A 115343-nucleotide genomic window follows, 5' to 3' on the forward strand; every position below is an offset into this window, starting at 1 on the left:
GCCTGCAAGGGCAACCCGGGCGTCGGCGGGTGGGGCGTCCTCATGCGGTACGGCACGCATGAGAAGGAGCTGTTCGGCGGCGACGCGACCACCACGAACAACCGCATGGAGCTCACGGCAGTCATCGAGGGTCTGCGCGCGCTCAAGCGTCCGTGCGCCGTGACGCTGCACGTCGACTCGTCGTACGTCATGAACGGCATGAAGTCCTGGATCGTCGGCTGGAAGCGCAACGGCTGGAAGACCAAGGACAAGAAGCCGGTGAAGAACGTCGAGCTGTGGCAGGCGCTCGACGCCGAGGTCCAGCGCCACACCGTGACGTGGGTGTGGGTGAAGGGGCATGCCGGCGACCCCGGCAACGAGCGCGCCGACGCGCTCGCCAACCTGGGCGTCGACGAGGTCCGGGCCCGCTGACCCGCCGCCGGTTCGTGCACTGAGCGCGACGTCACGTTCCTCGGGGTGGGGGGCACCCCGGAACGTGGAATAGGCTCGGACCCGTGGCTGAACACTTCGACGTCGTCGTTCTCGGTGCTGGACCTGGTGGATATGTCGCGGCGGTGAGGGCCGCGCAGCTAGGCCTGCGCGTCGCCGTCGTGGAGGAGAAGTACTGGGGCGGTGTGTGCCTCAACGTGGGCTGCATCCCCTCCAAGGCTCTCCTGCGCAACGCGGAGCTCGCGCACCTCCTGAACCACGACAAGGCGCTCTTCGGGATCTCGGGCGACACGTCCATGGACTTCGGCGTGGCATTCGACCGCAGCCGCGAGGTCGCGGACGGTCGCGTCAAGGGCATCCACTTCCTGATGCGCAAGAACAAGATCACCGAGCTCGACGGCCGCGGCACGTTCGTCGACGCGCACACCCTCGACGTCGCCCAGGCCGACGGCTCGACGGAGCGCGTCACGTTCGAGAACGCGATCATCGCGACGGGCTCCACCGTGCGCCTCCTGCCCGGTGTCGAGCTGTCCGAGAACGTCGTCACGTACGAGAAGCAGATCCTCACGCGCGACCTGCCGAAGTCCCTCGTCATCGTGGGCGCCGGCGCGATCGGCATGGAGTTCGCGTACGTCCTGAAGAACTTCGGCGTCGACGTGACGATCATCGAGTTCCTCGACCGGGCCCTCCCGAACGAGGACGAGGAGGTCTCCAAGGAGATCGCCAAGCAGTACAAGAAGCTCGGCGTCGACATCCTCACGTCCACCAAGGTCGAGACCGTCGTCGACGACGGCAACCAGGTCACCGTCACGTACACCGCGAAGGACGGCTCGCAGGGCCAGAAGGTCGCGGACCGCGTGCTCATGTCGATCGGGTTCGCCCCCAACGTCACGGGCTTCGGCCTGGAGAACACCGGGGTCGCGCTGACCGAGCGCGGTGCCATCGCGATCGACGACTTCATGCGCACCAACGTCCCGAACATCTACGCGATCGGCGACGTCACCGCGAAGCTCCAGCTCGCGCACGTCGCCGAGGCGCAGGGCGTCGTCGCCGCCGAGACCATCGGTGGCGCCGAGACCATGCCGCTGGGCGACTACCGCATGATGCCGCGCGCCACGTTCTGCCAGCCGCAGGTCGCGAGCTTCGGCCTCACCGAGGCGCAGGCCCGCGCCGAGGCCGAGAAGGCGGGACGCGAGATCAAGGTCTCCAAGTTCCCGTTCATGGCCAACGGCAAGGCTCACGGCCTCGGCGACCCGGTCGGGTTCGTCAAGCTCATCGCGGACGCCGAGTACGGCGAGCTGCTCGGTGGCCACCTCATCGGCCCCGACGTCTCCGAGATGCTGCCCGAGCTCACCCTCGCGCAGAAGTGGGACCTCACGGCCAACGAGCTCGCGCGCAACGTCCACACGCACCCGACGCTGTCCGAGGCGCTGCAGGAGGCGTTCCACGGTCTCGCGGGGCACATGATCAACCTCTGACGGAACGCCGGCGTGAGCCGGTGCGCCTCGGGCGGAGGCCCGGACCTGCGAGCATGTGCAGGTCCGGGCCTTCGCCATTCGGCGCCGAGAAGTAGCCCGAGGCGGCGTCGCCGGTCGGCCAGGCCCCGTGGTCGGTCGAAGGCGTGTCGCTGCGCCGTGGCTGACTGTGGTGATGATGGCCTGGGTCTTGCGCGGTGCCAAACCCATGACTCGACCATGGCCGTGCGCCGTCAGGCGTGTCGCATGAGCTCCTTACTGTCGACACGTCTAGCATTGCTGTAGACAGTAAGGAGGCAGGCGATGGCTGTCCTGACGCTTGAGTCGGCCCGTGCGGCAGGGCTGCGCAAGGACGAGGTGTACCGCATGGCCCGGTCCGGCGAGCTGGAAAGGATCGGCCGGGGCGTCTACATCCGCCCTGGGGAACTGAATCCCACCGTGGCGTCGCTGGCAGGTGCCACGGCGGTCAAGCCGGCCGCGACGATGTGTCTGACGAGCGCGCTCGTGTACCACGGGCTGAGCGACGAGATCCCGCTCGCGACCGATATCGCGCTGCCACGGGGCACCAGGTTCCCTGCAGGCTTCGAGCACGTGACCTGGCACGCCTTCGCGACGGCGACGTTCGAGATCGGTCGCACCGCCGTGTCCGAGCCCCCGGAGCTGTCGGTGTATTCGGCGGAGCGGACCATCGTGGACGCCTTCCGGGTCGCGCACCTGGAGGGCATCGACCAGGCCAACGAGGCGTTGCGTCGCTGGGTCCGCGCTCCCGGGAGCTCACCTGCCGGTCTGCTGCGCACGGCAGGGCACTTCCCGCGGACGGTCGCCGCGATCCGGCAGTCGCTCCAGGTGCTGCTGTGAGTCCGAACCCGACGCGTGACACTCCAGCCGGCCGCGCGTACAACGACCTGCGCAACCTCGCCAAGGCACAAGGGCGTGACCCGGCCGAATACCTGGCGCTGTACGCCCTCGAGGGATTCCTGACCCGTCTGGCGGCCTCGGGCCTTCGGGACGACTTCGTCCTCAAGGGCGGCGTGCTGCTCGCAGCCTTCGCAGCGCGGCGGCCGACGCGTGACATCGATCTGGCCGCGTCAGGTTTCCCCAACGACGTCGAGGACGTCGAGCGCCAGATACGCCAGATCATCGCGACCGACGTGGTCGACGGTCTGGCGTTCGATGCCGGTGCGGTCCGCAGCGAGTCCATCCGCGAGGAGGCGGACTACGCGGGCGTCCGCGTCCACCTGCTCGCGACCCTGTCCAAGGCGCGGGTTCCGATCCACCTCGACGTCAACTTCGGTGATCCGATCTGGCCCGCACCGCAGGCGACGAGGTTGCCGTTGCTCCTCGGAGGCGAGGTCGAGCTGAACGGCTACCCGCCGCACATGGTCCTGGCGGAGAAGATCGTCACCGCGATCGACCGGGGTGCGGCGAACACGCGATGGCGGGACTTCGTCGACGTCGCCGCGATCACTCGCACCCAGACCATCGACGAGCGTGAGCTCGCCGCGGCGATCAGGGTCGTGGCCAGCCATCGCGAGGTCGACCTGCACGGTCTGGGCGAGACGTTGGCCGGGATGGGCGAGATCGCCCAGGCGCGCTGGAGCGCCTGGAGACGCAAGCAGCGACTGACCACCAGCACACCGGACAGCTTCCAGTCGCTGCTCGACGAGGTGGAGGACTTCGCCGACCCCGTCCTGACCGACGCTGCCAGCGGGTTGATCTGGCATCCCACCGCGCGAACGTGGGCACGAGGGGGAGGCTCCTCCGGCGACCCGGCGGATGGATAGGAACCTCGCCAGGCTCGGCCGAGCGTGAGTGGTTCGTATCCGCGGCGGCCGCCGGCGTCCTGGAGGATGTTCGTGACGCCGAGCACCCGAGCGCCCGTGGCAGAAGGCGGATGGGGCCCCGCGCGCTCGGAGGTCGGGAGGTCTTGCGTTGCGGTGCGCCGCGGCGTCCACGGCTCGGGTGCGTGGCGTCACGATGACTCCCGGCAACCCCCGACCCACGGCGACGGGGCCGGGTGCGAGGCGGTGTCAGCTCACCACGCCACCGGGCCGTGCCGCGACACGAACGTCCCCGTCGGCCCGTCCGGTCCGAGCGTCGCCAGCCGGACGACGACCTTCGCGCCCTCGGCCACGGTCTGCGTCCCGGCCCGCCCGTTGAGGTCCGTCGACGTGTAACCCGGGTCGGCGGAGTTCACGCGGAACGACGGGAACGCCTTGGCGTACTGGATGGTGAGCGCGTTCACGGTCGCCTTCGACGCCGGGTAGCTCAGCCCGGCGTAGAAGTGGGTGTAGCTGTCCGGGTCGGCGAGGTCCTGCAGCGACCCGAGCCCGCTGGACAGGTTGACGATCACGGGCGCCGCGGACCGCTGGAGCAGCGGCAGGAACGCGTGCGTGACCCGCACGACACCGACCACGTTCGTCTGGAACGTCCGCAGGACGTCGTCGGCGGACTCGTCGGCGGGAGTCGGCACGACGTTGCCGTCCAGCCGCGGCTCGATGCCCGCGTTGTTGACCAGGACGTCGAGCCCGCCCGCTGCGTCGATGGTGCGCACGGCCGCGGCGACGGACGCGTCGTCGGTGACGTCGAGCTGGACGAACCGCGCGCCGAGCTCGTCCGCCGCGGCCCGACCGCGCTGCTCGTCCCGTGCCCCGACCCAGACGGTGTGCCCCGCCGCGACGAGCTGCCGCGCGGTCTCGTGGCCGATGCCCTTGTTCGCTCCGGTGATCAGTGTTGTCGTCGTCGTCATGTCCTCCACGGTGCCGCCGTGGACGGCCGGCAACCAGTCGTCCGCCTGTCGTAGGACCGACAGGGCCACCCTCCGAGGTGCGGCACGTCACGCCGCGGCGACCGTCCGGCGCACACTGAGGGGATGGAGACGTCGTCGACCGCGTTCGGGCAGGCCGTGCGCCGATGGCGCGACGGGGTGCACCCGGAGGACGTCGGGGTGTCCGTGGGAGGTCGCCGCCGGGCGTCCGGGCTGCGCCGCGAGGAGCTCGCCGCGCTCGCCGGCATCTCGGTCGATTACCTCACCCGGCTCGAGCAGGGCCGCGCGACGTCCCCGTCCGCGCAGGTCGTGGAGGCGCTGGCACGCGCGCTGCGGCTCGCCGGCCCGGAGCGCGAGCTGCTGTTCCGGCTCGCGGACCTCGCCGTGCCCGGCCCGACGACCGTCCCGCGGCGCATCTCTCCGAGCGTGCAGCGTCTGCTCGATCGGCTCGAGGCCAACCCGGTCGTCGTCTACGACGCGGCCTGGGACCTGCTGACCGCGAACGCCGCGTACGACGCCCTCATGGGGCCGACGACGGCGTGGCACGGGATCGAGCGCAACGGGCTGTGGCGCAATCTCACCGGCGCCGAGACGCGCGTCGCGCACGCGCCGGGGGAGCGCGACGAGGTCGTCGCCGGGCTGGTCGGCGACCTGCGCATGACGGCGGCCCGCTACCCGGACGACCCGCACGTGCGCCGCCTCGTCGCGACGTGCCGGGCCGCGAGCCCGCAGTTCGTCACGCTGTGGGACGCGGGGGACGTCGGCGCCGCCGAGGTGGCCCTCGCGCGCCGGAAGGTCGTCGAGCACCCGGCGGTCGGGCGGATCACCGTCGACTGCGACACGCTGGTCGTCGCGGGCGACGACCTGCGCGTCATGGTGTACTCCGCCGAGCCGGGCAGCGACGACGCCGAGAAGCTCGAGCTCGCGCGGGTGCTCGGCACGCAGTCGCTCGCCGTCGAGCGCACGCACCGATCCGGGAGGACGCCCTGATGGACCAGCACGAGATCGACGCGGAGCTCTCCGCCGCCCCTGACCTGCTCGAGGCGACGTCAGCCCACCTCGCGTACACGGCGCAGGACGGCACGCCCCGCGTCGTCCCCGTCGGCATCTACTGGACGGGTACCGAGCTCGTCGTCGCGACGGGGACCGAGGCGCCGAAGGTCGCGGCGATCACGGCACGGCCCGACGTGGCCCTCGCGATCGACGGCGCCGGCGGAGCCGGAGCCCCCGACCAGACGCGCACGCTGTCGGTCCGCGGACGGGCGGACGTCCGGATCGTCGACGGGGTCGTCGAGGAGTACCTCGCCGCGTCCCGGAAGAGCATGGCGCCCGACGCGGCCGCCGCGTTCGAGAAGGCGTGCCGCGCGATGTACCCGCGCATGGCGCGCATCGGGATCACGCCGACGTGGGCGCGGTACTTCGACTTCGGGACGGGTCGGATCCCGGGCTTCCTGCAGGACCTTGCCGAGCGCGCGCAACCCGCCGACGGCGCCGGGGAGTGAGCCGGTGTCGCTCTACGGTCGCGTCTTCGCCGCGCTGTACGACCGGTCGGTCGCGTCGGCCGAGGACCGTGGCATGCGCGAACGGCGACGCACCGTGCTGGCGGACGCGCACGGCCGGGTGCTCGAGCTCGGCGCCGGGACCGGCCTCAACCTGCCCCTCTACCCGGCCGGCCTCGACACCCTGACCCTGACCGAGCCGGAGGAGCCCATGCTGCGGCGGCTGCGCGACCGGGCCGCGGAGGTCGGACCCCCGGCCGACGGACGTCCCCTCGACATCGTCCGGGCACCCGCCGAGCGGCTCCCGTTCGACGACGCGTCGTTCGACACGGTCGTGAGCACCCTGACCCTGTGCACGGTCGACGACCTGCCCGCGGCCCTCGCGGAGACACGCCGCGTCCTCGCGCCGGGCGGTCGGTTGCTGCTCGTCGAGCACGTCCGCTCGCCCGACGAGCGCACCGCGCGGTGGCAGGACCGCCTGCACGGCCCGTGGAAGGCGTTCGCGCACGGGTGCCACGCCAACCTCGACACGCCGGCGGCGCTGCGGAGCGCGGGGTTCGACGCCTCGGGGCTGCGCGACGAGGTGTGGGTCGGCGGACCGTTCCCGGTCCGCCCGCTGGTGGTCGGCGCGGCGTCTCCTTCGTGACAGCGGCCGTCAGACCGGGGCGAGGCGCTCGTGCGGCCCGTCGGGGAGCGTCACGGTGACGGTGTCGCCGGGCGCGACGTCGCCGCCGACGTGGACGACGGCCATCACGCCCGCCTTGCGCACGACCTCGCCGGCGTCGTCCGTCCCGACGACCTCCCGCAGCAGGCCGGGCCGGAAGTCGTTGATCTGCTGGCACGGGTTGCGCAGCCCGGTGATCTCGACCTCCGCGTCCGTGCCGAGTTGCAGCCGCGTGCCGCGGGGCAGGCCGAGCAGGTCGACGCCGCGGGTGGTGACGTTCTCGCCGAGGTCCCCGGGGCGCACCTCGAACCCCACGTCGCGCAGCTCGTCGAAGAGCTCGGCGTGGATGAGGTGCACCTGGCGCAGGTTGGGCGTCGTGGGGTCGCGGCGGACCCTGCTGCGGTGCTGGACGGTGGTACCGGAGTGCGTGTCCCCGGCGACCCCCAGCCCCGCGACGAGGGTGACGACGTCCTGCGGCTGCTTGCTGAAGTCGTGGGTGGGGCTGGTCGAGACGGCCAGCACGCGGGGGAGTGTGGTGTCGGTCACACGTCGAGCCTAGCGGGCGGTCACCCCAGGACCGACGCCTTCGCGTCGAGCACCCGCCGCGCGGACGCGTCGACCTGCTGCGCGAACTCCGGGTCCGTCTTCGCGTGCGCGACGACCGCAGCGGTCATGGCGGGGATCTGGTCGGGGTTCCCGGCGAGGACGATGTCGTTCCCCGCGGCGATCGACTTCACGGCCCGCTCGGCGGGGGTCCACGCGGACACCTGCTTGGCGGCGGAGACGTCGTCGGTGATGACGAGCCCGTCCCAGCCCATGTCGTCGCGCAGCAGGCCGGTCACGACCTTCGACGAGAACGCGCCGGGGTTCTTCGGGTCGATGTTCGCGTAGATCGCGGTGGACGTCATGACCGCCGTGGGGTGGTTCTTCATCCCTGCGGCGAACGTCTCGACGTACGGGTCGCCGGGCTTCGTGACGGTGTCCGTCACCCCGGAGGTGAAGTCGGTGTTCCCGGTGACGCGTCCGAGGCCGGGGAAGTGCTTGACGGTGTCGCCGACGCCTGCCGCGCGCATGCCGTCGCCGAACGCGTTCGCGTGCGGGACGACCACGGCGGGCGTGTACCCGAACTGGCGGTGCCAGTAGCCGATGGGGGCGTTGGACGCGTTGTCGGCGGGGCTGGGCACGACGTCCATGACGGGCGACAGGTTGAGGTTGACCCCGGCGTCGTGGAGCTGCGCGCCCCAGGTCTCGGCCTGGGACCGCAGCCGCGACACGGCCCACGTGCCCTGCTCGAGGGCGGCGGGCATGGTCGAGAAGCCGGGACCGCGGAGCACCTGGATGTTGCCGCCCTCCTGGTCGACGGCGACGAACAGGTCGGGCGCGCCGTCGGCGCGGGCCGCCTGGAGCGCGTCGGACGTCTTGCGGGTGGCGGTCACGCCCTGGGTCGACCGGCCGACGAGGATCACCGATCCCACGTGGTACGTGCTGACGGCGCGATAGGTCGCTGCGGGTGGGTCGTTCACGGCGGCGCCGACCATGAAGAGCTGGCCGACCTTCTCGGCGAGCGTCATCCCGGCGGTCGGGTCGCCGTCGTCGGCCTTCCCGGTGGTACGCGTGGGTGCGGGGGTGGTGACGGTGGGCTGCGGGAGGGAGTCGTTCGGCGGTGGCGACGAGAGGTCCGCGGTCATGCCGGGGCCAGGTGCGGGCGGTGTCGTGGTCGTCGCCGGGGTGACCGCGCGGTCCGGCGCGGTGCTCGACCCGTCCCCGCAGGCGGCGAGCACGCCGACGAGTGCGACGAGCGTCCCGAGCAGCAGGCCGGCGCGTCGTGAGGAACGGTGTGTCCGTGATGTCAGCACCGTCCCATCGTCTCGCGGTGACGGCCCGTCCGCACGTATCCATCTTGTATCTATGATGTCCGGGTGACTTCGACGACCTCTTCAGCGTCCACCCGCGCCTACACGCACACGAAGGCCGCGATCCTCTCGGGCGACCTCCCGGGTGGCACGCTCGTCAGCGAGGGCGACGTCGCGACCGAGCTCGGCCTGAGCAGGACGCCCGTCCGCGAGGCGTTCTGCCGCCTCGAGGCGGAGGGGTGGCTGCGCCTGTACCCGAAGCGCGGCGCCCTGGTCGTCCCGGTCGCCGAGTCGGAGCGCGTCGAGGTCCTCGACGCACGGCTGCTGCTCGAGGGGTTCGCCGCCGAGCGGCTCGCCGCCGCGCCGGACGCGCCGGACGCCCTCGCGGCCCGCCAGGAGATGCGCGACCTGCTCGCCGCGCAGCGCGAGGCCTGGGCCGACGACGACCTGGCTGCTTTCGCCGCGGCGGACGCCGCGTTCCACCGCACGATGCTCGAGCACGCGCGCAACAGCGCCCTGCTGGGCTTCTACACGACCCTCGCCGAACGCCAGCAGCGTATGACGCGCGGCACCGTCGAGGCGCGACCCGAGTCTGCGGCACTGGTCCTCGCGCAGCACGAGGCGCTCGTCGCCGACCTCGAGGCGGGCGACGTCGCCGCGTTCCGGGCGCACCTGCGGGAGCACTTCACCTCGGTGTTCGGGCCCCTGTCGTGACCGGGCGGCTGGCGCCGCAGGCCTGGCGCCGGGTCGCTCCCGCGCTCTTCGCCGTCGCCTGGGGCGGCAACGAGTTCACGCCGCTGCTGGTTCTGTACAAGAGGACGGACGGCTTCGGCACGGCGACGGTCGACATCCTGCTCGGCGCGTACGTCCTGGGGATCGTGCCCGCGCTCCTGCTCGGCGGGCCGCTGTCCGACCGCTACGGACGACGGCCGCTGCTCCTGCCGGCGCCGCTCCTCGGGATCCTCGGGTCCCTGACGCTCGCCGTCGGGCACGGGTCGCTGACGCTCCTGCTCGTCGGGCGGCTGCTGTCGGGCGTGTCCCTCGGGCTGGCGATGGCGGTGGGCACGAGCTGGGTGCAGGAGCTGTCGCGAACGCCTTTCGACCCGGACGCCGACGCGGGGGCCGGGGCACGTCGGGCGTCGACCTCCCTGACGCTCGGCTTCACGCTCGGCGCGGCCGTCGCGGCCGCGCTGGCGCAGTGGGGCCCCGCGCCGACGGTCACGCCGTACGTCGTGCACGTGCTCGTGAGCGTCGTGCCCGCGGTCGTGCTGTGGGGCGCGCCCGAGTCCCGGCCGCGCGCCGCCCTGCCGGGGAGCCTGCGGGACGACCTGCGCATCCCGTCCGCCGGCAGCCGGCGGTTCTGGCTCCTGGTGTTCCCGATGGCGCCCTGGGTGTTCGGGTGCGCGGCGTCCGCCTACGCGATCCTGCCGACGGTGACCACCGACCTCGCGGCGTCGTGGGACGTCGCGTACGCCGGTCTGCTGTGCCTGGTCGGCCTCGGCTGCGGGACGGTCGTGCAGCTCACCAGCCGCCGCATCGTCGCCCGCAGCGCCGTGCGCGCGGTGGTCGTCGGGCTCGGGCTCGTCGTCGTCGGGATGGCCGTGGCCGCCTGCGGCGTCGCCTGGCCGAGCCTGTGGCTGACCGTCCCGGCGGCCGCCGTCCTGGGCTGCGCCTACGGTCTGCTCATGGTCGCCGGGCTCACCCAGGTGCAGCGCATCGCCGGCCCCGACGACCTCGCGGGCCTCACCGCCGTCTACTACGGGCTCTGCTACCTGGGCTTCTTCGCGCCCGCCGTGCTGGCCGGGCTGTCCACCCAGGTGCCCTACGTGGTGCTGCTCGGCGCGGGCTCCGTCGTCGCCGTCGCCTGCCTCGCCGTCGTCCTGGCAGGGGAGCGTGCCACGGGCAACAGGTGAGAGGATGTCGTCCATCCCCACGATCCACCGGGCCAGCCGGACCTGACGCACGCCGCACGCGGCGCGGTCGGCCGGGGTCCGGCGCGACCGCACGGGCGCGGAGCACCCGTGGTGCACCGTCGCACACATCCCGCGAACCGGAAGGTGGAGCCCGCCGCGATGACCGCAGCTGCCAGCGCGCCCGCGCCGCGCACCGAGGCCCAGCTGGCCCAGGACGCCGAGAGCCTGTCCACCGTCGCCTCGATGCGACGCCTCGTCCCGTACATCCGTCCCGTGCTGCCACGCATCGTGGGCGGCATAGCGTCCGCGCTGGGCGCGAGCCTCGCCGCCCTCGCGATCCCTCGGGTCCTCGAGTGGCTCGTCAACGGGCCCCTCACCGAGGGCCTCGAGCACCACGACACGCGCCAGCTGTGGTGGGGGTGCGCCCTCGTGCTCGGCCTCGGGCTGCTCGAGGCCGGGCTCATCTACGTGCGTCGGCAGCTCATCATGGTGCCCGGCACGCAGATCGAGGCGCGGCTGCGCACGGAGCTCTTCGAGCACCTGCAGGACCTCCCGGTGGCGTTCCACGACCGGTGGCCGGGCGGGCAGCTCCTGTCCCGCTCCATGAGCGACCTCGGGCTGCTGCGCCGCTGGATCGCGTTCGGCATGATGCTGCTCGTCGTGGCGAGCGTGACGATCGTCGTCGGGATCGCGATCCTCGTCGGGTCGAGCGGCCTGCTCGGCGTCGTCTACCTCGCCGGGGCGCTGCCCATGACGATCCTCGCGTTCACGTTCTCGCGCCGGTTCCGGCGCGTCGCGCGGCAGTCGCAGGACCAGGCCGGCGACCTCGCGACCGCCGTCGAGGAGTCCGTCCACGGCATCCGCGTGCTCAAGGCGTTCGGGCGCGGCCGGGACGCCCTCTCGTCGTTCTCGGAGCAGGCCGACGAGCTGCGCACGACCGAGCTGACCAAGGCGCGCACGCAGGCCACCCTGATGGGCTGGCTCACCGCGATCCCCGAGCTGACGCTGGGCGTCTCGCTCGTGCTCGGGGTGTGGATGGTGTCCGAGGGGCGGATCAGCGTGGGCGCGCTCGTGGCGTTCTTCGCGACCGCCGCGATCGTCAACTCGCCCTTCATCGACCTCGGCATGGTCCTGTCGATGACGCTCAACGCCCGGACGGCCGTCGACCGCTACTTCGACGTCATGAGCACGCCGAACTCGTTGCCCGACCCGGCGGACCCCGTGGAGCTCACCGACCCGCGCGGCGACCTCACGTTCACCGACGTGCACTTCCGCTACGGCGACGCACCCGCCACCGGCCCGGGCAGCCGGGACATCCTTGACGGCGTCGACCTCGCCGTCCCCGCCGGTGCGACGGTCGCGCTCGTCGGCCTCACCGGCTCGGGCAAGTCCACGCTGTCGATGCTCGTCCCGCGGCTGTACGACGTCACGGGCGGCACGGTCGCGATCGACGGCGTCGACGTGCGCGCCATGACGCGCGAGCACCTGCGCTCGCTCGTGGGTGTCGCGTTCGAGGACGCCACCCTGTTCTCCGCGTCCGTCCGGGAGAACGTGCTGCTCGGCGCGCCCGACGACGCCCGCACCGACGCCGACCTGGAGCGCGCTCTCGAGGTCGCACGCGCCGAGTTCGTCCACGGGCTGCCGGACGGCGTCGACACGACCATCGGCGAGGAGGGCATGAGCCTGTCGGGCGGCCAGCGCCAGCGGCTCGCGCTCGCCCGCGCGATCGCGGCCCGCCCCCGCGTCCTCGTGCTCGACGACCCGCTGTCGGCGCTCGACGTCGACACCGAGGAGGCGATCCAGGCGCGCCTGCGCACGGAGCTCGACGGCATCACGACGCTGATCGTGGCCCACCGCCCCTCGACCGTCGCGCTCGCCGACCTGGTCGCCGTCCTGCAGGACGGCCGGATCACCGCGGTCGGACGGCACAGTGACTTGCTCGCCACCGACGAGCACTACCGCTACGTGATCTCGAGCCTCGAGGAGGAGTTCGTCCCGCCACCGTCCGAGGAGGACGAGGTGCTGCGCGAGATCGCCGCGGGGGCCGTCGCGAGCGTCCGGGACCAGGCCGACGAGGGGAGCGCCCGATGACCGCCACGACCGAGCCGTCCGCGACGCACGACGAGGACGAGTCCCGGCTCAGCGCCGAGCGCTCGAAGGAGGTCCGGGCGCGCTCGCTGCGGCTGCTGCGCGACCTGCTGCGCCCGCACGGCCGGCTGCTGTGGGCCGCGGGGGTGCTCGTCGTCGTGTCGACGATCGCGCAGGTCGCCGGACCGGCGCTCATCGCGACCGCGGTCGACCACACGCTCGCGCCGCTGCACGACGACGGCGACTGGGGTCCTCTCCTGCTCGTCGGGGTGGCGTACGTCGTCGCGGCCGTCGTGGCAGGCTTCGGCATCAACGGGTACGTGCGCGTCGCCGCCCGCGTCTCGCAGAACGTCCTGCTCGACCTGCGCCGGCGGGTGTTCCGCCAGACGCAGCGCCTCAGCATGGAGTTCCACGAGTCGTACACGTCCGGCCGGATCATCTCGCGGCAGACGTCCGACCTGGAGTCGCTGCGCGAGCTGCTCGACTCGGGCCTGACGAGCATCGTGTCGGGCGGGATGCTCATGCTGTTCACCGCCCTCTCGTTGTTCCTGCTCGACTGGCAGACCGGGCTCGTGCTCGTCGCCTCGCTCGTTCCCGCGGCGCTCCTCACCCGCTGGTACCAGAAGCGCTCGCAGGTGACGTACCGCGCGTCCCGGACGGCGTCCGCGCGCGTCATCGTGAGCTTCGTCGAGACCATGACGGGCATCCGCGCCGTCCAGGCGTTCCGGCGCCAGCGCGCCAACGCCGCCCGGTACGGCGTGCACGCCGAGGAGTACCGCGAGACGAACGCCCGGGCGCTGGGCCTGATGGGCGTGTTCGACCCGGGGCTCGTGCTCATCGGGAACGTGACCGTGACCGTCGCCCTGCTCGTCGGCGGGCTGCGCGTGCTGCACGGCGACCTGGACGTCGGCGTGCTCGTCGCCGTCCTGCTGTACGTGAAGCGGTTCTTCAGCCCGATCCAGCAGATGGGCATGTTCTACAACTCGTTCCAGTCGGCGTCGGCCGCACTCGAGAAGATCTCCGGGCTGCTCGCCGAGGAACCGACCGTCGTCGAGCCGGCACGGCCCGTCGCTCTCACGCAGGCGCACGGCGCGCTGTCGTTCCGCGGTGTCGAGTTCTCGTACGTGTCCGGGCGACCGGTCCTGCCGCGCTTCGACCTCGAGGTCCCTGCCGGGCAGACGATCGCGCTCGTCGGCGCGACCGGTGCGGGCAAGTCGACGCTCGCGAAGCTCGTCGCCCGGTTCTACGACGTCACCGCGGGCACGCTCGCGCTCGACGGCGTGGACGTCCGCGACCTGTCCGGGAAGGACCTGCGGCGCGCCGTCGTCATGGTCACCCAGGAGGCGTACCTGTTCAGCGGGTCCGTGCGCGACAACGTCGCCATGGGTCGGCCCGGCGCGTCGTTCGAGGAAATTCGCGCGGCGGTGCGGGCCGTCGGTGCCGAGGAGTTCGTCGAGGCGCTGCCGAACGGCTACGACACCGACGTGAACAAGCGCGGCGGTCGCGTCTCGGCCGGGCAGCGGCAGCTCCTGTCGTTCGCGCGCGCGTTCCTCGCCGACCCGTCCGTGCTGATCCTCGACGAGGCGACCAGCTCGCTCGACATCCCGGGGGAGCGGCTCGTCCAGCGCGGGCTGCAGTCGCTGCTCGCCGATCGCACCGCGCTGATCATCGCCCACCGCCTGTCGACCGTCGCGATCGCCGACCGCGTGCTCGTCATGGAGCAGGGCGAGATCGTCGAGGACGGCCCGCCCGCGGAGCTCATCGGGGGGACCGGTCGCTTCGCCGCGCTGCATGCGGCGTGGCGCGACTCGCTGGTCTGACTCGTGGCGTGTCCGGCCTGTGGCCGCACACACACGGTCCTAGGCTCGCCGCATGCCCCTGAACGCGGACGAGCTGCTGTCGGGACCACGGGGCCGACGCCTGTGCCTCGAGGTCGCCTTGCGCACCGACCGTGCCGCGGACTGCCCGTCGGGCGCGCTCGGCTCGCGTGCGACGCCGGAGCGGGTCGCGGACCTCCTGGGGGCGCTGGGGCCGTTCGACGTCGACGCGGCGACCCTCGCGGACGCTCTCGACGTGGCGGTCGCGACGTCCCGCTGCTGGCAGGACCCCGACGGCGAGGACGTCCTCGCCGCGCGCCCGGACGTCCGGGCGGCCCTGCGACCCGCCGCGCAGGCCGTCGTAGGGTGCGGGGCGTCCTCCTGGTGGTCGGCTCCGCTCGACCGGACCGACCAGTGGAGAGTGCGGTTCGACGGGCATGCCGAGGCCGCCTTGCAGGCTCGTGGGTCGGCGACCGACGACGTCCTCGCCGCCTGGCGTGCGGAGGCCCTTGAGACCGAGGCACAGTTCCGTGCCGTCGACGGGATCATGGTGTCGCAGCCGCCGGACCCGGCGGACGCTCCGGGGTGGGCCGCCGTGGGCGGCCTACCGGTCCACGGACCCTGGTGGTCGATCCCGCCGACCGCGCTCCTGGGGAGCACGCGGCCCTGGTCGGCGGGTCGAGCGCCTGGACCGGCGACGACCGGCCCGGTCGGCCTGTCGCTCGTCGAGGATGCGTGGAACGAGGACGACGCGACGGCCGTCCGGGTCTCGGTGACGCCGGGGGCGCGCGTCCTCGAGATCGACGGCGCCGACGCCTGGGCCGACCTGTGTCGTCGCTACCCGCTGGACGTCAGCGCCTCACGCCGGACCGTCTGGCTCGAGGCGACCGGTCGCGACGGTCGGTGGCTCGTCCCGGACTGGTCGAGGGTCGCCCGGGACGTCGACGCGGTGCACCTCACCGTGGCGGGCTACCTCGCGACCGTCGGACGCGCGGTCGACGTTGGGGACGGGTGGGCCACGGTCCTCGCGGGCTGGGACCCGGACCGGACGTCCTGGTTCCGTGGAGCGTCCCTCGACGAGGCGGTGACGCAGCGCTGGCACCTCGACCGCGAGGTGGGCTGGCTCCGCGCCGAGGGCTGACGTCCGGCGACGGGCGCCCGCTCAGAGCGGTCGAAGCTCCGGGTCGGCCCCCGCGGGCACGGGGAAGTGTCCGACGAACACGACGCCCTCTGGACCGGCGTCCCAGCGCTCGATCACGGTGCCAGCCGGCTCGTGGAACACGTCGCCGGCGCCCAGCACGACGGCTGGCGCGCCCGCGACCTGGAACGTCACCGAGCCCGACTCGACCACGCCGACGACGTGACCGTTGTGGGTGTGCCGCCCACCGACCACGCCCGGGGCCATGGTGATCCGGCGGGTCTCGATCCGCGCGATGTGCACCGGGGCGTCGAGCACGACGTCCTGGACGACGGCGCGCGTGACGGGGAGCGGGGCTTCGGTCATGACCCTGAACGTACGCGAACGGCCGCACCCCCCCAGAGGAGGACGCGGCCGTGCGGCGGTGAGACGTGCCGATCAGGCCTCTGCGGACACCGGCTCCTCGCCGACGGCGGGCTCCGCGTGCTCGGCGCCGGCGGCGTCGCCCGCGAGCGCGGGGATCATCGCGGCGAGCGGGCCCTCCCAGCGGGGGGCGTCGGCGGGGAAGCACTGGCGGAGCAGCTTGACCATGATGGGCGCGGCGGTCGAGGCGCCCGGTGAGGCGCCGAGCAGACCGGCGATCGTGCCGTCGGCGGCGGCGACCACCTCGGTGCCGAACTCGAGCACGCCGTGCTTCTCGGGGTGCTTCTTCATGACCTGGACGCGCTGGCCGGCCGTGATGGTCTCCCAGTCGGACGGCTTCGCGGTGGGCATGAACGCGAGGAGCTGCTCGAACTTCTTGTCGCTCGACGCGGTGAGCTGGCCGACGAGGTACTGCAGCAGGTCGAAGTTGTCCTTGGCGACCGCGAGCATGGGGACGAGGTTGCCGGGGCGGATCGACTCGGGCAGGTCGAGCCAGGAACCCTTCTTCAGGAACTTCGGGCTGAAGCCGGCGTACGGGCCGAAGAGCAGGTAGCTCGTGCCGTCGACGACGCGCGTGTCGAGGTGCGGGACGGACATGGGCGGGGCGCCGACGTCGGCCTTGCCGTAGACCTTGGCCTGGTGCTCGGCCACGACCGCCGGGTTCGAGGTGCGCAGGAACTCGCCCGAGATGGGGAAGCCGCCGTACCCGACGGCCTCGGGGATGCCGGACTGCTGCAGCAGGTGGAGCGCGCCGCCGCCCGCGCCGACGAACACGAACTTGGCGTCCACGGTGTGGGTGCGCGTGTGCGCGTTCCACGTCTTGTCCTTGAGCGTGAGGCGCCACCCGCCGTCACGGCGGGAGATGTTCTTGACCTCGTGGAGCGGCTCGACGTCGGCCCCCTGGCCTTCGATGAACGCGACGAGGTGGCGGGTCAGGGCGCCGAAGTCGACGTCCGTGCCCTCGGCGGCGAAGGTCGCGGCGATCGGCTCGTCCGGGTCGCGGTCCTTGACCAGAAGGGGCGCCCACTCGGCGATCTTGGCGGGGTCGGTCGAGTACTCCATGGACGCGAAGCGCGGGTGCGCGGTGAGCGCCTCCCAGCGGCGCCGCAGGAAGTCGACGTTCTTCTCGCCGCGCACGAACGTCATGTGCGGGGTGTTCGACATGAAGGTGTCGAGCGACGGGATGTGGCCCTGGTCGGCCAGGTGCTGCCAGAACTGGTACGACAGCTCGAACTGCTCGTTGATCGTGATCGCCTTGGCGATGTCGACCGTGCCGTCCGGCTTCTCGGCGGTGTAGTTGAGCTCGCAGAGGGCGGCGTGGCCCGTCCCGGCGTTGTTCCACGGGTTGGAGCTCTCCTGCGCGACGGCGTCCAGCCGCTCGTACAGGGCGATCTGCCACGTGGGCTCGAGAAGCTTGAGGAAGGCCCCGAGGGTGGCGGACATGATCCCGCCCCCGACGAGCGCGACGTCGACGCTGGTCATTCTTGGCACCCGGCGATTGTAGGCCCGGCCCGCGGCCCCGCCCCTCGTTAGGGTGGCGATGTGAGCCATTCGACAGACGGCCTGTCCGCGGTCGCCCAGGACTACCTCAAGGTGGTGTGGTCGGCCCAGGAGTGGTCCGACGACCCCGTGACGACCAAGCTGCTGGCCGAGCGCATGGGGGTCGGCGCGTCGACCGTGTCGGAGACCGTGCGCCGCCTGAGCGACCAGGGGCTGCTCTCCCACGAGCGCTACGGCGCGATCTCGCTCACGGACGACGGCCGCCGGCACGCGCTCGCGATGGTGCGCCGGCACCGCCTCATGGAGACGTTCCTCGTCGAGACGCTCGGCTACTCGTGGGACGAGGTGCACGACGAGGCGGAGGTCCTCGAGCACGCGGTGTCGGACGACCTCGTCGCGCGCATCGCTGCGCACCTGGGCCACCCGGAGCGCGACCCGCACGGCGACCCCATCCCGCGCGCGGACGGCACGGTCCCGGCGACGGGTGCGGTGAGCCTGGTCGCGCTGCCCGCGGGGGCGTCGGGCACGGTGTCCCGCATCTCGGACGCGGACCCGGACGTCCTGCGCTACCTCACCGAGCTGGGCCTGCACCTCGACACGCCGCTGCGGGTCGTCGGGCGGCGGGAGTACGCGGGCGTCCTCGAGGTGACGTGGCAGGAGGGGCGCATCGCGCAGCTCGGGTTCCCGGCGGCGGAGGCGATCTGGGTGGTGCCGTCGGGCGGCGACGCGACCGTGACCGCAGCCGCGACGAAGGGGACGCGGAGCGCATAGGATCGTCGCATCCCGCTCGTTCCGTGCTGACGCCGTCGACAGCGCGTTCGAATCGATTCGCACGCTGACCCGACGGAGGACCGATGAGCCGACCCCCGAGCACGCCCGCCGGCCGCAGCGCGAACCTCGCCCTGCTCGCCCTCGCCCTCGGCGGCTTCACCATCGGGACGACCGAGTTCGCGTCCATGGGTCTGCTGCCGGACATCGCCGACGACCTCGGCGCCTCGATCCCCGCCGCGGGCCACGCCATCACGGCCTACGCAGCCGGCGTCGTCGTGGGCGCACCGCTCCTCACCGTGCTGGCGGCGCGTCTCCCGCGCCGCACCCTCCTGCTCGCCCTCATGGGCTTCTACGCGGTCGCCAACGTGCTGTCCGCGCTCGCGCCGAGCCTCCCGTGGCTGCTCGCCGGCCGGTTCCTCGCCGGCCTGCCGCACGGCGCGTTCTTCGGGGTCGGTGCCGTCGTGGGCACCGCCGTCGTCGGACCGGCGCGTCGCGGCCGAGCCGTCGCGACGATGATGGTCGGCCTCACCGTCGCCAACGTCGTCGGCGTCCCGCTGGCGACGTTCCTCGGGCAGCGCCTCGGCTGGCGCGACGCGTACGTGGCCGTCGGCCTTCTCGGTGCGGTCGCTGTCGTCGGGCTCTGGTGCTTCGTGCCGCGCGGCGTCGCCGCCGCCGAGGGCGCGAGCGTGCGGCGCGAGCTCGGCGCGCTGCGCAACGGGCCGCTGTGGACCACGTTCGTCGCGGCAGGCATCGGGTTCGGCGGTCTGTTCGCCGTCTACACCTACGTGGCCCCGCTCGTCACCGACGTCGCCGGGCTCGGCGACGACACCGTGCCCGTCGTGCTCGCACTGTTCGGGGTCGGGATGACGGTCGGGACGCTGCTCGCCGGCCGTCTCGTCGACCGGAGCGTGCTGCGGACCGTGATCCTCGGCTTCGCGGCGACGGCCGCGTCGTTGGTCGTGCTCGGGCTCACCGCACGGACCGTGGCGGGCGTCCTCGTGGGCCTGTTCCTGCTGGCCGTGACGTCGTCCCTGGTCGGCATCGCGATGCAGACGCGCCTCATGGACCTGTCACCCGCCGCGCCGTCGCTCGGCGCCGCCCTGTCGCACTCGGCGCTGAACCTCGGCAACGCCGACGGGGCGTGGGTGGGCGGCCTGACCATCGCCGCGGGCTGGGGGTACGTCTCGCCCACGTGGGCGGGCGTGGGGCTGACGCTCGCCGGGCTGGCGATCGTGGTCGCGTTCGGCCGGCAGCGCGTCCCGCGCCACGACGACGACGCGAGCGTGACCGGTTCGTCGGAAATCGGCGCAGCACCGGTCTCCCAGCGACACGCGGTAGCGTGTGCCGCGTCCGCCCCGTCAGAGGGCTGACCGAGCGACGGTGCCAGCAGGCGGGAGACGACAGTGAGCGAGCTTTCCGGGTCGGTGTCGGGGTCGGCCCCCGACGCGGACGACGTGGACACCGACGAGCCGGACCACGACGCGCTCGACCTGGACGGGACCGATCGTGACGGGACCGACGACGGCATCCTCAACCCCCTCAAGGACCGCACGCTCGCGGCGCTCCTCGCGGTCCTCGGAGCCGTCGCCTTCGTCGCCGCGTTCATCCTCACGGTCGAGGACTGGAAGCTCACCGCCGACCCGAGCTACGTGCCGCCCTGCGGCAACAGCATCTTCATCTCGTGCGCCGCGTCGATGCAGTCCTGGCAGGGCAAGCTCTTCGGCTTCCCGAACCCCTTCATCGGCGTCGCGGCGTTCGCCGTCGTGACGACGGTCGGGGTCTCGATGCTCGCCGGGTTCCGGGCGCCGCGCTGGTACCGCGCCGCGCTCCTCGCCGGCACCACGCTCGGGATCGCGATGGTGTGCTTCCTCGTCTGGACGATCCTGTACCGCATCGGCCGGCTCTGCCCGTACTGCATGGTCGTGTGGGCCTGCATGATCCCGCTCTTCTGGTACCAGGTGGCGCACGCCGCCCAGACGCGCCTCCTCCCGCTGCCGGCCAAGGCTCGCGCGTTCGTGGTGCGCAATCGCCTCATCATCGTCGTCGTGACCTACGTGGCGCTCCTCGCGTGGATCGTCGCGGTGCTGCACCAGACCATCGCCGACGTCTACCTCTGACAGGTCCTCGGGGCGGTCGGCGCCCTGCGGCCGGACGGTAAACTCGGGCGCGTGACCACCCCGGAGAACCGTCCTTCCGCCGCGCCCGCGGCACCCACGACGTCCTCGGCGCCCGCAGGCACCGCACAGGGCGGCGAGCACGGGGGCGACCTGCCCTTCCGCTACACGCCCGCGCTCGCGGACGGCATCGAGCTCAAGTGGCAGGACGCGTGGGCCGAGCGGGGCACGTTCTGGGCCGCGAACCCCGTGGGCGACCTGACGGACGGCGACGGCCACCACGCGGCGCCGGGCGCCCGCCCGTTCTTCGTGATGGACATGTTCCCGTACCCGTCGGGCGCGGGTCTGCACGTCGGACACCCCCTGGGGTACATCGCGACGGACGTCGTCGGGCGCTTCCGCCGCATGCGCGGCGACAACGTGCTGCACGCCCTCGCGTACGACGCGTTCGGCCTGCCCGCCGAGCAGTACGCCGTGCAGACGGGTCAGCACCCGCGCGTCACGACCGAGGCGAACATCGCCACGATGCGCCGCCAGCTGCGCCGCCTCGGCCTCGCGCACGACGACCGCCGCTCGTTCGCGACGATCGACCCGGGCTACGTGCGCTGGACCCAGTGGATCTTCCTGCAGGTGTTCAGCTCCTGGTACGACCCGGACGCCGAGCGCCCGGGCGGCGGCCGCGGTGCGGCGCGCCCGATCACCGAGCTCGTCGCGACGTTCGAGTCCGGTGCACGCCCGACGCCCGACGGCCGCCCCTGGGCCGACCTGACGTCGACCGAGCAGCAGGCCGTGCTGAGCGAGCACCGCCTCGCATACGTGTCCGAGTCGCCGGTGAACTGGTGCCCCGGGCTGGGCACCGTCCTGGCGAACGAGGAGGTCACGTCGGACGGCCGCTCCGAGCGCGGCAACTTCCCGGTGTTCCAGCGCAGCCTGCGCCAGTGGAACATGCGCATCACGGCGTACGCCGACCGCCTGGCCGACGACCTCGACCTCATCGACTGGCCCGAGAAGGTCCGTGCGATGCAGCGCAACTGGATCGGTCGGTCCGAGGGCGCGCGCGTCACGTTCACCGCGGGTGGCGTGGGCGGCGCGAACGCGCGCGAGGTCGAGGTCTTCACGACCCGCCCCGACACGCTGTTCGGTGCGACCTTCATGGTCGTCGCGCCCGAGCACGAGCTGCTCGACGAGGTGCCCGCGGCGTGGCCCGACGGCACGAAGGACGTCTGGACCGGGGGCCACGCGAGCCCGGCCGAGGCCGTCGCCGCCTACCGCGCCTACGCCGGCGCCAAGACCGCGGTCGAGCGCCAGGCCGACGCCAAGACCAAGTCGGGCGTGTTCACGGGCCACCTGGCGACCAACCCGGTCAACGGCGACCTGATCCCCGTCTTCACCGCCGACTACGTCCTCATGGGTTACGGCACGGGCGCGATCATGGCCGTCCCGGGCGGCGACGAGCGCGACTTCGCGTTCGCGCAGGCGTACGACCTGCCCGTCGTCTTCACGGTCGTCCCCGACGGCGGATTCGCCGAGGGCTTCGAGGACGCACCCGACGCCGCCTTCACCGGCCAGGGCGTCGTGCAGCGCTCGTCCAACGACTCGATCAGCCTCGACGGGCTGGACGTCTCGACCGCGAAGTCGCGCATCATCGCGTGGCTCGAGGAGCGCGAGGTCGGCACCGGCACGGTGACGTACCGCCTGCGCGACTGGCTGTTCAGCCGCCAGCGGTACTGGGGCGAGCCGTTCCCCGTCGTGTACGACGAGGACGACCAGCCCATCGCGCTGCCCGAGTCGATGCTGCCCGTCGAGCTGCCCGAGGTCCCCGACTACGCGCCGCGCACCTACGCGGCCGACGACGTCACGTCCGCGCCCGAGCCGCCGCTGGGCCGCAACGACGAGTGGGTCCACGTCACCCTCGACCTGGGCGACGGCCCGAAGACCTACCGCCGCGACACCAACACCATGCCCAACTGGGCCGGCTCGTGCTGGTACTACCTGCGCTACCTCGACCCGGCCGACGACCAGCAGATGGTCTCCCCGGAGCTCGAGAAGTACTGGCTCGGCCCGCAGCACAACGACACGGCCGGGCAGGCCGGTGGCGTCGACCTGTACGTCGGCGGCGTCGAGCACGCCGTGCTGCACCTGCTGTACGCGCGGTTCTGGCACAAGATCCTCTTCGACCTGGGCCACGTGTCCGGCGTCGAGCCGTTCCACAAGCTCTTCAACCAGGGCTACATCCAGGCGTACGCCTACACCGACGACCGGGGCGCGTACGTGCCCGCAGCGGAGGTCACGGAGGAGCCCGGAGCGTCCGACAGCTCCGGCGAGGCAGGGTCCACGACGTTTCGGTGGAACGGCGAGGTCGTCCACCGCGAGTACGGCAAGATCGGCAAGTCGCTCAAGAACGCCGTCAGCCCCGACGACATGTACGCCGAGTACGGCGCCGACACGTTCCGCGTGTACGAGATGTCCATGGGTCCGCTCGACATGTCGCGGCCGTGGGAGACCCGGGCCGTCGTCGGTGCGCAGCGCTTCCTGCAGCGCCTGTGGCGCAACGTCGTCAGCGAGAGCACGGGCGAGGTGACGGTCACTGACGACGCCCCCGACGCCGGCACGCTGCGCGCGCTGCACCGCGCGATCGCGGACGTCACCGTCGAGATGGAGGAGATGCGCCCCAACACGGCCATCGCCAAGCTCATCACGTTCAACAACCAGCTCACGGGCCTGGCCGCCGTCCCGCGGGCCGCGGTCGAGCCGCTCGTCCTCATGGTCGCGCCCCTCGCGCCGCACATCGCGGAAGAGCTGTGGGAGCGCCTCGGGCACGAGCGGTCGCTCGCCCACGAGGCGTTCCCCGTCGCGGACGAGCGCTACCTGGTCGAGGAGACCGTGACGTGCGTCGTCCAGGTCGCCGGCAAGGTGCGCGCCCGCTTCGAGGTGCCGCCCACGATCTCCGAGGACGACCTGCGCGAGCGCGCGCTGGCCGACGAGAACGTCGTGCGCAACCTCGACGGGCGCGGGGTGCGCACCGTGATCGTGCGGGCGCCCAAGCTCGTCAACGTCGTCCCCGCCTGACACCGGCCACCCCCGGCCGGCGTCGCGTCAGGGCGGGGGAGCGTCAGCTCCGGACGACCCCGTCGTCCAGGTTCAGGTCGTCGACGGCCTGCTCGAACTCGTCGAGCTGGTCGGGGCAGTACACCTGCAGCACGATCCGCTGCCCCTGGACGACGCGGTCGTCGGCGATCACGGGACGCTGACCGGGCCCGGCGGCGCCGTTCGTGAGCTGCGCGTCGAGCGTCGCCTGCGACAGGGCGCTGCCAGGGTCCTCGCAGACCGCGCCGCCGTCGTCGCCGAGAAGCCGTGTGATCTGGTCCTGCGACGGCGCGCGGAGCCCGGCGTCCGTGAGCGCGGCCGTGAGCTCGTCCGCCTTCTCGGCCGCACGCGCGTTCGCGCGGGCGCCGCTGAACGACAGGATCGCGATGAGGAAGCCGACGACGAGCAGCCCGATCGCGGTCCAGTAGACCCACTTCTTGCGCGGGTCGCCGACCTCGTTCGAGCCCGAGAAGTGGGGGTCGTGGGCGGTGTCGTGGGTGGTGTCGTGGGTGCTCACGGTTCCGGCACCTCCTTCGTGATGTCGACGTCGGCCTCGACGAGCGGGTCGTGGGCGTCCGCCTGCTTCCAGGACGGCTTGCGGAACCGGAAGAAGAGGAACGGCACGAGCAGCCCGAGCCCGAGCGCCCCGGCCCCGACGATGAGCAGGTACGACGCGGTGCTGCCGCCGCCGAACTGCGACGGCGGGATGAAACCGATGAGCAGCGCAGCGAGCGAGGCCGCGAAACCGACGCCGCACAGGCCCACGAGCATCGGCGCGCGGAACCCGCGGGGATGGTCGGGCTCGAGGCGCCTGAGACGGACTGCGGCCACGAACATCAGGAGGTACATGATGAGGTACACCTGCGTCGTGATGACGGAGAAGATCCAGTAGGCGCTCGACACGTTCGGGATGAACGCGTAGCCGAGCGCGATGACGGTCGTGAGCACACCCTGTGTGACGAGGATGTTCTGCTGGACGCCCTGCTTGTTGACCCGCTGCAAGAAGGGTGGAAGGTAGCCCTCCTCGCGCGAGATGAGCAGCAGGCCCTTGGACGGCCCGGCGAGCCAGGTGAGCATCCCGCCGAGGGACGCGGCGACCAGCATGATGCCGAAGACGGGCGTGAGCCACTGCGTCCCGAACTGGGCGAACACCGCGTCGAACGCCTGCATCACGCCGGCGGTGAGCGAGAGCTGGTCGGCCGGGACGATCCAGCTGATCGCGAGCGCCGGGAGGATGAAGATCAGGAGCACCATGCCCATGGCGAGGAACATCGCCTTGGGGAACTCCTTGGCGGGCTTGCGCAGCGAGCCCACGTGCACGGCGTTCATCTCCATGCCGGAGTACGACAGGAAGTTGTTGACGATCAGGACGAGGCTCGACAGGCCGGCCCACGCAGGCAGCAGGTGGGACGAGTCCATGGGAGCCGCGGACGCGTTGCCCTGCCCGAGGAACACGGTGCCGAGGACGACGAGCACGACGCCCGGGATCAGGGTGCCGATGATGAGCCCGCCGCTCGCGAGCCCGGCGACGCCCGAGGTCCCGCGCGACGACACCCACACCCCGGTCCAGTAGATGACGACGATGACGCACGCCGTCCACACGCCGCTCGACGCGAGCGAGGGGTTGATGACGTACGCGAGCGTGCTCGCGACGAAGCCCAGCAGGCTGGGGTAGTAGAAGATCGTCATCGCGAACTGGCACCACACGGCGAGGAAGCCCATGGGCTTCGAGATGCCGCGCGACACCCAGTTGAAGACGCCGCCGCCGTACCCGGACGCGAGCTCGGCGGAGACCAGCGACGTCGGGAGCAGGAACACGATCGCCGGGACGATGTAGAGGAACACGCACGCGAGCCCGTACACGGCCATCGTCGGTGCGGCCCGCAGGCTCGCGACCGAGCTGGTCGTCATCATGGCGAGCGCGACCCACGAGATCCAGTGGGTGGCGGGCGCCTTTGCCCGCGCGGCCACGGGAGCGGCCAGCGGTTCGTCTGCCGTGCCGTCCATCGCAGTCATGTGGTGCCTCCTCGGTGATGGCGTCGTCGTCACGCCGGCTGGGTGTGGGTGCCCTCAGGTACCGCTGGGGCCGGTGCCCCGGTACCGCTGGCGCTGGTGGGCAACGTGTGGAGGTGTGCGGCCGCGGCTGCGGCCGTGTCGAGCAGCGTGGCCCGGCCCGTGCGGACGCGGCGGATCGCGACGACGGCCACGAGCACGCCGAGCAGGCTGAGCGCCACCATGACCCACGATGCGGCCGCGAGGCCGGCCGCGAGGGCGTCGGGCGCAGACGCGCCGTCGGCGACATGGTTGGCGTCGACGGAGCCGTAGACGGTCGCGGCGAGCGCTGTGGCGACGGCCGCGCCGACGTAGCGCGCCATGTTGGAGACACCGGAGGCTGCGCCGACCTGCTCCTGGCGCACGGACGCGGTGGCCGCGGACGAGGCGGGGCCGTTGGACAACCCCATCCCGACCGCGATCGCGATCACTGGCAGCAGGAAGGCGACGTAGGCCCACGACGACTCCACGAACCCGATCGCGGCGAACCCGACCGTCATGAGCACGAAGCCGGCGCCGACGACCTGACGCCCGCCGAGCCGGCTCGCCAGTCGCGGGACGAGCGGCGCCACGACGACGAGGCCCGCCGTGGCGGGCAGCGTGGCGAGCCCCGCCTCGAGCGGGCTGAAGCCCAGCGCGTCCGGACTCTGGAAGTACAGGCTCAGCAGGTACATGAGGCCGTTGATGGTCCCGGCGCCGATGAGGATCGCGACGGTCGATCCCACCAGGATGCGGTTGCGCAGCAGGGAGAGGTCCAGCAGGGGCACCGCGACCCGCTTCTCGACGACGACGAACAGGACCCCGGCGACCACGCTCACGGCGAAGCATCCCAGCGTCGCCGCGGACGCCCAGCCCCAGTCGCCGCTCTTGCTGACGCCGAGGATCAACGGCATGAGCGTGAGCGCCACGAGCACGGAGCCCAGGTAGTCGATGTCGCGCGGTCGGTCGGGGTCGCTCGACTCCGCCACCGTCGCGTACGTCAGCACGATGCAGACCACGGCGACGGCCGCGTCGATCCAGAACAGGCCCTGCCAGCCCGTCGCGCCCACGAGGACGCCTCCCAGCAGCGGCCCTGCGGCCGCGCCGACGGCAGCGGCTGCGCCCCACAGGGAGACTGCCCTGAGCTGCCGTTCGCCCGACGTGGCCACCGACAGCAGGCTCAGGCCGCAGGCGAGGATCGTGGATCCCGCGGCACCCTGGACGAGGCGGCCCACGATGACCAGCCCGCCGGTCTGCGCGAGGGCGATCAGCACGCACGACAGCACGAACAGGGCGAGCCCGAGCTGGAACACCCGCTTGCGCCCGAAGACGTCGCCGAGGGAGCCGGCGGTGATGATCACGGCCGCGCCCACCAGCGAGTAGCCCGTCACGGCCCACTGCAGGGTCGCGACGGGGGTGCCCGTGTCGTCGCTGATCGCGGGCAGCAGGATGCTCACGGCGGAGGTGTTCGCGTTGACGACGAGCGTGGACAGACACGTCGCAGCGAGCACGCCCCCCGCGGCCTTGCCGCTCCCCGCCATGACGACTCCCCTCGCGACTGAGAACGACGGTAGACCGGAGCAGTCAGGCGCGCGATCCGACCTGCGAAGACGCCGGATCCGTCGGCCCCGTACCCTAGGGCCGTGGCTGCGAGGATCGAGGGTGCGTACGAGAGCGCCCGACGGGCCTTCGCCAGCCCGACCCTCGCCCTGCTGCACAAGCAGCGCGCACCCCTCGTCGTGACGCTGCTCGGCGCGCTCTTCACCGCCGACAGGGCCGCCGTGCCCGTCGCCGACGCGCACACCGAGGTCGGTGAGGCGCTCGCGGGGCTGCGCTCCGCCGGCTTCGACGACCTGCCCGACGCGTCCGCGCGCGACCTGTGCCGGCAGTGGGTCGCCGAGTCCTGGCTCGTGCGGCAGGTTGCGGACGACGGCACCGAGGAGTACCGGCTCACCGCGCACGCCGTGGAGGCCCTCGAGGTGGCCTGGCGGGCCGGCGGGCCCCGCACCCGCGTCACCCGGTCGCGCCTGCGCACCCTGCTCGACGCGGTCGAGCACCTCGCGCAGGAGGTCGACCCCGACGTCTCCGCGCGCCGGGACCGCATCGAGGCCGAGGTCGCGCGGCTCACCGCCGAGCTCGAGCACCTCGACGCGGGCGGGGCCGCCCCGACGGTCGCCGAGGACCAGTACGTCGAGGAGGCCGAGAACGTCCTCTTCCTCGTCCGGGAGCTGCCGGCCGACTTCGCCCGCGTGGCCGAGTCGATCAAGGGCCTCCAGCGGGAGGTCGTCGCCGGGCTGCGCCAGGACGAACGACCCACCGGCGAGGTGCTCGCCGCCTACCTCGAACGCGCCGAGCACCTGCTCGAGGCCACCGCCGAAGGTCGTGCGTTCGCCGGCGCGATGCGCCTGCTCGCTGACGCGGAACGCCTCGACGCGCTCGCCGCGGAGCTCGACCTGCTTCTGCGACACCCCTACGCCGACGCGCTCGACCCCGTCCAGCGCGCCGAGCTGCGCGGCATCACGCGCCGTATCGAGACCGGCCTCGACGCCGTCCTCACCCAGCAGCGCCGCACCTCGCACATCATCACCACCCAGGTGCGCCACCACGACCCGCTGCGCGACCGGCAGGTCGACGACCTGCTCCGCGAGGTCGTGTCGGCGCTCGCGGCGTGGGTGCCGTCCTCCCGTCGCGGCCAGGACGTCACGGCACTGCGCCGCCTGCCGCGCATCGACGCCGGGCGGCTGCGCGAGACCACCTGGGTGCCGGCGCGCAGCGCGCCGCCCGCCGACATCGACGTGTGGGACGACGACGCGGGGGCTGACGCGTCGCTCGCCGGCGCCCGGGCGTGGGGCGGCCCGCACTACGCGCGGCTGCTCGCGCACGCGACCGAGCACGCGGCCGCGACGCACGGGGGCCCGGGAGGCGCCCCGGCCGACGAGCTCGACGTCGCCGCGGTGTTCGAGTCCGCGCCGGGCGACCTGCGCCGGCCCGTCGACCTGCTCGGCTACCTCGAGCTGGCGCTCGGCGGTCCCGGGACGGACGCACCCGGGCTCCCGGCCGAGTCGACCCACCTGGGCCGGCTCGCGGGCGTCGAGCCCGAGGACGCCGTCGATGCGACCGAGCTGTCCGTCGTGACCGCGACCCGGCCCGACGGCACGACCCGACGGTTCGCCTTCGGCCGGACCACGCTGCGGCTCACGCCGCCCGAAGGAGACCGATGAGCACGACCGTGACCGACGACGCGCCCCGGGAGGGCGTGCCCGTCGCAGCGCCCGCCGACGGGTTCGTCGCGCCGCGGCCCGTCGAGTCCGACCTGCCGGAGGTGTTCCCCGGGGACACCGGGACGCTCGACGCGGAGGTGCGCGACGTGCTGGTGCGCGTGCTGCGGCAGCGGTACCTGTCCGCGGAGGCCACCCCGGCGCTGTGGCGCACGCTCGTCGCGCACCAGGGCGTCGTGGAGTCGCGCCTGCACGACCTCTACGTCCGCCTCGTGATCGACCACGACCGCGGGCTCGCGTACAAGCGGCAGGTCCGGGACGCCGACGTGCAGGTGCCCGTCCTGCTCCGCGACGAGCCGTACTCGCGCACCGAGACGCTGCTGCTCGTCCACCTGCGCACGCTCTACCAGCGCGAGCGGGGTGCGGGCGAGACGTCCGCGCGCGTCGACCTCGAGGACCTCGAGCAGACCGCGCTGAGCTACACCGACCCGGCGGAGACGAACCTCGCGGCCCGGCAGCGGGAGATCCGGTCCGCGGTCGCGCGGCTCGTGCGCGAGAAGGTGCTCGAGGAGGACAGCCAGGGCCGCTACCGCGTCCTGCCCGTCGTCGAGGTGCTGCTGTCCGTGGAGCGGCTCACCGAGCTGCTGCAGTGGCTGCGCGAGGACGGCGGCACGGCCTCCGACGACGGCCCCGGCCCGGACGGCACCGAGGGCGCCGACGACGAGGAGGACCTCGCATGAGCCTCATGGCCGACACCCTGTTCGGGCTCGTCCCCGTCGCGTCGAGCGGGCAGCAGTGGGTCGCGCGCGACCTGCAGGTCGTCAACTGGGGCGGGTACGACGGACGCCACCGCATCCGGCTCGCGTCGACCGCCACCCTCGTCTCGGGGGCGTCCGGCTCGGGCAAGTCGACGCTCCTGGACGCGTACGTGGCGCTCATGATGCCGCACACGACCCCGTTCAACGGGGCCTCGAACGGTGCCGTCGTCGGGCGTCCGCGGGGGCGGGACCAGCGCAACGTGCTCTCGTACGCGCGCGGCAAGATCGACGAGTCGCGCACCGAGGCAGGCACGCGCGAGCGCGTCCTGCGCGGCGCCGACGGCGACACGTGGTCGGCGGTCGCGATGACGTGGGCCGACCAGTCGGGGCGACGGTTCACCGCGCTGCGCGGCTGGTATGTCCCCGCCGGGGCGCAGCGCGTCGAGGACCTCGTCGCGGTCCGCGCCACCACCGATGCCGACCTGGACCTCGCCGACCTCGCGCCGTCGGCCGCGCGCCGGTTCCGCCGCACGGACCTCACGGCGCTCGGCCTCGTGTGCTACGACACCGACCGCGAGCTCACCGCGCGCCTCCACACGACCCTCGGGATCGGGGCGGCCGGCGGGGGAGCGAAGGCCGTCGGCCTGCTCGCGCGGATCCAGGCGGGCCAGCAGATCACGACCGTCGACGCCCTCTACAAGGCCATGGTGCTCGAGGAGCCGGAGACGCTCGCGGTCGCCGACGCCGCCGTCGAGCAGTTCGACAACCTCACCGAGGTGCGCGACCGGATGCTCGCGGCGCAGCGGCAGGTCCGCGCGCTGCGCCCGATCCGCGCCCACCGGGCCGCCGTCGACGCGGCCCGCGAGCGGACGGCCGTGGTGGACGCCGTCGGCGGCCCCGACGACCCCGCGTCCCCCTTCTGCGTGTGGCGCGACGAGCGCCGCCTCACCCTGCTGCGCGACGCCGAGGCCGAGCACGCCGCCACGGCGCGCCGGCTCACGGAGCACGCGGAGTCCGCCCGTGCCGTCGTCGTCGGGACGGAGCACGAGCACGACGCCCTGCGCGACGCGGTGCGGGCACAGGGCGGCGACCGGCTCGAGGCCGTCGAGCGCGAGCTCGCCCGGGCACAGGAGACGGCGGCGCGCGTGCGCGCCGAGCGTGCGCGGCTCGACCGCTGGCTCGCCGAGCTCGACGCGAGCGTGACGTCGCGTGCGGACCTCGACCGGCAGAGGGCCGCGTCCCGCGGGTTCGTCGCGGCGGCCGACGCGAGCCGCCGGACCGCGCGCGACGAGCGCCTCGCCGCCTACGAGGCCGTCACCCGGGCGCGCGCCGAGGCCGACCGGCTCGAGCGCGAGCACACGTCGCTCGGCCGGCGGCGGGGCAACGTGCCCGACGAGCTCCACCGGGCACGCGTCGCGCTCGCGCAGGCCGCCGGGCTGGACGTCGACGAGCTCCCGTTCGTCGCGGAGCTCGTCGAGGTCCGCACCGAGCACGAGCACTGGCGTGACGCGATCTCGCTCGCGCTGGGCGGCTTCGCGCTGACGCTGCTCGTCGACGCCGACCGTGTCGGCGCGTTCCGTGCGGCGATCGACGCGGTGCCGTCCGCGGTGCGGCTCCGGTTCGAGGGCGCGACCGTCGGGGTCGTGCACCACGGGAGCGTGGACGCGAGCCTGCTGCCCGGTCGCCTGGACCTGCGCGACGGACCGTTCACGGGGTGGCTCGCGGAACGGCTGGACGACCGGTTCGCGTACGTGTGCGTCGACGACGCGCGCGACCTCGGAACGCACGGTCTCGCCCTGACGCGCACCGGTCAGACGTCCGAGGGGCGGCGCGGCGCGCACGGCGGGCACGGGCGCGCGAGCGTCCTCGGCTTCTCCAACACGCGGCGCCTCGCTGACCTCGCGTCCCAGCTCGACGCCGCCCGCGAGGAGCTGCGGCTCGCGTCCGAGCGGTCCGAGGGCGTCGACCTGCGGGCCGCGGCCGCGGAGGAGCAGCGCGCCGTGCACGCCCAGGTCGCCGAGGCCGAGTGGGAGCGCGTCGACGTCGTGGGTGCGGAGCGCGCCGTCGCCGACTGGTCCGCGCAGCGCGACGCCCTGCACGCCGGCAGCGACACGCTGCGCGACCTCGAGGCGCGCCTGCGCGAGGTGGCGGCGCGGCTCGACACCCAGCGCCAGGACGCGGCGCGCGCCGCCGTCCGTCGTGACGACGCGCACGCCGCCTGGGAGCGTGCCACGGACGCCGTGGACGCCTGCCAGACGGCCCTCGACCGAGCCGCGGACAAGGGCGTCGAGGTCACGGCCGCGCAGCGCGACTACCTTGACGCGGGGTCGGGGGTGCCGCTCAGCCTGGACGGGTTCGACGGTGCGGTGCGCGCGCTCGCCGCGCAGACCGTGCACGAGCGGGCGCTCGCGGCGGCGGAGGAGCGCGCCGGGCTCGACGCGCTGGCGGCGATCTTCACGCACTTCACCGACACGTGGCCGAACCCGGACCTCGGCACGGACCCGGACGCGTCGTACGCCGACTTCGACCGCCTGCTCGCGACGGTCGAGAGCGAGGGCCTGCACGAGCTCGAGGGCCGCTGGTCGCGCAGCCTCGCGCAGCTCTCGGGCAACGACCTCACGATCCTGCACGCCGCGATCGGGCGGTCCGTGCGCGAGATCACGGAGCGCATCGAGCCGGTGAACGCGATCCTCGCGGACCTCCCGTTCGCGGACGCCGACCACCGGCTCCGGATCGACGCGCGTCCGGTCGAGTCGGCGGTCGTGGCGCGGTTCCGCAAGGCGCTGCGGGAGCTCGCCACGGACCCGACGAGCAAGCGGACCGAGGCGGAGCAGGAGGCGCGGTTCGCCCGGATGGCCCGACTGATCGACCGCATCCGCCGCACCAGCCCGGACTTCGCGGACCTCGTCGACGTGCGCCGGCACGTGCGCGTCAGCGCCGAGAAGGTCGACCTGGCGGGTCGGCACGTCGCGCTCTACGACCACATCGGCGAGAAGTCCGGCGGTGAGTCGCAGGAGCTCGTCGCGTTCATCGTCGGGGCCGCGCTGCGCTACCAGCTCGGCGACGCCGCGGCCGAGCGTCCCCGCTACGCCCCCGTGTTCCTCGACGAGGCGCTCATCAAGGCCGACGCCCGGTTCGCCGGCCGTGCGGTGGGGGCGTGGCGCGGGCTGGGGTTCCAGCTCGTCATCGGCGCGCCGCTCGACAAGGTGGGCGCCCTCGAACCCTTTGTCGACGCGGCCTACGAGGTCGTCAAGACGCCCGACGGACGCTCGCGCCCGCTCGCGGTCGTCGGGCTCGACGACTAGCGGCGGCGGCGCGTGCCGAACAGGCTGCGGGTGATCTCGCGGCCCAGCGTGGACGCCATCGACCCGAGGAGCCGGTCCACCGACGACGACGCCGTCCGTGCCGCACCGTCGCTCCGACCGCTCGTCGGGGTGCGCTGCGTCGTCGTCGCCCGGTCCACCTCGGCCTGCGCGGCAGGGGCGTGCTCGGCGGCGATCCGGGCGGCCAGGACCTCGAAGGCGGACTCGTTGTCGACCGCGGTGCCGTAGCGCGCCTGGAGCGGTGAGCCGGCCACCAGCGCGTCGAGCGCGTCGGCCGGGGCGGGCGACATCGACGACTGCGGTGCTCGCACCCGCGTCCACGCGACCGGGGTCGGCGCGCCCTTCTCGGTGAGGACCGTGACCACGGCCTCGCCCGTGCCGAGGGACTGCAGGAGCTGCTCGAGGTCGTACGGCGACCGGGGGAACGTGCGGACGGCGGCCCGCAGCGCCTTCGCGTCGTCGGGCGTGAACGCGCGCAGCGCGTGCTGGACCCGGTTGCCGAGCTGGGCGAGGACGTCGGCCGGGACGTCCTTCGGGCTCTGCGTCACGAAGAACACGCCGACGCCCTTGGACCGGATGAGCCGGACCGTCTGCACGACCTGCTCGAGAAACGCCTTCGACGCGCCCGCGAACAGCAGGTGCGCCTCGTCGAAGAAGAACACGAGCCGCGGACGGTCGGCGTCCCCGACCTCGGGCAGGTCGTGGTAGAGGTCCGCGAGCAGCCACATGAGGAACGTCGAGAACAGGGCCGGGCGGTCCTGGACGTCCGGCAGCTCGAGGCACGACACGACGCCGCGCCCGTCCGCGGTGGTGCGCAGCAGGTCCGCGGTGTCGAAGGCCGGCTCGCCGAAGAACACGTCCGCACCCTGCGCCTGGAGCGCCGTGATCTCCCGCAGGATGACGCCGGCGGTCGCGGCCGAGACCCCGCCGACTCCCTTCAGCTCGGCCCTGCCCTCGTCGGACGTCAGGAACGCGACGGTGGCCTGCAGGTCCTTGAGGTCGAGCAGCGCGAGCCCCTGCGTGTCCGCCCAGTGGAAGACGAGGCCGAGGCTCGACTCCTGGGTGTCGTTGAGGCCCAGCACCTTGGCGAGCAGCAGCGGACCGAAGTCCGTGACCGTCGTGCGGACCGGCACCCCGTGCCCGAGCCCGCCCAGCGAGTACGCCTCCACCGGGAAGGCCGTAGGCGCCCACTCCTGCCCCACGGACGCGGCCCGCTCCGCCACCCGGGCGTCGTCCGGACCCGCGACCGCGAGGCCCGACAGGTCGCCCTTGACGTCCGCGAGGAACACCGGCACGCCCGCCGCCGACAGGCCCTCCGCCATGCCCTGGAGCGTCTTCGTCTTGCCCGTGCCGGTGGCGCCCGCGACGAGCCCGTGGCGGTTGAGCATCGACAGCGCGAACCCCACCTGCGTGCCCGGGTCCGGAGCGGCCGGGGCCCCGTCCGCCGCGACGAGCAGCGCGCCGAGCGGCAGCGTCCCACCCGGGGCCGCGTACGCCGCGCGGACCTCGGCGGCGTACGGGTCGTCGGACGCGGCGGGTGGAGCGTCCTCCGCGCCGGCCAGCGCCGCGTCGAGCGCGGCCTGCGCCGCAGCGGCGCGCGCCTCGGCAGCCTGCGCCGCCGCCTCCGCTGCGGCGGCGCGGAGCGCGGCGATGTCGTCCGGACGAGGTGCGTCGTCGGCCATGCTCGCATCCTAGGGTGGGGGTGATGAGACCGCCGCGCACCGCCTCGCCCTCCGTCGTCCTCGGACGACGCCGTGCCCGCCACCGGGTGCGCGTCGTCACCGACTCGACGGCGTCCCTGCCGCCCGAGCTGCGCGCGGGGGCGATCGTCGTGCCGCTCACCGTCGTGGTGGACGGCACGTCGGGGCGCGAAGGCGAGGACATCGACGCCGACGAGATCGCGGCCGCGCTCGCGTCCGGCGCGCGGGTCAGCACGTCGCAGCCCCCGCGGGCCGCGTTCGAGGCCGCGTACGCGCAGGCCGCGGCCGGGGGCGCGACCGGTGTCGTGTCGGTGCACCTGTCCGGCGAGCTCTCCGGCACGGTCCACCAGGCGGCCGCCGCGGCGGCGACGGCAGCCCTCCCGGTGCGTGTCGTCGACTCCCGGACGTCCGGGCTGGCGCTCGGCTTCGCCGTCCGGCAGGGCGCCCTCGCGGCTGCCGAGGGGGCGGCCGGGGACGACGTGGCGCGGCGCGCTGTGCGTGTGGCGGCGTCGAGCCGCGCGATCTTCATGGTCGACTCGCTCGACCACCTGCGCCGCGGTGGGCGGATCTCTGCGCCTGCCGCTGCGCTGGGCACGGTCCTCGGGGTGCGCCCGCTCCTGCGGGTGCGCGACGGACGCATCGAGGTGGTCCAGCGGGTCCGCACGCGCGCCGCCGCGGTCGACCGGCTCGTCGGCGTCGCGGTCGAGTCTGCCGGACGCCGCGTGAGCCCGCTGCTCGCGGTGCACCACGTCGGACCGCCCGAGCTCGCGTTCGAGACCGCGCGCGAGCTCGAGGAGCAGACCGGCTGCCAGGTCGTCGTGTCGCCGCTCAGTGCCGTCCTCGCGGCGCACGTCGGACCCGGCACGCTCGCGATCGTGGTCGCCGAGGGCGCCTGACCTCTCCACAGGCCCCCTGACCGGAGGGCCCTCCACGTGCGCGGTCCCTCAGGGACCGCGGCGTCGGCCGCGGGGCGACGTGCGTCTAGGTTCTCGCCGTGCCGATCTCCCGACCCGCCGCCGCCCTCCGCCGCGGGGAGCCCGCCCGACGTCACGTCGGTCGCCCGCGTCCCGGGCCGCTCCGGGACCGTGGCTCGACCGGCGACGCCCGCGACCGGGGTCTCCGCCTCGCCGACGGGCGCCCCCTCGCCCCTGTCGTCGACACGTCGGTCGACGCGGTGCGGGACGGCGTCCACGGCGACCCGTCGGGCGGCGCCGTGGATGCGAGCGCTCCCGACGACTGGAGCCCCGTGCTCCACGACGTCCCGGCCGGCGCGGTGGCCGCCGACCCGGACCCCGACGCCGATCTCGCGACGCGCTGGCGCCAGGGCGCCCTGACCGCGGTGGCGACGGCGTACGGGTCGGCGCACGGCCACCCGCTCACGCCGCACGAGACGCGCCCCGCGCCCCGGCGCTGGACCCTCGACGTCCGGACGGCAGCCGTCGCCCTCGCCGCACTCGTGGCCGTCGCGGCAGCCGTCGTGGCCGTGGCCGTCGGACGTGGCGCCGGTGACCCGATCCTCGGCGCTGCTCCGGCCGTCAGCTTCCCCGCACCCGCGGCGGAGGCCGCGCCCGGCTCGTCGGGTGGCGGCACGCAGCGCACGCCGGGTGCCGGCGGAGACACGGGTGCCGCAGCCGGCAGCGCGGTGGTCGTGGACGTCGTCGGTGCGGTCCGGCACCCGGGCGTCCGCACGCTCACGACGGGCGCCCGCGTCGCGGACGCGATCGCCGCGGCCGGCGGCGCCACCGGAGCTGCCGACGTCGAGCAGCTCAACCTCGCACGGCCGGTCGTCGACGGGGAGCAGGTCCGGGTGCCGCGTCACGGGGAGCAGCTCGTCCTCGACGGTGCGACCCCAGCCGCCGGCGGCGGGGGCGGCACGGGGGGCGCCGCGGACGGGGCGACCGGTACGACCGCGCCCGGTCCGGGCCTCGTCGACCTCAACACGGCCGACGTCGCGACCCTCGACGGCCTGCCCGGCATCGGCCCCGTGATCGCCCAGCGGATCGTCGACCGGCGCACGCAGGTGGGCGCCTTCACCTCGGTCGACCAGCTCGAGGAGGTGTCGGGCGTCGGCCCGGTGCTGCTCGCCAAGGTGCGTGACCTGGTGCGCGTGTGACCACGGACCTGCGCCTCGCTCCCGCCGCGCTCGTCGCGTGGGCCGTCGCCTGGTGGGCCGTGGCGCGCGACGGTCCGGGCCGCGTGGCGCTCGGTGCGGCCGTCCTGCTGGTCACGGCGCTCGCGGCCGGTGTCGGCCCACGCCGCTTCCCGGCCCCGGCGCCCGCCCGGGATCCCCGAGGCGGCACGGGGGACGGTGCTCGCGCGGGCCGGGTCACGGTCTCCGTGGCGTTCGCGCTCGCCGTGGGCGCGACCGTGCTCGCCGTCACCGCGTGCCAGCTCGCGGTGCGGGACGCGTCGGGCCTGCGCGCCGGGGCGGCGGCGGGTCGCGTGGTGACCGTGGACGCCGTGGTCCGCGACGACCCGACCCCGATCGCGTCGCCGTGGGGCGGAGACCCGCTCGTGCTCGTCCTGGTCGACGCCCGGACGGTCACGCTCGACGGCGACACGCGCCGCGCGGCCGCACCCGTGCTGGTGCGCGGTGACGGCGCGTGGGCGGACGCGCGGGTCGGGGAGCGGGTGCGGGTCACGGGCTCGCTCGCCCCCGCGGAGGCGGGGGAGCGGGCGGTCGCCGTCCTGCGGCCCACCGGCGGACGGGTCACCGTCCACGGGGCCACCGGGCCGCTCCGCGTCGTCGACGACCTGCGCGCGGGGCTCGTGACGGTGACGGACGACCTCTCGACGCAGGCCCGAGCCCTCGTCCCCGGCGTCGCGGTCGGCGACGTCACGCGCCTCGACCCGGATCTCGCCGATGCCATGAAGACGTCCGGTCTCACGCACGTGACCGCTGTCTCGGGAGGGCACTTCGCGATCGTGGCAGCCGTGCTCGCGGGGTTGTGCGGGGTCGCGCGGCTCGGCCGGTGGGCGCGCCTCGCCGTCCTCGGGCCGTGCCTGTCGGGGTTCGTGCTGCTCGTGCGCCCCGACCCGAGCGTCGTGCGCTCCGCCGCCATGTGCGGGGTCACGCTCGTCGCGCTGTGCCTCGGGCGGCCCGCCCGCTCGGTCCCGTCGCTGTGCGCGGGGTCGGTCGTCCTGCTGCTCGCGGACCCGTGGCTCGCCCGCAGCTACGGGTTCGTCCTGTCGGCGTCGGCCACGGCGGGGATCGTCCTCGGCACCGGGCCGCTCGCGCGCCGTCTGGAGTCGGGGATGCCGCGGCTGTTCCCGCGGCCCGTCGCGCTCGCCGTCGCCGTGCCGTGCGCCGCGCAGGCGGCGTGCGGTCCCGTCCTGGTGCTGCTGGCGCCGACGCTGCCCGTCTACGCGGTGCCGGCGAACCTCGTCGCGGAGCCGGCCCTGGTGCCCGCGACGCTCCTGGGGGTCGCCGCGACGCTGGTCGCCCCGTGGTGGGGCGCAGGCGCCCACGCGATCGCCTGGTGCGCAGGGCTCGCGACGTGGTGGGTCGCCCAGGTGGCGACGGTCGCGTCGCAGCTGCCCGGCGCCCGGGCTCCGTGGTTGCCAGGCCTGCCCGGGGCGGCGCTGCTCGCGGGCGTCACCGTCGTGGTGGCCGCGGCCGCGGTGCTGTCGCCGTGGGCGGGGCGTGGCAGGCTTGCCGGGTGCCTCCCGCTGCTCGGTCCAACCGTCCCGCCCGACCCTCTGCCCGTCCCGGCGCGCGAGGCGGGGCACCGGCCGGGGTGGCGCTCGCCGACCTCGCCCTCGCCCCCGTGACGCTCGTCAGCGGGACGGAGGCGCTCTTCGCCGAACGAGCGGTCGACCGCGCGGTCGCGCTCGCCCGCGAGGCCGCGGCGGCGCAGGGTGACTCGCTCGAGCGGGTGGACCTCGCCGGGCCGACGTACGAGGCCGGCCGCCTGTCCGTCGCGGCGAGCCCGTCCCTGTTCGCGGAGCCCCGCGTGGTCGTCGTGGACGACGCCCAGCTCGCGACCGACGCCCTCGTGGAGGACGTGACCGCGTACGTCGCCGCGCCCGAGGCCGACGTGTCGCTCGTCGTCGTGCACCGCGGCGGGCAGCGCGGCAAGCGGATGCTCGACGCCATCAAGGCGTCGGGCGCGCCCGTCGTCGTGTGCGACGCGATCAAGAAGGACTCCGAGAAAGAGGACTTCGTGCGCGCCGAGATGCGTGCGGCGGGCCGGCGCGTCGACGCCCCGGCGGTGCAGGCCCTGGTCGGCGCCCTCGGCTCCGACCTGCGCGAGCTCGCGTCCGCGTGCGCGCAGCTCGTCGCCGACACGAGCGGCACGATCACCGAGTCCGTCGTCGACCGCTACTACGGCGGACGTCAGGAGGTCACGGGCTTCAAGGTCGCCGACGCGGCCGCCGCGGGCCGCAGCGCCGACGCGGTGACGCTGCTGCGGCACGCGGTCGCGTCCGGCGTGGATCCCGTGGTGCTCGTCGCCGCGCTCGCGCTCAAGCTGCGTCAGCTCGCCAAGGTCGCCGCGACCCGGTCGTCCGGCGGCCCGAGCCCGCAGCAGCTCGGCCTCGCGCCCTGGCAGGTCGACCGGGCACGCAAGGAGCTCACCCGGTGGACGCCCGAGGGCCTGGCCACCGCGATCACGGCCGTCGCGCGCGCCGACGAGGAGGTCAAGGGCGGCAGCCGCGACCCGGTCTTCGCGGTCGAGCGGGCGGTGCTGACCGTCTCCCGGGCGACGGGCCGCTGATCCGGGAGACGGGCCGCTGAACGGTCCGCGCTGCTGTCCCCGGACAGCACGACGGCCGCCGTCCCCGGAGGGATGGCGGCCGGTGTGCTGCTGCTGTGCTGCTGCGAGGCGCCCGTGCGGGCGCCGGCGCGTCAGAGGGCGTTGACAGCCTTCGCCAGGGCCGACTTGCGGTTGGCAGCCTGGTTCAGGTGGATGACACCCTTCGACACGGCCTTGTCGAGCTTCTTCGAAGCGGTCGCGAGCGCGGTCGTCGCGGCGTCCTTGTCGCCGGCGGCGACGGCCTCGCGGACACGGCGCACGTGCGTCTTGAGCTCCGACTTCACAGCCTTGTTGCGAAGACGAGCCTTCTCGTTCGTGCCGATGCGCTTGAGCTGGGACTTGATGTTTGCCACGTTAGGGAACTCTCTGGTGTGTTCGCCGAAGCGAGCGGACAGGTCTAGAGGGCGGCTCCAGGACCGGGACTGGGGTGGGGAACCCGTGGAGAGGTGCCGGAGCGGTGCCCGCCGACCTTCGGCGACCGACCGCCTGGAGAACCTGACGGTTCGACCGGCGATCCGCACCGGGCGGACACACAGCGCACCATCTTAGCAAAGACGCGCCGGTTCCCGAAGTCGGGCGCCCGGTCACATCGCGCGGACGACCTCGTCGAACTGCCGCCGAGGCATGATCGCGCCCTCGCGTCGCACGGACGCGGCGTCCACCCGGATCACGCGGTCCAGCCGGACCTCGCTCGGCCGCCCCTGACGGTCCCACGGCCCCGACCCGAGGTCGAGCCAGCGCCGACCCCAGCGGTTCTCCTTCGCGAGGTCGCGCGAGTGGTCCTTGCTCGTGAGCATCAGGGCGAGGAGCCAGCCGCCGTCACGGCCGACGAGGAGCACGGGCCGGTCCTTGCCCTGGGTGGCGTCCTCCTCGAACGGCACCCACGTCCACACGACCTCGCCGGGGTCGGGCGCGCCGTCGAGGCGCGGCGAGTACTCCGTCCGGACCCGCCCGGTGAAGTCGCCCGGGTAGCGGCTCGCCCCTCGCCGCGACGGAGCCGGGCCGGGCTTCCCGGACCGACCGGGACGGGGTGCGGGTCGGCGCAGCGGCCGCAGGAGGAGGTCGAGGAACCGGGACAGGGGGTGGCGTGGCACGCCCGACAATCTAGCCGCGCAACACCCCCGAGACGCGCCGGTGACGCCCGGGTCACCGGGTGGACGTATTCTCCGGGCCATGACCGACCTGTTCCACGACTACCCGGCGCTCCCCGCCTGGGACGAGATGCTGGACGACGAGCTCGAGGTGCGGACGTCGAGCGGCCCGGTCCACGAGCAGCTCGCGGGCCTCAGTGCCGCCGAGGTGTCGTCCCGCGCGGACTCGCTCGCCCGCTCGTACCTCAACCAGGGCGTGACGTTCGACTTCGCGGGCGAGGAGCGGCCGTTCCCGCTCGACGTCGTGCCGCGGGTCCTCGACGCGGACGAGTGGACGACGATCTCGACGGGCGTCTCGCAGCGCGTCCGCGCGCTCGAGGCGTTCCTCGACGACGTGTACGGCGACCAGCAGGTCGTCGCGGACGGCGTCGTGCCGCAGAAGCTCATCCTGTCGTCGACCGAGTTCCAGCGGGAGGCGTTCGGCATCCGGCCGCCGAACGGCGTGCGGGCGCACGTGTCGGGCATCGACCTGGTGCGCGACGTCGACGGCCGGTTCCGGGTGCTCGAGGACAACGTCCGCATCCCGTCGGGCGTGAGCTACGTGATCTCGAACCGCCGGGCGATGGCCCAGACGTTCCCGGAGCTGTTCTCGAAGCTGCAGATCCGTCCCGTGATCGGGTACCCGCGTCGGCTGCTCACTGCGCTCATCGCGGCGGCGCCGGAGGGCGTGCCCGACCCCACGGTCGTCGTCCTGACGCCCGGCGTCTACAACTCGGCGTACTTCGAGCACACGCTGCTCGCACGGCTCATGGGTGTCGAGCTCGTCGAGGGTCGCGACCTGTTCGTCGCGCAGGGACGCGTGTGGATGCGCACCACCGAGGGCCGCCGCCGCGTCGACGTCATCTACCGCCGCGTCGACGACGCGTTCCTCGACCCGGTCCAGTTCCGGGCGGACTCGCTCCTCGGCGTCCCCGGGCTCATGGGCGTCGCGCGCCTCGGCAACGTGACGCTCGCGAACGCGGTCGGCAACGGCGTCGCGGACGACAAGCTCGTCTACACGTACGTGCCCGACCTCATCCGCTACTACCTCGGCGAGCAGCCGATCATCGCGAACGTCGACACGTGGCGGCTCGAGGAGCCCGACGCGCTCGAGGAGGTCGTGGACCGGCTCGCCGAGCTCGTCGTGAAGCCGGTCGACGGCGCGGGCGGCAAGGGCATCCTCGTCGGCCCGCAGGCGTCGGCGCACGAGATCGACGCGATGCGCGAGCGCCTGCGCCGCGACCCGCGCGGCTGGATCGCGCAGCCGGTCGTGCAGCTGTCGACGTCGCCCACCCTCATCGACGACCGGTTCCGGCCGCGGCACGTCGACCTGCGTCCCTTCGCGGTCAACGACGGCGAGAACGTCTGGGTGCTCCCGGGCGGCCTGACGCGCGTCGCGCTCCCCGAGGGCCAGCTCGTCGTCAACAGCTCGCAGGGCGGCGGGTCGAAGGACACGTGGGTGCTCGGCAGTCCCGTCCACGACCATCCGGCGGGCGGGACGCACGCCGGGGCCGAGCCCGTCTCCGACGAGGAGCTCGAGGCCGAGGCCATCACCGAGGCCGAGGACGCGGTGGCCGAGGCGGAGGACGCCGACGTCGGTCATCCGTCCGCCCGGCCCGACCTGGCCGTCCGCGAGGTCGCCCGGCAGCAGCACGAGCCGGCCGCCGACAAGCACCGGTCGCAGCCCGAGCAGCAGCAGCAGCAGGCAGGAGGTCCGACGTGCTGAGCCGTATCGCGGAGTCGTTGTTCTGGATCGGCCGGTACGTGGAGCGCGCCGACGACACGGCCCGCATCCTCGACGTGCACCTCCAGTCGCTCTCCGAAGACCCGTGGGCGTCCGAGGACCTCACCCTGCGTGCCCTCCTCGCGGTGATGGACCACCCCGTCCCTGCGGACGGCACGCTCGTGACCCGCGCCCGGGTCATGCAGCTGCTCGCGCACGACCAGCTCGACGCGTCGTCCATCGCAGGCTCCATGATCGCGGCGCGCGAGAACGCGCGGCGTGCCCGCGAGACGGTGTCGTCCGAGCTGTGGGAGACGCTCAACACGACGCGCAACCAGGTCTCCGGGCCGATGCGGCTCGCCCGGCCCCACGACTACTTCGGCTGGGTGCGGGAGCGCGCGGCGATCGTCGCCGGGATCATGGACTCGTCGACGAGCCACGACGAGACGTGGCTGTTCGTGATGCTGGGCCGCTCGATCGAGCGGGCCGACATGACGGCACGGCTCGTCCAGACGCAGGCTCAGCTGCGCGACTCCGGTCCGAGCTGGTCGACCCTGCTGCGCGCCGCGGGCGGCTACGAGGCGTTCCTGCGCACGTTCCGCGGGGTCGCGTCCGACGAGAAGGCCGCCGAGTTCCTGCTGCTCGACCGGCTCTTCCCGCGGTCGATCGTGCACGCCCTCGACGCGGCCGAGGACTGCCTGCGTCTGCTCGAGCCGACCGCCGACCGGCGCGGCGTCACGAACGACGCGCGCCGCGAGCTCGCCCGCATGCGCGCGACCCTGGAGTACTCGCCCGTCGGCGAGACGCTCGAGGTGCTGCCCGTCGCGATGGAGGATGTGCAGCGCTGCTGCTCCGAGGCGAGCGACGCCATCAAGGCCCGGTACTTCCCGTCCGCGGCCGCGACCACCTGGATGGGAGAGGCCCTGTGACCGTGCTGCGCGTGGTGCACGCCACGACGTTCGAGTACTCGGCCCCGGTGGCCGCGTCGTACAACGAGGCGCGACTGACCCCGAGCCGGGGCCCCGGCCAGCGGCTGCTCGACTCCCAGGTGTCCGTGAACCCGCACACGTGGATGCACGACTACGTCGACTACTGGGGCACGTCCGTGACGACCTTCGAGGTCCTCGCACCGCACGAGCGGCTCGAGATCGTCGCGTCGTCGAGCGTCGAGCTGCCCGACGGTCCGCCGCGGGAGCCCGGCGAGGGCAACTCGTGGGACTTCGTCACCGGACCCGTGTTCCAGGACACGATGGCCGCATACCTCGCGGACTCCGAGACCACGAGCGTCCCGCCCGAGGTCGCCGACCTCGCCCGGACGGTGTCGCCCCGCGGCGGCGACCCCGACACCGTCGCGCAGGACGTGTGCCGCGCGATCCGCGACCGGCTCGAGTACCTGCCGGGCGTCACGACCGTTCACACGACCGCGCGCGAGGCCTGGCACGCCCGCAAGGGCGTCTGCCAGGACGTGTCGCACCTGTGCCTCGGGGCGCTGCGCGCGCTCGGCATCCCTGCCCGGTACGTCTCCGGGTACCTGCACCCGCGCCCCGACGCGGAGGTCGGGGAGACCGTCGAGGGGGAGTCGCACGCCTGGATCGAGTGGTGGGCCGGCGGCTGGCGCGCGTTCGACCCGACGAACCGCGCGTTCGTGGCGTCCGACCACGTCGTGCTGGGGCGTGGGCGCGAGTACCGCGACGTCTCGCCCCTCAAGGGCGTGTACGCGGGGACGGCGACGAGCGCGCTGGACGTGACCGTGCGGATCACCCGCACGGCCTGACCGGCCCCGCTCAGCCCGCCGACCATGTGATGTCGGCCCGTCCGGACGCTCCCGAGGGCGCGGACCACAGGGTCGGCGGGCGGGATCGACATGGTCGGCGAGCGCTCGAGCGCCCTCGAGGGTCAGGGGACGAGCGTGCGGCCCAGGACGGACCGCACCGCGGCCGTCCTGTCGGCCCCCCCGGTGATCTCGAGGTGCGGGTCGTCCGCGTCGACGCGTCCCCACACGAGCAGCGCGAGCGCCCACGCCGGTCCGGTGACGACCGCGTCCGGTGCAGCGGCGGGCGCGCCGTCCGCGTCTGACAGGCCGCCCGACGGCCCGATGCGCCAGGTGCTGTGCGGGGGTGCGATGACGATCGCGCCGGACGGCCCGTGCACGTCGGTCGCGACGAGGTCGACGGCGACGGTCGGGGCGGGTGCGCGCCCGAGACGGACCTGGCGCGGGTGCATCACCGTGACGACCTCGTCGACCGTGTCAGCCCAGACCGCGGCCGGGGTGTCGCGCGCGACGTCCGGCGCTCGGCGTCCCGTGGCGACGCCGAGGTCGACGAGGTGCACGAGCGTCTCGTGGAGCTGCCGGCGGTACCAGAAGCCCGCGTACCCGGGGCCGTCGAGCGTGAGCGCGGGGGCCTCGAGCGGCCGCTCGAGCAGGGTCGCGCGCAGGTGCCCGGACGCCCAGCCGTAGATCTCGACGAGCCGCTCGGTCTCGCGCGGCGTCGACGGGTCGGGGCCGCCGAGGGACACGCCGAGGGCCATGGCCGACGCCCACCAGTGCACGCCGGCGAGGTGCAGCGCCAGGTCGGCGACCCGCCAGGGCGCGCACGTCGGCACCGCCGCCTCGGGGTCGGCGCCGGCGAGGAGGTCGGCGAACGACTCCTGAGCGGCGGTCAGCATGCAGACCGGGTCGGGCACGACCGTCGGCTGGTCGGTGACTACGGCGGTGGCGGTCCGTGTGTCGTGCGTCATGGGACAATGGTGCTGTCTCGTGGGCCGCCCGACCAGGGTGCAATCCGCCCGCCGACGACAAGATCCGGTCGACCGCAGGAGCCCTCGCCCCGTGCCTCCCATCCCCAGTGCCGCCGGTGCCGCGCGCATCAAGCCCGCCGCGACGCCGCCCGAGCTGCTGCGCAACTTCTGCATCATCGCGCACATCGACCACGGCAAGTCGACTCTCGCCGACCGCATGCTGCAGCTCACGGGCGTCGTGGACGCGCGCGCGGCGCGCGCCCAGTACCTCGACCGGATGGACATCGAGCGCGAGCGCGGGATCACCATCAAGTCGCAGGCGGTGCGTATGCCGTGGGCGGTCGCCCCGGCGGGCGACCCGGCGGCCGCGGAGGTTCCGTACGCGCTGAACATGATCGACACGCCCGGTCACGTCGACTTCACGTACGAGGTCTCGCGGTCGCTCGCGGCGTGCGAGGGCGCGGTGCTGCTCGTCGACGCGGCGCAGGGCATCGAGGCGCAGACGCTGGCCAACCTGTACCTGGCGCTCGAGAACGACCTGACGATCATCCCGGTCCTCAACAAGATCGACCTGCCGGCTGCGCAGCCGGAGAAGTACGCGGAGGAGCTCGCGGGACTCATCGGCGGCGATCCCGAGGACTGCCTCAGGGTGTCCGGCAAGACGGGCGCCGGCGTCGAGGACCTGCTGAACCGCATCGTCGAGCTGGTGCCACCGCCGGTCGGTGACGCCGACGCCCCTGCGCGTGCCATGATCTTCGACTCGGTCTACGACACGTACCGCGGCGTGGTGACCTACGTGCGTGTGGTCGACGGCAACCTCAACCCGCGCGAGCGGATCGCCATGATGTCGACGAAGGCGACCCACGAGCTGCTCGAGATCGGCGTCATCTCCCCGGAGCCGGTGCCCACCAAGGGCCTCGGGGTCGGCGAGGTCGGCTACCTCATCACGGGTGTGAAGGACGTGCGCCAGTCGAAGGTCGGCGACACCGTCACCAACGCGGGCAAGCCCGCGGCAGAGGCGCTGGGCGGGTACTCCGACCCGAAGCCGATGGTGTTCTCCGGCCTCTACCCGATCGACGGCACCGACTACCCGGTGCTGCGCGACGCGCTCGACAAGCTCAAGCTCAACGACGCGGCGCTCAACTACGAGCCGGAGACGTCGGTCGCGCTCGGCTTCGGCTTCCGTGTCGGGTTCCTCGGCCTGCTCCACCTCGAGATCATCCGCGAGCGCCTCGAGCGGGAGTTCGACCTCGACCTCATCTCGACCGCACCCAACGTGGTCTACGAGGTCGCGCTCGAGGACAAGAGCGTCGTGACGGTCACCAACCCGAGCGAGTTCCCCGGCGGCAAGATCGGCGAGGTCCGTGAGCCCGTCGTCCGGGCGACGATCCTGGCGCCGAGCGAGTTCATCGGCGCGATCATGGAGCTCAGCCAGTCCAAGCGCGGCGAGCTGCAGGGCATGGACTACCTGTCCGAGGACCGCGTCGAGCTGCGCTACATGCTGCCGATGGCCGAGATCGTGTTCGACTTCTTCGACCAGCTCAAGTCCCGCACGCGCGGCTACGCGAGCCTCGACTACGAGCGCGTCGGCGACCAGGTGGCCGACCTCGTGAAGGTCGACATCCTGCTCCAGGGCGAGACGGTGGACGCGTTCAGCGCCATCGTCCACAAGGACAAGGCGTACGCGTACGGCGTGATGATGACGGGCAAGCTGCGCGAGCTCATCCCGCGCCAGCAGTTCGAGGTGCCGATCCAGGCGGCCGTCGGCGCGCGCGTCATCGCCCGCGAGACGATCCGCGCGATCCGCAAGGACGTCCTCGCGAAGTGCTACGGCGGTGACATCACCCGTAAGCGCAAGCTCCTCGAGAAGCAGAAGGAGGGCAAGAAGCGCATGAAGACCATCGGTCGCGTGGACGTCCCCCAGGAGGCCTTCATCGCCGCGCTGTCGAGCGACGCGGGCGGCGGCAAGGGCGACGCCAAGGACGCGAAGAAGAAGTGAGCCCCGCGCTCCCCGACGGCGAGCCCGTCCCGGCGGACGGGTCGCTCCCGGAGTGGGTCGCCGGCCCGACGGAGCGCGCGTTCGGGGTGTACGTGCACGTGCCGTTCTGCACGGTGCGGTGCGGGTACTGCGACTTCAACACGTACACGTCCGCGGAGCTCGGCGGCGGGGCGTCGCAGGCGTCGTACGCGGCGACCGCGCTGCGCGAGGTGGGACTCGCCCGCGACGTCCTGGACCGCTCGGGCGTCCCGTCGCGTCCCGTCTCGACCGTGTTCTTCGGCGGCGGGACGCCGACCGTGCTCCCCGCCGACGACCTGGCAGCGATCCTCGGCGGCGTCCGTGACGCGTGGGGCCTGGCCCCCGGCGTGGAGGTCACGACGGAGGCGAACCCCGACTCGGTGACCCCCGAGTCGTTGCGCACCCTCGCCGCCGCCGGGTTCACGCGCGTGAGCTTCGGGATGCAGTCCGCGGTCCCGCACGTCCTCGCGACGCTCGACCGCACGCACGACCCGCGCCGCATCCCGGACGTCGTCGCGTGGGCGCGCGACGCGGGGCTGGACGTCTCGCTCGACCTCATCTACGGCACGCCGGGGGAGAGCCTCGACGACTGGCGCGCGAGCCTGGACACCGTCGTCGCGACGGGCGTCGACCACGTGTCGGCCTACGCGCTCGTGGTGGAGCCCGGCACCAAGATGTTCGCCCAGGTGCGCCGCGGCGAGCTCCCCCTGCCCACCGAGGACGACCAGGCCGCGAAGTACGAGCTGGCCGACACGGCGCTCACCGCCGCCGGACTCGACTGGTACGAGGTGAGCAACTGGGCGCGCGGCGGCAGCACGGGCGGTCACGCGTGCCGGCACAACCTGGCGTACTGGCGCGGCGACGACTGGTGGGGTGTCGGACCGGGCGCCCACTCGTACGTCGGCGGCCCGACGGCGGCGTCCGCGGACGGTGCCGTCCCCGCGAGCGGCCACGCCGGGGTCCGCTGGTGGAACGTCAAGCACCCGCGGCGCTACGCCACGATGCTCGAGGCCGGCACGAGCCCCGCCGCGGGGCGTGAGCTGCTCACGCACGACGAGGCGGTCCTCGAGCGGGTCATGCTGCAGGTCCGCCTCGACGAGGGTCTCGACCTCGCGGCGCTCGAGCCCGACGGGCGGCGCGCCGTCGCCGGCCTCGTCGCGGACGGGCTGCTCGACGGCCGGGCGGCCGTCGGCGGGCGCGCTCTCCTCACGCTGCGCGGGCGCCTGCTCGCCGACGCGGTGGTGCGCGACCTCACGGTCTGACGGGTGCTCTCGGGGTGCCCTGCGCCCTGACCTGCGGGAAGGTGGGTCCTGGGGGAGCGCCCCCGGCACGACGGCGCGCGCCAGCGTCGCGGGCACGGACCGACCCGAGGGACGAGACCATGAGCGACAACATGACCGGCCCTGACAAGCCGGACCCGGACGAGCCGGCAACGCCGCAGGAGCCCGCTGCACCGCAGGAGCCGGCGCCGCCGTCGCAGCCCACGGAGCCGCCGTCCGCTCCGCCCACCGAGCCTCCTGCCGCACCGGGCGGCTACCCGCCTCCCCCCGGTCAGCAGCAGCCCTACGGGCAGCCCGCACCCGGCGGCTTCCCGCCGCCGCAGCAGCCGTACGCGCAGCAGCCGTACGGCCAGCAGCCGTACGGCCAGCAGCCGTACGGCCAGCCCGATCCCGGGAGCTACCCGCCTCCGCAGCAGCCGTACGGCTACGGCCAGCAGCCGCAGGACCAGTTCGTCCCCGGGGGCTATCCAGCGGCCCCGCCCCCGACAGGTCAGGTCCAGGGCAGCATCATCGGCGACGCGATCGGTTACGGGTTCCGGACCCTGTTCAAGAACTTCGGGTCGTGGTTCCTGCTCGCCCTGATCCTGCTCGCGTTCAACGTGATCTGGGGTCTCATCACGAGAGGCGCGTCGGACTTCACCGACTCGGACGGCGACTTCAAGTTCCACTTCGGCATCGCGGGGGTCCTGCTCAACCTCGTGGGCCTGGTCGTCTCGTACTTCATCACGGCCTTCCTCACGAACGGCGCGCTGCGCGAGACCGCCGGCCACCGTCCCGACGTGGGCTCGTTCTTCCAGGTCCGCAACATGGGCAACGTGGTGCTCGCCGCGCTGCTCGTGGGCCTCGGGACGGGCATCGGGCTCGTGCTGTGCATCATCCCGGGCCTGGTGTTCGCGCTGTTCTCGGCGTTCACGTACTACGCGGCGCTCGACCGGGACCTGCCCGCCATCGACGCCATCAAGACGAGCTGGAGCCTCGTCGCGAAGAACTTCGGTGCCGTGCTGGGGCTCCTGGTGCTGCTGTTCCTCCTGAACATCGGCGGCGCGGTCCTGTGCGGCCTCGGCCTGTTCATCACGATCCCGGCCTCGTACATCGCGGTCGGCTACGCGTACCGCCGCCTCAGCGGCCAGCCGGTCTACGGTCAGTGACCGTCACGCGGTCACGAAGTCGATGAGCTCCTCGACGCGGCCGAGCAGGCTGGGCTCGAGGTCGGCGTAGGTCCGGACGGTCCCGAGGATCCGCTTCCACGCGAGACCGACGTCCGCGGGGCCGTCCGCAGGCCACCCGAGCTCGCGCAAGATGCCGAGCTTCCACTCGGTGCCGCGCTCGATCGTGGGCCAGGTGTCGAGCCCGACGCGCTGCGGGCGGACCGCCTGCCACACGTCGACGTACGGGTGACCGAGCACGAGGACGGTCCCCGGGCGGACCGTCCGTAGCGCCTCGTCGGCGATCCGGCGCTCCTTCGAGCCGGGGACGAGGTGGTCGACGAGGACGCCCACGCGTCGCTCGGCGGTCGGCTGGAAGTCGGCGAGCGCGTCCGTGAGGTTGTCGACGCCGTCGAGCAGCTCGACCACGACGCCCTCGACCCGGAGGTCGTCGCCCCACACCTTCTCGACGAGCTCGGCGTCGTGCTTGCCCTCGACCCAGATGCGGGAGCCGCGGGCCACCCGGGCGCGCTGCCCGACGACGGCACGCGACCCGGACGCGGTGCGGGCGGGCGGCTGCGGGGCGCGCGAGGTCACGGGCGCGGTGAGCTCGACGGGCTGCCCGTCGACCCAGAACCCCGGGCCGAGCGGGAACGTGCGAGTGCGTCCGCGGCGGTCCTCGAGGACGACGACGTGCAGCCCGCCGGACTTCTCCACGCGGACGACCGCGCCGACCCAGCCGGTCTGCACCTCCTCGACCACGAGCCCGTGCTCCGCCGCGAGCGGGCGCGAGACGGGTCGGGCGCGGTGGTGCGACGACCCGCGCGCGCCGGGTCCGGTGCCGGTGCCGGACCCGAGGACGTCGGTGCCGTAGCGGTCGTAGGGGGTCGTCTCGTGCGAAGTCTCCGGGGCCACCGCGTCACCTTACGGTCGGCCCGCGCCGCGCGCCGCGTCCCACGCCGTGGTAGCACCGTGGGGTGACCGACTCGTCCTCGCCGTCCGCCGCGCCGGACCACCGCGACCTGCCGACCGGGCACCAGCGCGCCGCCACGGCGGCCGACGGGCCGGCGGGCGACCAGGCCACCGACCCCCGCCGCTGGAAGGTGCTCGCCGTCTGCCTGTCGGCAGGCTTCGTGACGCTGCTCGACGTGTCGATCGTCAACGTGGCGATGCCGTCGATCCAGCACTCGCTGCACGCGTCGGCGACGAGCCTGCAGCTCGTCGTCGCGGGGTACACGCTCGCGTTCGGCCTGGTGCTGGTCCCAGCCGGACGGCTCGGGGACGCCGGCTCGAGGCGGTTCCTCTTCGTCGGCGGTCTGGTGGCGTTCGCGGTCGCGAGCCTCGCCGCCGGGCTCTCGCCGACGGACGAGTGGCTCGCCGTCGCCCGCCTGTTCCAGGGTGCGTGCGCGGGCCTGGTGAGCCCCCAGATCACCGGGATGATCCAGCAGGAGTTCCGCGGGTACGAGCGGGCGCGCGCGTTCGGGATGTTCGGCGCCACGGTCGGGGTCGCGACCGCGGTCGGCCCGCTGCTCGGCGGCGTGATCATCCAGGTGTTCGGCGAGGACTCCGGCTGGCGCTGGGTCTTCGGCATCAACGTGCCGATCATCGCGGTCGTCCTCGTCGCGGCGCTGCGCGTGGTGCCGCGCGGGACGCGGGGCCGTCGGGCAGGTCTCGACCCGGGCGGCCTGGTCCTCGTCGCGCTGACCACCGTGGCCGTCATGGTGCCGTTCGTGACGACGACGGGGACGGGCGACGACCCGGCCCGCTGGTGGTGGCTGCTCGTGGCCGCGCTGGGGGCCGTCGCGACGATCGGCTGGGAGCGGCGCGAGGCACGCGTCGGCCGCGACCCGGTGCTGGCGCCGGACGTCCTGCGGCTGCGCTCGTTCCGGTTCGGGTCGCTGCTCGGGCTCGCGTACTTCGCGGGGTTCACGAGCGTGTTCCTCGTCGTGACGCTCTACCTACAGGACGGGCTGGGTCTGTCGGCGCTGCAGGCGGGTCTCGTCGGGCTGCCGTTCGCGATCGCGTCGGGGACGTCGGCCCTGCTGTCCGGGCGGGCGGTCGCCCGGTGGGGACGACCGCTCGTGGTGGTCGGTCTGGTGGTCGTCGTCATCGGCCTGGTGGGCACGGACACCGCGATCCGGGTCATCGACGCGCAGCCCGGCGACGCGGCGCTCGTGTGCGTCGTGGTGGCGTGCACGCAGTGCGTCGCGGGTGCCGGCTCGGGCCTCGTCATCGCGCCGAACCAGACGCTCACCCTGGCCGAGGTGCCCGTCCGGTACGCGGGGGTGGCCGGTTCGATGCTGCAGGTGGGTCAGCGGATCGGGTCCGCGATCGGCATCTCGGCGGTGCTGTCGATGGACTACGGGGCGCTCGCGTCGGGCGCGTCGCAGGCCGAGGCCGTCGGGAAGGGCCTCCTGGTGACGGTCGGCCTGGTGCTCGTCGCGCTCGTCATCGCCGTCCTGGACGCGCGGGTGCGGTCACGGGACCCTGCCGAGTCCTCCACATGACGCGCCGCGCCCGCCCCGGACGCGTCCGGGGCACGGCGTAGGATTGGCACTCGGGGTCCGAGAGTGCCACCGCGCGTCACCGCCGGGTGTCGCGCGGGCCGCCGCGCGTCGGACCGCGCACCACGGGACGACCGGACGAGAGGACCGACGAGGACATCGTGAGCGAGGAACGACGCCTCCAGGTGCTGCGCGCGATCGTGGAGGACTACGTCCGCACGCGCGAGCCCGTGGGCTCGCGCGCCATCACGGAGGGCCACGACCTCGGCGTGTCGTCCGCCACGATCCGCAACGACATGGCCGTCCTCGAGGAGGAGGGCTACATCGCGCAGCCCCACACGTCGGCGGGCCGGGTGCCCACCGACAAGGGGTACCGCCTCTTCGTGGACCGGCTCACGACCGTCAAGCCGCTGTCCCAGCCCGAGCGCCACGCGATCGAGCAGTTCCTCGGCGGCGCCGTCGACCTCGACGACGTCATCGCCCGCTCCGGGCGGCTCCTCGCCGAGCTGACCGGCCAGGTCGCGCTCGTGCAGTACCCGTCGTTGCGCCGGTCCGGCCTGCGCCACCTCGAGCTCGTCGGGGTGGGGGAGACACGCCTGCTCGTCGTCATCATCACGGACACGGGACGCGTCGAGCAGCGCATGCTCGAGCTGACCGCGCTGCCCGACGAGGGCACCCTCGCCGCGCTGCGGGCGCGCGTCAACGCCGCGTCCGTGGGGCGCACCCTCGTCGACCTCGGCGCGGCGTACGCGGAGGTGGCGCTCGCGTTCGAGGACGACGACGACCGGGTGCTCGCCCAGCGGGTCACCGACGTCGTCGTGAGCACGCTCGCAGAGGAGAGCGAGGAGCGCATCGTCCTCGCGGGCACCGCGAACCTCGCGCGCACCGGCATGCGGTTCGAGCACGCGCTGCGGCCCGTCCTCGAGGCGCTCGAGGAGCAGGTCGTGCTGCTCGGGCTCCTCACCGAGATGTCCGAGGACGTCGCCGACCGCACCGGGGTGCGTGTGCGCATCGGGCACGAGACCCAGCTCGACGGCCTCGTCGAGACGTCCATCGTGACGACGGGCTACGGCGTCGACGGCGGCGGTCTCACCGGGGTGCAGAGCGGTGTCGCGACGATCGGCTCGATCGGCCCGACCCGCATGGACTATCCGGCGACGATCGCGGCGGTCCGCGCGGTCGCCCGCTACCTGAGCAGGATCCTGGCCGGCTGACCGCCAGAACAGCTTCGAACAACCAGCAGAGAGTGACGTGTTGAACGACTACTACGAGATCCTCGGTGTCCCGCGCGATGCGAGCGCCGACCAGATCAAGAAGGCGTACCGCAAGCTGGCACGCGAGCTGCACCCCGACGTGGCCGGCCCCGAGGCCGAGGACCGCTTCAAGGACGTGTCGCGCGCGTACGAGGTGCTGTCCAACCCGGACAAGCGCCAGCAGTACGACCTGGGCGTCGACCCGACGGCGCCCGGCGGCGGCATGGGCGGCGGTGCGGGCGGCTTCGGCTTCCAGGACATCTTCGAGACGTTCTTCGGCGGCGGCCAGGCGCAGCAGGGCCCGATCCCGCGCGCCCGCCGCGGCCAGGACGCGCTCCTGCCGCTCGACCTCGAGCTCCCCGAGGTCGTGTTCGGCGCCAAGAAGGACGTGCCGGTCGAGACCGCGGTCGTGTGCACGGAGTGCGGCGGCACGTGCTGCCGCCCCGGCACGACGATGCACCGCTGCGACGTGTGCAAGGGCGCCGGCTCGATCCAGCGGGTCCAGCGCTCGTTCCTCGGCCAGATCATGACGACGGCCCCGTGCTCCGCCTGCCAGGGCCACGGCACCGTCATCCCGGAGCCGTGCCAGGAGTGCGGCGGCGAGGGTCGCGTGCGGCAGCGGCGCACCCTGTCGGTCAACGTCCCCGCGGGCGTCGAGACGGGCACGCGCATCCGGCTCACCGCGCAGGGCGAGGTCGGCCCCGGCGGCGGCCCCGCCGGCGACGTGTACGTCGAGATCCGGGAGCGCGCGCACCCGACGTTCGTGCGCCGCGGCGACGACCTGCACTGCACCCTCGAGGTCCCGATGACCGCGGCCGCCCTCGGCGCCCGTATGACGCTCGAGACCCTCGACGGCGAGCAGGAGGTCGACCTCAAGGCGGGCACGCAGCCGGCTCAGGTCGTCACGCTGAAGAACCTCGGCGTGGGGCACCTCAACGGCTCCGGTCGCGGCGACCTCCGCGTCCACGTGGACGTGAGCGTCCCGACGGCCCTCGACGACGAGCAGGCCGAGCTGCTCCGCCAGCTCGCGGCGCTGCGCGGCGAGGAGAAGCCCGAGCCGAAGCTCGCCGCGAGCCACGGCGGGGTCTTCAACCGGCTGCGCGACAAGCTCTCCGGCCGGTGAGCGCACCCGTCTTCCTCGCGGACGCGGACGCCGACCTGTCGGCCGTCCGGCCCGGCGGCACGTTCGTGCTGGGCGGCGCCGAGGGCCGGCACGCGGCTGTCGTGCAGCGCCGGCACGCGGGGGAGCGGGTCGACGTCGTCGACGGGCGCGGCACGCGCCTGCTCGGCGTGGTCGTCGAGGCCGACCGCGACGGGCTGGTGCTGAGGGTCGAGGACGTCGTGGTCGAGCCAGCACCCGGGGTGCGGCTCGTGCTCGTCCAGGCGCTCGCGAAGGGCGACCGGGACGACCTCGCCATCGAGGCCGCGACCGAGCTCGGCGTCGACGCCGTCGTGCCGTGGCAGTCGGAGCGGTCCGTGGTCGTGTGGCGGGGGGACCGCGCGACGAAGGCGCACGCGAAGTGGGTCTCGACCGTGCGCGCGGCGGCCAAGCAGGCGCGCCGGGCGCGGGTGCCCGACGTCGAGCAGGTCGTCGACGGCAAGGCGCTCGTCCGGCTCGCCGAGCGGACCGTGTCCGACGGGGGAGCGGTGCTCGTCCTGCACGAGGACGCCACGACGACGTGGTCGGACGCTGCGCTGCCGACGCCGGGGATCCCTGGGATGCCCTCGGTGCTCGTCGTCGTCGGGCCCGAGGGCGGCATCTCGGACGACGAGGTCGAGCGCCTCGTCGCCGTGGGCGCGCAGGTCGTCGTGCTCGGTCCGCACGTGCTGCGCACGTCGACGGCCGGGCCGACGGCGCTGGCGCTGCTCTGCGAGCGCCTCGGCCGCTGGGCCTGAGCAGGCGCTTCTCCCGCGACGAGCAGGGGGTTGGCCACGCTCTGACGCGTCAGAGCGTGGCCAACCCCCTGCTCGGCAGACGGGACGGGAGGGTGAGGCGAGAGGGTCAGCCCTCGGCGCGGCCCTCGCCGGCGGCGCGGTCTTCCTCTTCCTCGGCGTAGCTCGCGAGGATGTCCTCGGCGGGCACGGGACGCAGGTGGTCCCAGAGGAAGAACAGGCCTCCGACGATCAGCATCCCGATGCCGGTCCAGATGTTGATGGCGATGCCGCCCGTCTTGGCCTTGTCGCCCGTCGGGTCGGCGAGGCCGACGATCAGCACGATCGCGCCGTACAGCACGAACAGCGCGCCGATGATGCGCCGCAGGTCGAAGCGCCGTGTGGCGCGCACGTGCGCGTCCTGCTCGGCCTGGCTGAGCGGCACCCGCTGCTCGATGATGCCGTCGGGCATCGGCTCGTGCCGGGACTCGTTGCTGTTGCTCACGGTGTGCTCCTCGGGGGTCACAGGAACGGCAGGTAGAGGGCGACGCACAGGACGAGCGCGACCGTGCCGAGCAGGGCGGGCGAGCGGTACCAGGCGGTGTCGGACGCGACGGCGCCGGCCCGGACGTCGACCTTGCCGACGCCGTACACGAGGCCGCCGAGCTCGGAGACGTCACGCGGCTTCGTGAACGGGGTGATGATCCCGGCCACGACGACCACGGTGACGAACGAGATGATCGCGCCGTACATCGTCTCGGCGGTGGCCGACCCGAACAGGCTGTCGTCGTTGAGGTAGGCGATCCACACGATGGTCGGCGCGGCGATGCCGGCGAGGTAGGACCACAGGGCCGCCTGCGTCGTCATGCGCTTCCACAGCAGGCCGATGATGAAGACGGCGAACAGCGGCGCGTTGAAGAAGGAGAACAGCGTCTGCATGTACGTCATGATGTTCTCGGCCCGGGCCGCGATGAACGCGGTGCCGATGCCGACCACGACGCCGACGACGGTGACCCAGCGCCCCACCTTGAGGTAGTGCGCGTCCGGCATCTTCGGCTTGATGTACCGCTGCCAGATGTCGTAGGTGAACACCGTGTTGAAGCTCGACACGTTGGCGGCCATGCCGGCCATGAAGGACGCGAGCAGACCCGTGACGGCGACGCCCAGGACGCCCGTCGGCAGGTACATCTGCATGAGCTTCGGGATGGCGTCGTTGTAGGTCAGCCCGGAGCTCGGGTCGGCGAACTGGTCGCCGATGACCGCGGCGGCGATGAGGCCCGGGATCACGACGATGAACGGGATGAACAGCTTCGGGAACGCCGCGATGAGCGGGGTGCGGCGTGCGGCCGACATGTTCTTCGCGGAGAACGCGCGCTGGACCTCGGTGAAGTTCGTCGTCCAGTAGCCGAAGCTCAGGACGAACCCGAGGCCGAGGACGATCGCGAGCCAGTTCGCGCCGATGGGGTTGGTGACGTCGCCGATCCCGGTGCCCTTCCAGGCGGACAGGTGCAGGGGGTCGGTCTTCGCGAACGAGTCCTCGAGGCCGCTCCAGCCACCGACGCGGTGCAGCCCGACGATCGTCAGCGGGATGAGGCCCGCGAGGATCACGAAGAACTGCAGCACCTCGTTGTAGATCGCGGACGAGAGGCCACCGAGGGTGATGTAGACGAGGACGAACCCGGCGGAGACGAGGATCGCGATCCAGAGGGACCAGCCGAGCATCGCCTCGATGATGATCGCCATGGCGTAGAGGTTGATGCCGGCGATGAGGACGTTGGACACGGCGAACGCGATCGAGTTCACGGCGTGCGGCGCCTTGCCGAACCGCCGGAGCATGAACTCGGGCACGGACCGCACCTTGGAGCCGTAGTAGAACGGCATCATCACGAGGCCGAGGAACACCATCGCCGGCACTGCGCCGATGAGGTAGTAGTGCAGCGTCGACATCCCGATCTGGGCGCCGTTGGCGGCCATCCCGATGATCTCGGTCGCGCCGAGGTTGGCCGCGACGAACGCGAGGCCGGTGATCCACGCGGGCATGCGGCGGCCCGAGAGGAAGAAGTCCATGCTCGTGCGCACCTGGCTGCGCGCGACGAACCCGATCCCGATCACGACCGCGAAATACACCACGATCATCAGGTAGTCCACCCAACCGAGGTTGAGGTGGATGCCTGAGCTGACGTCTGCGACGACCCTCATGCCACTCCTTCGTGCGTGCCCCTGCACGGAAGACCTGCGTGGGGTCGGCACCGGACGTACGGTGCTGCGCAGGCCTGATTGCCTCGGGCACGCTACGACGGCACTCGCGCCGACGCCAACTTTTCGATCACCTATTGATCAAAGGGCGATCAGAAGTGATCCAAGGCGTATCATCGCGACCCCGCCCGCTAGCGTGCAGGGATGAGCACCCCCGACTGCCTGTTCTGCAAGATCGTCGCCGGCGACGTCCCCGCGGACGTCGTCGCCACCACCGACCGGGCCGTCGCCTTCCGCGACGTCGCCCCGAAGGCCCCCGTGCACGTGCTCGTCGTGCCGCGCGAGCACCATCGCGACGTCGCGGCCCTCGCCGCCGCCGACCCGGCCCTCCTGGCGGAGGTCGTCGCCCTCGCCCAGCAGGTCGCCACCGACCTCGACGAGGGCGAGTTCCGGCTCGTGTTCAACACCGGCGAGTCCGCCGGGCAGAGCGTCTTCCATGTGCACGGCCACGTGCTCGCCGGCGCGCGCCTCGGATGGAGCCCCGCCTGACGCCTCCTGACTGAGGGTGGCGCGGGAGCTCCCCCGGGCCCGCGATCAGTGCTGCTGGCGCCCGATCGTCGAGGTCGTCGTGAGCTCGTAGGCCGACTCGGCGTGCTGGCTCGCGTCGAGCCCGGCGTGCTCGTCGTCCGGGTGCACCCGGAGGCCCATCGTGCGCTGCACGACCTTCGCCAGCACGAACGTGGCGGCGAACGCGAACGCGCTCACGGCCAGCACCCCGCCGGCCTGCACCGCGAGCTGCCCCGCGCCGCCGCCGAGCAGCAGGCCCTCGTGGACGACCGCGGGGTTCACCGCGCGCGCCGCGAGCAGCCCGACCGCGAGCGTGCCGACCACCCCGCCGACGTAGTGCACCGCGACGACGTCGAGCGAGTCGTCGTACCGGAACCGGAACTTCAGGCGGATCGCGAACAGGCAGACGACGCCTGCGACGACCCCGAGCGCGAGCGCGGGCAGCGGCTGGAGGTACCCCGCCGCGGGCGTGATCGCGACGAGCCCGGCGACGGCGCCCGACGCGGCCCCCAGCGTGGTCGCCTTGCCGGTGACCTTCTTCTCCAGGGCCAGCCAGCCGATCATGCCGCCCACGCCGGCGAGGTGGGTCGCGAGGGCCGCGCTCGCGGCGAGCTGCCCCGCGACCAGCGCCGAGCCCGCGTTGAAGCCGATCCACCCCACCCACAGGAGGCCGGCGCCGAGCAGGGTGAGGGGCAGGTTGTGGGGTGCCATCATCTCGCGCGGCCACCCGCGTCGCGGGCCCAGCACGAGGACGAGCGCGAACGCCGACGCCCCCGAGCACACCTCGACGACGGTTCCCCCGGCGAAGTCCAGCAGGCCGGCGCGGCGCAGCCAGCCGTCGGGCGAGAACACCCAGTGCGCGACGGGCGCGTAGACGACGACGGACCACACGGCGACCAGCACGACGAACGACTCGAACCGGACGCGGTCGGCCGAGGCCCCGCTGATGAGCGCCGCAGTGAGCACCGCGAAGAGCATCTGGAACAGCACGAACGCGTACGCCGGCACGGTGAGCGGGATCCCCGGCACGGCCACGCCCGCGTGCGCCAGGCCCACGAGGTGCAGGCCGCCGACCACGCCGCCGCCCGCGTCGTCGTCGAACGCGAGCGAGTAGCCGACCGCGACCCAGGTCACGGACACGATCGCGATGCACGCGAAGCTCTGCATGATCATCGCGAGGACATGCTTGGAACGGACCATGCCGGCGTAGAAGAACGCCAGGCCGGGCGTCATGAGCAGGACCAGCGCGGTGCTCGTGAGCACCCACGCGGTGTCGCCGCTGTCGACGGTGGTCGCGGCGCCGAGGACGTGCACGGCGGCTCCTCTCCGGGGGTGTGCCCGCGACGGTGCGCGCGGGCGGCGACACGCTACCGGCACGGTCGCGTGCCCACGGGTGGCGTCCCGGATGCTGGGGGACGGACGGACCGGTCGCAATCCACCGGACGACGTCGGTGTGCGCCGATAGGATGGAGGGACCCTCGCCGCACGGCGAGCGCCCGGTCACGACCGACGAAGGAGCACAGCGGCCCACGGGCCGGCTCATGACCACCACACCCCGCACCGAGGTACCCGGCTCCTCGTCCGGCCCTGCGGCGAGCCCCCGGATCGAGCACCGCATCGTCGTCCCGTCGTCCCTGCCCATGGTCGCCGTGCTGGGCACCCAGGACTCCGTGCTCCGGGCCGTCGAGGCCGGCTTCCCGGCGGTCGACGTCCACGCGCGCGGCAACGAGATCGCGGTCTCGGGGCGCCCCGGCGACGTCGCCCTCGTCTCGCGCCTGCTCGACGAGCTCATCGAGGTCGCCGAGTCGGGCACACCGCTCACCGCCGACGTCGTCCGTCGCTCGATCGGCATGCTGACGGCCGCGACCGCGACACGCCCGGCCGAGGTGCTGACGTTCGACATCGTCTCCAGCCGGGGCCGCACCATCCGGCCGAAGACGGTCGGGCAGAAGCACTACGTCGACGCGATCGACGCGAACACCGTGACGTTCGGCATCGGACCCGCCGGCACGGGCAAGACGTACCTCGCGATGGCCAAGGCCGTGCAGGCGCTCCAGGCCAAGCAGGTCAACCGCATCGTCCTGACGCGGCCCGCCGTCGAGGCGGGCGAGCGGCTCGGGTTCCTGCCCGGGAGCCTCTCCGACAAGATCGACCCGTACCTGCGGCCGCTGTACGACGCGCTGCACGACATGGTCGACACGGAGTCGATCCCCAAGCTCATCGAGAACGGCACCATCGAGGTCGCGCCCCTCGCGTACATGCGTGGGCGCTCGCTGAACGACTCGTTCGTCATCCTCGACGAGGCGCAGAACACGTCCGGCGAGCAGATGAAGATGTTCCTCACGCGCCTCGGATTCGGCTCCAAGATGGTCATCACCGGCGACGTCACGCAGGTCGACCTGCCCGGTGGCACCACCTCGGGGCTGCGTGTCGTGGAGGACGTGCTCACCGGCGTCGACGACGTCGAGTTCTGCCGCCTCACCTCGTCCGACGTGGTCCGCCACCGGCTCGTCAGCGACATCATCGACGCGTACGCGCGGTGGGACGTCTCGTCCGACCCGCGACGCCAGGACAGGGCGGTCGGCGACCGTCGGGAAGGCCGGGGACGGCGCGCATGAGCATCGAGGTCACCAACGAGTCGGGCTTCGAGGCCTCGCCGATCGACGAGGGCGAGTTCGCCGCGCTCGCCCGGTTCGTGCTCGAGCAGATGCACGTCCACCCGCAGACCGAGCTGTCGATCCTGTTCGTCGACACGGACACCATGACCGACCTGCACGTGAAGTGGATGGACGAGCCCGGCCCCACCGACGTGCTGTCGTTTCCCATGGACGAGCTGCGCCCCGGCCGCGAGGGCGACGTGACCCCCGCCGGCCTGCTCGGCGACGTGGTGCTGTGCCCCGACGTGGCCGCGCAGCAGGCCGTCACCGCGGGCCACTCCACGGCAGAGGAGATGCTGCTCCTCACGACGCACGGCATCCTGCACCTGCTCGGCTACGACCACGCCGAGCCCGAGGAGGAGAAGGAGATGTTCGCGCTCCAGCGCCAGCTGCTCCTGACCTTCCTCGCCTCGCGCTGAGGCCGCGATGACCGACGCCCCCGTCTGGCTCCTCGCGCTCGTCGCGCTCGTCGGCATCGTCCTCGCCGCCGTCCTCAGCGCCGGTGAGACGGCCGTCGTGCGGGTGTCGCACGCCGCGCTCACCGAGCTCGGCACCACGACCACCAACCCGCGCCGACAGGCCGCCGTGCGTCGCGCGACGACGCTCGTCGACGACGCCCGCGGCACCGCGGTGTCCGCGTCGCTCCTGCGCGTGCTCGCCGAGATGCTGTCCACCGCGTGCATCACGCTCACGGTCGCCGTGTGGCTCGACTCGTGGTGGGAGGTGCTGCTCGTCGCCGTCGGCGTCAGTCTTGTCGTCGCGGTGCTGCTCGTCCGGCTCAGCCCGCGCTCGCTCGGACGACGGCACGCGCCCGTCGTGGTGGCCGCGTCCTCACGGCTCCTGGGCGGCGCGGTCGTCCTGACGCGCTGGCTCCAGCCGCTGCTGCGCACCTCGGCGCCCACCCCGCAGGAGGAGGTCGACGAGCTGCGCGAGCTCGTCGAGCGCACGGGGGAGTCGGACGCCTTCGAGGACGACGACCGCGAGCTCATCCGGTCGGTCTTCGAGCTCGGCGACACGATGGTCCGCGAGGTCATGGTGCCGCGCACCGACATGATCACGACCGCCGCCGACACGCCGCTCGTCAAGGCGCTGCGGCTGTTCCTGCGGTCGGGGTTCTCGCGCGTGCCGGTGATCGGCGAGTCGACCGACGACCTGCTCGGCGTGCTCTACTTCAAGGACGTGGTGCGCGTCCTCGAGCAGCAGGGCAACGCACCGACGGCACTGGCGGAGCGCACCGCGCACGACGTCGCCCGGCCCCCCGTCTTCGTGCCCGAGTCCAAGCCGGTCGACGACCTGCTGCGCGAGATGCAGGCCGCCGCGAACCACATCGCCCTCGTCGTGGACGAGTACGGTGGCATCGCAGGGCTCGTCACCATCGAAGACCTCCTCGAGGAGATCGTCGGGGAGCTCACCGACGAGCACGACCGTTCCGGCCCCGAGGTCGAGGACCTCGGCGACGGCACCTACCGGGTGCCGGCGCGGCTCGGGCTCGACGACCTCGGCGAGCTCTTCGGCGTCGAGATCGAGGACGACGACGTCGACACCGCGGGCGGCCTGCTCGCCAAGGCGCTCGGCAAGGTGCCGATCGCGGGGTCCGGCGCGGACGTGCACGGCGTCCGGCTCGTCGCCGAACGCGTCGAGGGACGCCGCCGCCGGCTGGCGTCGCTGCTCGCGTCGCGCGCCCAGAACGACCCGCACCAGACCACCCGACCGGAGGACACCGATGAGCACTGACGCACGGGGCGACGCCCCCGACCACCGCTCGGGCTTCGCCTGCCTCGTGGGGCGCCCCAACGCGGGCAAGTCCACGCTCACCAACGCGCTCGTCGGCGAGAAGGTCGCCATCACGTCGGGGCGTCCCCAGACGACCCGCCACACCATCCGCGGGATCGTGAACCGGCCCGACGCGCAGCTCGTGCTCGTGGACACCCCGGGGCTGCACCGTCCGCGGACGCTGCTCGGCGAGCGGCTCAACGACCTCGTCCGCGAGACGCTCACCGAGGTCGATGTCGTCGTGTTCTGCCTGCCCGCCGACCAGAAGGTCGGTCCGGGTGACCGGTACATCGCGGCCCAGCTCGCCGACGTCATGCGCGGACGCCGGGGCACGCCCGTCGTCGCGGCCGTCACCAAGGCCGACACGGTCAGCCGTGAGCAGCTCGCGCAGCACCTCCTCGCCGTCGACCAGCTCGGCGACTGGGCGCAGATCGTGCCCGTGTCCGCGGTCGAGGGCTATCAGGTCGGCACCCTGACGGACGTCCTCGTGCAGCATCTCCCGGCCGGCCCCGAGCTCTACCCGGGCGGCGAGCTGACCGACGAGCCGGAGGCCGTCATGGTCGCGGAGCTGGTCCGCGAGGCGGCGCTCGAGGGCGTGCGCGACGAGCTGCCGCACTCCCTGGCCGTGGTGGTCGACGAGATCGTGCCGCGCACCCGCGCGGACGGCTCCCCGCGGCCCCCGGGCGACGAGCTGCTCGACGTGCGCGTCGACGTGTTCGTCGAGCGGGACAGCCAGAAGGCGATCGTGATCGGCAAGCGCGGCGCCCGCCTGCGGGACGTCGGGACGCGCGCCCGGTCCGGCATCGAGGCGCTCCTCGGCTCGCGCGTGTACCTGGATCTCCACGTGAAGGTCGCGAAGGACTGGCAGCGCGACCCCAAGCAGCTCCGACGCCTCGGCTTCTGAGCGCTCCTGAGCCGGCTGGGTCCCGCGGCGGCGACCTGCGCCGTCGTACGATCCCGGGGTGACCTTCCGGACCGCTGCGACCACGGCCGTGCTGGCCGTCGGGCTCGCGGCCGTCGGCGCGTTCGCCGGACCGGAGTGGGACCCGCAACCCGTCGACCACCATGTGGTGACCGCCGCGACGTCGACCGAGATCGGCGCCCCGGGTGCCACGACCCCGATCGGCACGTACCCCGTGCGGACCGAGGACGTCGTCGTCCACCTCGACGGCACCGACGTCACGGCACGCCTGCGCGAACCTGTGGGGGCGGGCAGCGGCCTGCCGGGCATGGTCTTCGTGCACGGCGCGGGCACGGGGGACGGCGCGACGGCGTTCCGGGAGACCGCGACCGAGCTCGCGAGCGCCGGCGTCGTCACGCTCGTCCCGTCGAAGAACCTCACGACGTACTCGCTGCGCCACCGCGACTACCTGCAGATGGCGGGCGACTACGCGCGGTCCGTCGAGCTCCTGCGCAGCCAGCCCGACGTCGACCCCGCGAAGGTCGGCGTGTACGGGGAGTCCGAGGGCACCTGGATCGTCCCGGTCATGGCCCATGAGGACCCGTCGCTCGCGTTCACCGTCATGACGTCGTCGCCCGTGGTGCGCCCGCGCGAGCAGGCGGCGTACGCCGTCGACTCGTACCTGCGCAACACCAACGTGCCGCAGGGCGTGTTCCGGGCGATCCCGCGGGCGGTCGGTATGGAGCTGCCCGACGGCGGGCTCGACTACGTCGACTTCGACGTGCGGCCCTACCTGGGTATGAACCAACCGACCCTGGTGGCGTACGGCACGGCGGACGCGTCCATGCCGATCGAGCAGGGTGCCGAGGAGATCCTCGCGGCCGCGCACACCGCCGGGAACGACGCCGTGACGGTGCGCTACTACGGCGGAGCGGACCACGGCATCCGGATCGACGGTGTCATCGACCAGAACTTCCCGCGCGACGTGGCGTCGTTCGTCCTCGGTCTCCCGGGGACCGCCGGTGCGGCCCCCCGGATCGCGGGGGCGCAGCCCAACCAGGTGTATCTCGCCGAGCCCGTGCCGAGCCCCCGCTGGTACGGCAACGGCGACGTCCTGTTCGGGTTCACGGTCGCGGCCGTGGTCGCCGCTCTCGGCGCGCCGCTGCTGTGGGGCGCGTCCGTGCTGGCGCTGCGCCGGATGCGCGGCGCGCGACGCTGGGTGGGCGGCCTGGCCCGCGACCTGCGCCTCCCGATGCTCCTCGCGGCCGTCGGGTCCGTCATGACGCTCGTCGCGCTCGTCGTCTACCTGTTCGCCATCGCCCGGCTCGCCGTGGACTACTCGCAGAACTCGGTGATCGTGCAGGGCGGGTGGCTGGGTGTCCGTCTGCTGGGGCTCGCGACCCTCGTGCCCGTCGCCGTCGCCGTGAACCGGCTGTCCGACCGGCGCGAGCGCCGCGGCGTCCTCGGCTGGCTCCGCGAGCGGGTCGTCGTGGACGACCCGGCGAGCCACTCCACGACGCCGGGCGTCCGGGCGGGCCAGCCCGTCGCGCGCGGGGTCGGCGGCTGGGCCCTGTTCAGCCTGCTCACATTCGCCGTCGGCATGCTGCTCCTCGTCACCGCGTACTGGGGCGTGTTCCAGCTCGGCATCTGACGCGGCGCCCCCGGGCGGCCGGACGGTCGGACCGGCCCCGGACTGGCCCCGGACTCGGCGACGGCCCGCGTGGCAACTTGTCCCTCTCGCCCGGCACCGGTAGAAACGGACGGTCGTACGGCACGTCGTACGACCGCTGACGCACCACCGAAGGAGCACGACGTGACCACCGATCCTGCACCGGTGGGGGCCGTTGACGCGGCCCTCGTCGACCCCGACACACCCCGCGGCCCGGCGGCCGCGGACGAGACCACCGTCCTGCCGGCGACCGGGTCCACCCCCGTCGCGGAGCAGGAGGACGCGACCGTGACCGCGGACGACGCGCCGGCGACCGCGACCCGTTCGACGGCACCTGCCCGGGTGCCCGCCGTGGACGTGCTGCGCGACGTCGTCGCCGCGGTCGCCCTGCTCGCCTCGCTCGCCCTGCCGTGGAACCTCGTCGCGTCCGCGACCGACCGGCCGTGGGCCGTCGTGTCCGTCGTCGTGGCGCTCCTCGCCCTGCCGCTGCCGTACCTCGCCCGCGCCGGCGTCCTGCCGGGCGGGTGGACGGTCCGCACGACGCGTCTCGTGCGCCTCGTCGCGGCCGCGCCGTTCGTCGTCGTCGCGCTCGTCTACATCGTGCTCGACGTGTCGAGGTCGGCGGACAGCCTGCTCGACCGCGGGGTCGGCACCGCGCTCGGGCTCGGCCTGGCGGGTGCGCTCCTCGTGGCGCAGCCCCGCTCGTGCGAGCTCGGCCCGCGCGACGAGGACGCCGCCGTCTCGCGCGGCTGGCGCACCGGCCTGATCGTGGTCGGCGCGGCCGTCGTGGTCGGCGCCGTCGCGGCGTTCGCCATCACCCTGGCCGACGCGGACGACGTCGCCACGTCGACCGTCCTGCTCGCCCTCTGCTACCTCGCGGTCCCCGTCGTGCTCGGTGCGCTCCCGGCCTTCGGCGCGGTGCGCGGCGACGCAGGCTGGGCCGCTGCGCTCATCGGGACGGGCGCTGCCTCCGCGGTGATCTTCCTCGCCGGCTCGCACGGCGCGGCCGGCCTGCTCCAGGTCGAGTCGTTCCACGGTGCGCGCTTCGGCATCGTGCTGATCCCCGCCGCGGCCGCGATCGCCGCTGGCGCCGCGTTCCTCCGCACGCTCGGCGCGCTCGACGTGCGGGCCGCCGTCTCGCGCACGCTGCTGCTGCTCGTGATCCTCGGCGTGCTCGTCGGTCTCGAGCGGATCATCCTGCTCACGGCGCACGGCAAGGTCGCGACGGCGTCGGTCGTCGTGACCCTGATCGCCGCGCTCGCGATCGCGGCCCTCGCGCTCGTCGCGCTCCTCGCGCTGCGCACGCCCGGCGCGGGCGGCCGGTACCTCACGTTGCTCGTCGCCGTCGCGTCGATCGTCCTGGGCACCGTCGCGCTGTGCGTCAACGTCAACCGCCCGTTCGGGTCGACGTTCGAGGTCGCGCTCCTGGCGTTCGGCCTTCCTGTGGTGCTGCTCGCGCTGCTGGCCCTGCCCGCCGCCCGCGGCTTCGCCGACGAGCTGCGCGAGGGCCGCGAGTCGGCCTGGGAGTGGCAGCCCGCCGCGGCACGGCCGGAGCGGGCGGCCGCGTTCGCCGTCCCGCCGGCGCAGGCGCGGCCCGAGACGAAGGACGATCCGGCCGACACTGTGGCGGCCCCGGAGCCCGCGCCGGAATACCGGACGGGCCCGCTGGACGGCTCCGTCCACGAGGGCTCGAGCTGGCAGGCCGACCCGGCGCAGGCCGGTGCGACGCAGCCGGCGGCGGGCCAGTACGGCCAGTACGGCCAATACGGCCAGTACGGCGAGACGACGCAGCACGCCGGTGCGGGGCACTACCGCGAGCCCGACCCGGTCCGTGAGCCGGAGCCGCAGCCCGTGGCGCAGGCCGAGCCCGTGTCCGCGCCCGTCGAGCAGGCGAGCGCCCCGGTCACGCGGCGCTCGTCGTGGGACGCCACGCCGGCGCCCGTCGACGAGATCGACGAGTCGACCTCGGTGACGTCCACGTCGGTGCTGCCGTCCGAGGCCGGGTTCACCGCGACGCAGGCCGGCGACCCGTCGACGCCGCTCGACGTGCTCGCGCAGATCGCCGAGCACGCACCGAGCCTGCGTCCGTACGTGGCGCAGAACCCGGCGACGTACCCGGCGCTGCTCGACTGGCTCGGTGCCCTCGGCGACCCGGCGGTCGACGCCGCGCTGCGCACGCGCACGGATCGCTGAGGCCACGCCGACACCCCGGACCGCCCGGTCGCTGCTCCACCCCGTGGAGTACAGTGGCCGGGTGGTCCGCGTGATGCCGGTGGCCGCCTGCGAGCCCGCGCTCGCCGCGGCCGGCCTCCTTCTTCGGTGCCGCGACGAGGCTCGCTGAGCCGGTTCCTCGTCGCGGTGGTTGGTGTGCCGGCTGAACCGACCGAACCGAACCCGAAGGACCCTTTGATGACCTCCACCGTCCCGCAGACGGACGCCCGGTACGCCCACGCCCCCCAGCGCACGTCGGGCATGCCGGTCCGCAAGTACGTCCCGTTCCACGAGCAGATCACGGTCGACCTGCCCGACCGCACCTGGCCCGACCGCCGCATCACGCAGGCGCCTCGCTGGTGCGCGGTCGACCTGCGCGACGGGAACCAGGCCCTCATCGAGCCGATGAACGCGGAGCGCAAGCTCACGATGTTCCGGCTCCTCGTGGAGATGGGCTACAAGGAGATCGAGGTCGGCTTCCCGTCCGCCTCGCAGACCGACTTCGACTTCGTCCGGATGCTCATCGAGGACGGGCACATCCCCGACGACGTGATCATCCAGGTGCTGACCCAGTCGCGTGAGCACCTCATCGCCCGCACCTACGAGTCGCTGCGCGGCGCCAAGCAGGCGATCGTCCACCTGTACAACTCGACGTCGACGCTGCAGCGCGAGGTCGTGTTCCGCACGGACGAGGACGGGATCGTGGACATCGCGCTGAACGGCGCGAAGCTGTGCAAGAAGTTCGAGGAGACGATCCCCGACACGCGCATCTACTACGAGTACTCGCCCGAGTCGTACACCGGTACCGAGCTCGAGTTCGCGGCGCGGATCTGCAACGAGGTGCTCGAGGTGTTCGAGCCCACCGCGGAGCGTCCGGTCATCGTCAACCTGCCGGCGACCGTCGAGATGGCGACGCCCAACGTCTACGCCGACTCGATCGAGTGGATGAACCGGCACCTCGAGCACCGCGAGCACGTCATCCTGTCGCTGCACCCGCACAACGACCGCGGCACCGCGGTCGCGGCCGCCGAGCTCGGCTACCAGGCCGGCGCGGACCGCATCGAGGGCTGCCTGTTCGGCAACGGGGAGCGGACCGGCAACGTCGACCTCGTCACGCTCGGCATGAACCTGTTCAGCCAGGGCGTCGACCCGCAGATCGACTTCACCGTCGGCGGCGGCATGGACCACATCAAGCGCGTCGTCGAGCAGTGCAACCAGCTCCCGGTGCACGAGCGGCACCCGTGGGCCGGCGACCTCGTCTTCACCGCCTTCTCCGGGTCGCACCAGGACGCCATCAAGAAGGGCCTCGACGCCATGGGCGCCCGGGCCGAGGCGCAGGGCCTCGGGATCGACGACATCGTGTGGGGCGTCCCGTACCTGCCGATCGACCCGAAGGACGTCGGCCGCTCGTACGACGCGGTCATCCGCGTGAACTCGCAGTCCGGCAAGGGCGGCGTGTCCTACCTGCTCAAGACCGAGCGCAACCTGGACCTGCCGCGGCGCCTGCAGATCGAGTTCTCCCGGGCCGTCCAGAAGCACACCGACGCCCAGGGCGTCGAGGTCACGGCCGAGGACATCTGGCGGATCTTCTCCGACGAGTACCTGCCCGTCGACGCCGACTCGGACCTCGAGCCGTGGGGGCGCCTGAAGCTGATCTCGACGCGCACCACCAGCGGTGAGTCCGGCCCGGTGACGCTCGAGGTCGACCTCTCCGACGCAGGCACCGTGCGCTCGCTCACCGGCACCGGCAACGGGCCCGTCGACGCGTTCCTCGACGTGCTGCGCCAGGTCGGGCACGACGTGCTCGTCCTCGACTACGCCGAGCACGCGCTGTCGTCCGGGTCGGACGCCGCCGCTGCCGCCTACGTCGAGTGCTCGATCGGCGACGACGTGCTCTGGGGCGTCGGGATCGACCCGTCCATCGTGACGGCGTCGCTCAAGGCGATCATCTCGGCGGTCAACCGGTACGAGCGTGCCGAGGTCGAGGGTCGCGACGTCGACCCGGCCACCGTGGGCCGCTGACGTCCCGGTGGAGACGGCTGACGCGCGCGTCGACCCGCCGTTGCGCGGCGGCGAGGCCGCCACGCTCCGAGGGTTCCTCGCGTACCACCGCGACACGCTGCGGTGGAAGACGGCGGGGCTGGGCGCCGCGGACTTGCGGCGCCCGCTCCCGCCGTCGTCGATGACGCTCGGCGGCCTGCTGAACCACCTCGCGTTCGTCGAGGACAACTGGTCACAGGTGGTCTGGCTCGGGCGCGACGCGTCGCCACCGTGGGACACCGCCGAGTGGGCGGCGGACCGCGACTGGGAGTGGACCAGCGCCGCACACGAGAGTCCCGAAGCGCTGCGGGCCCGGTTCGACGCCGCCGTCGCACGCTCGGACGCGACGTTCGAGGCCGCTCTCGCCGACGGCGGTCTCGACGCGGTCGCGGCGCGCCCGGACCGGCACACCGGCGAACCGTTCTCGCTCCGCTGGGTGCTCGTGCACCTCGTGGAGGAGTACGCGCGGCACAACGGCCACGCGGACCTGCTGCGCGAGCACGTGGACGGTCTCGTCGGCGAGTAGTCCGCGTGTGCCCGGGGGTGGGTGGCCCGGGGGACAATGGGGACCATGCCCGTCTACCGCGACGAGGCCGTCGTCCTGCGCGCGCAGAAGCTGGGCGAGGCCGACCGCATCGTCACCCTGCTCACGCGCGAGCGCGGCAAGGTGCGCGCGGCCGCGAAGGGCGTGCGGCGCACGTCGTCCCGGTTCGGGGCGCGCCTCGAGCCGTTCATGCTCATCGACGTGCAGCTCTACACCGGGCGCACGCTCGACGTCGTGACGCAGGCCGAGACCGTCGGGCCGTTCGCCCGCGCGATCATCGACGACTACGCCCTCTACACCGCGGGCGCGGCGATGCTCGAGACCGCCGAGCGGCTCACCGAGGAGGGCGAGCCGTCCGTCCAGCAGTACTGGCTGCTCGTCGGGGCGCTGCGCGCGCTCGCCGAGCACCGGCACGGCGCCGGGCTCGTCCTCGACTCCTACCTGCTGCGCGCGCTGTCCGTCGCGGGCTGGGCGCCGAGCTTCACGGAGTGCGCGCGCTGCGGCGAGCCCGGTCCGCACCGGGCGTTCTCCGTCGCGACCGGCGGTGCGGTGTGCTCGCGGTGCCGTCCGCCGGGCTCGCCGTCCCCGGCCCCTGAGACGTTCGCGCTGCTGGCCGCGCTCCTCGCGGGAGACTGGGACGTCGCCGACGCGTCCGGTGCCCGCCACCGGTCGGAGGCGAGCGGACTCGTCGCCGCGTACAGCCAGTACCACCTGGAGCGGCGGCTGCGGTCGCTGCGGCTCGTCGAGCGCGAGACGGACGTCGGCGCCGCCGAGGCGGACAGCGTCCAGGGCCCTGACGGCCCCGACAGCGCCCACAGTGCCCACAGCGCCCAGAGCGTGGCCGTCCCCCCAGCCCGTCCCATCGAGAGCGAGTTCCTGTGATGTCACCCGTCGGGCGCGCCCGCGCCGCCCGCACCGCGCCGTCCGCGTCCGTCGAGAAGGTCGCCCCGACGCCGCACGCGTCCGGCGCCCGGCCCCCGGCGATCCCTGCCGAGGTGCTGCCGCGGCACGTCGCCGTCGTCATGGACGGCAACGGCCGCTGGGCCAACGGCCGGGGCCTGCCCCGCACGGCCGGGCACGAGGCCGGAGAGGTCGCCCTCAACGACGTGGTGGCGGGCGCCGTCGAGCTCGGCATCCAGCACGTGTCGGCGTACGCGTTCTCGACGGAGAACTGGAAGCGGTCTCCCGAGGAGGTCCGCTTCCTCATGGGGTTCAACCGCGAGACGATCCGGCGCCGGCGCGACCTGTGGGACTCGTGGGACGTGCGCATCCGCTGGGCGGGCCGCACCCCGCGCCTGTGGGGGAGCGTCGTGAAGGAGCTCCAGGTCGCCGAGCGTCAGACGGCCGGCAACACCGGGCTCACCCTGACGCTCTGCGTGAACTACGGCGGGCGGCTCGAGGTCGTGGACGCGGTGCGGTCCATCGCCGAAGAGGTCCGGGCGGGCCGGCTCGACCCCGACCGCATCACCGAGAAGACGATCGCCAAGCACCTGTACCGGCCGGACATGCCCGACGTGGACCTTTTCCTGCGGTCGTCGGGGGAGCAGCGGACGTCCAACTTCCTGCCCTGGCAGTCCGCGTACGCCGAGCTCGAGTTCGTGCCCGAGCTGTGGCCCGACGTCGACCGGCTCGTGCTGTGGCGGGCCGTCGAGGAGTACGCGCGCCGCGACCGTCGGTACGGGGGAGCGGTCGACGCCGTCGCCGCCCCGGCCGGCGAGGAGTAGCCCGTGGTCCCCGCGCGGGCGTCGCGCTACGTCGTGGTGGCGGGGGTCCGTCACCCGGCGCGCTTCGGGTTCGACGGCACCCCACCGGTGCTCCTCGCGCCTGACGGCGAGGGTACCGGCCCGGCACGGCAGGTCGGCTGGGACGCCGTCGACGAGGCGTCCGAGGTCGAGGTCTGGTGGCGCACCGCGGACGGGGACCCCCTCCGCGAGACCGACCGGGAGGGCGACCGCGTGCACGTCGTGCCGCGGTCCGGTGCCGCGCACTGGGTGGACGTGGGCTCGCTCCGCTCCCGTTCCGAGATCGAGCAGCTGTACGACGTCGCGTCGCTCCGGGCGGCGACGCCCGACGCGCCGCTCGCGGGAGCGTCCGTGCCGGTCGTGCGGCGGACCGTCCGGTCGACACTGCCGGACGGGACCCCCGTCGGACGCCCGTTCGTGACACGTCCCGGCCGCGCAGCGCGCGTGCCCGGGTGGCTCGTCCCCGTGCTGGGGGTCGGTGCCGTCGTGCTGGTGGTCGCCGGCGTGGCCGTCGCCGCGTGGCTGATCCTCGCCGGCACCGCGGTCGGTGTCGCGGCGGTGCTGGCTCGTTACCGGTCGATCGCGGGCTGACCGGCCGCGCGGCCGTCCGGCAGGGGTGGCAGCCTGGTGACCGTGGACCTCGAGGGACGTGCCCCGCAGCACGTGCGCAGCGAACGCGTCCGGCTCGACGCGGTGACGGCGGACGACGTCGACGACCTCGTCGCGATCGGTCGCTCGCTCGAGCACGTCTGGTGGACGTTCCCCCCGGTAGACCTTCCGGACCGCAGCGCCGCGGCGGCCCTCGTCGACGCGGTGGTCGCCGCCTGGGCGCGTGACGGCCTGGGGTACTGGACCGTCCGTGACCCGGGCTCGCGCGTCGTCCTGGGGTTCGGCGGCTGCTCGCAGCTCCGCGCGCCGACCTGGAACCTGTACTACCGGGCGCGGCCGTCGGCGCAGGGCCGCGGTCTCGCCGCGGAGGTGCTGCAGGTCGCGTGCGACTGGGCGCGCGCCGTCGACCCGGACGTCCCGGTGACCGCGGTGATCCGCGCGCAGAACGTCCGGGCGGCCGACGACGTCCAGCAGGTCGGCCTGTCGCTCGTCCACCAGGACGACGACGGCGGCGACCAGGCGCGCCGCGTCTACGCGGACCGGGACCTGCCTGCGGCGACCCTCGCTGGGCTGCTCGGGGCGTTCCCGGCGTCCTGAGTCATTCCGCGGACCCGAACCCGAGGAGCACCTCGGCGAGGGCGTCCGGTCGGCTCAACGGGAGCAGGTGGCCGCCCGGCACGACGTGGACGTCGACGCCCAGGCGATCCCGCGTGACGCGGCGCTGGAAGGCGACCGGGAACAGGCGGTCGTCGTCTCCCTGGACGACGTGCGTCGGGACGTCCGGCCAGACGTCGAGAGGCCAGGGTTCGGCGAAGGAGCGTTCCGACTGGCTGCGTCCCGGTCGGCCGACCAGGCGTTCACGGACGTCCGCCGGCACGTCGTGGAAGAAGTCCTCGACGGCGTCGAATGGCCCGAGACCCGCGGCGGCACGGGCGTCGGCGTGGCCGGTGTCCGCCCACCACTGCCCGGCACTCTCGCCGGGGGCGGGGACCATCGGGTTGACGAGGACGATCCTGTCGACCCTGGTCCGGGAGCACACCAGGGGCGCGAGGAACGCACCCATCGAGAGGGCGACCACCACGACCGCGGTCGACGACCGGTCGTCCGAGCCCTGGTCCTGGAGGGGGCGGGCCGCGAGGTCGGCGAGGTCGGACCAGCCGATCGCCTCGTCGTCGACGGGCAGGTCGACGGCTGTCGCGCGGTGTCCGCCGGCCTGCAGGGCTCTCGCGAGCGGGAGCAGATGCTCCGCCTCGCCGCCGGCGCCGGGGAGCAGGAGGAACGTGGTCATGCGGTATCGACCGCCGCGGACGGCTCCGCTCAGCGGGTCGGCTCGCGGCAGTCCGCGCACGTGCCGAAGAGCTCGACGGTGTGCTGGATCGCCGTGAAGCCGTGCGAGGCGCCCACGCTGGCGGCCCAGGCCTCGACGCTCGGACCGTCGATCTCGACGGTGCGGCCGCAGTCGCGGCACACGAGATGGTGGTGGTGCTCGGCGCGCGTGCACCGGCGGTAGACGTTCTCGCCGCCCTCGGTGCGCAGGACGTCGACGGCGCCGTCGTCGGCGAGCGACTGCAGGGTGCGGTAGACCGTGGCGAGCCCGATGCCGTCACCGCGCGAGCGCAGCAGCTCGTGGAGCTGCTGGGCGGACCGGAAGTCGTCGACCTCGTCGAGGGCGTCGGCGACGGCGGCGCGCTGCCGGGTCATGCGCTGCACGGGGGCTCCTCGGTGTCGTGGTCGTGCTCGTCGTCGGGGCGCTGCTTGTCGATTCTCATTATCAGTTCGGATCCATTGTCGGCCGGTGTGTCCGACGGTGTCAAAGACCACCCGGCCGCTGGGACGACGGGCCGCCGGACGGGGGTCACCGGGTAGTCTGGAGCGCCGCACGCCGTGTGTCGCGTGCCGGACCGCCAGACCCCCCGATCGACCCCCGGAGTGAACCGTGGCTGCTGCCCCGTCCAGTGCTCGTCTCGATGCCGTCGTCTCGCTGGCCAAGCGCCGCGGGTTCGTCTTCCCGTCGGGCGAGATCTACGGAGGCACCCGGTCGGCGTGGGACTACGGGCCCCTCGGCGTCGAGCTCAAGGAGAACATCAAGCGCCAGTGGTGGCGTGCGATGGTCACGAGCCGCGAGGACATCGTGGGCCTCGACTCCGCGGTGATCCTCCCGCGCCAGGTCTGGGTCGCCTCCGGCCACGTCGGCGTCTTCACCGACCCGCTCACCGAGTGCCTCAGCTGCCACAAGCGGTTCCGTGAGGACCACATGGTCGAGGAGTTCGAGGAGAAGAAGGGCCGCGCCCCCGAGGGCGGCCTCGCCGAGATCGCCTGCCCCAACTGCGGCACCCGCGGGCAGTGGACCGAGCCGCGCGACTTCAACATGATGCTCAAGACGTACCTCGGCCCGGTCGAGGACGAGTCGGGCCTGCACTACCTGCGCCCCGAGACCGCGCAGGGCATCTTCGTGAACTTCGCCAACGTCGCCGGCGCGGCCCGCAAGAAGCCGCCGTTCGGCATCGCCCAGATCGGCAAGTCGTTCCGCAACGAGATCACGCCAGGGAACTTCATCTTCCGCACGCGCGAGTTCGAGCAGATGGAGATGGAGTTCTTCGTCGCGCCCGGCACGGACGCCGAGTGGCACCAGTACTGGATCGACACCCGCACGGCCTGGTACACGGACCTCGGCATCGACCCGGCGAACCTGCGCCACTACGAGCACCCCACCGAGAAGCTCTCGCACTACTCGACCCGCACCGTCGACATCGAGTACCGCTTCGGGTTCACCGGCAGCGAGTGGGGCGAGCTCGAGGGCATCGCCAACCGGACCGACTTCGACCTCAAGACCCACTCGCAGCACTCCGGGAAGGACCTCTCGTACTTCGACCAGGAGAAGAACGAGCGCTGGGTCCCGTACGTCATCGAGCCGGCCGCCGGCCTGACGCGCTCGCTCATGGCGTTCCTCGTCGAGGCGTACGCCGAGGACGAGGCGCCGAACGCCAAGGGAGGGGTCGACAAGCGCACGGTGCTGCGGCTCGACCCGCGTCTCGCGCCGGTCAAGGTCGCGGTGCTCCCGCTGTCCAAGTCGGCCGAGCTGCTGCCGACGTCCGAGAAGCTGGCCGCCGAGCTGCGCCAGTACTGGAACATCGACTACGACGTCACGCAGGCCATCGGCAAGCGGTACCGCCGCCAGGACGAGATCGGCACCCCGTTCTGCGTGACGATCGACTTCGACACCCTGGACGACCAGGCCGTCACGATCCGCCACCGCGACACGATGGCCCAGGAGCGCGTCGCGCTCGACCAGGTCACCGCGTACCTCGCGTCGCGCCTCGTCGGCGCCTGAGCCGGGGGCTCCCCGGGTCGCAACCTTTCGCACGGCTCGCGCGTTGAAGGGGTGTGAGCCTCTTGTGGACCGAGCCTGCGCGTGACCTGCCCCGACCTGTACCGAGGACGGTCCGGGTACACGTCGTCGCGGCCCAGGAGGCCGATGACGTCCGGGACTCGGAGAGACCCGACCGTGACGCCGCGTTCACCGACTTCGTCTCCACGCGCGCCCCCGAGCTCCTGCGCGTCGCCTGGTTCCTCTGCGGTGACGCGCACCGCGCCGAGGAGCTGGTCCAGGAGACTCTCGTCCGGACCTACTCCTCGTGGGGGCGCGCGTCGTCGGGCGACGTGTTCGCCTACGCGCGCCGCGTGCTGGTGAACCTCCGGACGGACACGTGGCGCCGCAGGCACCGCGAGACGCTCGTCGCGCCTGCGGAGCTTCCCGACGTCGTCCGCCCGGACGGCTCCGAGGCGACCCACGACCGCGACCTTCTCGTGCGTGCCCTCGGCCGGCTCACCGAGCGGCAGCGTCGGGTCGTCCTCCTGCGCCACCTGCTCGGACTCACGGAGGCCGAGGTCGCCGTCGAGCTGGGCGTGAGCGTCGGCACCGTGAAGTCGACCGCGTCCCGCGGGCTCGCAGCCCTGCGTGCGGCGCTCGAGCCGTCCGCCCTCACCCCCGACGACGGGACGGCTCGATGAGCGCGCACCACGGTCCGACCGACCGCACGCCCGAGGACGAGCGGTTGGCCCGCGCCTTCGAGGCGACCCTCCCGGACATGGAGGTCGACCTCGGCGCCGTGCTGCATCGTGGCCGTCGCCGCCGCAGGTCGGCCGTGGCGCGGCGTGCGTCGGGCGTCGGCGCCGCCGCTTGTCTCGCGGTCGTTCTGGCGCTCACCCTCGGCGAGAGCACCACGCTCGGCGAGCGACAGCAGGGAACGCCCGTCGCGTCGACACCGGAGCCGACCGCGTCCTACGACCCCGCCGACCCGAGCACGTGGCTCATCACCGAGGGCGGGATCGGACCCTACGCACTGGCCGACTCGTCCGCGCTGACGCCGTCGGATCCCTTGGTCTTTGAGGACTGCGTACCGCCCGAGAAGGGGCCCTACGCTGATGATGGATTTTCCATCTGTGAGCTGGACGATCTTCCCAAATACCAGTGGGTGACCCTGCAAGCCCTCGGCACGCCTACCGGGCACGCCTACGAGCCGCCCCGGGGACCGAGGACGGTCCGCGGCATCGGGCTGGGCTCGACGCGGGCGCAGATCGAGGCGGCGTACCCCGGCGCCACGTGGGCCACGACGCGAAACGTTGTGGACGGTGAGCGGAGCAGTACCCACGTGACGGTGTCGCTCGGGCGGGCCACCCTGTCGCTGGATCTCGGTCTCGCGCCCGACGGCGTCGAACGGGCCGCGGTGATCATGGTCGTGCTCGACCGGCCGGAGGCTTCGCCTCAGCCCGCCACGCCCCCTACAACCAGCGGTACCGCGCCTGACATCTCGAAGCCGTGGACCTGGCGCATCGACGGCCTGGGGATCGGCCCGTTCCAGCGGGGCGACCGGTCCGTCCCGCAGGGGTACGGGCCGAAGGGGTCGGACGTGAGCGGCGTGCTGAGCGAGGAGCTCGGCATCGGATCGCACCTCACGGTCGCGTGGCACACCGACGCTGACCATCGCATCATCCGGGTCGGCGTGTTCGACCCGCTCGGCGCTGGCGACCCGCGTCCCGGTCCACGGACGTCGCAAGGGATAGGCCTCGGGTCCACAGAGGCCGAGGTCCTGGCCGTGTACCCCGACGCGATGACCGACACGAAGGGACGCGTCGCCTCGCGCAAGGTGGTCCACGTCGCAGAAGGCGGCACGCCTCTCGCCCTCGATCTCGCGCCCGACAAGCACGGGACCGTCCGTGTGGTGGGCATCCAGGTGAACGCCATCGCCAGCGTCCTGGACGACCGCGAGTAGTCCGCGGCAGCGGTCGGGCTCGTCGTGCGAGGGGTCGGTGGCGGTGCCATCGTTCGAGCACCCCCTCCTGGAAGGTGTCTTCGTGGCCCCCCTCGTCTTCCCCCGCCCTGCGACCGCTGCTCCGACGAACACTGCTCCGACGTGCGAGGTCGCCCGATGAGCCCCGCGAAGGGTTCGCACGCCGGCCTCTGGGCCGGGGCGGCGGGGATCGCGGGCGTCGCCGGCCTCGCCGCGTGGGACGCCCTGCAGCGCAAGCACTCGGTGCTCCGCCGCTACCCGGTGCTCGGGCACGCCCGGTACCTGCTCGAGGACATCCGCCCCGAGCTGCAGCAGTACTTCGTCGAGCGGGACTGGGACGGGCGTCCGTACGACCGTGACACGCGCACGATCATCTACGAGCGGGCGAAGGGCGTCGCCCAGGAGAAGCCGTACGGCACCGAGCTCGACGTCAACGAGGTCGGGCACGAGTACCTCGTGCACTCCGCTGCGCCGCTGGAGAAGCCGGACGCGCCCTCTCGGGTCGTCGTCGGTGGTCCGGACTGCGCGAAGCCGTACTCGATGGCGCTCCTCAACGTGTCGGCGATGAGCTTCGGCGCCCTGTCCGCGAACGCGATCCGTGCCCTCAACAAGGGGGCCGCGATGGGCGGCTTCGCCCACGACACCGGCGAGGGCGGCCTGTCGCCGTACCACGAGGAGCACGGCGGCGACCTCGTGTGGGAGGTCGGAACGGGCTACTTCGGCTGCCGCACCCAGGATGGCGACTTCGACCCGCACCTGTTCGCCGAGACCGCCGCGAAGGACCAGGTCAAGACGGTCTCGCTCAAGCTGAGCCAGGGCGCGAAGCCCGGCATCGGCGGCGTGCTGCCGGGTGCGAAGGTCACGGCCGAGATCGCGGAGACGCGCAAGGTGCCGCAGGGCGAGAAGTGCGTCTCGCCGCCCGGGCACCGCGTGTTCTCGACACCGGTCGAGCTCATCGAGTTCGTGGCCCGGATGCGGGAGCTCTCGGGGGGCAAGCCCGCGGGGTTCAAGCTGTGCGTCGGGTCGCGCGTCGACGTCCTCGCGATGTGCAAGGCCATGCTGGAGGTCGGCACCGCGCCCGACTTCATCATCGTCGACGGCGCCGAGGGAGGCACCGGCGCGGCGCCCATCGAGTTCGAGGACCACGTCGGCTCACCGCTGACCGACGGCCTCATGACGGTGCACAACGCGCTCGTCGGGGCGGGCCTGCGGGACCGCGTCCGGATCGGCGCGAGCGGCAAGGTCGCGGGCGGGTCCGACATCGTCAAGCGGCTCGTCCAGGGTGCCGACTACACCAACGCGGCACGCGCCATGATGATGGCGGCGGGCTGCATCCAGGCGCAGCGCTGCCACACCGACAAGTGCCCCAGCGGCGTCGCCACGCAGAACGCCTGGCGGCAGCGCGCCCTCGACGTCCCGGACAAGAGCGAGCGCGTCCGCCGGTACCAGGCCGCGACCGTCGACGAGGCGATGGCGCTCATGGCCGCCATGGGCGTCCGCGACCCGGGCGACCTGACGCCCGCGCACCTGCGGCGGCGGGTGACGACGTCCGACGTCCGCTCGTACGCGGAGATCTTCGAGTGGCTCGCGCCCGGCCAGCTCGTGGCCGACGCCCCCGAGTCCTGGGCGGCGGACTGGGCCGCCGCGTCCCCGGACCGGTTCGGTCCCGTCGCGGCGCCCGTGCGCTGACCGCGCCGCGACCGGCACCCGCACCCCGCCCCCGAGTACTGCCCGAGAGGAACCGCTCCATGTCGACGTCCGTCGCTGCCCATGTCGTCTCGTCCCTCGCGTCGGTCGGCGTCACCCAGGTCTGGGGTGTCGTCGGTGACGCGCTCAACCCCTTCACGGACGCCGTCCGCCTCGACGACCGGGTCGAGTGGGTCGGCGTGCGCCACGAGGAGGCCGCGGCGTTCGCGGCCAGCGCCCAGGCCCAGCTGACGGGCCGGCTGGCCGTCTGCATGGGGACGGTCGGGCCGGGCTCGATCCACCTGCTCAACGGGCTCTACGACGCGAAGAAGTCGCACGCGCCCGTGCTGGCGATCTGCGGCCAGGTGCCGCGTGCGGAGATCGGGACGAACTTCTTCCAGGAGGTCGACAACGACCGGCTGTTCGCCGACGTGGCCGTCTGGACGGGGACGCTCACCTCGCCCGAGCAGCTCCCGCACCTGCTGTCCCAGGCGGTCGACGCGGCCGTGGCGCGGAGGGGTGTCGCCGTGCTCACGGTCCCGGGGGACGTCGGCGGGCTCGACGGCCCCGACGAGGCCGCCCGGTTCGCCCCGCCCGCGGCGCCGGTCGCGGCGCCCGAGGAGCAGGTCGCGCGGGCGGCCGACATCCTCACGTCGGGCGGCGACGTCACGCTGCTGGTCGGGTGCGGTGCGCGGGACGCCCGCGACCAGGTGCTGCGGCTCGCCGACACGCTCGCGGCACCGATGGTCGTCACCCTGAAGGGCAAGGAGGGGCTCGAGCGGGACAACCCGTTCCAGGTGGGCCAGTCGGGCCTGATCGGCAACCCGGCGGCGGCGCACGCCCTGGACGCGTGCGACGTCCTCGTCCTGGTCGGCACGGACTTCCCGTACCGGGACTGGTACCCGACCGGCAAGACGGTGCTCCAGCTGGACGCCGACGCCTCCCACGTGGGGCGCCGGACGACCGTGGACCACGCCCTGGTGGGCGACGCCGCGCTCACCCTCGACGCCCTCCTGCCCCGCCTGGAGCGTCGCGACGACCGCAAGCACCTCGACCGCGCCGTCAAGGAGTTCGGCGTGTGGCACGCGGCGCAGCGGCGGCTGCTCGACCCTGCCCACGACCGCTCCCTCCTGGGCCGCGTGCGTTCGAGGTTCGACAACCCGGACGAGCGCATCCGCCCCGAGGCCGTCGCGGCGGCCGTCGACGCGGCCGCCCCGGACGACACGATCTTCACGTCCGACACGGGGATGTCGACGGCTTGGCTGGCGCGGTTCGTCGAGATGCGCGGCACCCGACGGCTCGTCGGCTCCTACAACCTCGGGTCGATGGCCGACGCGATGCCGATGGCGCTCGGCGCGCAGGCGCTGGACCGGACCCGTCCTGTCGTCGCGTTCTGCGGCGACGGCGGCCTCATGATGCTGCTGGGAGACCTGCGGACGGCAGTCACCTACGAGCTGCCCGTCGTGCTCGTCGTCTTCGACAACGCGAGCCTGGGGATGGTCCGTCTGGAGCAGGAGCAGGGCGGTCTGCCGCGCTTCGGCACCGACCTGGACAACCCCGACATCGCGGCGGTAGCGGTCGCGATGGGTCTCGCGGCCCGGCGGGTCGAAGACCCTGCGGCTCTCGAGGAGGCGGTGGCCTGGGCGTTCGCGCAGGACGGGCCGGTGCTGCTGGACGTCGTGACCAACCCGGACGAGGTGGCGATCCCACCGAAGCCGACGGTCTCCCAGGGCTGGGGCTTCGCGATCGCGAAGTCGAAGGAGGTGCTGGAGTCCCGGTGACGGGCGGTCCCGGTGACGGACGGACGGCCTGCGTCCGACCGTCATCGGGACGACGCGGTCACCTGGGGTGACGCGTCAGCGGCGCGGGCGCCCGACCGTCTCGTTCCCGCGGCCGACGACGACCAGCGTGATCCCGACGACGAGCGCGATGATGCCGAGGATCATGAAGCCGGGGACGCCTGCGAAGCCGAGGACGACGAGGACGACGCCCGCGATGAGCAGGATCAGCCAGAGAGCCATGGGTGCACCTTCCGTTGGGGTGCTCGCACGCTGCCATGTCGCTGTGCCCGACGCACGGCGGGCGGCCGTGACGGGTCGCCGCAGGCGTGTCAGCCGTTTCAGAGCCGCGGCTTGCCGACCGTACGGTTCCCGCGGCCCAGGATCACGAGCGTGATGCCGATGACGAGCGCGATGACGCCGAGGATCGTGAAGCCGGGGATGCCCATCATCCCGAGGACGACGAGCACGACGCCCGCGATGAGCAGGACGAGCCAGAGAGCCACTGCAGTTCCTTCCGTCTGAGGTGCGTCCAGTGTCCCAGAAGCGGGTGCGTGCCCGACGCAGCAGGTCAGGTGCCGGAACTCCACCCGGGTGAACTCGGCGCCGCCCGCTTGCGCGGTGTCCGGCGCACGGCGGGACGATGGTCCCACGAGCACGGCGGCAGCCGGGCGCACCGGAGCGGGTGACGCGATGTCGAGCTGGGTTCCGCGCAGGACGACCCCAGGCACCGAGGAGGTGCGCCTGGCGACGACCCTGACCGGTGGGCTGAGCCTCGCCGTGTGGATGGGCGGGGTGGCGCGCGAGCTCGACCTCGTCCAGCAGGCGTCCCGCCTGCGGGACGGCGCTCCCGGACCGGCGCCCGCTGACGTGCAGGCCACCGCCGACGTCCTGACGGCGGCAGAGCGCCGCGAGCGCGACCTGTACGGGCGCCTGCTGGACCTGCTCGACGTCGTGGTCGACACCGACGTGCTGTCGGGCACGAGTGCGGGGGGCATCAACGCCGTGCTGCTGGCGCTCGCGCGCGTGCGGGGCTGCGACCTCGGCCCGCTGCGGGACACCTGGCTCGACCTCGGCGCGCTGCTCGGCCTCCTGCGGGACCCCGCCGACGCCGACGTGCCGTCCCTGCTGGCGGGGGACGCCGCGGTGTATGCCCACCTCGTCGCCCTGCTGCGGGGCATGACGGCGGCCCCCGTGCCGACGAGCACACCGTCGACGACGCTGTACGTCACCACGACGCTGCTCACCCCGGAGTCGGCGCGCTTCGTCGACGACATGGGCACGAGCGTCCAGGACGCCGACCGGCACGGCGTCCTCACGTTCACCGAGGACCACCTTGCGGACCCGGGAGTGGCCGACGCGCTCGCGCTCGCCGCCCGCAGCACGTCCGCCTTCCCGGGCGCGTTCGAGCCGTCGTACGTGCCTGCGGTCGGAGGCGTGCCGGCGCAGGGGAAGGTCCCGGCCCGGCCCGCGATGCTCCCGTACGCGGCCGTCACCCGCGGGCACTGGGCGGTCGACGGGGGGCTGCTCGACAACCAGCCGCTCGACCTCGTGCTGCAGCGGGTCTTCGACCGCCGGGCGTCGCGTCGCGTGCGCCGCATCATGCTGTTCGTCGTCCCGACGACGGGTCCGGCCCCCGACCTGCTGCGGCCCGCGCCGAGCGACGACCCGGGTGACCCGTACGGCCTGCTGGGCGCCCTGATGCACGACGTGGAGGCCGTGACGAGCCAGTCGATCACGGCGTCGCTGCGCGCGGTCGCGGACCACGACGACCAGGCCGCCGCCCGTGTCGACCTGCGCCGCACCCTGGCCCGCACGGTCGCCCGGCTGTGGCCGTGCCGCCTCTTCGCGGACGACGCCGACCTGTTCGAGGGCTTCGTCGCGCGCGAGGTCGACCGGGTCGCCCGCCCGCTCGTGACGGCGGCGACGCGGATCCTCAGCACCTGGTCGCCCGCCACGCCCCGCGACCCGGTCGGCATCCCGCCGCAGTGGGAGGACGCGCTGCGGACCGGGGGAGCGGGCTCCGCGCTGCTGGGTCGCGGGGTGCGCGACGCGCTCGCCGCACCGCTGCGAGCCGCCGGGGTGCCGCGGGCCGTGACAGACCTCCCGGCGGCCGGGCGCGACGTCCTCGACGAGGCGAAGTCGCTCGTCGTGCAGCTCCTGCGGGACGCCTACGACGCCGCAGCCCCCGGACCGGCGGGCGAGGCCGCGCGCGCGGCCGTGACGGGTCACCTCGCGCACGTGCACGAGGCGGTGCCGATGCTGCGGGCCCCGTCCGCGATGACCGACGCGCGGTCCGCGCGGGATCGCGTCGACCCGTTCACCCTGGTCCGGGCCTGTCTCGAGGACGCCGTCGTCGGGGGCTCGCGCGGCGCCTCGCTGGACGAGGTGGCCGTGGCCGTCGCGCGGGCGTGGGAGGCGGCCGACGCGGTCGACGCCGCGCCGTGGCGGGGTCTCGCGACGGTCCTCGTCGACGCCGCCGACGTCCTCGCGGCCGGCGCGACCGCGACCAACGCGGTCGCCACCTACCTCGTCGCCCTGGGTCTGCGCCCGCCGTCGCTCGTCCCGACGACCTGCTTCCCGGGCGTCGGGGAGGCGCTCCCGCTGCCGCTCGACGCCTCGCAGGACGCCGTGTCCGACGCGGACACCGTCGCCGTCCGGCTGTTCGACCTCGTCGCCGCCGAGCTGGCGCTGCTGCCGCCCGAGGCCGGTCCGTTGCAGCGCGCCGGGCTGGTCCAGGTGAGCGCCGACACCCGCTCGGCCCTCGCGCCGAGCCGCTCGACGGCCGCGCGCAAGCTCACCGGGCTCCAGCTCCACCACTTCGGCGCCTTCTACAAGCGGTCGTGGCGGCAGAACGACTGGATGTGGGGTCGGCTCGACGGTGCGGGGTGGCTGGTCCACGTGCTGCTCTCGCCGGCGCGGCTCGCGGTCGTGGCAGCCGCCGGAGCGGCCGGGACCGGTGCGAGCCCGGCCGCGTGGGCGACCGGCGAGCTCGCGCGGCTCGCCGGGACGGGCACCGTCCCGGCCGACGTGGCGGACGAGCTCGCGTACCTCGACCACGTCGGCGAGCCGGGCGGCGTCTGCCCGCAGCACCTCGGGACGACGTCGTTGTGGCTCGCCCGCGCCTGGCAGCACGAGGTCGTCGCCGACGAGCTGCCCCGGCTCGCGGACGAGGTCCTCGGCACCCCTGAGGGCGCGGCCGTCGACAAGAGCCCCGGACGGACTCGCACGTGGGCGCAGAAGGTGCGCGCCGCCGCCCCGGGCGGGGTGCCCGGCGCGTCCCTGGACGCGCTGCTCGACGAGTGCCCGGTCGCCGACGAGACCTTCGCGTCCGACCGGGGGACGCCGCTCATGGTCAGCACGGTGACGAAGGCGGCCGCGACGGCCGTCGCCGCCGTCGACTCGGTGCACGGCATCCCCGGGCCGGCGCGACCCGCCGTGACCACCGCCCGGACGGTCGCGCTCGCCGGGTACCGCGTCACGGCAGCGACGAGGGGGGCGGTCAAGGCCGTCCTGCTGGTCGGGCTCGCGCTCCTGGTCGTGGGCGGTGCGCTGACGACCGTGACGTCCGACGTGGTCGGCGTGCCGATGCTCGTCGTCGCGCTCGCGGGCGCGTACCTCGTGACGGTCGGCGCGTGGCAGTGGAGCCGGCGGCTCGTCGGGGCGCTCGTGTCCGTCACGCTGGGCGCCGCGATCGTGGCGCTCGCCGTCCCGTGGGTGCGCGACCTCCTGTTCGGCGACGGCACCGCCGCGGACCACGGGTTCGTGGGAGACCGCGGCGGAGGGGTCCTCGAGTGGCTCGCGGACGCGTGGTGGCACCCGCTGGCCGCCGTGGCGGGCGTCCTCGTGGTGCTGTGCGTGGTCGCGGCCCTGCTCAGCACTCTCGGGCCGGGCCGGAGCCGGCGGCCGAAGAGCGGTCCGGCGGTGCCGCCCGCACCGACGGCGTGACCGCATGACAGATGTCATGCCCGACGCATGACAGCGGCCCCTGCCCTGGCGGCGCGCGGTGGGTCAGGCTGGAGCCATGCACACGACGACCACGGCCACCGTGCCCGGCGCGCTCCCGAGGACACCGGCCCTCGCGCTGCGCGGGCTGCACAAGACGTTCGGCTCGCCGAGCGCGACCGTCCGGGCCGTCGACGGCCTCGACCTCACGATCATGCCCGGCGAGGTGGTCGCGTTCCTCGGCCCCAACGGCGCCGGCAAGACGACCACCATCGACATGGTCCTGGGCCTCGCCGAGCCGTCGGCCGGGACGGTCCAGGTGTTCGGCCAGAGCCCGGCCGACGCGATCGCCGCCGGTCGGGTCGCCGCCGTGATGCAGACCGGTGGCCTGCTGCGGGACATCACCGTCGCCGAGACCGTCGAGCTCACGGCCGCGCTCTTCGGCCGCAAGGACGCGAAGCCGCACCCGTTCCTCGAGCGGGCCGGGATCGCGGACATCGCGGGCCGCATGGTCGGCAAGTGCTCGGGCGGTCAGCAGCAGCGCCTCCGCTTCGCGATGGCGCTCGTCTCCGAGCCCGACCTGCTGCTGCTCGACGAGCCGACCACCGGCATGGACGTCGAGGGGCGCCGCGACTTCTGGGCGTCGATCCGTGAGGACGCGGCGCGCGGCCGGACGGTCGTCTTCGCGACGCACTACCTCGAGGAGGCCGACGCGTACGCGGACCGGATCGTCCTCGTCGCCCACGGGCGCGTGGTCGCGGACGGCAGCGCCGCCGAGATCAAGAAGCTCGCGTCGGGCCGGACGGTCACGGCCGCGTTCCCCGACGCCACTCACCTCGGAGCGGCGGCGGACGCCGTCCGGGCGCTGCCCGGCGTCGAGCAGGTCGACACCCGCGGGCTGCGACTCGTGGTGCGCGGCGCCGACTCAGACGCCGTCGCCCGGTACCTGCTGACGGGCACGTCCGCGCACGACCTGGAGGTCACCGCGGAGAACCTCGAGGAGGCGTTCGTCGCCCTCACCGGCGACGGGCCGCACGCGTCCGCCGCGTCGCACCAGACCGCGCCCGCACTGGACGGAGCAGACCGATGACCACGAGCACCCCGCCGACAGCCCTGACGGCCGCCCGGACGACGGGCGGCCTGAACGCCACCTATCTGCGGCTCGAGCTGCGTCGCCTGGTCCGCAACCGGCGCACCGTGATCTTCTCGCTCGTCATGCCGCCCGTGTTCTTCCTCATCTTCGGGATGAACAGCGAGTACAAGACCGAGGACGCGGGCAACGGCAACGTGACCGCCTGGATCCTCGTGTCGATGGCGCTGTACGGCGCCCTGCTCACCGCGACCGCGGGCGGTGCGAGCGTGTCGGTCGAGCGCGCGCAGGGCTGGACGCGCCAGCTCCGGCTCACGCCGCTGCGCCCGGCCGTCTACGTCGCGACGAAGCTCGCGGCGGCGATGACGCTCGGTGCGGTCTCGGTCGCCGTCACCATGCTCGTCGGTCTCGTGACGGGCGGTGCCTCGATGCCGTTCACCGCCTGGGTGTCGTGCGCGCTCATCGCGTGGGCCGGGTCGATCGTGTTCGCCGCGTTCGGTCTCTTCATGGGCTACCTGCTGCCTGCGGAGAACGTCATGCAGATCCTCGGTCCGGTCCTCGCACTCCTGTCGTTCGCGGGCGGCCTGTTCGTCCCGCTCGGCGACAACTGGTTCGCGGACGTCGCCAAGGCGACCCCGACGTACGGGCTCGCCGAGCTCACCCGCGCGCCGCTCGGCGACGGGTTCTCCTGGGTCGCGGTCGTCAACGTGGTCGCCTGGGCCGCGGTGTTCTCGCTCGGCGCCGCCTGGCGGTACCGCAAGGACACGGCCCGCGTGTGAGCCGCCGCGCCACCCCGCTGTCCGCGTTCCCCACGGCTAGCGTGGGGCAGGTGAGCGCCCCCGGACCCCGGCAGGACGTGCCGCCCGTGCCGACCGACACGTCGCCCGTCGGGCGGCGGGTGCCCCCTCCTGCCGCCGCGCCGCCGGACGAGCGGCTCACGCCCGAGCAGGTCGCGGCCCGTCGCACCCGGGCCTGGAAGATCATCGGGCCGCTGTTCGGCATCGTCTGGGTCGTCTTCCTGTCGGAGCCGCTCGCCGCGGCCTGGGGCGACGACGACCCCGTGCTCCGTTGGGCCGGCGTCGTCGGCGTCCTCCTGACAGCCGCCGGGTTCGCCGCGTCCGTCTACCTGTTCCGCACCGGCGACCCGCGTCGCGCACCGATGGTCGGCGTCCTCGGTGTCGAGGTGGTGGGCGTCGTGCTCGCCTGCCTCGGCGCCCAGCAGCACGGGCTGATCGGGCTCGTGTTCGTGAGCGTCACCGTCGTGTACATCACGCGCTCGGCCCGGGTGCTCGTCGTGACCGTCGCGCTCGCCGTCGTGTGCGCCGTCCTGCCGCGCGTGGTCAGAGGGTGGGAGCCCGAGGACGGCACCATCGCGGCCCTGTTCCTCGCGACCCTCGCCACGTTCGGGTTCAGCCAGCTCGTGCAGCGCAACCGCCAGCTCCAGCTCGCGCAGGAGGAGGTCGCGACGCTCGCCGTGTCGCGCGAGCGCGAACGCATCGCCCGCGACATGCACGACGTCCTCGGGCACTCCCTGACCGTCATCTCGGTGAAGTCCGAGCTGGCCGCGCGGCTCGTCACGGTCGACCCCGCGCGCGCCGCCGCCGAGCTCGCCGACATCCAGGGGCTGGCCCGGTCGGCGCTCGCCGACGTCCGAGGCATGGTGACCGCGACGCGGCACCTGACGCTCGCCGGAGAGCTCGCCGCGGCGCGCCGGGCCCTCGACGCGGGCGGGATCGACGCCCGCCTGCCCGGTGCCGTCGACGCCGTGCCGGAGGACCTGCGCGAGCTCTTCGCGTGGACGGTCCGGGAGGGCACCACGAACGTCCTGCGGCACGCCGCGGCGCGCACCGTCGTCGTGACGCTCGCGCCCGACCGCGTCGTCGTCGAGGACGACGGCCGCGGCGCGCCCCCCTGCCCGGGGGCAGGCGACCCGGTCGGGGGTGCGACGGACGACGTCCACGGGTCCGCGGTCCTCGGCGACGAGCTGCCCGGCCACGGGCTCGCCGGGCTGAGGGAGCGGGCCGAGGCGGTCGGCGCGCGGCTCGAGACCGGCCCGGGCTCGCTGGGCGGCTTCCGGCTCGCCGTCGTCGCGCCGGGTGCGAGGATCGCCCGGTGACCCTGACGACCATCCGCCTGCTCCTCGCCGACGACCAGGCCCTCGTCCGCGGGGCGCTCGCCGCGCTCCTCGACCTCGAGGACGACCTGGAGGTCGTCGCGCAGGTCGGCGCCGGGGACGAGGTGGTGGCGGCCGCCCGTGCGTCCGCGGCGCAGGTCGCGCTGCTCGACGTCGAGATGCCGGGCCTGGACGGCATCTCCGCCGCGGCCGCGCTCGCCGCGGGCTACCCGTCGTGCCGGTCGCTCATCGTCACGACGTTCGGGCGCCCGGGCTACCTGCGCCGCGCGCTGGACGCGGGGGCGAGCGGGTTCGTCGTCAAGGACACGCCCGCCGAGCAGCTCGCGGATGCCGTGCGCCGCGTCCACGCGGGGCTGCGGGTCGTGGACCCGCAGCTCGCGGTCGAGTCGCTCACCGTGGGGGAGAGCCCGCTCACCGAGCGCGAACGCGACGTGCTGCGGCACGCGGCGACCGGCGCGACCGTCGCCGAGGTCGCCCGCGCCGCGTTCCTGTCCGAGGGGACGGTGCGCAACTACCTGTCGTCCGTCATCGGCAAGACCGGCGCCCGCACGCGCGCGGAGGCCGTCCGGATCGCGCAGGACAACGGCTGGCTGTAGCCCGCTCGTGCCCGGCACCGGGCTCCGGACGTCCTCCGCGGCGGTCAGAGCTTGGCGGAGCGTGCCGCGTAGAACTCGGACGACTCGCGGCGCCACAGCAGCACGAGGATCACGACGGCGAGCGCGATCGACACGACGCTGAGAGCCATCGACGCGCCCGACTCGCGGGTGAGGTTCACGAGCGTGGTCACGACGCTCAGCGCGCCGAGGACGGTCGAGACGATGCGCGCCCAGCTCTTCCCGGCGCCGTTGGCCAGCGCCATCCAGATCCAGAGCCCCACGCCGATGAGGCCCACGACGGTCGCGACCGCGAGCGACACGTTGAGCAGGGTGTCGAGCTCGCTCGGCGTGAGCGAGGAGGACGACGAGGCGTCGCGGAGCTGGTCGCGCAGCGCGTCCTTCGTCGCCCAGGCCAGGATGATGCCGACGAGCGACAGCGCGGCGCCCACGAACATGAGACGCACGGCCAGCGTGATGCTGGGGGGTGCCGCCACGGGAGGGCCGGCAGGAGTCGCGGCGTACTGCGGCGCGGTCGGCATGCCACCGTACGGTGCCGGGCCGGGCTGGCCGTACTGGGGTGCCGCGGGGGGGCCGTCCTGCGGAGCCTGCGGCGCCGCCTGGGGGTCGTAGGGGTTCGGCTGCTGCGGCTGCTGCGGGTCGGGCTGGCGGGGCTGCTCGGGCGTGCCGGGCACAGTCATGCGATCTCTCCTCGTCGAGTGGTGCGCTGATGCGTCCCGCCCGGCGTCCTGAGCCGGACGTACCGTGCGAGGCTACCGCGTACCGGGCGCCTGGCCACCGTCCCTGTCGCTCCCGTGCCGGTGTCCTGCCGACGCGGGGGACAATGGAGGCATGACCCTCTCCGACGCTCCCGCACGCGCGTCCGAGGTCGCCGCTGCTCCGGCGACCGGCGAGCGCGTGCTCCCGCCCCTGCAGATCGGCCCGCACACGATCGACACGCCGGTCGTCCTGGCCCCTATGGCCGGGGTGACCAACAAGGCGTTCCGCACCCTGTGCCGCGAGCACGGCGCGGGCCTGTACGTCGCGGAGATGGTGACGAGCCGCGCTCTGGTCGAGCGGCACGCGGAGACGCTGCGGATCGTCACGTTCGACGAGGGCGAGAGCCCGCGCTCGGCCCAGGTGTACGGGGTCGACCCGGCGACGGTCGGCGAGGCCGTCCGGATCCTCGCGGCGGAGGGGCTGGCGGACCACGTCGACCTGAACTTCGGCTGCCCGGTCCCGAAGGTCACCAAGCGCGGCGGAGGGGGCGTCCTGCCGTGGAAGAAGGAGCTGTTCACGCGCATCGTCGCGTCGGCCGTCGAGGCGGCCGGCCCGCACGGCGTCCCCGTGACGGTCAAGACCCGCAAGGGCATCGACGACGAGCACCTGACGTACCTGGACGCCGGTCTCATCGCTCAGCGCGAGGGCGCGGCAGCGATCGCGCTGCACGCCCGCACGGTCGAGCAGCACTACTCCGGCACCGCGGACTGGACGGCCATCACCGCGCTCAAGCAGACGGTCACCGACATCCCGGTGCTGGGTAACGGCGACATCTGGTCCGCCGAGGACGCGGTCCGCATGGTGCGCGAGACGGGCGCGGACGGTGTCGTCGTCGGGCGTGGCTGCCAGGGGCGGCCGTGGCTGTTCGCCGACCTGGCCGCCGCGTTCGCCGGCTCGGACGTCCGGGTGCGCCCCGGTCTGCGGGAGGTCGCGGAGACGATCTACCGGCACGGCGAGCTGCAGGTCGAGTACTGGCAGGACGAGGGCAAGGGCATGCGCGACCTGCGCAAGCACATGGCCTGGTACCTCAAGGGCTACCCCGTGGGCGGCGACTCGCGTCGTGCGCTGGCGCTCGTGTCCACGCTGGCCGAGCTGCGCGAGCGCCTCGACGTGCTCGACCTCGACCAGCCGTACCCGGAGCAGGGCGTCGAAGGTCCGCGCGGTCGCGCCGGCTCGCCCAAGGCCGCGCACGTCCCCTACGGCTGGCTCGACTCGCGCGAGCTGACGGACGAGCACCGGCAGCAGCTGGTCGAGGCCGAGCTGAGCGTCTCGGGCGGATGACCGCGGCTCAGGCGCCCCGCGACGGGCACGGGGACGCCGTCGCAGGCGAGGAGCCGCTGGATCTGGTCGGGTTCGTGCGCGCCAACCCGCGGGCCGTCCTCACCACGGTCGCGGTGGACGGGTCGCCGCAGGCGGCGCTGCTCGACGTCGCGGTCACCGACGACGGCGAGCTCGTCCTGGACAGCCTGGCCGACGCGCGGAAGGTGACGAACCTTCGTGCGGAGCCACGGGTCGCGCTCGTCGTCGGCGTCGTGCGGCCGCGCTGGGCGCGGCTCTACGGCACCCGGACGACCCCGCCGACCGTGCGCGACGCGGTCTCGCCCGGCCGCTGACGACCGCGATCCCGCTCGGCGGGAACCTCTCAGCCGATTCCCTTGATGTACGGGTTGTCCCAGAACTTCGTGACGCAGACGCCCTGGATCCCGAAGGGCGGCCCGTCGTGCCGGCACACGGTGATCGAGATCCCCGGGGTCGTCGCGTGCGGGCTGTCCTTGTAGGTCCGGGCAGGGAAGCCGGTGGATCGGCCGTTCCCGCAGCCGTTCTTGTCCGCCTCGCTGCCGTCGATCCAGCCGCCGCTGCGCGCCCAGTTCCAGCTGCCGTCGGAGTGCTTGACGGCGTGCGCCCAGTCCACCGACGCGACGTACACGCCCTCGCCGTCGGCGGGGCAGAGGTCCTCGATCCAGTTCACCTTGTAGGTGAAGCTCTTCTTCGAGTGGAACGTCACCGTGATGCTGGCCTTCATGCCGGTCGTGGAGAAGGTCCGGGTCGGCGCGCTGAAGTCCTCGGCGTGGGCAGCGGGTGCCGTCGCGGCCACGGCGGCGACGGCGAGCGCGACGCTGCCGAGGACGGCGGTGAGTCGGGTACGTCGTGGTCTGTTCGTCACGGGTCTGCCTCCGTCGGTCGCTCTCGTCCGGTCATCCGAGCGTAGGCGGCAGCGACGGACACGCCCGCCGAACGGTGGGGCGTGCGTACGCGAGGTCGCGCCGGGGTACGGACGTCGCGAGCCTGACTCAGCTGCCCCCGGTGATCCGGATGTCGGCGCCCGTGGTGTACGACGCGTCGTCGGAGAGCAGGTAGAGCACCGCGCCCGCGATCTCGTGCACCTCGCCCGCGCGCCGCATCGGGATGTTCGGTGCCCGCTCCTCGGGGGCGTCCGGGCGCCCGCCGGCGGCGTGGATCTCGGTCCGGGTCGTGCCGGGGGACACGGTGTTGACCCGCACGCCCTCGGCCGCGAACTCCTTCGACGCGCCGATCGTGAGCGCGTGGAGCGCCGCCTTGCTCATGGCGTACGTGACGTAGGTGTGCGGTGAGCCGCTCGTCGCCGCCCCCGAGGAGATGTTCACGATGCTGCCGCCGGCGCCACCGAGCGCGGTCGACATGTGCGCGATCGCCGCCTGCGTGATCAGCGTCGGGGCGAGCACGTTGACGCGGAACAGCCGCTCGGTCTCGTCGACCGGGGCGTCGAGGAACGGGCCGATGCGGGGCGTGATGCCGGCGTTGTTCACGAGGCCGGTGACCGTACCGAACGCGGCGACAGCCGTGGGGACGAGCGTGGCAGCGGCGTCCAGGTCGTCCATGTCGATCTGCAGCAGCAGCACGCGGCCACCGGACGCCTCGCACCGGCGCCGCACGTCGAGAGCCTCGTCGTGCCGCACGCGGTACGTGAGCACGAGGTCGTGGCCCGCCGCGGCGAGTCGCACGGCGATCGCCTCGCCGATGCCCCGGCTCGCGCCCGTGACGATCGTGACCGGTCTGGTCGAAGCATCCGCAGCCATGGCGTCAGCCTATCCAGCGGCGCGGAGGGTCAGGCGCGCACCCACACCGTCGTGTCGGACGGCACCGACGTCTCGCCGTAGGGGCCGCGGTCGAGCGGTCCGGACGCGGCGAGCACCTCGACGCTGCGCGGCAGCGCGACGAGCGCGTCGCCGAGGTTGGTGACGACGAGGACGTCGCGGTTGCGGAACGCGACGACCTGCGGGTCCTGCGCGAACGGCTCGGTCCAGGCGAGCGTCCCGGTGCCGAGACGCTCCGCACGGCGCACGCGCAGCGCGGTCCGGTAGAGGTCGAACGTCGACCCGGGCGTGCGGCGCTCGACGTCGGCCGCGTGGTCGCGGTACGCGTCGGGCTGGGGGAGCCAGGTCTCGCCGGTCGGTCCGAAGCCGAACCCGGGGGCGTCGGCCACCCACGGGAGGGGGACGCGGCAGCCGTCACGGCCGGCCTCGGCGCCCTGGGTGCGGAAGAACGCGGGGTCCTGGCGCACGTCGGCGTCGAGGGCCGTGTGCTCGGGCAGCCCGAGCTCCTCACCCTGGTACACGTATGCGGAGCCGGGCAGGCCGAGCATGAGCAGGGTCGCGGCGCGGGCGCGGCGCAGGCCGAGGACGACGTCGGGCTGCGGGTCGTGCGCGAAGATCCCGTTGGGTCGCGCGTCGGGGGAGTCGAGGCCGAGCCGGGTCGCGTGGCGCACGACGTCGTGGTTGGACAGCACCCAGGTGCTCGGGGCGCCGACCGCGTCGTTCGCGGCGAACGAGGCCTCGACCACGGCGCGGAGGCGCGCCGCATCCCACGCGGTGCACAGGAACGAGAAGTTGAACGCCTGGTGCATCTCGTCGGGCCGGACGTAGCGGGCGAGGCGGGAGAGCGGCTCGACCCACGCCTCGGCGACCATCGCGCGGTCGCCGGGGTACTCGTCGAGGACGCGGCGCCAGGCGCGGTAGATCTCGTGCACGCCGTCCTGGTCGAACATGGGACCGGAGTTGCCGGTGCCGGTGCTGCCCTGGTCGGTGGCGCCGTCGGCGCCCGACGCGTCCGAGCCCTCGACCATGCTCACGTGGCCGTCCCAGTCAGGCAGGCCGTCCGCCTTGACCATGCCGTGCGCGACGTCGACGCGGAAGCCGTCGACGCCCCGGTCGAGCCAGAACCGCAGGACGGCCTCGAACTCGTCGCGGACCTCGGGGTTGGTCCAGTCGAGGTCGGGCTGGGTGGTGTCGAACAGGTGCAGGTACCACTGGCCGGGCGTGCCGTCGGGGCGGGTGGTCCGGGTCCAGGCGTCGCCGCCGAAGATCGACTGCCAGTTGTTGGGCGGCAGCTCGCCGGACTCGCCGCGGCCGTCCCGGAACAGGTAGCGGGCGCGGGCCGGCGAGCCCTCGGGGGCCGCGAGCGCCTCCTGGAACCAGACGTGCTCGTTGGACGTGTGGTTGGGCACGAGGTCGACGACGATCCGCACGCCGCGCGCGTGGGCCGCGGCGAGCAGCTCGTCGAAGTCGGCGAGCGTGCCGAACAGAGGGTCGACGTCGCGGTAGTCGGCGACGTCGTAGCCGGCGTCGCGCTGCGGGGACCGGTAGAAGGGCGAGAGCCACAGGGCGTCGACGCCGAGCTCGACGAGGTGGTCGAGGTGGGCGGTCACGCCGGGCAGGTCGCCGATCCCGTCGCCGTCGGAGTCGGCGAACGACCGGGGGTAGACCTGGTAGATGACGGCCTGACGCCACCACTGGTCGGCGTCCGCGGACCCGGCGTGCACCACGCGGGAGATGCCGGTTCCGGTCGCGGTGGCACTAGGTGTCGAATCGATCTGCGTCATCGGAGCGTCGTGTCCTCGCGGTGGGGTGAGGGGAGGTCCGGCCACGCCGGATGTACGTTGCGGTATCTTTGCACAACTTCTTGCCGTGACACGACAGCACGAGACCGCACAGCACGAGAGACCGCCAGGAGAGCGACGATGCACCTGAGCCCGGGACGTACCCACGTCCTGCAGTCCCTGCCGCACCACGACGGCTCGGCCACCTACGTGCCCCCGGGCGTCCCGCGCCTCGGGGACGTCGTCCCCGTGCGGCTGCGTGTCCCGCGCACACCGGACGCCCCCGTCCCCGCCGAGGTCCGCGTGCGCGTCGTGCAGGACGGCGACCCCCGTGTCCTCCCGGTGCGGCCCGACCGGACGACCGCCGACGAGTCGTGGTTCGTCGCGGAGGTGCCCGTCCACAACCCCGTGACGTCGTACCGGTTCTTCCTCGGCGACCCCGCGCGCGGCACCGCGACCCGCGACTGCCCGGCGACGGTCCCGCGGCACGTGTGGCGGCTCGCGTGACCGGCCCTGATCCCTCGGCCGAGGTGCTCGTCGTCGGCCCGGCAGCGTGGAACGAGCTCCTGTACGTCGACGTCCTGCCCGACCCGAGGCCGCACACGGTTGCGGCGCACCGCACCCGCCGCACGGTCGGTGGGACCTCGGCGGGCAAGGCGCTCAACCTCGCTGCGCTCGGGCGGTCGGTGCTGCTGCGGACCGTGCTCGGCGACGACGACGACGGCGCCCGCGTCGCCGCTGCGCTCACGAAGGCGGGTGTCGCGACCGTGATCGAGCCCGACCCGGACGGTCGCACCGAGCACCACGTGAACCTCATGGCGGACGACGGGGGCCGGCTGTCGGTCTACGCGCACGCGCCGCGTGACGTGCGGCCGGAGGGGCCGGGCTGGGAACGGACGCTGCGCGCGCTCGACACGGCGCGGGCGGTGCTGGTGGACCTCGCACCTCATGCGCGCCACGTGCTGGACGCGGCGGCGGAGCGCGGGGTGCCGGTGTGGTGCGACGTGCACGACTGGGACGGTGCGTCCGCGTTCCACCGTCCGTGGGTCGACGCCGCCGACGTCCTCGTGCTGAGCTCCGACCGGCTCGCCGACCCGCGCGACGTCATGCGCCGCGCCCTGGACGGAGGCGCCCGGCTCGTCGTGTGCACCCACGGGGCCGCGGGCGCGACGGCGCTCAGCACGGACGGCTGGGTCGACGTGCCCGCGGTGCCCGTCGAGCGCGTGGTCGACACGAACGGTGCCGGCGACGGCTTCGTGGCGGGCCTCGTGGACGCCGAGCTCGCCGGGGCCACGCTCGAGCAGGCGCTCGCGGCCGCGGCGCAGCACGCCGCGCGCGTCGTCGCCTCACCCGATCTCGTCCCGTGCGGTCCGCCGCACCCCTAGGGTGTGCGGTGTGAGCACCGTCATCCGGCCCTCCGCGGGTGCCCCGGTCGCCGGCTACGACGAGGCGGCCCAGGAACGCTGGTTCCCCGAGCCGCCCAAGTCGAGCGCCCGGTCGGCGTTCGAGCGCGACCGGGCCCGTCTCGTCCACTCGTCGGCGCTGCGCCGGCTCGGCGCGAAGACGCAGGTGCTCGGGCCCGGCACGGACGACTTCGTCCGCACGCGCCTGACGCACAGCCTCGAGGTCGCCCAGGTGGGCCGCGAGCTCGGCAAGGCGCTCGGGTGCGACCCCGACGTCGTCGACACCGCGTGCCTGGCGCACGACCTCGGCCACCCTCCGTTCGGGCACAACGGCGAGCGGGCGCTCGCCGAGGTCGCCGAAGGGATCGGCGGGTTCGAGGGCAACGCGCAGACCTTGCGCCTCCTGACGCGGCTCGAGCCCAAGAAGGTCGACGACGCCGGCCGGTCCGTCGGGCTCAACCTGACGCGCGCGAGCCTGGACGCCGCGACCAAGTACCCGTGGGGCGCGGGCGAGGGTCCGCTGCGCCCGGACGGGCGCCCGACCCCCAAGTTCGGCGTCTACGAGGACGACCGGCCCGTGTACGGGTGGCTGCGCACGGGCTCGCCCGTGTCGAGCCCGCACGAGCGGTGCATCGAGGCCGACGTCATGGACCTCGCCGACGACATCGCGTACTCGGTGCACGACGTCGAGGACGCCGTCGTGGGAAGCCGTATCGACCTGGCCGTCCTGACGGACGCCGAGGCCCGCGAGCGCGTCGTCGGGGCCGTCCACGCCTGGTACGGCACCCGGTTCGACGCTGAAGAGCTCGTCGCGGCGCTCGACCGGCTCCAGACGACGGGCGACATGGTCACGGGGTTCGACGGGTCGCGCCGCGCCCTCGCGACCCTCAAGGACGCCACCAGCCAGCTCATCGGCCGGTTCAGTCGGTCCGCCCAGGAGGCCACGCGGGCACGGTTCGGCGAGGGCCGGCTCACGCGCTACGCGGCGCGGCTCGTGGTGCCCGACGAGACCCTCGCGGAGATCCTCGTGCTCAAGGGCGTCGCGGTCGCGTACGTCATGGCGCCGCGCGAGCAGGAGCCGCTCTACCTCCGTCAGCGGCAGGTCGTCGCCGACCTCGCGGGCGTGCTGCTCGAGCGCGGGCCCGACGTCCTCGAGCCCACGTTCGCCGCGGACTTCCGCGAGGCACCCGACGACGCCGCGCGTCTGCGCGTCGTGGTGGACCAGGTCGCCGCGCTCACCGACCTGTCGGCGCTCCAGCTCCACGCCCGCCTGGTGCGCCCGGGCGACTGACCCGGCCGCAGCCGACGTAGGATCGTCGGCGTGCCAGGACTCATCCGCCGCGAGGACGTCGAGGCGGTCCGCGAGCGCACCCGCATCGACGAGGTCGTGGGCGAGCACGTGACGCTGCGCCCTGCCGGGGTCGGTTCCCTCAAGGGGCTCTGCCCCTTCCACGACGAGCGCTCCCCGTCGTTCCACGTCCGACCGCAGGTGGGCCGCTGGCACTGCTTCGGGTGCGGCGAGGGCGGCGACGCGATCTCGTTCGTGCAGAAGATCCACGGGCTGGGCTTCACGGACGCCGTCGAGATGCTCGCGCAGCGTGCGGGCGTCCAGCTGCGCTACGAGGACGGTGGCGGCCCGCGCCGCGGCGAGGAGCCCGGGCGGCGGCAGCGCCTGCTCGACGCGCACCGCGTCGCCGCGGAGTTCTACACCGAGCAGCTCGTCGGGCCGGGTGCGGCCGCCGCGCGCCAGTTCCTCGCGGAGCGCGCCTTCGAGCGGTCCGACGCCGCGACCTTCGGCGTCGGGTACGCGCCCCAGGGCTGGGACGGCCTGCTCCGCCACCTGCGCGGGCGCGGGTTCACCGAGCCCGAGCTCGTCGCGTCGGGCCTCGTGTCGCAGGGCCAGCGCGGCGTCTACGACCGGTTCCGTGGCCGCCTCGTGTGGCCCATCCGTGACGTCACGGGCGCGACCGTCGGCTTCGGCGCGCGCCGGTTGTTCGACGAGGACCAGGGGCCCAAGTACCTCAACACCCCTGAGACCGCGCTCTACAAGAAGTCCCAGGTGCTCTACGGCATCGACCTCGCGAAGCGCGAGATCGCGAAGCATCGCCGGGTCGTCGTCGTCGAGGGGTACACGGACGTCATGGCCGCGCACCTGTCGGGCGTGACGACCGCCGTCGCGACCTGTGGCACCGCGTTCGGGCCCGACCACGTCCGCGTCGTGCGGCGCCTCCTCGGCGACACGTCATCGGGCGCGGGCGTCCAGCTCGTCTCGGGGGAGTCCGTGGGCGGCGAGGTCGTGTTCACGTTCGACGGGGATGCCGCCGGCCAGAAGGCCGCGCTCCGCGCCTTCGGCGAGGACCAGCGCTTCTCCGCGCAGACGTTCGTGGCCGTCGAGCCGACCGGCAAGGACCCGTGCGAGCTGCGCCTCGCGGGCGGGCCCGAGGCGGTCCGCGCCCTCGTCGACCAGCGCGTCCCGCTGTTCGAGTTCGTCGTGCGCAGCGCGCTCGCACGCTTCGACCTCTCGACGCCGGAGGGTCGCGTCGCCGCACTGCGGGCCGCCGCGCCCGTCGTCGCCGGCATCCGCGACACCGCGCTGCGGCCCGAGTACGCCCGGGCGCTCGCGGGCTGGCTGGGTATGGAGTCCGACACGGTGCGTCGCGCCGTGTCCCAGGCGCGTCCGCTGCGTGGCCCCGAGGACGGTACGTCGGGTACCCGGACCGACGGCGCACGCCCGAGTCGGGACGGTGGCGACCCGGACGGGCCCGCCGAGGTCGCTCCGACCGCCCCGACGCTGCTCCGGCCCGACCCCCGTGACCCGGTCGCGCAGCGCGAGCGGCAGGCCCTCGAGGTGGTCCTGCAGTGCCCGCACCAGGTGCCCCCCGCACTGTTCGACGGGCTCGGCGCGGACGCGTTCGGCGTCCCCGCGTGGCGTGCCGTGCACGACGCGGTGCGTGCCGCGGGCGGCCTCGCGGAGGCGCAGGGCCGTCCCGAGGCGGAGTGGGTCGGGCTGGTCACGGAGCAGGCGTCCGACGCGGTCCGCCCCCTCGTGACAGAGCTCGCGGTGTCGCCGCTGCCGGAGGACCGCCCGAGCGCCCTCGCGACCTACGCGGCCGGCGTCGTCCGCTCGCTCGTCGACCTCGGGCTGACGCGGCGCATCGCCGACGCGAAGGGGCTGCTCCAGCGGACGGACCCGTCCGGCGACCCGGACGCGTACTCGCGCGCGTTCGCCGACCTGCTCGACCTGGAGCGTCAGCGGCGGGACCTGCGCGAGGTGTCGTGACGCCCTGGCCCGTGCAGGCGCACCGGCGCGCCACCCGCGGCGGGGTCAGCGCATCACGACGGGCGCGGTGTGGTCGTCCTCGGGGAGCTCGGTGTCGACCTTCGCCTCGACCGTCATGCGGGTCAGGTTCACCGCGGCGCCGTAGGACGACAGGAAGGCCGTGTCGGACGTGTCGCGGCCCGTGGTGATGCGCAGCAGGGTGCCGCGGTGCGCGAGCCCGGTCGCGTCGAGGACGTGCCACTGGTCGTCCACGAACGCCTCGGCGACGGCGTGGAAGTCCATGGGGGACAGGCCGGGCGCGTACGCCGCGGTGACGCGTGCAGGGACGTCCATCGCGCGCAGGAACGCCACGGTCAGGTGCGCGAAGTCGCGGCACACGCCGCGGCCGCGGCCGAGGGCGTCGCGCGCCGAGTCGGTGCCGCGCGTCGAGCCCGGACGGTAGGACAGGTGGGCGGCGACCCAGTCGCGCACGGCGTTCGCGAGCTCGAGCCCGCTGTGCCCCGAGAACTCCTTGCGGGCCAGCCCGAACAGCGCGTCGGACTCGGCGTACCGGGACGGCCGCAGGTACGTCATGAGGTCGTGCTCGTGGATGCGCTGGCGGGTGTCCTCGCCGTGCACGATCGCGCGGTACTCGATCTCGACGTCACCGGCGGGGAGGGTGAGGTGGTGCATCCGGCCGCCGTGCGGCGCGGGCAGCTCCTTGGGCTCGATCTCCACGCCGTTCGCGGTCACGGTGAGCTGCTCGCGGCGGCGGTGGGTGCCGTCGGCGACGGCGATCTGCAGGGCTGAGGTGGCGGGGGCGGCGACGCGCAGGGAGAGCGACGCGGAGACGGTGCGCAGCACGGTTGACCTCGGTGATGACGACGGATCAGGGGAGGAGAGCGGTGGCCCGGGGGCCAGGTGGTGCGGTGCGGCTGCTCGGGTTCTCAGGTGATCGTCGTCGTACGGTCCCGCGTGGCCCGGGCGGCGTCGTCCGGGGTGCGCGAGGCCGGTCCGCGTGCTGGAACTGATGGCCGCGGGGAAATAGTACGGCCTCCGAACGGCCGTTCATACCACGAGAACCGCCCGAGTTCTCGGTGAGCTGCTCGAGGCGCCTCGTTCTTGTCCGTGCGGCCCGTCTCAGCGCACGTCGCGGTCGGCCGAGAACGAGCCGGTGACGAGCTCGACGGGGATCTTGTCGCCCTGCGTCGGCGCCCAGTACGACAGCTTCGCGTGCACCACGAAACGCTGCGAGAGCGAGTACATGGGGTGGCAGGCGGTCATCGTGAGGAAGCGCTCGGTGGGCTTCTTGCCCGTCGTGTCACCGGGCACCGGCGCGATGACCTCGGAGTCGCCCGGGCTGACGACGGCGGTGCTCGTGACCTCGTAGACGTACCAGCCGTCCTTGGTCTGGACGACGACCGGGTCGCCCTCCTTCAGGTCGGCGATCTTGTTGAACGGCTTGCCGAACGTGGTGCGGTGCCCCGCGACCGAGAAGTTCCCGACGCCGCCCGGCATGGCCGTGCCCTCGTAGTGGCCGATCCCCTTCACGTCGAGGACGGTCGCGCGGTCGGTGCCCTGCGAGACCGTGCGCGCGTACGTCTCGCCGAAGCGCGGCACGTACATGGTCGCGAACGTCACCGCGTGCGCCGGCTCCTTCATCACCACGGGCGTCTTCTTCGACGGGGCGAGGTACTGCGGCGCGTCGGGCGTGTTGTCGGGTTGGTACGCCCACCCGAGCGCCTCGACCCGCTGCTGCTGGTCGTGGACGGCCTCGACGTTCGTCCACCACAGCTCCCACGTGAGGAACAGGCCCAGCAGGACGCCCACCGTGATGAACACCTCGCCGACGACGCCGACGACGGTCCCGACGGCGGAGCGGCGGTGCCGGATGTGACGGGTCATGGCTCCTCGGGCGTTCGGGTGGCGTGACGTCCCGGACGCGTCGACGGCCGAGGACGACAGGATACGGACCCCGCCTGGGCGGATGCCGTGCCACGCCACCTGCCGGACGACGTCCCGTCGTCAGAGGCGGACGCCGGAGCGTCGCAGCGCCGCCCGGGTCGCCGGCCCGACCACCCCGTCCGCCGTCAGGCCCGACCGCCGCTGGAACTCCTTGACGGCGGCAGCGGTGCCCTTCCCGAACCTGCCGTCCACGACGAGCTTCGCGTAGGCCGGGAACGCGGCGTCCAGACCTCGCTGGAGGGCCTCGACGGCGCTCCCCACCGACCCGACCGAGAGGATGCGGTGCTGCGTGCTGCTGCGGTGCGGGCGGTCGTCGGCATCCGTGGTGCCGCCCGCGCCTCCGTCGTCACAGTGCTGGTCGGCGGACGGGACGTAGTTGAAGTGCCAGCCCTCGTTGGCGTCGCGCTGCCACCCGTACTCGCGGCCGTGACGGGCGAGCCACGTGCGGCCGCCGCGGGCGACGTCGATCGCGATCCCCTTGCAGTGGTTGGACCGCGACGGCGGAAGGGCGAAGTTGAACCCGCTCCGGTGGGCGACGTAGCCGTCGTAGAGATATCTCTGGTCCGCCGCCGTGCGGTACGCCGACGTGATGGGCAGGTCGCGCCCCGCTGCCTGCTCCGCGCGGCGGAACGCGGCTGCGGCGTCGCGTTGCAGCTGGTGCCCGGCGCCGTCGATGGTGCTCAGTCGCGGACTCATCGGCCGTCCTCCGTCGAGGAAGGGGGCGTGGCCACACGGAACGCCCGCCCCGTCCTTCTCATGGTGCGCCCGGCCTCGCTCGGGGGTCCAGGCTTCGGACGGCACACCGACGAGAGTTCACCCGGGGCGCAGCGGGCAGAAGAATGCCCCGCCCGGGTGACCCGGGCGGGGCTGAGATGCTCCTGCGGCTGGACTCGAACCAGCGACCGTCCGATTAACAGTCGGATGCTCTGCCAACTGAGCTACGCAGGATCGCGCGGTGACAAGCCTAACAGCCTCCCGAGGGTGCTCGTGACACCCGATCCGGGTCGGTGTGACGGTCCTCACGCGGGGGCGGACCGGGAGAGATCCGGCGATCGGGGCCGGACCGGCACGTTGACGGCATGTTCGACGTGAGACCTCGGAGCGGCGGTGCTACGTTCCGATCGTCGTCAGTCGAGCAGAGCCCCTCCGGCCCCTGCCGTCCGTCCCACAGAGAGGCCAACCGTGGACTTCTGGAACTACTTCTGGCTCGTCGTCGAGATGTTCTTCTTCGTCGCCTACCTGTTCCTGCTCTTCTACATCATCTCGGACCTGTTCCGTGACCGGGAGACCAACGGATGGGTCAAGGCGATCTGGATCGTCTTCCTGATCTTCATCCCGTTCCTCACGGCGCTCGTCTACATCCTCGCGCGCGGCAACGGCATGGCGCAGCGCCAGCAGGCCGCCGTGGTGGAGGCCAAGCAGGCCACCGACTCGTACATCCGGTCCGTCTCCGGCGCGTCGCCGGCCGACCAGATCGCCCAGGCCAAGGAGCTCCTCGACTCCGGTGCGATCGACCAGGCCGAGTTCGAGAAGCTCAAGGCGTCCGCGCTGCGCTGACCGCCGTTCGCCCACCGCGACGCGGTGCGCGGAGAACAGGGCCCGGGACGTCGACCGACGTCCCGGGCCCTCGCCATGCCGGGGGTCGGCTGGGTAGCGTCCCGCGAATGAGCGTCGTGAGGTCGATCCTTCTCTTCGTCGGCGCTGCGCTCTTCGAGATCGGGGGAGCCTGGCTCGTGTGGCAAGGGATCCGCGAACAGCGCGGCTGGCTCTGGGTCGGTGCGGGCGTCATGGCACTCGGTGTCTACGGGGTGTTCGCGACGCTCCAGCCGGACGCGAGCTTCGGGCGGATCCTGGCCGCGTACGGCGGGGTGTTCGTCGCCGGCTCGCTGGTCTGGGGGACCGTGGTCGACGGCTTCCGTCCTGACCGGTGGGACGTCCTCGGCGCGCTTCTCTGCCTCGCCGGCGTGGGCGTCATCATGTACGTCCCGCGGTCGCACTGAGCCGCGGGGCACGACGTAGGGCAGGTGGGGCTTGAACCCACGACCGACGGATTATGAGTCCGCTGCTCTGACCGGCTGAGCTACTGCCCCTGGTGGTGGGGCCAGCGTACCGGTGCGACCGTGAGCAACATGACTCTCTCGTTCAGCGGTGTGGTGTTCGACAGCGCCGACCCGGCGACGATCGCGTCGTTCTGGGCGCAGGTGCTCGGGTGGAGCGGCCGGGAGGACGGCGACCGGGGCGAGGTGGTCATCTTCCCGCGGCAGGGCGAGACCACCACGGGCCCGCCGAGCATCGTGTTCCAGCCGGTGCCGGAAGGCAAGACGGTGAAGAACCGCGTGCACCTGGACCTGTCGCCAGGTGGCGGTGCGGACCAGGATGCCGAGGTCGAGCGCCTCGAGGCGCTCGGTGCACACCGGGTCGACGTCGGCCAGGGCGAGGGACTGACGTTCGTGGTGCTCGCCGACCCGGAGGGCAACGAGCTCTGCGTCCTGCGGGACTGACCCTTCTGCGGGACCGTCCTCGAGGGGCCCGGCGGCGACCGTCTCCCCGTACGGACGAGGCCCACGACCGGGGCGGCGGTCGTGGGCCTCGTTGGTGCTGGTTCGGAGCGGGCGGCTCCGCGGACGGGTCGCGTCAGGAGAGCGGTGCGACGTCGTCGACGTCGGGGAGCACGCTGGTCGCCGCGAGGCGGCGGTACCAGTGCGCCGAGTCCTTCCAGGTGCGCTCGAGCGTGTCGTAGTCGACACGGATGATCCCGAACCGGCGCTCGTAGCCGTAGCTCCACTCGAAGTTGTCGAGCAGCGACCAGGCGAAGTACCCGCGGACGTCCGCGCCGGCATCGCGGGCCTCGCCCACGGCGTCGATGTGGTCGTGCAGGTACGAGACGCGCAGCGGGTCGTGCACCGCGCCGTCGGGGGAGACCTCGTCGGCGAACGCGGCGCCGTTCTCGGTGACCATGAGGGGCTGGTGAGGGAACCGCTCGTGCAGCGAGACGAGCAGGTCGGTCATGCCCTGCGGCTCGATGTTCCAGCCCATCGCGGTGTGCGGCCCGGGCTGGGGGAGGAACTCGACGTCCGTGATCCCGACCCACGGCGAGGCGTCCGAGTCGGCGTGCCCGTCGGCCTGCTGGCGCTCACCCTCGCCGGAGAAGTGCCGCACGCGGCCCGTCGAGTAGTAGTTGACGCCGAGGACGTCGAGCGGCTGCCGGATCTCGTCGAGGTCGCCGTCCTGGACGAAGGCCCAGTCGGTGACGTGCGCCGTGTTCGCCAGCAGGTCCTCGGGGTAGGCGCCCTCGAGGATCGGGCCGAGGAACGCCTCGTTGGCGACGGCGTCGATCTTGCGGACGGCGGCGAGGTCGGCCTCGGACGACGGGTCGTCGGCGCGCGTCACGTGCAGGTTGAGCGTGATGGACGCCTTGGCCTGCGGACCGAGCTCGGCACGGATCGCCTGCACCGCGAGCCCGTGGGCGAGGTTGAGGTGGTGGACGGCGGCGAGCGCGTCGGCTCCGTCGGTGCGGCCCGGGGCGTGCACGCCCGAGGCGTACCCGAGGTAGGCCGAGCACCACGGCTCGTTGAGGGTGGTCCACACGTCGACGGTGTCGCCGAGCTCGCGGGCCATGCGGCGCGCGTACTCCGCGAAGAGGTACGCGGTGTCCCGGTTGACCCAGCCGCCGGCGTCCTCGAGCTCCTGGGGGAGGTCCCAGTGGTAGAGCGTCACGACGGGCTTGACGCCCTTCCCGGCGAGCGCGGCGACGAGGGTGCGGTAGAACGCGATGCCCTCCTCGTTGAACTCGCCGCTGCCGCCCGGCTGGACGCGCGGCCACGAGATCGACAGGCGGTAGGCGTCGAGGCCCAGGTTCGCGATGTGCTCGACGTCCTCAGCCCACCGGTGGTAGTGGTCGTCGGCGACGTCGCCGGTGTCGCCGTTGAGCGTCTTGCCCGGCGTGCGGGAGAAGGTGTCCCAGATGGACGGGCCGCGCCCGCCCTCGTCGGCTGCGCCCTCGATCTGGTAGGCGGCGGTCGCGGAGCCCCAGACGAAGTCGTCGGGGAAGGTCCTCTGCGTGGTCATGCGTCCTCGTTCCATGGTCTTCGAAGGGGGCGTCGTAGGTCATCCTGCCAGAAGGATCGAACCGATTCGACCGTTCAGGCGAGCGTGATCCGGCCTTCACCCGTGCCGGCATCGAAGCGCTCCGTGCGCCCCGCCGACTCGAGGGCCCAGGCACGGCCCGAGCCCGTCGTCACGACGACCTCGTCGCCCGTCCGCCGGACCCGGAAGTCCACGTCCGTGGCGTCCACGCCCGCGTCCGCTGCCGGCACGGTGACGGTCTCGTCGAAGCCGTCCGGCAGCTCGAAGAGCCGCAGCGTCACGCCGTCCGCCCAGTCGTACTCGGGGGCGTCGTCGCTCGCCCCGACCGGCAGCACCGTGCCGGGGCGCACGAGCACCGGCAGCGAGTCGAACCCGTGGCGCTGCTCCACCCAGCGGGGGCCGGTCAGCGTCTCGCCCGACAGGAGGTCGGTCCACGTGCCCTCGGGCACGTACACGTGCACCTCGCCGTCCGCCGAGAACACGGGCGCGACCAGCAGCGACGAGCCGAGCAGGTACTGCGTGTCGACGTCCCAGCCGCCGCGGTCCTCCGGCAGCTCGAGGACCATCGGACGCATCATCGGCGTGCCGCGCTCGACGACCTCGCGGGCCGCCGCGCCCAGGTACGGCAGGAGCGAGAGCTTGAGCCGCGTGAACCGGCGCGTGACGTCCACGGCCTCGTCGTCGAACGCCCACGGCACCCGGACGGACCCGGACCCGTGCAGGCGCGAGTGCGACGACAGGAGGCCGAAGGCCAGCCAGCGCTTGAACACGGCGGGGTCGGGCTCGCCCTCGAAGCCGCCGATGTCGTGGCTCCAGTACCCGAAGCCCGACATCGCGAGCGACAGGCCGCCGCGCAGCGTCTCGGCCATCGACACGAAGGACGAGTCGTTGTCGCCGCCCCAGTGCACAGGGTACTGCTGGCCGCCGGCGGTCGCGGACCGTGCGAACAGGGCCGCCTGACCCCGCCCGCGGCGGCGCTCGAGCAGCTCGAACACCGTCCGGTTGTACAGGTGCGTGTAGTAGTTCCGCATGCGCTGCGGGTCCGAGCCGTCGAACCAGGCGACGCCCTCGGTGGGGATGCGCTCGCCGAAGTCCGTCTTGAAGCAGTCGACCCCCATGTCGAGCAGGGCGTCGAGCTTGCTCGCGTACCACTCGGCCGCGGCCGGGTTCGTGAAGTCCACCAGACCCATGCCGGCCTGCCACAGGTCCCACTGCCAGACCTCGCCGTCCGTCGTCCGCAGGAGGTAGCCCTTCTCGGCCGCCTCCGCGAACAGGGCCGAGCGCTGCCCGATGTACGAGTTGATCCAGACGCAGATCCGCAGGCCCTTGTCCTTGTAGCGGGCGAGCATCGCCTCGGGCTCCGGGAACGTCCGCGGGTCCCACTCGAAGTCGCACCACTGGTACTCGCGCATCCAGAAGCAGTCGAAGTGGAACACCGACAGCGGGATCTCGCGCTCGGCCATGCCGTCGATGAACTGGGTCACCGTCTGCTCGTCGTAGCTCGTCGTGAACGACGTGGTGAGCCACAGGCCGTACGACCACGCGGGCAGCGCCGGCGGACGCCCGGTCAGGGCCGTGTAGCGCTCGAGGACGTCCTTCGGGGTCGGGCCGTCGATGACGTAGTACTCGAGCTGCTGGCCCGCGACCGAGAACTGGGTGCGCTCGACCATCTCGGACGCGACCTCGAACGACACCAGCTCGGGGTGCGCCACGAAGACGCCGTACCCGCCGCTCGTCATGTAGAACGGCACGTTCTTGTACGCCTGCTCGCTCGACGTGCCGCCGTCCGCGTTCCAGATGTCGACGGTCTGACCGTTCTTGACGAACGGGCCGAACCGCTCGCCCATGCCGTAGACCTTCTCGCCCACGCCGAGCGCGAGCTGCTCGTGCACGAACGGCCCCTCGGGGGAGGACACGATGCCCGCGCCCTTGGGCAGGCTCGACGTCAGCACGCGGCCCCGGGACTCGAAGTCGACCCGCCACGGCCCCGTGCGGCGCACGCGGACGGACAGGTCGCCGCTCGTGAGCACCGCGCTCTCGTCGTCGACGTGCGTGGTCACGTGCGTCTCGGTGCCCCGCACGGCGAACTCGGGGTGCCGCGGGCGCGTGCCCGCCCAGTGCTCCACGCGCACCTTGACGATGCCCGGGGCCGGGCTCGAGTACGTGAGCGTGACGAGCGGCGCGTTGAGCGTGTCGCCGCGCCCGCGGACGCGCTTCGTGGTCGCCCACACCGTCATGGTGCCGGCCGCGTCGTCGACGCGGACGTCGTCGACCTCGACGGGGTGCAGGACGTCGACGCCCGGGCGCAGCTGCCAGTAGCCGTCGGTGAACTTCATGGGTGGGACTCCTCGTGGATCAGCGTGCGGTCACTTCACGGCGCCGGCGGTGATGCCGCGCGTGAGGGTCCGCTGGAAGAACAGGAAGAACAGGAGCGTGGGGATCAGTGACACGAGGGTGCCCGCGTTGAGCGTCGGCACGTCGAGCATGCGGTCGCCCTGCAGGGACGCCAGCGCGATCGGGACGGTCTGCGTGTCGCCGGTCGTGAGCATGACGAGCGGGATGAAGAACTCGTTCCACGTCCAGATGAAGAAGAAGATCAGCAGGACCGACAGCGTCGGACGCACGACGGGGAAGACGACGCGGGTCAGGATCTTCCACCGGTTCGCGCCGTCGAGCGCCGCGGCCTCGAGGAGCGCCTTCGGGAACGTCCCGAGGACGGAGGCGAGCAGGTAGGTGCCGAACGCCGACTGGATGACCGTGAAGATGATGACGATCGACCAGCCCGAGTTCCCCAGGCCGATGTTCTGCATCATCCGGAACAGGGGGTAGACGAGCACCTCCTGCGGGAGCATGTTCGCCAGCAGGAACACGCCGACGATCCACAGGCGGCCCTTGACGCGGCCGATCCCGATCGCGTAGGCGGACAGCAGCGACAGCGCCACGCCGAGGACGGCGACGAGACCCGACGTCCAGACCGAGTTCCAGAGCTTGACCGGGAAGTCGACGCGCTCCCAGAAGACCTTGATGCCGTGCGTGTAGAACTCGTTCGGCCAGGACAGCGGGCCGTTCGTCGAGTAGTCGTCGGGCGACTTGAACGCGTTGAGCAGCATGATGACGAACGGCGCGAGCATGAGGATCGCGACGACGACGGCGAAGGCCAGCAGGACCCAGCGCAGGGGCCCGCGGTGGAACCGGTCCTTGGGGCGGCGGCCCGGGGTGGGCGTGTCGCCGGCGGGGTGCTTGCCGGGCAGCGTCTCGGTGACGGTGGCCATCAGAAGCCCCTCTCTTCCTTGCGCGCGCTGCGGTTCTGCAGCAGCTGGATGATCGACGCGATGACGATGATGATCACCGTCAGGACGGTCGCGATCGCGGCGCCGTACCCGACCTTCGACTTGTCGAAGAAGTTGAGGTACGAGTAGTACGACGGGACGAGCGTGGAGCCCTCCGGCCCGCCGCGCGTCAGCACGTAGATCGGGCCGAACACCTTGAGCGCCGCGATCGTGCAGGTCAGCGTGATGACGAACGTCTCGGGCTTGATCTGCGGGAGGGTGATCGCGCGGAACCGGCGCCACCAGTTCGCGCCGTCCAGCTCGGCCGCCTCGTACAGCTCGGGGTCGACCCGCTGGAGCGCCGACATGAAGATCACGGTCGGGTAGCCGATCTGGATCCAGATGAGGACGACCATCACGGACGGCAGCGCGGTGGACGGGTTGCCCAGCCAGTCGGGCGGGTTCGACACGCCCAGGGTCTTGAGGATCTCGTTGAGCGCGCCGGTCTGGGCGTTGAGGATCCAGTTCCACAGGATGCCGGCCACGGCGACGGGCAGGATCTGCGGCAGGTAGTAGGTCGCACGCAGGAAGCTGGCGACGCGCCCGCTGAAGTGCTTGCCGATGTAGTCGAACAGCACGGACGCGAGCACGAGCCCGATCACGGTGGGCACGATCACCATCGCGACGATCATGTAGACCGAGTTCTGGAACGACTGCCAGAACTGGTCGTCGTGCATGAGGTCCTGGTAGTTCTCGAGGCCGACCCAGCGCATCTCGGTCTTGCCGCCACGCCACTTGTGCAGCGAGTACCAGATGTTCATGACGAACGGCACGGCGATGATCAGCGCGAAGGCGATCAGGCCGGGGCTGAGGTAGAGCCAGTAGGTGGACGGGACCCACCGGCGGCGGCGGCCGCTCGGGCGGCCCCCGCTCGGCGGGGGCGTCGGACGCTCCCCGGAGGGGTCGGTGGTGTCCTGCGCGGGCAGGCTCACGGGTGCGGAGGACATCGGGCTTACCTCTCTGGGGGCGGCTGGTTCGCGGCGGCGGGCGGACGGGCGGACCGGGCGGGGCGGGGTGGCGCCCCGCCCGGTCCGAAGGCGTCAGCCGTTGAGGATGTCGTCCTTGCCGGACTCGTACTGCTCCTTGAGCTGGTCGAGCACCTGGTCGGTCGACTTCGAGCCGTTCACGACGGACTGGAGGGCGCTGACGATCTGGTCGTAGAAGCCGGCGACGGGCCAGTCGGGGTAGAACGAGAGGCTGTCGTTCTTCACGAGGTCCTGGAACTGCTCGGTGAAGGTCTTGACCTTGGGGTCGGTGATCGTCGAGACGTCACCGGCGATCGGCAGGCCGCCCTTCTGGCCGAGGATGTTCTGGACCTCGGGGCGCAGCGTGATGTCCATGAAGTCGTACGCGAGGCTCTTGTTCTTCGCGTTCTCGGGGACGACCCAGAGGTTGCCGGACGAGCCCAGCGCGAGGTTGGCGCCCGGGAACGAGAACTGGCCCCAGTCGTCCTTCATCTCGCTGGTCAGGCGACCGAACCACCACGAGCCGGAGACCATGATCGGGAACTTGCCCTGGATGAACGACACGCCCATGTCCTCGGCGGTCAGGCCGGCCGCGTTCTTCGCGATGTAGCCGTCCTTCGTCCACTCGCCGATCGTGTCGGTGGCGTACGTCAGGGGGTCGCCGTGCCAGTCGACGTCGTTCTTGAACAGCTGGTAGTCGTCGACCCACGAGCGGTCGGCCTTCGACAGCGCGAGCTGGTACCAGAGCTGGCCGAGCGGGTACTCGGCGCCGGCCTCGGCGAGCGGGGTCACGCCGGCCGCCTTGAACTTGGCGAGCGCGGCGGTGAAGTCGTCGAAGGACGTCGGGACGTCCACGCCGTACTTCTTGAAGAGGTCCTTGTTGTAGTAGACGGTGACGTACTCGCCGTAGTTCGGGATGCCGTACCAGTCGCCCGAGCCCATGAGGCCGCTGTCGTCGTACTGCGCGGTCGTGGCGATGGCGCCCGTGACCTTCTTGTCCCAGCCGCGGCTCTTGGCCTCGTCGGTGAGGGACGTCAGCAGGCCCTGCGACGCGAGCTGTCCGGCGGTCGCGTTGCCCTTGTTGTACTCCATGACGTCGGGCACGTCGTCGCCGGTGAGGATGATCTTGGCGTTCTTCTGGATCTGCTCGAACGTCTGCGACTCGGTCTTGACCGTGACGCCGGGGTGCTCCTGCTTGAAGATCTCGATGGCCTTGGCCCAGGCCTGGCCCATCGCCGAGTCGTCGGACTCGTAGTCCCAGATGGTGAGCGACTTGCCGTCGCCGCTGCCGGTGTCGGAGCCGGAGCTCGAGTCGTCGCTCGAGGAGCAGGCCGCCAGGGCCAGCGGGAGGGCCAGGACCGCGGTGAGGGCGGCGGCCGTGAGGGAACGCTTCACGATGTGTCCTTCCAGGGGTGCGTCATTGCGGGTGGTGCGTCGTGGTGCCCGGTCGGTGACCGGTGGTGCCCGGCGTCGTCGGGCGTGTCAGGAGGGTGCGGGTCCGGTGGACCCGCCGGGGGCGAGGGCGCACGCCACGAGTCGGGGTGCGTCACGCCGTGGGGGGCCGCCGAGGGCTGCGAGGAGCTCTTCGACGGCGTACCGGCCGAGGGTGCGGCCGGGAGCGAGGTAGGACGTCAGGGGCGGGTCGTACATCGCGCCGACCTCGGACGACGTCACGACCGCGACCACGGACATGTCGCGGGGGATCTCGATGCGGCGTTCGCGCAGCAGCGACGTCACGCCGAACGTGGCGGACTCGTTCATCGTGATGATCGCGGTGGTGCGCGGGGCGCGGACGAGGATCTCGAGCGCGGCACGGCGGCCCGCCACGGGCGACTCGTCGCACGTCACATGCACGGGCGCGAGGTGCCGCTCTTCGGCGGCCGCGAGGAAGGCGTCGCGGGCCCGGACGGTCGGGCCGTACAGCTCGACCTCCGACCGTTGCGAGTGGTTGACGAACCCGACGGTGCGGTGGCCCAGGTCGGCGAGGTGCTCGACCGCGTCGGTGATGGTCCGCTCGAAGTCGATGTCGACGTACGACGTCCCCTCGGGGTCGCGGGTGCGGCCGATGAGGGTGAACGGCACGCCGGACGACGCCAGGGCCTCGACGCGGGCGTCGTCGAGGGCGACCTCCATGAGGAGCACGCCGTCGGCCTGCCCCTGGCCGACGAGGTCGCGGACCTCGTCGTGCTCGCGGCGGTCGAACGGCCAGATGACGAGGTGGTAGCCGGCGTCCCGCGCGGTCTGCGCCGCGGACTCGGCGAACTCGCCGAGCGTGCCGCTCAGGCCGCCGGCGACGGTCGGCAGGACGAGCGCGAGGACGTGGCTGCGGCGCGCGGCGAGGCTGCGGGCGGCGGCGTTGCGCCGGTAGCCGAGCTCGTCGATCGCGGCCTGGATGCGGTCGCGCGTCTCCTGCGCGATGGGGCGGTTGCCGTTGAGGGCGTACGAGACGGTGGAGAGCGACACACCGGCCTGACGGGCGACGTCCTGCATCGTCGTCATCTCGACCTCCTCGTCGTGGTGGGCACCGCCGTCCGTCAGCGGACCTGCGGTGCGTCGAAGCGCTTGGTCGAAGCGCTTCGACGATTAGGAGTATTGAATGAACGAACTAACCCTGTCAAGGGGTGAGACGAGTTCGTGACCTGGCAGACAGCTCGCTCTCGGGGCGCTCAGCCCTGGTCGACGCGTGAGACCTGCGACAACGGTGCCACCGAGCCGTCGGGCTGCACGGACCCCACCTCGACGACCGACCAGGCCGACCAGCCGGCGCTCGGGCGCCGGTACAGGTTCTGCGCCCACTGCGTCACGCGCGTCTGGCTCACCGGCATCGGCTCGGTGCCGTCCCACGCCACCTCGCCCTTGTTCATCACGACGACGGCCGTGTCGTCGCCCAGGCGTCGCCGCAGCTCCGCCAGGGTGGCGCGGCTCGGGGCGTCCACGCTCACCACCTGCGTGTCGCACAGCGTCCGGATCGTCGCCAGGTAGGGGAGCCGCGGTGCCACCAGCACGACCGGTCGGTCGCCCACCGCCGCGCACACCGCGCGCGCCTCGTCGAGCCGTCCGCCCTGCTCGCGCACCCCGTACAAGGAGCCCCACGTGAACAGCGGGAACACCAGCGTCGCCACCGTCCCGGCGACCGCGACCACCCGGGCCCACCGCCGTCGTCCCGCCCACAGCGTCGCGAGCAGGAACGTGGCGCCCAGGAGCAGCCCCGGGATCGTCACCGGCAGGAAGCGTCGCATCGCCCACACCTGGTCCGGCGTGATGCTCACCCGCCACAGGTACATCGCCGAGGGCGCCATCACGACGCCCAGGAACGTCAGCAGGCGGGCGTCCCGGCGCGCCACCGCCCGGTATCCCGCGAGCGCGATCCCGCCGAAGCCGAGCAGCACCGCCGCCCAGCCGTAGTACCAGGACAGCCACGTCACCGACATCTCGTCGTACGTCCGTGCCGGGTCGACCGCCTTGCCGGCGTGCGCCTGCCAGACCTCGACCACCGTCGCGGCACCGACCCCGACCGTCCCGTGCCGCTCCACGAGCCACCACGGGCGCGAGATGAGGAACGCCGCGACCGCGACGACGACCACCACGGTCACGGTCGCGAGACCCCGGCGGTGCCACAGCAACCGCGCACGGCCCCACCGGCGCAGCAGCGGGACGTGGACCGCCGCCGCACCCGCGATCGCCACCACCAGCACCGCGTCCAACGACGCCGTCTGCGACGAGTGCTCGTCCAGGTAGCTCGCGCTGTGCCACGCGAGGTCCACCAGACCGACCGCGACGCCGACGGTCCCCGCGAGCGTCGCGAAGGCCCAGCCGCGCAGCAGCCACCGGTCGCCCGTCAGGTCCCACGCGCACGCCGACGCCAGGCCCAGCGCCAGCACCAGACCGACCACCTGGGCCGTCGAGTCCACCCGCGCGAGCGCGGCCGCGCCCACCATCGCGCCCGCCAGCGCCAACCGTCCCGCCGAGCGGCGCTCGAGCGCCGACCACGCGACCGTGAGACCGCCGAAGACCAGGACGATCGTCGTCGGCTCCGTGTACGCCGACCGCGTGAAGGCCGCCCACGGGACCGACAGCACCAACGCCGCCACCGGTACCAGCGCCCACAGCGGCCCGACCATCCGCCGGCCGAACCCGTACAGCGTGAGCAGCGCCACCACGCCGATGACCAGGCCGCCCAGCAGCACGCCCCGCTCACCCAGGAGCCAGCCGACCGACGCGAGCAGACCCGGCACCAGCTTCTGCGCCTGCACCTGGATCACGTCACCCGACGGCGTGTACGCCTGCATGCCCGCCGAGACCCCCGGCACCTGCGCCGCCAGGCGCGTCGCCGCGTCCAGCGGGAGGTCTGGCGACGCGTGCGTGCGCAACCACAGGCCCTCGAGCGTCAGGAACCCGGGGTCGCGGCTCACCACGACGTACTGCGACACCACCGGGAGCTGCGCGACGAACCACGCCAGCGACAGCACGACCGCCGCCATCGAGCCCGCGAACCCGCGGCCCGCCACCGGGAACCTCGACGGCACCCAGCGCCACGTCGCCACCACGGACGCCGCGGCGACCGGCAGCACCAGCCAAGGACGGAACACCCCGAACAGCACACCGGCGCCCACCACGACCGACACCGCGAAGAACGCGAGCGGGAGCCGGTCCGGCAGCCCCGTCACCGCCGCCGCGGACCGTGCACCGAGGCCGACGCGGCGCCCGCGGGACACCGCGCGGCGGACCGCCGGACCGGCCGACGGGGAGTCCTGGACGGCGACCGGCTCATGCTTCAACGAAGGGCTCCAGTCCAAGGGCGGCGCGAGGGACGGTGCAAGAGCCTATCCCGCGTCCCGTGGAAGAATGTCCGCCATGGCGATGCGAGAGATCCGGACGATTCCCGACCCCGTGCTGCGCACCCCGTGCGCCGAGATCACCGAGATCGACGACCGGGTCAGGGCGCTCGTCGAGGACCTCCTGCAGACCGTCGACGACGAAGGCCGAGCCGGCCTCGCCGCCAACCAGATCGGCGTGTCCCTGCGAGCCTTCTCCTGGAACATCGACGACGAGATCGGGTACGTCCTCAACCCCCGGATCGTCGAGCTCTCCGAGGACGAGTACCAGGACGGCGAGGAAGGGTGTCTGTCCGTCCCCGGCCTCTGGTACCCCACCACGCGCGCCTGGTACGCCCGCGTCGAAGGCATCGACCTCGACCGCAAGAAGGTCGTCGTCGAAGGCACCGAGCTCATGGCACGCTGCCTCCAGCACGAGACCGACCACCTCGACGGCATGCTCTACCTGGACCGGCTCGAGCGCTCCGTGCGCAAGAAGGCCATGCGCGCGCTCCGCGACCAGCTCTGACCGCCTGGACGGCCCGCCCGCACCCCGCACCGGCCGGGTGAAATCCGGCCAAACCGGCGTGTCGCGGCGTGTCGACGCGCCCTCGTTCCGGGAAGCACGCGCACATGTCGGAACCGTCGTGCACACTGGACGAGAACTCCGTGGACGGGAAACCCCGTCGCCGTGCGACCGCAGGACCGAGGACGTTGGGGAAGACGACCCTCGACCCTGGGAGGACGACATGGCTGGTGCAACCACCCGCGGTGTACTTTTCGTGCACTCATCGCCGCGTGCCCTGTGCCCCCACCTCGAGTGGGCGGCATCCGACGTGCTCGGCACCCGCGTCGCGCTCGACTGGACCGAGCAGCCCGCCGGACGCGACCTCCTGCGCGCCGAGTACTCCTGGCAGGCCCCCCAGGGCACCGGAGCCACGCTCGCCTCCGCGTTCCGCGGCTGGGCCAACCTCCGCTACGAAGTCACCGAAGACCCCAGCCCCGGCGCCGACGGCGCCCGCTGGTCCCACACCCCCAGCCTCGGGATCTTCCACGCCGTGACCGACGCCCACGGCAACGTCGTCGTCCCCGAGGACCGCATCCGGTCCGCGGTCGCCGCCGCCCGCGACGCCCGCGACGTCCGCGACGCGCTCGACCTCGCGCTCGGGCAGGCATGGGACGAAGAGCTCGAGCCGTTCCGGTACGCGGGGGCGGGGGCTCCCGTGCGGTGGTTGCACCGGGTCGGTTAGCTCGTGGGTCTGGCGGTCGGGTCCGTCCCACCCGCTTCTCCGGCGGTCGCGGTCAGCGGGGCGGGCCGGCGCTCGGTGGTGGACGCGCGAGAGCCCCGGCGCTCGGCGCCGGGGCTCTCGGGGGGAGGCGTACGTCAGGCGTTGGTGACGATGAGGGCCACGTTGTGGCCGCCGAAGCCGAACGAGTTGTTCAGAGCCGCGACGTCGCCGTCGGGGAGCTGTGCCG

The 115343-nt window shown here is 73.2% G+C and carries 103 protein-coding genes and 2 tRNA genes (2 of these 105 running past the window's edge); 68 read left to right on the forward strand and 37 right to left on the reverse strand.

Going from position 1 to position 115343, the window contains the following annotated elements:
• The 4 genes from rnhA to CLV34_RS09345 form a co-directional block, all read left to right on the forward strand.
• Window positions 1–411, forward strand: the 3' portion of a protein-coding gene (gene rnhA / locus CLV34_RS09330; protein ID WP_100350267.1) for a ribonuclease HI. 15 nt of this gene lie to the left of the window's left edge; 411 of the gene's 426 nt are visible here — the last part of the coding sequence; its start codon lies off the left edge, out of view; it ends in the stop codon at window positions 409–411.
• Between the two features lie 83 nt (window positions 412–494).
• On the forward strand, window positions 495–1907 hold the full coding sequence (lpdA, locus tag CLV34_RS09335) for a dihydrolipoyl dehydrogenase (RefSeq protein WP_100350032.1): 1413 nt from the start codon (window positions 495–497) through the stop codon (window positions 1905–1907).
• 300 nt (window positions 1908–2207) lie between these two features.
• Window positions 2208–2762: a type IV toxin-antitoxin system AbiEi family antitoxin domain-containing protein gene (locus CLV34_RS09340; RefSeq protein ID WP_100350033.1), complete on the forward strand. Its 555-nt coding sequence runs from the start codon at window positions 2208–2210 to the stop codon at window positions 2760–2762.
• Complete coding sequence (locus CLV34_RS09345) at window positions 2759–3688, forward strand: nucleotidyl transferase AbiEii/AbiGii toxin family protein (RefSeq protein ID WP_100350034.1); 930 nt, start codon at window positions 2759–2761, stop codon at window positions 3686–3688. The genes CLV34_RS09340 and CLV34_RS09345 overlap by 4 nt, the downstream gene beginning before the upstream one ends.
• Before the next feature lie 251 nt (window positions 3689–3939).
• Here CLV34_RS09345 and CLV34_RS09350 read toward each other — a convergent pair whose 3' ends face one another.
• Window positions 3940–4653, reverse strand: coding sequence for an SDR family NAD(P)-dependent oxidoreductase (locus CLV34_RS09350; protein ID WP_100350268.1), 714 nt, complete (start codon window positions 4651–4653; stop codon window positions 3940–3942).
• Window positions 4654–4776: 123 nt separating this feature from the next.
• Between CLV34_RS09350 and CLV34_RS09355 the strand changes: the two genes are divergently transcribed.
• The 3 genes from CLV34_RS09355 to CLV34_RS09365 are packed head-to-tail and all read left to right on the forward strand — an operon-like array spanning window position 4777 to window position 6816.
• Window positions 4777–5661 (forward strand): helix-turn-helix transcriptional regulator, encoded by an 885-nt coding sequence (locus tag CLV34_RS09355; protein ID WP_100350035.1) that lies wholly within the window; start codon window positions 4777–4779, stop codon window positions 5659–5661.
• Window positions 5661–6173: a pyridoxamine 5'-phosphate oxidase family protein gene (locus CLV34_RS09360; protein ID WP_100350036.1), complete on the forward strand. Its 513-nt coding sequence runs from the start codon at window positions 5661–5663 to the stop codon at window positions 6171–6173. The genes CLV34_RS09355 and CLV34_RS09360 overlap by 1 nt, the downstream gene beginning before the upstream one ends.
• Window positions 6174–6177: 4 nt before the next feature.
• On the forward strand, window positions 6178–6816 hold the full coding sequence (locus CLV34_RS09365; protein ID WP_211289406.1) for a class I SAM-dependent methyltransferase: 639 nt from the start codon (window positions 6178–6180) through the stop codon (window positions 6814–6816).
• Window positions 6817–6825: 9 nt separating this feature from the next.
• Here the strand turns inward: CLV34_RS09365 and CLV34_RS09370 are convergent, their stop codons facing one another.
• Both CLV34_RS09370 and CLV34_RS09375 read right to left on the reverse strand, forming a co-directional pair.
• Complete coding sequence (locus CLV34_RS09370) at window positions 6826–7380, reverse strand: MOSC domain-containing protein (protein WP_211289407.1); 555 nt, start codon at window positions 7378–7380, stop codon at window positions 6826–6828.
• A 20-nt stretch (window positions 7381–7400) separates the two neighbouring features.
• On the reverse strand, window positions 7401–8690 hold the full coding sequence (locus CLV34_RS09375) for a glycoside hydrolase family 3 N-terminal domain-containing protein (RefSeq protein WP_100350037.1): 1290 nt from the start codon (window positions 8688–8690) through the stop codon (window positions 7401–7403).
• A gap of 63 nt (window positions 8691–8753) precedes the next feature.
• On the opposite strand from CLV34_RS09375, the gene CLV34_RS09380 reads away from it, so the two are divergent.
• From CLV34_RS09380 to CLV34_RS09400, 5 genes are all read left to right on the forward strand, one after another.
• The gene (locus tag CLV34_RS09380; RefSeq protein ID WP_100350038.1) at window positions 8754–9401 is read left to right on the forward strand and encodes a GntR family transcriptional regulator; all 648 of its coding nucleotides are present in this window, start codon (window positions 8754–8756) and stop codon (window positions 9399–9401) included.
• Window positions 9398–10600 (forward strand): MFS transporter, encoded by a 1203-nt coding sequence (locus CLV34_RS09385; RefSeq protein WP_100350039.1) that lies wholly within the window; start codon window positions 9398–9400, stop codon window positions 10598–10600. Before CLV34_RS09380 ends, CLV34_RS09385 begins: the two co-directional genes overlap by 4 nt.
• A 159-nt stretch (window positions 10601–10759) precedes the next feature.
• Complete coding sequence (locus tag CLV34_RS09390) at window positions 10760–12691, forward strand: ABC transporter ATP-binding protein (RefSeq protein WP_342747215.1); 1932 nt, start codon at window positions 10760–10762, stop codon at window positions 12689–12691.
• Complete coding sequence (locus CLV34_RS09395) at window positions 12688–14508, forward strand: ABC transporter ATP-binding protein (protein WP_100350040.1); 1821 nt, start codon at window positions 12688–12690, stop codon at window positions 14506–14508. Before CLV34_RS09390 ends, CLV34_RS09395 begins: the two co-directional genes overlap by 4 nt.
• A gap of 52 nt (window positions 14509–14560) precedes the next feature.
• Window positions 14561–15646: a hypothetical protein gene (locus CLV34_RS09400; RefSeq protein ID WP_100350041.1), complete on the forward strand. Its 1086-nt coding sequence runs from the start codon at window positions 14561–14563 to the stop codon at window positions 15644–15646.
• Window positions 15647–15667: 21 nt separating this feature from the next.
• On the opposite strand, the gene CLV34_RS09405 is transcribed toward CLV34_RS09400, so the two are convergent.
• Window positions 15668–16009 (reverse strand): cupin domain-containing protein, encoded by a 342-nt coding sequence (locus tag CLV34_RS09405; RefSeq protein WP_100350042.1) that lies wholly within the window; start codon window positions 16007–16009, stop codon window positions 15668–15670.
• Window positions 16010–16081: 72 nt separating this feature from the next.
• Entirely contained in the window at window positions 16082–17548 is a 1467-nt protein-coding gene (gene mqo / locus CLV34_RS09410; protein ID WP_100350043.1) for a malate dehydrogenase (quinone), read from the reverse strand.
• A gap of 60 nt (window positions 17549–17608) precedes the next feature.
• Between mqo and CLV34_RS09415 the strand changes: the two genes are divergently transcribed.
• From CLV34_RS09415 to leuS, 4 genes are all read left to right on the forward strand, one after another.
• Complete coding sequence (locus CLV34_RS09415; protein WP_100350044.1) at window positions 17609–18337, forward strand: metal-dependent transcriptional regulator; 729 nt, start codon at window positions 17609–17611, stop codon at window positions 18335–18337.
• 83 nt (window positions 18338–18420) lie between these two features.
• Window positions 18421–19707 (forward strand): MFS transporter, encoded by a 1287-nt coding sequence (locus CLV34_RS09420; protein ID WP_100350045.1) that lies wholly within the window; start codon window positions 18421–18423, stop codon window positions 19705–19707.
• Between the two features lie 33 nt (window positions 19708–19740).
• A complete protein-coding gene (locus CLV34_RS09425) occupies window positions 19741–20454 on the forward strand; it encodes a vitamin K epoxide reductase family protein (protein ID WP_100350046.1) in 714 nt (237 codons plus the stop codon).
• Window positions 20455–20604: 150 nt separating this feature from the next.
• A complete protein-coding gene (gene leuS / locus CLV34_RS09430) occupies window positions 20605–23520 on the forward strand; it encodes a leucine--tRNA ligase (protein WP_100350272.1) in 2916 nt (971 codons plus the stop codon).
• Between the two features lie 43 nt (window positions 23521–23563).
• On the opposite strand, the gene CLV34_RS09435 is transcribed toward leuS, so the two are convergent.
• The 3 genes from CLV34_RS09435 to CLV34_RS09445 are packed head-to-tail and all read right to left on the reverse strand — an operon-like array spanning window position 23564 to window position 27110.
• Window positions 23564–24055, reverse strand: a complete 492-nt coding sequence (locus CLV34_RS09435) for a hypothetical protein (RefSeq protein ID WP_157803778.1) — start codon at window positions 24053–24055, stop codon at window positions 23564–23566.
• The gene (gadC, locus tag CLV34_RS09440; RefSeq protein WP_100350047.1) at window positions 24052–25554 is read right to left on the reverse strand and encodes a glutamate/gamma-aminobutyrate antiporter GadC; all 1503 of its coding nucleotides are present in this window, start codon (window positions 25552–25554) and stop codon (window positions 24052–24054) included. Before gadC ends, CLV34_RS09435 begins: the two co-directional genes overlap by 4 nt.
• 29 nt (window positions 25555–25583) lie before the next feature.
• A complete protein-coding gene (locus tag CLV34_RS09445) occupies window positions 25584–27110 on the reverse strand; it encodes an MFS transporter (RefSeq protein ID WP_100350048.1) in 1527 nt (508 codons plus the stop codon).
• A gap of 102 nt (window positions 27111–27212) precedes the next feature.
• Here CLV34_RS09445 and CLV34_RS09450 point away from each other — a divergent pair, with 102 nt between their 5' ends.
• From CLV34_RS09450 to CLV34_RS09460, 3 genes are read left to right on the forward strand one after another with little or no spacing between them, the layout of a single operon-like run.
• Window positions 27213–28790 carry a DUF3375 domain-containing protein gene (locus CLV34_RS09450; protein ID WP_100350049.1) on the forward strand — a complete coding sequence of 526 codons (1578 nt, stop codon included), beginning with the start codon at window positions 27213–27215 and terminating at the stop codon, window positions 28788–28790.
• Window positions 28787–29527 (forward strand): DUF4194 domain-containing protein, encoded by a 741-nt coding sequence (locus CLV34_RS09455; RefSeq protein ID WP_100350050.1) that lies wholly within the window; start codon window positions 28787–28789, stop codon window positions 29525–29527. The genes CLV34_RS09450 and CLV34_RS09455 overlap by 4 nt, the downstream gene beginning before the upstream one ends.
• On the forward strand, window positions 29524–32850 hold the full coding sequence (locus CLV34_RS09460) for an ATP-binding protein (RefSeq protein WP_100350051.1): 3327 nt from the start codon (window positions 29524–29526) through the stop codon (window positions 32848–32850). Before CLV34_RS09455 ends, CLV34_RS09460 begins: the two co-directional genes overlap by 4 nt.
• On the opposite strand, the gene CLV34_RS09465 is transcribed toward CLV34_RS09460, so the two are convergent.
• Window positions 32847–34550, reverse strand: coding sequence for a helicase HerA-like domain-containing protein (locus CLV34_RS09465; protein ID WP_100350052.1), 1704 nt, complete (start codon window positions 34548–34550; stop codon window positions 32847–32849). The genes CLV34_RS09460 and CLV34_RS09465 overlap by 4 nt on opposite strands.
• Window positions 34551–34573: 23 nt before the next feature.
• On the opposite strand from CLV34_RS09465, the gene CLV34_RS09470 reads away from it, so the two are divergent.
• The 4 genes from CLV34_RS09470 (at window position 34574) to holA (ending at window position 39283) form a co-directional block, all read left to right on the forward strand.
• A complete protein-coding gene (locus CLV34_RS09470; protein WP_100350053.1) occupies window positions 34574–35464 on the forward strand; it encodes a DegV family protein in 891 nt (296 codons plus the stop codon).
• Window positions 35465–35562: 98 nt separating this feature from the next.
• On the forward strand, window positions 35563–36681 hold the full coding sequence (locus CLV34_RS16975; RefSeq protein ID WP_245859147.1) for a ComEA family DNA-binding protein: 1119 nt from the start codon (window positions 35563–35565) through the stop codon (window positions 36679–36681).
• Complete coding sequence (locus tag CLV34_RS09480) at window positions 36678–38339, forward strand: ComEC/Rec2 family competence protein (RefSeq protein ID WP_100350054.1); 1662 nt, start codon at window positions 36678–36680, stop codon at window positions 38337–38339. Before CLV34_RS16975 ends, CLV34_RS09480 begins: the two co-directional genes overlap by 4 nt.
• Window positions 38306–39283, forward strand: a complete 978-nt coding sequence (gene holA, locus CLV34_RS09485; RefSeq protein ID WP_100350055.1) for a DNA polymerase III subunit delta — start codon at window positions 38306–38308, stop codon at window positions 39281–39283. Before CLV34_RS09480 ends, holA begins: the two co-directional genes overlap by 34 nt.
• A 131-nt stretch (window positions 39284–39414) precedes the next feature.
• On the opposite strand, the gene rpsT is transcribed toward holA, so the two are convergent.
• Both rpsT and CLV34_RS09495 read right to left on the reverse strand, forming a co-directional pair.
• On the reverse strand, window positions 39415–39675 hold the full coding sequence (gene rpsT / locus CLV34_RS09490) for a 30S ribosomal protein S20 (RefSeq protein WP_100350056.1): 261 nt from the start codon (window positions 39673–39675) through the stop codon (window positions 39415–39417).
• A gap of 231 nt (window positions 39676–39906) precedes the next feature.
• Window positions 39907–40416 carry a type II toxin-antitoxin system PemK/MazF family toxin gene (locus CLV34_RS09495; protein ID WP_245859149.1) on the reverse strand — a complete coding sequence of 170 codons (510 nt, stop codon included), beginning with the start codon at window positions 40414–40416 and terminating at the stop codon, window positions 39907–39909.
• 79 nt (window positions 40417–40495) lie between these two features.
• On the opposite strand from CLV34_RS09495, the gene CLV34_RS09500 reads away from it, so the two are divergent.
• The 3 genes from CLV34_RS09500 to CLV34_RS09510 are packed head-to-tail and all read left to right on the forward strand — an operon-like array spanning window position 40496 to window position 43949.
• Window positions 40496–42178 carry a circularly permuted type 2 ATP-grasp protein gene (locus CLV34_RS09500; protein WP_100350058.1) on the forward strand — a complete coding sequence of 561 codons (1683 nt, stop codon included), beginning with the start codon at window positions 40496–40498 and terminating at the stop codon, window positions 42176–42178.
• Window positions 42172–43104 (forward strand): alpha-E domain-containing protein, encoded by a 933-nt coding sequence (locus tag CLV34_RS09505; protein ID WP_100350059.1) that lies wholly within the window; start codon window positions 42172–42174, stop codon window positions 43102–43104. The genes CLV34_RS09500 and CLV34_RS09505 overlap by 7 nt, the downstream gene beginning before the upstream one ends.
• Window positions 43101–43949, forward strand: coding sequence for a transglutaminase family protein (locus tag CLV34_RS09510; RefSeq protein ID WP_100350060.1), 849 nt, complete (start codon window positions 43101–43103; stop codon window positions 43947–43949). The genes CLV34_RS09505 and CLV34_RS09510 overlap by 4 nt, the downstream gene beginning before the upstream one ends.
• A 122-nt stretch (window positions 43950–44071) precedes the next feature.
• Here the strand turns inward: CLV34_RS09510 and CLV34_RS16360 are convergent, their stop codons facing one another.
• A complete protein-coding gene (locus tag CLV34_RS16360; RefSeq protein ID WP_157803780.1) occupies window positions 44072–44914 on the reverse strand; it encodes a maleylpyruvate isomerase family mycothiol-dependent enzyme in 843 nt (280 codons plus the stop codon).
• A gap of 91 nt (window positions 44915–45005) precedes the next feature.
• On the opposite strand from CLV34_RS16360, the gene lepA reads away from it, so the two are divergent.
• The 3 genes from lepA to CLV34_RS09530 all read left to right on the forward strand — a co-directional run bounded on the left by lepA (window position 45006) and on the right by CLV34_RS09530 (window position 49359).
• The gene (lepA, locus tag CLV34_RS09520) at window positions 45006–46913 is read left to right on the forward strand and encodes a translation elongation factor 4 (RefSeq protein WP_100350061.1); all 1908 of its coding nucleotides are present in this window, start codon (window positions 45006–45008) and stop codon (window positions 46911–46913) included.
• On the forward strand, window positions 46910–48193 hold the full coding sequence (gene hemW / locus CLV34_RS09525; protein WP_100350062.1) for a radical SAM family heme chaperone HemW: 1284 nt from the start codon (window positions 46910–46912) through the stop codon (window positions 48191–48193). Before lepA ends, hemW begins: the two co-directional genes overlap by 4 nt.
• Before the next feature lie 119 nt (window positions 48194–48312).
• A complete protein-coding gene (locus tag CLV34_RS09530; protein ID WP_100350063.1) occupies window positions 48313–49359 on the forward strand; it encodes a DUF2189 domain-containing protein in 1047 nt (348 codons plus the stop codon).
• A gap of 3 nt (window positions 49360–49362) precedes the next feature.
• Here CLV34_RS09530 and CLV34_RS09535 read toward each other — a convergent pair whose 3' ends face one another.
• Window positions 49363–50271 carry a DUF3097 domain-containing protein gene (locus CLV34_RS09535; RefSeq protein WP_100350064.1) on the reverse strand — a complete coding sequence of 303 codons (909 nt, stop codon included), beginning with the start codon at window positions 50269–50271 and terminating at the stop codon, window positions 49363–49365.
• A gap of 62 nt (window positions 50272–50333) precedes the next feature.
• Here CLV34_RS09535 and CLV34_RS09540 point away from each other — a divergent pair, with 62 nt between their 5' ends.
• The 4 genes from CLV34_RS09540 (at window position 50334) to CLV34_RS09555 (ending at window position 55009) form a co-directional block, all read left to right on the forward strand.
• Window positions 50334–51863 carry an MFS transporter gene (locus CLV34_RS09540; protein ID WP_245859150.1) on the forward strand — a complete coding sequence of 510 codons (1530 nt, stop codon included), beginning with the start codon at window positions 50334–50336 and terminating at the stop codon, window positions 51861–51863.
• Window positions 51864–52021: 158 nt separating this feature from the next.
• On the forward strand, window positions 52022–53074 hold the full coding sequence (gene hrcA, locus CLV34_RS09545) for a heat-inducible transcriptional repressor HrcA (protein WP_100350276.1): 1053 nt from the start codon (window positions 52022–52024) through the stop codon (window positions 53072–53074).
• A 40-nt stretch (window positions 53075–53114) separates the two neighbouring features.
• The gene (gene dnaJ / locus CLV34_RS09550) at window positions 53115–54236 is read left to right on the forward strand and encodes a molecular chaperone DnaJ (protein WP_100350277.1); all 1122 of its coding nucleotides are present in this window, start codon (window positions 53115–53117) and stop codon (window positions 54234–54236) included.
• Window positions 54233–55009: a 16S rRNA (uracil(1498)-N(3))-methyltransferase gene (locus tag CLV34_RS09555; RefSeq protein ID WP_100350065.1), complete on the forward strand. Its 777-nt coding sequence runs from the start codon at window positions 54233–54235 to the stop codon at window positions 55007–55009. The genes dnaJ and CLV34_RS09555 overlap by 4 nt, the downstream gene beginning before the upstream one ends.
• Before the next feature lie 106 nt (window positions 55010–55115).
• On the opposite strand, the gene CLV34_RS09560 is transcribed toward CLV34_RS09555, so the two are convergent.
• Both CLV34_RS09560 and CLV34_RS09565 read right to left on the reverse strand, forming a co-directional pair.
• Window positions 55116–55490 (reverse strand): hypothetical protein, encoded by a 375-nt coding sequence (locus tag CLV34_RS09560; protein WP_211289408.1) that lies wholly within the window; start codon window positions 55488–55490, stop codon window positions 55116–55118.
• 17 nt (window positions 55491–55507) lie between these two features.
• Window positions 55508–57184 (reverse strand): sodium:solute symporter family protein, encoded by a 1677-nt coding sequence (locus tag CLV34_RS09565; RefSeq protein ID WP_100350066.1) that lies wholly within the window; start codon window positions 57182–57184, stop codon window positions 55508–55510.
• Between the two features lie 201 nt (window positions 57185–57385).
• On the opposite strand from CLV34_RS09565, the gene CLV34_RS09570 reads away from it, so the two are divergent.
• Complete coding sequence (locus tag CLV34_RS09570) at window positions 57386–57730, forward strand: HIT domain-containing protein (RefSeq protein ID WP_100350067.1); 345 nt, start codon at window positions 57386–57388, stop codon at window positions 57728–57730.
• 45 nt (window positions 57731–57775) lie between these two features.
• On the opposite strand, the gene CLV34_RS09575 is transcribed toward CLV34_RS09570, so the two are convergent.
• A complete protein-coding gene (locus CLV34_RS09575; RefSeq protein ID WP_245859152.1) occupies window positions 57776–59062 on the reverse strand; it encodes an ammonium transporter in 1287 nt (428 codons plus the stop codon).
• A 227-nt stretch (window positions 59063–59289) separates the two neighbouring features.
• On the opposite strand from CLV34_RS09575, the gene CLV34_RS09580 reads away from it, so the two are divergent.
• The 12 genes from CLV34_RS09580 to CLV34_RS09635 all read left to right on the forward strand — a co-directional run bounded on the left by CLV34_RS09580 (window position 59290) and on the right by CLV34_RS09635 (window position 72491).
• Window positions 59290–60366 (forward strand): PhoH family protein, encoded by a 1077-nt coding sequence (locus tag CLV34_RS09580; protein WP_100350280.1) that lies wholly within the window; start codon window positions 59290–59292, stop codon window positions 60364–60366.
• Window positions 60363–60824, forward strand: coding sequence for an rRNA maturation RNase YbeY (gene ybeY, locus CLV34_RS09585; protein WP_100350068.1), 462 nt, complete (start codon window positions 60363–60365; stop codon window positions 60822–60824). The genes CLV34_RS09580 and ybeY overlap by 4 nt, the downstream gene beginning before the upstream one ends.
• 7 nt (window positions 60825–60831) lie before the next feature.
• Window positions 60832–62139, forward strand: a complete 1308-nt coding sequence (locus CLV34_RS09590; RefSeq protein ID WP_100350069.1) for a hemolysin family protein — start codon at window positions 60832–60834, stop codon at window positions 62137–62139.
• Entirely contained in the window at window positions 62129–63082 is a 954-nt protein-coding gene (gene era / locus CLV34_RS09595; RefSeq protein ID WP_100350070.1) for a GTPase Era, read from the forward strand. Before CLV34_RS09590 ends, era begins: the two co-directional genes overlap by 11 nt.
• A gap of 58 nt (window positions 63083–63140) precedes the next feature.
• On the forward strand, window positions 63141–64730 hold the full coding sequence (locus CLV34_RS09600) for an alpha/beta hydrolase family protein (RefSeq protein WP_100350071.1): 1590 nt from the start codon (window positions 63141–63143) through the stop codon (window positions 64728–64730).
• Window positions 64731–64892: 162 nt separating this feature from the next.
• On the forward strand, window positions 64893–66941 hold the full coding sequence (locus tag CLV34_RS09605) for a DUF7937 domain-containing protein (RefSeq protein WP_157803781.1): 2049 nt from the start codon (window positions 64893–64895) through the stop codon (window positions 66939–66941).
• A gap of 216 nt (window positions 66942–67157) precedes the next feature.
• Window positions 67158–68981 carry a 2-isopropylmalate synthase gene (gene leuA / locus CLV34_RS09610; RefSeq protein WP_100350073.1) on the forward strand — a complete coding sequence of 608 codons (1824 nt, stop codon included), beginning with the start codon at window positions 67158–67160 and terminating at the stop codon, window positions 68979–68981.
• Window positions 68982–68988: 7 nt separating this feature from the next.
• Entirely contained in the window at window positions 68989–69525 is a 537-nt protein-coding gene (locus CLV34_RS09615; RefSeq protein WP_100350074.1) for a DinB family protein, read from the forward strand.
• A gap of 45 nt (window positions 69526–69570) precedes the next feature.
• The gene (recO, locus tag CLV34_RS09620) at window positions 69571–70425 is read left to right on the forward strand and encodes a DNA repair protein RecO (protein WP_100350281.1); all 855 of its coding nucleotides are present in this window, start codon (window positions 69571–69573) and stop codon (window positions 70423–70425) included.
• Window positions 70425–71267, forward strand: coding sequence for an isoprenyl transferase (locus CLV34_RS09625; protein ID WP_100350282.1), 843 nt, complete (start codon window positions 70425–70427; stop codon window positions 71265–71267). The genes recO and CLV34_RS09625 overlap by 1 nt, the downstream gene beginning before the upstream one ends.
• Window positions 71268–71270: 3 nt before the next feature.
• Window positions 71271–71876 carry a hypothetical protein gene (locus tag CLV34_RS09630; protein ID WP_100350075.1) on the forward strand — a complete coding sequence of 202 codons (606 nt, stop codon included), beginning with the start codon at window positions 71271–71273 and terminating at the stop codon, window positions 71874–71876.
• Between the two features lie 42 nt (window positions 71877–71918).
• A complete protein-coding gene (locus CLV34_RS09635; protein ID WP_157803782.1) occupies window positions 71919–72491 on the forward strand; it encodes a GNAT family N-acetyltransferase in 573 nt (190 codons plus the stop codon).
• 1 nt (window position 72492) lies between these two features.
• On the opposite strand, the gene CLV34_RS09640 is transcribed toward CLV34_RS09635, so the two are convergent.
• Both CLV34_RS09640 and CLV34_RS09645 read right to left on the reverse strand, forming a co-directional pair.
• Complete coding sequence (locus CLV34_RS09640; RefSeq protein WP_100350077.1) at window positions 72493–73182, reverse strand: alpha/beta fold hydrolase; 690 nt, start codon at window positions 73180–73182, stop codon at window positions 72493–72495.
• Between the two features lie 29 nt (window positions 73183–73211).
• A complete protein-coding gene (locus CLV34_RS09645; protein ID WP_100350283.1) occupies window positions 73212–73595 on the reverse strand; it encodes a Fur family transcriptional regulator in 384 nt (127 codons plus the stop codon).
• A 235-nt stretch (window positions 73596–73830) separates the two neighbouring features.
• Between CLV34_RS09645 and CLV34_RS09650 the strand changes: the two genes are divergently transcribed.
• The 5 genes from CLV34_RS09650 to CLV34_RS09670 all read left to right on the forward strand — a co-directional run bounded on the left by CLV34_RS09650 (window position 73831) and on the right by CLV34_RS09670 (window position 80652).
• A complete protein-coding gene (locus tag CLV34_RS09650) occupies window positions 73831–75225 on the forward strand; it encodes a glycine--tRNA ligase (RefSeq protein WP_100350078.1) in 1395 nt (464 codons plus the stop codon).
• Window positions 75226–75278: 53 nt separating this feature from the next.
• Window positions 75279–75905, forward strand: a complete 627-nt coding sequence (locus CLV34_RS09655) for a SigE family RNA polymerase sigma factor (protein ID WP_245859154.1) — start codon at window positions 75279–75281, stop codon at window positions 75903–75905.
• A complete protein-coding gene (locus CLV34_RS09660) occupies window positions 75902–77167 on the forward strand; it encodes a hypothetical protein (RefSeq protein WP_100350079.1) in 1266 nt (421 codons plus the stop codon). The genes CLV34_RS09655 and CLV34_RS09660 overlap by 4 nt, the downstream gene beginning before the upstream one ends.
• 156 nt (window positions 77168–77323) lie before the next feature.
• On the forward strand, window positions 77324–78874 hold the full coding sequence (locus tag CLV34_RS09665; protein WP_100350080.1) for an FMN-binding glutamate synthase family protein: 1551 nt from the start codon (window positions 77324–77326) through the stop codon (window positions 78872–78874).
• Between the two features lie 59 nt (window positions 78875–78933).
• Window positions 78934–80652 (forward strand): thiamine pyrophosphate-dependent enzyme, encoded by a 1719-nt coding sequence (locus CLV34_RS09670; RefSeq protein ID WP_100350081.1) that lies wholly within the window; start codon window positions 78934–78936, stop codon window positions 80650–80652.
• A gap of 75 nt (window positions 80653–80727) precedes the next feature.
• On the opposite strand, the gene CLV34_RS16575 is transcribed toward CLV34_RS09670, so the two are convergent.
• Window positions 80728–80892, reverse strand: a complete 165-nt coding sequence (locus CLV34_RS16575) for a hypothetical protein (protein WP_170044640.1) — start codon at window positions 80890–80892, stop codon at window positions 80728–80730.
• A gap of 98 nt (window positions 80893–80990) precedes the next feature.
• Complete coding sequence (locus CLV34_RS16365; protein ID WP_157803783.1) at window positions 80991–81155, reverse strand: hypothetical protein; 165 nt, start codon at window positions 81153–81155, stop codon at window positions 80991–80993.
• Between the two features lie 187 nt (window positions 81156–81342).
• Here CLV34_RS16365 and CLV34_RS09675 point away from each other — a divergent pair, with 187 nt between their 5' ends.
• From CLV34_RS09675 to CLV34_RS09695, 5 genes are all read left to right on the forward strand, one after another.
• Entirely contained in the window at window positions 81343–84597 is a 3255-nt protein-coding gene (locus tag CLV34_RS09675) for a patatin-like protein (RefSeq protein WP_100350082.1), read from the forward strand.
• Window positions 84598–84673: 76 nt separating this feature from the next.
• Window positions 84674–85684: an ABC transporter ATP-binding protein gene (locus CLV34_RS09680; RefSeq protein ID WP_100350083.1), complete on the forward strand. Its 1011-nt coding sequence runs from the start codon at window positions 84674–84676 to the stop codon at window positions 85682–85684.
• Window positions 85681–86463 carry an ABC transporter permease gene (locus CLV34_RS09685; protein WP_100350084.1) on the forward strand — a complete coding sequence of 261 codons (783 nt, stop codon included), beginning with the start codon at window positions 85681–85683 and terminating at the stop codon, window positions 86461–86463. The genes CLV34_RS09680 and CLV34_RS09685 overlap by 4 nt, the downstream gene beginning before the upstream one ends.
• 50 nt (window positions 86464–86513) lie before the next feature.
• Entirely contained in the window at window positions 86514–87800 is a 1287-nt protein-coding gene (locus tag CLV34_RS09690; protein WP_157803784.1) for a sensor histidine kinase, read from the forward strand.
• 2 nt (window positions 87801–87802) lie between these two features.
• The gene (locus CLV34_RS09695) at window positions 87803–88414 is read left to right on the forward strand and encodes a response regulator transcription factor (protein ID WP_100350285.1); all 612 of its coding nucleotides are present in this window, start codon (window positions 87803–87805) and stop codon (window positions 88412–88414) included.
• A gap of 44 nt (window positions 88415–88458) precedes the next feature.
• Here CLV34_RS09695 and CLV34_RS09700 read toward each other — a convergent pair whose 3' ends face one another.
• Entirely contained in the window at window positions 88459–89112 is a 654-nt protein-coding gene (locus CLV34_RS09700) for a hypothetical protein (RefSeq protein WP_157803785.1), read from the reverse strand.
• A 151-nt stretch (window positions 89113–89263) separates the two neighbouring features.
• Here CLV34_RS09700 and dusB point away from each other — a divergent pair, with 151 nt between their 5' ends.
• Both dusB and CLV34_RS09710 read left to right on the forward strand, forming a co-directional pair.
• Window positions 89264–90472: a tRNA dihydrouridine synthase DusB gene (dusB, locus tag CLV34_RS09705; protein ID WP_100350087.1), complete on the forward strand. Its 1209-nt coding sequence runs from the start codon at window positions 89264–89266 to the stop codon at window positions 90470–90472.
• Entirely contained in the window at window positions 90469–90804 is a 336-nt protein-coding gene (locus CLV34_RS09710; protein WP_100350088.1) for a pyridoxamine 5'-phosphate oxidase family protein, read from the forward strand. Before dusB ends, CLV34_RS09710 begins: the two co-directional genes overlap by 4 nt.
• A gap of 29 nt (window positions 90805–90833) precedes the next feature.
• Here the strand turns inward: CLV34_RS09710 and CLV34_RS09715 are convergent, their stop codons facing one another.
• On the reverse strand, window positions 90834–91355 hold the full coding sequence (locus CLV34_RS09715; protein WP_100350089.1) for a hypothetical protein: 522 nt from the start codon (window positions 91353–91355) through the stop codon (window positions 90834–90836).
• Here CLV34_RS09715 and CLV34_RS17330 point away from each other — a divergent pair.
• Entirely contained in the window at window positions 91340–91549 is a 210-nt protein-coding gene (locus CLV34_RS17330; RefSeq protein ID WP_157803786.1) for a PHP-associated domain-containing protein, read from the forward strand. The genes CLV34_RS09715 and CLV34_RS17330 overlap by 16 nt on opposite strands.
• Here the strand turns inward: CLV34_RS17330 and CLV34_RS09720 are convergent.
• Both CLV34_RS09720 and CLV34_RS09725 read right to left on the reverse strand, forming a co-directional pair.
• Window positions 91483–92247 carry an SDR family NAD(P)-dependent oxidoreductase gene (locus tag CLV34_RS09720; protein ID WP_100350090.1) on the reverse strand — a complete coding sequence of 255 codons (765 nt, stop codon included), beginning with the start codon at window positions 92245–92247 and terminating at the stop codon, window positions 91483–91485. The genes CLV34_RS17330 and CLV34_RS09720 overlap by 67 nt on opposite strands.
• A 29-nt stretch (window positions 92248–92276) precedes the next feature.
• The gene (locus CLV34_RS09725) at window positions 92277–94049 is read right to left on the reverse strand and encodes a glycoside hydrolase family 13 protein (protein ID WP_100350091.1); all 1773 of its coding nucleotides are present in this window, start codon (window positions 94047–94049) and stop codon (window positions 92277–92279) included.
• A 138-nt stretch (window positions 94050–94187) separates the two neighbouring features.
• Between CLV34_RS09725 and CLV34_RS09730 the strand changes: the two genes are divergently transcribed.
• From CLV34_RS09730 to dnaG, 4 genes are read left to right on the forward strand one after another with little or no spacing between them, the layout of a single operon-like run.
• Entirely contained in the window at window positions 94188–94553 is a 366-nt protein-coding gene (locus CLV34_RS09730; protein ID WP_100350092.1) for an early set domain-containing protein, read from the forward strand.
• Entirely contained in the window at window positions 94550–95431 is an 882-nt protein-coding gene (locus CLV34_RS09735; protein WP_100350286.1) for a carbohydrate kinase family protein, read from the forward strand. Before CLV34_RS09730 ends, CLV34_RS09735 begins: the two co-directional genes overlap by 4 nt.
• Before the next feature lie 10 nt (window positions 95432–95441).
• Window positions 95442–96740: a deoxyguanosinetriphosphate triphosphohydrolase gene (locus CLV34_RS09740; RefSeq protein WP_245859155.1), complete on the forward strand. Its 1299-nt coding sequence runs from the start codon at window positions 95442–95444 to the stop codon at window positions 96738–96740.
• A 30-nt stretch (window positions 96741–96770) separates the two neighbouring features.
• Window positions 96771–98729: a DNA primase gene (dnaG, locus tag CLV34_RS09745; protein ID WP_100350093.1), complete on the forward strand. Its 1959-nt coding sequence runs from the start codon at window positions 96771–96773 to the stop codon at window positions 98727–98729.
• A gap of 45 nt (window positions 98730–98774) precedes the next feature.
• Here the strand turns inward: dnaG and CLV34_RS09750 are convergent, their stop codons facing one another.
• From CLV34_RS09750 to CLV34_RS09765, 4 genes are all read right to left on the reverse strand, one after another.
• Entirely contained in the window at window positions 98775–99572 is a 798-nt protein-coding gene (locus CLV34_RS09750; protein WP_100350094.1) for a transglutaminase-like domain-containing protein, read from the reverse strand.
• A 276-nt stretch (window positions 99573–99848) separates the two neighbouring features.
• Window positions 99849–100613, reverse strand: a complete 765-nt coding sequence (locus tag CLV34_RS09755; protein ID WP_100350288.1) for a class E sortase — start codon at window positions 100611–100613, stop codon at window positions 99849–99851.
• A gap of 120 nt (window positions 100614–100733) precedes the next feature.
• A complete protein-coding gene (locus CLV34_RS09760) occupies window positions 100734–101369 on the reverse strand; it encodes a peptidoglycan-binding protein (protein ID WP_170044642.1) in 636 nt (211 codons plus the stop codon).
• Between the two features lie 179 nt (window positions 101370–101548).
• Window positions 101549–101621: transfer RNA gene (locus tag CLV34_RS09765), tRNA-Asn, on the reverse strand.
• 234 nt (window positions 101622–101855) lie between these two features.
• Between CLV34_RS09765 and CLV34_RS09770 the strand changes: the two genes are divergently transcribed.
• Complete coding sequence (locus CLV34_RS09770; RefSeq protein ID WP_425436222.1) at window positions 101856–102230, forward strand: SHOCT domain-containing protein; 375 nt, start codon at window positions 101856–101858, stop codon at window positions 102228–102230.
• Between the two features lie 107 nt (window positions 102231–102337).
• A complete protein-coding gene (locus CLV34_RS09775; RefSeq protein WP_100350095.1) occupies window positions 102338–102673 on the forward strand; it encodes a YnfA family protein in 336 nt (111 codons plus the stop codon).
• Window positions 102674–102689: 16 nt separating this feature from the next.
• On the opposite strand, the gene CLV34_RS09780 is transcribed toward CLV34_RS09775, so the two are convergent.
• Window positions 102690–102763: transfer RNA gene (locus tag CLV34_RS09780), tRNA-Ile, on the reverse strand.
• A 39-nt stretch (window positions 102764–102802) separates the two neighbouring features.
• Between CLV34_RS09780 and CLV34_RS09785 the strand changes: the two genes are divergently transcribed.
• Window positions 102803–103174 (forward strand): VOC family protein, encoded by a 372-nt coding sequence (locus CLV34_RS09785; protein ID WP_100350096.1) that lies wholly within the window; start codon window positions 102803–102805, stop codon window positions 103172–103174.
• 133 nt (window positions 103175–103307) lie between these two features.
• On the opposite strand, the gene CLV34_RS09790 is transcribed toward CLV34_RS09785, so the two are convergent.
• The 7 genes from CLV34_RS09790 to CLV34_RS09820 all read right to left on the reverse strand — a co-directional run bounded on the left by CLV34_RS09790 (window position 103308) and on the right by CLV34_RS09820 (window position 113831).
• The gene (locus CLV34_RS09790) at window positions 103308–104741 is read right to left on the reverse strand and encodes a GH1 family beta-glucosidase (protein WP_100350097.1); all 1434 of its coding nucleotides are present in this window, start codon (window positions 104739–104741) and stop codon (window positions 103308–103310) included.
• A 74-nt stretch (window positions 104742–104815) separates the two neighbouring features.
• Entirely contained in the window at window positions 104816–107095 is a 2280-nt protein-coding gene (yicI, locus tag CLV34_RS09795; RefSeq protein WP_100350098.1) for an alpha-xylosidase, read from the reverse strand.
• Between the two features lie 30 nt (window positions 107096–107125).
• A complete protein-coding gene (locus CLV34_RS09800; RefSeq protein WP_100350099.1) occupies window positions 107126–108031 on the reverse strand; it encodes a carbohydrate ABC transporter permease in 906 nt (301 codons plus the stop codon).
• Window positions 108031–109035: a carbohydrate ABC transporter permease gene (locus CLV34_RS09805; protein ID WP_100350100.1), complete on the reverse strand. Its 1005-nt coding sequence runs from the start codon at window positions 109033–109035 to the stop codon at window positions 108031–108033. Before CLV34_RS09805 ends, CLV34_RS09800 begins: the two co-directional genes overlap by 1 nt.
• 93 nt (window positions 109036–109128) lie before the next feature.
• Entirely contained in the window at window positions 109129–110448 is a 1320-nt protein-coding gene (locus CLV34_RS09810) for an ABC transporter substrate-binding protein (RefSeq protein ID WP_211289409.1), read from the reverse strand.
• Between the two features lie 87 nt (window positions 110449–110535).
• Entirely contained in the window at window positions 110536–111552 is a 1017-nt protein-coding gene (locus CLV34_RS09815; protein ID WP_100350102.1) for a LacI family DNA-binding transcriptional regulator, read from the reverse strand.
• Between the two features lie 167 nt (window positions 111553–111719).
• Window positions 111720–113831 (reverse strand): glycosyltransferase family protein, encoded by a 2112-nt coding sequence (locus CLV34_RS09820; RefSeq protein WP_100350103.1) that lies wholly within the window; start codon window positions 113829–113831, stop codon window positions 111720–111722.
• A 76-nt stretch (window positions 113832–113907) separates the two neighbouring features.
• Between CLV34_RS09820 and def the strand changes: the two genes are divergently transcribed.
• Both def and CLV34_RS09830 read left to right on the forward strand, forming a co-directional pair.
• Entirely contained in the window at window positions 113908–114396 is a 489-nt protein-coding gene (gene def / locus CLV34_RS09825) for a peptide deformylase (protein ID WP_100350104.1), read from the forward strand.
• A 220-nt stretch (window positions 114397–114616) separates the two neighbouring features.
• Entirely contained in the window at window positions 114617–115117 is a 501-nt protein-coding gene (locus CLV34_RS09830) for a DUF3145 domain-containing protein (protein ID WP_100350105.1), read from the forward strand.
• Window positions 115118–115251: 134 nt separating this feature from the next.
• On the opposite strand, the gene CLV34_RS09835 is transcribed toward CLV34_RS09830, so the two are convergent.
• Window positions 115252–115343, reverse strand: partial view of a beta-ketoacyl-[acyl-carrier-protein] synthase family protein gene (locus CLV34_RS09835; RefSeq protein ID WP_100350106.1) — the end only. The gene runs 1153 nt beyond the window's last position; only the last 92 of its 1245 coding nucleotides appear in the window; the start codon falls outside the window, past its right edge — the gene reads right to left on this strand; its stop codon occupies window positions 115252–115254.

Source organism: Luteimicrobium subarcticum (assembly GCF_002798015.1).
GTDB lineage: Bacteria > Actinomycetota > Actinomycetes > Actinomycetales > Cellulomonadaceae > Luteimicrobium > Luteimicrobium subarcticum.

What these genes read in the sequence shown, in the direction of transcription:
- CLV34_RS09340 (WP_100350033.1), top strand. Translation starts at nt 2,208, where the DNA reads ATGGCTGTCCTGACGCTTGAGTCGGCCCGTGCGGCAGGGCTGCGCAAG.
- CLV34_RS09350 (WP_100350268.1), bottom strand. Translation starts at nt 4,653, where the DNA reads ATGACGACGACGACAACACTGATCACCGGAGCGAACAAGGGCATCGGC.
- CLV34_RS09355 (WP_100350035.1), top strand. Translation starts at nt 4,777, where the DNA reads ATGGAGACGTCGTCGACCGCGTTCGGGCAGGCCGTGCGCCGATGGCGC.
- CLV34_RS09360 (WP_100350036.1), top strand. Translation starts at nt 5,661, where the DNA reads ATGGACCAGCACGAGATCGACGCGGAGCTCTCCGCCGCCCCTGACCTG.
- CLV34_RS09390 (WP_342747215.1), top strand. Translation starts at nt 10,760, where the DNA reads ATGACCGCAGCTGCCAGCGCGCCCGCGCCGCGCACCGAGGCCCAGCTG.
- CLV34_RS09395 (WP_100350040.1), top strand. Translation starts at nt 12,688, where the DNA reads ATGACCGCCACGACCGAGCCGTCCGCGACGCACGACGAGGACGAGTCC.
- CLV34_RS09400 (WP_100350041.1), top strand. Translation starts at nt 14,561, where the DNA reads ATGCCCCTGAACGCGGACGAGCTGCTGTCGGGACCACGGGGCCGACGC.
- CLV34_RS09405 (WP_100350042.1), bottom strand. Translation starts at nt 16,009, where the DNA reads ATGACCGAAGCCCCGCTCCCCGTCACGCGCGCCGTCGTCCAGGACGTC.
- mqo (WP_100350043.1), bottom strand. Translation starts at nt 17,548, where the DNA reads ATGACCAGCGTCGACGTCGCGCTCGTCGGGGGCGGGATCATGTCCGCC.
- CLV34_RS09420 (WP_100350045.1), top strand. Translation starts at nt 18,421, where the DNA reads ATGAGCCGACCCCCGAGCACGCCCGCCGGCCGCAGCGCGAACCTCGCC.
- gadC (WP_100350047.1), bottom strand. Translation starts at nt 25,554, where the DNA reads ATGACTGCGATGGACGGCACGGCAGACGAACCGCTGGCCGCTCCCGTG.
- CLV34_RS09445 (WP_100350048.1), bottom strand. Translation starts at nt 27,110, where the DNA reads ATGGCGGGGAGCGGCAAGGCCGCGGGGGGCGTGCTCGCTGCGACGTGT.
- CLV34_RS09455 (WP_100350050.1), top strand. Translation starts at nt 28,787, where the DNA reads ATGAGCACGACCGTGACCGACGACGCGCCCCGGGAGGGCGTGCCCGTC.
- CLV34_RS09460 (WP_100350051.1), top strand. Translation starts at nt 29,524, where the DNA reads ATGAGCCTCATGGCCGACACCCTGTTCGGGCTCGTCCCCGTCGCGTCG.
- CLV34_RS09465 (WP_100350052.1), bottom strand. Translation starts at nt 34,550, where the DNA reads ATGGCCGACGACGCACCTCGTCCGGACGACATCGCCGCGCTCCGCGCC.
- CLV34_RS09470 (WP_100350053.1), top strand. Translation starts at nt 34,574, where the DNA reads ATGAGACCGCCGCGCACCGCCTCGCCCTCCGTCGTCCTCGGACGACGC.
- CLV34_RS09500 (WP_100350058.1), top strand. Translation starts at nt 40,496, where the DNA reads ATGACCGACCTGTTCCACGACTACCCGGCGCTCCCCGCCTGGGACGAG.
- CLV34_RS16360 (WP_157803780.1), bottom strand. Translation starts at nt 44,914, where the DNA reads ATGACGCACGACACACGGACCGCCACCGCCGTAGTCACCGACCAGCCG.
- CLV34_RS09530 (WP_100350063.1), top strand. Translation starts at nt 48,313, where the DNA reads ATGAGCGACAACATGACCGGCCCTGACAAGCCGGACCCGGACGAGCCG.
- CLV34_RS09565 (WP_100350066.1), bottom strand. Translation starts at nt 57,184, where the DNA reads ATGAGGGTCGTCGCAGACGTCAGCTCAGGCATCCACCTCAACCTCGGT.
- CLV34_RS09570 (WP_100350067.1), top strand. Translation starts at nt 57,386, where the DNA reads ATGAGCACCCCCGACTGCCTGTTCTGCAAGATCGTCGCCGGCGACGTC.
- CLV34_RS09580 (WP_100350280.1), top strand. Translation starts at nt 59,290, where the DNA reads ATGACCACCACACCCCGCACCGAGGTACCCGGCTCCTCGTCCGGCCCT.
- ybeY (WP_100350068.1), top strand. Translation starts at nt 60,363, where the DNA reads ATGAGCATCGAGGTCACCAACGAGTCGGGCTTCGAGGCCTCGCCGATC.
- CLV34_RS09590 (WP_100350069.1), top strand. Translation starts at nt 60,832, where the DNA reads ATGACCGACGCCCCCGTCTGGCTCCTCGCGCTCGTCGCGCTCGTCGGC.
- era (WP_100350070.1), top strand. Translation starts at nt 62,129, where the DNA reads ATGAGCACTGACGCACGGGGCGACGCCCCCGACCACCGCTCGGGCTTC.
- leuA (WP_100350073.1), top strand. Translation starts at nt 67,158, where the DNA reads ATGACCTCCACCGTCCCGCAGACGGACGCCCGGTACGCCCACGCCCCC.
- recO (WP_100350281.1), top strand. Translation starts at nt 69,571, where the DNA reads ATGCCCGTCTACCGCGACGAGGCCGTCGTCCTGCGCGCGCAGAAGCTG.
- CLV34_RS09625 (WP_100350282.1), top strand. Translation starts at nt 70,425, where the DNA reads ATGTCACCCGTCGGGCGCGCCCGCGCCGCCCGCACCGCGCCGTCCGCG.
- CLV34_RS09640 (WP_100350077.1), bottom strand. Translation starts at nt 73,182, where the DNA reads ATGACCACGTTCCTCCTGCTCCCCGGCGCCGGCGGCGAGGCGGAGCAT.
- CLV34_RS09645 (WP_100350283.1), bottom strand. Translation starts at nt 73,595, where the DNA reads ATGACCCGGCAGCGCGCCGCCGTCGCCGACGCCCTCGACGAGGTCGAC.
- CLV34_RS09660 (WP_100350079.1), top strand. Translation starts at nt 75,902, where the DNA reads ATGAGCGCGCACCACGGTCCGACCGACCGCACGCCCGAGGACGAGCGG.
- CLV34_RS09665 (WP_100350080.1), top strand. Translation starts at nt 77,324, where the DNA reads ATGAGCCCCGCGAAGGGTTCGCACGCCGGCCTCTGGGCCGGGGCGGCG.
- CLV34_RS09670 (WP_100350081.1), top strand. Translation starts at nt 78,934, where the DNA reads ATGTCGACGTCCGTCGCTGCCCATGTCGTCTCGTCCCTCGCGTCGGTC.
- CLV34_RS16575 (WP_170044640.1), bottom strand. Translation starts at nt 80,892, where the DNA reads ATGGCTCTCTGGCTGATCCTGCTCATCGCGGGCGTCGTCCTCGTCGTC.
- CLV34_RS09675 (WP_100350082.1), top strand. Translation starts at nt 81,343, where the DNA reads ATGTCGAGCTGGGTTCCGCGCAGGACGACCCCAGGCACCGAGGAGGTG.
- CLV34_RS09680 (WP_100350083.1), top strand. Translation starts at nt 84,674, where the DNA reads ATGCACACGACGACCACGGCCACCGTGCCCGGCGCGCTCCCGAGGACA.
- CLV34_RS09685 (WP_100350084.1), top strand. Translation starts at nt 85,681, where the DNA reads ATGACCACGAGCACCCCGCCGACAGCCCTGACGGCCGCCCGGACGACG.
- CLV34_RS09700 (WP_157803785.1), bottom strand. Translation starts at nt 89,112, where the DNA reads ATGACTGTGCCCGGCACGCCCGAGCAGCCCCGCCAGCCCGACCCGCAG.
- dusB (WP_100350087.1), top strand. Translation starts at nt 89,264, where the DNA reads ATGACCCTCTCCGACGCTCCCGCACGCGCGTCCGAGGTCGCCGCTGCT.
- CLV34_RS09710 (WP_100350088.1), top strand. Translation starts at nt 90,469, where the DNA reads ATGACCGCGGCTCAGGCGCCCCGCGACGGGCACGGGGACGCCGTCGCA.
- CLV34_RS09720 (WP_100350090.1), bottom strand. Translation starts at nt 92,247, where the DNA reads ATGGCTGCGGATGCTTCGACCAGACCGGTCACGATCGTCACGGGCGCG.
- CLV34_RS09725 (WP_100350091.1), bottom strand. Translation starts at nt 94,049, where the DNA reads ATGACGCAGATCGATTCGACACCTAGTGCCACCGCGACCGGAACCGGC.
- CLV34_RS09730 (WP_100350092.1), top strand. Translation starts at nt 94,188, where the DNA reads ATGCACCTGAGCCCGGGACGTACCCACGTCCTGCAGTCCCTGCCGCAC.
- CLV34_RS09755 (WP_100350288.1), bottom strand. Translation starts at nt 100,613, where the DNA reads ATGACCCGTCACATCCGGCACCGCCGCTCCGCCGTCGGGACCGTCGTC.
- CLV34_RS09760 (WP_170044642.1), bottom strand. Translation starts at nt 101,369, where the DNA reads ATGAGTCCGCGACTGAGCACCATCGACGGCGCCGGGCACCAGCTGCAA.
- CLV34_RS09775 (WP_100350095.1), top strand. Translation starts at nt 102,338, where the DNA reads ATGAGCGTCGTGAGGTCGATCCTTCTCTTCGTCGGCGCTGCGCTCTTC.
- CLV34_RS09785 (WP_100350096.1), top strand. Translation starts at nt 102,803, where the DNA reads ATGACTCTCTCGTTCAGCGGTGTGGTGTTCGACAGCGCCGACCCGGCG.
- CLV34_RS09790 (WP_100350097.1), bottom strand. Translation starts at nt 104,741, where the DNA reads ATGACCACGCAGAGGACCTTCCCCGACGACTTCGTCTGGGGCTCCGCG.
- yicI (WP_100350098.1), bottom strand. Translation starts at nt 107,095, where the DNA reads ATGAAGTTCACCGACGGCTACTGGCAGCTGCGCCCGGGCGTCGACGTC.
- CLV34_RS09800 (WP_100350099.1), bottom strand. Translation starts at nt 108,031, where the DNA reads ATGGCCACCGTCACCGAGACGCTGCCCGGCAAGCACCCCGCCGGCGAC.
- CLV34_RS09805 (WP_100350100.1), bottom strand. Translation starts at nt 109,035, where the DNA reads ATGTCCTCCGCACCCGTGAGCCTGCCCGCGCAGGACACCACCGACCCC.
- CLV34_RS09815 (WP_100350102.1), bottom strand. Translation starts at nt 111,552, where the DNA reads ATGACGACGATGCAGGACGTCGCCCGTCAGGCCGGTGTGTCGCTCTCC.
- def (WP_100350104.1), top strand. Translation starts at nt 113,908, where the DNA reads ATGGCGATGCGAGAGATCCGGACGATTCCCGACCCCGTGCTGCGCACC.
- CLV34_RS09830 (WP_100350105.1), top strand. Translation starts at nt 114,617, where the DNA reads ATGGCTGGTGCAACCACCCGCGGTGTACTTTTCGTGCACTCATCGCCG.